This is a genomic window from Rhodospirillales bacterium, assembly GCA_016710335.1.
Lineage (GTDB): Bacteria > Pseudomonadota > Alphaproteobacteria > Rhodospirillales > Defluviicoccaceae > JADJXQ01.
The window spans coordinates 113,813-227,418 of the sequence record JADJXQ010000005.1 but is presented as its reverse complement, the minus strand read 5'-3'; the positions used below and the strand labels follow the sequence as shown (position 1 = coordinate 227,418).

98 protein-coding genes, 1 tRNA gene and 7 pseudogenes (2 of these 106 running past the window's edge) are annotated in these 113,606 nt (G+C 66.7%); 56 read left to right on the top strand and 50 right to left on the bottom strand.

From position 1 onward, the window contains the following. Positions 1 to 424 carry the start of a 3-hydroxyacyl-CoA dehydrogenase family protein gene (locus IPM60_10790; protein MBK8908364.1) on the bottom strand. It extends 473 nt beyond the left edge of the window, so 424 of the gene's 897 nt are visible here — the first part of the coding sequence; it begins with the start codon at positions 422 to 424; its stop codon lies beyond the left edge, outside the window. A 380-nt stretch (positions 425 to 804) separates the two neighbouring features. Between IPM60_10790 and phaR the strand changes: the two genes are divergently transcribed. Both phaR and IPM60_10780 read left to right on the top strand, forming a co-directional pair. Then, a complete protein-coding gene (gene phaR, locus IPM60_10785; protein ID MBK8908363.1) occupies positions 805 to 1,437 on the top strand; it encodes a polyhydroxyalkanoate synthesis repressor PhaR in 633 nt (210 codons plus the stop codon). Between the two features lie 213 nt (positions 1,438 to 1,650). Continuing rightward, positions 1,651 to 2,049: a helix-turn-helix transcriptional regulator gene (locus tag IPM60_10780; GenBank protein MBK8908362.1), complete on the top strand. Its 399-nt coding sequence runs from the start codon at positions 1,651 to 1,653 to the stop codon at positions 2,047 to 2,049. Between the two features lie 100 nt (positions 2,050 to 2,149). Here the strand turns inward: IPM60_10780 and IPM60_10775 are convergent, their stop codons facing one another. Both IPM60_10775 and rsmI read right to left on the bottom strand, forming a co-directional pair. Next, the gene (locus IPM60_10775) at positions 2,150 to 2,584 is read right to left on the bottom strand and encodes a YraN family protein (GenBank protein ID MBK8908361.1); all 435 of its coding nucleotides are present in this window, start codon (positions 2,582 to 2,584) and stop codon (positions 2,150 to 2,152) included. Further along, positions 2,584 to 3,589, bottom strand: a pseudogene (rsmI, locus tag IPM60_10770) (16S rRNA (cytidine(1402)-2'-O)-methyltransferase). The gene IPM60_10775 and the pseudogene rsmI overlap by 1 nt, the downstream one beginning before the upstream one ends. On the opposite strand from rsmI, the gene IPM60_10765 reads away from it, so the two are divergent. Then, positions 3,544 to 4,932, top strand: a complete 1,389-nt coding sequence (locus tag IPM60_10765) for a penicillin-binding protein activator (protein MBK8908360.1) — start codon at positions 3,544 to 3,546, stop codon at positions 4,930 to 4,932. The pseudogene rsmI and the gene IPM60_10765 sit on opposite strands and share 46 nt — an antisense overlap. Here IPM60_10765 and IPM60_10760 read toward each other — a convergent pair. The 3 genes from IPM60_10760 to IPM60_10750 form a co-directional block, all read right to left on the bottom strand. Beyond that, positions 4,911 to 6,197 carry a coproporphyrinogen III oxidase gene (locus IPM60_10760; protein ID MBK8908359.1) on the bottom strand — a complete coding sequence of 429 codons (1,287 nt, stop codon included), beginning with the start codon at positions 6,195 to 6,197 and terminating at the stop codon, positions 4,911 to 4,913. The two genes, IPM60_10765 and IPM60_10760, sit on opposite strands and share 22 nt — an antisense overlap. Beyond that, on the bottom strand, positions 6,181 to 6,819 hold the full coding sequence (gene rdgB, locus IPM60_10755) for an RdgB/HAM1 family non-canonical purine NTP pyrophosphatase (protein ID MBK8908358.1): 639 nt from the start codon (positions 6,817 to 6,819) through the stop codon (positions 6,181 to 6,183). Before rdgB ends, IPM60_10760 begins: the two co-directional genes overlap by 17 nt. Before the next feature lie 32 nt (positions 6,820 to 6,851). Next, positions 6,852 to 6,925, bottom strand: a tRNA-Gly gene (locus IPM60_10750). 202 nt (positions 6,926 to 7,127) lie between these two features. On the opposite strand from IPM60_10750, the gene IPM60_10745 reads away from it, so the two are divergent. The 3 genes from IPM60_10745 (at position 7,128) to IPM60_10735 (ending at position 9,674) form a co-directional block, all read left to right on the top strand. Further along, positions 7,128 to 8,069 carry a radical SAM protein gene (locus IPM60_10745; GenBank protein ID MBK8908357.1) on the top strand — a complete coding sequence of 314 codons (942 nt, stop codon included), beginning with the start codon at positions 7,128 to 7,130 and terminating at the stop codon, positions 8,067 to 8,069. A gap of 128 nt (positions 8,070 to 8,197) precedes the next feature. Continuing rightward, the gene (locus tag IPM60_10740; protein ID MBK8908356.1) at positions 8,198 to 8,818 is read left to right on the top strand and encodes a DUF2934 domain-containing protein; all 621 of its coding nucleotides are present in this window, start codon (positions 8,198 to 8,200) and stop codon (positions 8,816 to 8,818) included. A gap of 4 nt (positions 8,819 to 8,822) precedes the next feature. Then, positions 8,823 to 9,674: a MaoC family dehydratase N-terminal domain-containing protein gene (locus IPM60_10735; protein MBK8908355.1), complete on the top strand. Its 852-nt coding sequence runs from the start codon at positions 8,823 to 8,825 to the stop codon at positions 9,672 to 9,674. 16 nt (positions 9,675 to 9,690) lie between these two features. On the opposite strand, the gene IPM60_10730 is transcribed toward IPM60_10735, so the two are convergent. Next, entirely contained in the window at positions 9,691 to 10,572 is an 882-nt protein-coding gene (locus IPM60_10730) for a CoA ester lyase (GenBank protein MBK8908354.1), read from the bottom strand. A gap of 210 nt (positions 10,573 to 10,782) precedes the next feature. Between IPM60_10730 and IPM60_10725 the strand changes: the two genes are divergently transcribed. The 7 genes and pseudogenes from IPM60_10725 to IPM60_10695 all read left to right on the top strand — a co-directional run bounded on the left by IPM60_10725 (position 10,783) and on the right by IPM60_10695 (position 16,533). Further along, positions 10,783 to 11,157 (top strand): hypothetical protein, encoded by a 375-nt coding sequence (locus IPM60_10725; GenBank protein ID MBK8908353.1) that lies wholly within the window; start codon positions 10,783 to 10,785, stop codon positions 11,155 to 11,157. A 110-nt stretch (positions 11,158 to 11,267) separates the two neighbouring features. Further along, complete coding sequence (locus IPM60_10720) at positions 11,268 to 11,528, top strand: GlsB/YeaQ/YmgE family stress response membrane protein (GenBank protein ID MBK8908352.1); 261 nt, start codon at positions 11,268 to 11,270, stop codon at positions 11,526 to 11,528. A gap of 167 nt (positions 11,529 to 11,695) precedes the next feature. Then, a pseudogene (locus IPM60_10715) lies at positions 11,696 to 13,967 on the top strand (UvrD-helicase domain-containing protein). A gap of 8 nt (positions 13,968 to 13,975) precedes the next feature. Continuing rightward, entirely contained in the window at positions 13,976 to 14,614 is a 639-nt protein-coding gene (locus IPM60_10710; protein MBK8908351.1) for a 2-hydroxychromene-2-carboxylate isomerase, read from the top strand. A 2-nt stretch (positions 14,615 to 14,616) separates the two neighbouring features. Next, complete coding sequence (locus tag IPM60_10705) at positions 14,617 to 15,129, top strand: 50S ribosomal protein L11 methyltransferase (protein MBK8908350.1); 513 nt, start codon at positions 14,617 to 14,619, stop codon at positions 15,127 to 15,129. 1 nt (position 15,130) lies between these two features. Continuing rightward, positions 15,131 to 15,376 carry a 50S ribosomal protein L11 methyltransferase gene (locus IPM60_10700; GenBank protein MBK8908349.1) on the top strand — a complete coding sequence of 82 codons (246 nt, stop codon included), beginning with the start codon at positions 15,131 to 15,133 and terminating at the stop codon, positions 15,374 to 15,376. Continuing rightward, on the top strand, positions 15,373 to 16,533 hold the full coding sequence (locus IPM60_10695) for a glycosyltransferase family 4 protein (GenBank protein ID MBK8908348.1): 1,161 nt from the start codon (positions 15,373 to 15,375) through the stop codon (positions 16,531 to 16,533). The genes IPM60_10700 and IPM60_10695 overlap by 4 nt, the downstream gene beginning before the upstream one ends. Before the next feature lie 20 nt (positions 16,534 to 16,553). On the opposite strand, the gene IPM60_10690 is transcribed toward IPM60_10695, so the two are convergent. Both IPM60_10690 and IPM60_10685 read right to left on the bottom strand, forming a co-directional pair. Then, a complete protein-coding gene (locus IPM60_10690; GenBank protein ID MBK8908347.1) occupies positions 16,554 to 16,907 on the bottom strand; it encodes a global cell cycle regulator GcrA-like protein in 354 nt (117 codons plus the stop codon). A 335-nt stretch (positions 16,908 to 17,242) separates the two neighbouring features. Then, positions 17,243 to 17,743 carry a CreA family protein gene (locus tag IPM60_10685; GenBank protein MBK8908346.1) on the bottom strand — a complete coding sequence of 167 codons (501 nt, stop codon included), beginning with the start codon at positions 17,741 to 17,743 and terminating at the stop codon, positions 17,243 to 17,245. Positions 17,744 to 18,071: 328 nt separating this feature from the next. Here IPM60_10685 and galE point away from each other — a divergent pair, with 328 nt between their 5' ends. After that, complete coding sequence (gene galE / locus IPM60_10680; protein MBK8908345.1) at positions 18,072 to 19,082, top strand: UDP-glucose 4-epimerase GalE; 1,011 nt, start codon at positions 18,072 to 18,074, stop codon at positions 19,080 to 19,082. Between the two features lie 15 nt (positions 19,083 to 19,097). On the opposite strand, the gene der is transcribed toward galE, so the two are convergent. Genes der through IPM60_10660 form a run of 4 tightly spaced genes read right to left on the bottom strand, consistent with a single transcriptional unit; the run spans position 19,098 to position 23,122 of the window. After that, complete coding sequence (gene der / locus IPM60_10675; GenBank protein MBK8908344.1) at positions 19,098 to 20,444, bottom strand: ribosome biogenesis GTPase Der; 1,347 nt, start codon at positions 20,442 to 20,444, stop codon at positions 19,098 to 19,100. 28 nt (positions 20,445 to 20,472) lie between these two features. Continuing rightward, the gene (locus tag IPM60_10670) at positions 20,473 to 21,819 is read right to left on the bottom strand and encodes a PQQ-binding-like beta-propeller repeat protein (protein ID MBK8908343.1); all 1,347 of its coding nucleotides are present in this window, start codon (positions 21,817 to 21,819) and stop codon (positions 20,473 to 20,475) included. Next, positions 21,819 to 22,487, bottom strand: a complete 669-nt coding sequence (locus tag IPM60_10665) for a tetratricopeptide repeat protein (protein MBK8908342.1) — start codon at positions 22,485 to 22,487, stop codon at positions 21,819 to 21,821. The genes IPM60_10670 and IPM60_10665 overlap by 1 nt, the downstream gene beginning before the upstream one ends. A gap of 32 nt (positions 22,488 to 22,519) precedes the next feature. Then, on the bottom strand, positions 22,520 to 23,122 hold the full coding sequence (locus tag IPM60_10660; GenBank protein MBK8908341.1) for a thioredoxin family protein: 603 nt from the start codon (positions 23,120 to 23,122) through the stop codon (positions 22,520 to 22,522). Positions 23,123 to 23,310: 188 nt separating this feature from the next. Between IPM60_10660 and IPM60_10655 the strand changes: the two genes are divergently transcribed. The 6 genes from IPM60_10655 (at position 23,311) to IPM60_10630 (ending at position 30,422) form a co-directional block, all read left to right on the top strand. Then, positions 23,311 to 23,859 carry a DUF4136 domain-containing protein gene (locus IPM60_10655; GenBank protein MBK8908340.1) on the top strand — a complete coding sequence of 183 codons (549 nt, stop codon included), beginning with the start codon at positions 23,311 to 23,313 and terminating at the stop codon, positions 23,857 to 23,859. 9 nt (positions 23,860 to 23,868) lie between these two features. Beyond that, positions 23,869 to 25,269, top strand: coding sequence for an efflux RND transporter periplasmic adaptor subunit (locus tag IPM60_10650; GenBank protein ID MBK8908339.1), 1,401 nt, complete (start codon positions 23,869 to 23,871; stop codon positions 25,267 to 25,269). Beyond that, the gene (locus tag IPM60_10645) at positions 25,266 to 28,379 is read left to right on the top strand and encodes an efflux RND transporter permease subunit (GenBank protein ID MBK8908338.1); all 3,114 of its coding nucleotides are present in this window, start codon (positions 25,266 to 25,268) and stop codon (positions 28,377 to 28,379) included. Before IPM60_10650 ends, IPM60_10645 begins: the two co-directional genes overlap by 4 nt. 427 nt (positions 28,380 to 28,806) lie before the next feature. Beyond that, complete coding sequence (locus IPM60_10640; GenBank protein ID MBK8908337.1) at positions 28,807 to 29,274, top strand: hypothetical protein; 468 nt, start codon at positions 28,807 to 28,809, stop codon at positions 29,272 to 29,274. A gap of 21 nt (positions 29,275 to 29,295) precedes the next feature. Then, the gene (locus tag IPM60_10635; GenBank protein ID MBK8908336.1) at positions 29,296 to 29,673 is read left to right on the top strand and encodes a hypothetical protein; all 378 of its coding nucleotides are present in this window, start codon (positions 29,296 to 29,298) and stop codon (positions 29,671 to 29,673) included. A gap of 134 nt (positions 29,674 to 29,807) precedes the next feature. Beyond that, positions 29,808 to 30,422, top strand: a complete 615-nt coding sequence (locus IPM60_10630) for a metal-dependent hydrolase (protein ID MBK8908335.1) — start codon at positions 29,808 to 29,810, stop codon at positions 30,420 to 30,422. On the opposite strand, the gene IPM60_10625 is transcribed toward IPM60_10630, so the two are convergent. From IPM60_10625 to IPM60_10615, 3 genes are all read right to left on the bottom strand, one after another. Further along, complete coding sequence (locus IPM60_10625; protein MBK8908334.1) at positions 30,385 to 31,422, bottom strand: TAXI family TRAP transporter solute-binding subunit; 1,038 nt, start codon at positions 31,420 to 31,422, stop codon at positions 30,385 to 30,387. The genes IPM60_10630 and IPM60_10625 overlap by 38 nt on opposite strands. Positions 31,423 to 31,510: 88 nt before the next feature. Then, positions 31,511 to 32,707: an iron-containing alcohol dehydrogenase gene (locus IPM60_10620; GenBank protein ID MBK8908333.1), complete on the bottom strand. Its 1,197-nt coding sequence runs from the start codon at positions 32,705 to 32,707 to the stop codon at positions 31,511 to 31,513. A 6-nt stretch (positions 32,708 to 32,713) separates the two neighbouring features. Beyond that, positions 32,714 to 33,010, bottom strand: a complete 297-nt coding sequence (locus IPM60_10615) for an antibiotic biosynthesis monooxygenase (GenBank protein ID MBK8908332.1) — start codon at positions 33,008 to 33,010, stop codon at positions 32,714 to 32,716. A 93-nt stretch (positions 33,011 to 33,103) separates the two neighbouring features. Here IPM60_10615 and queA point away from each other — a divergent pair. Continuing rightward, positions 33,104 to 34,140 (top strand): annotated as a pseudogene (gene queA / locus IPM60_10610) (tRNA preQ1(34) S-adenosylmethionine ribosyltransferase-isomerase QueA). Continuing rightward, positions 34,137 to 35,285, top strand: coding sequence for a tRNA guanosine(34) transglycosylase Tgt (tgt, locus tag IPM60_10605; protein ID MBK8908331.1), 1,149 nt, complete (start codon positions 34,137 to 34,139; stop codon positions 35,283 to 35,285). The pseudogene queA and the gene tgt overlap by 4 nt, the downstream one beginning before the upstream one ends. Here tgt and IPM60_10600 read toward each other — a convergent pair. The 4 genes and pseudogenes from IPM60_10600 to IPM60_10585 form a co-directional block, all read right to left on the bottom strand. Then, positions 35,275 to 37,029, bottom strand: a complete 1,755-nt coding sequence (locus IPM60_10600; protein MBK8908330.1) for a DUF4863 family protein — start codon at positions 37,027 to 37,029, stop codon at positions 35,275 to 35,277. The genes tgt and IPM60_10600 overlap by 11 nt on opposite strands. Before the next feature lie 61 nt (positions 37,030 to 37,090). After that, positions 37,091 to 38,518, bottom strand: a complete 1,428-nt coding sequence (boxB, locus tag IPM60_10595) for a benzoyl-CoA 2,3-epoxidase subunit BoxB (GenBank protein ID MBK8908329.1) — start codon at positions 38,516 to 38,518, stop codon at positions 37,091 to 37,093. 1 nt (position 38,519) lies between these two features. After that, positions 38,520 to 40,170 (bottom strand): annotated as a pseudogene (locus tag IPM60_10590) (benzoyl-CoA-dihydrodiol lyase). Between the two features lie 159 nt (positions 40,171 to 40,329). After that, positions 40,330 to 41,190: a helix-turn-helix transcriptional regulator gene (locus IPM60_10585; GenBank protein ID MBK8908328.1), complete on the bottom strand. Its 861-nt coding sequence runs from the start codon at positions 41,188 to 41,190 to the stop codon at positions 40,330 to 40,332. Between the two features lie 144 nt (positions 41,191 to 41,334). Between IPM60_10585 and IPM60_10580 the strand changes: the two genes are divergently transcribed. The 3 genes and pseudogenes from IPM60_10580 (at position 41,335) to IPM60_10570 (ending at position 44,753) form a co-directional block, all read left to right on the top strand. Next, entirely contained in the window at positions 41,335 to 41,802 is a 468-nt protein-coding gene (locus IPM60_10580) for a flavodoxin domain-containing protein (protein MBK8908327.1), read from the top strand. Between the two features lie 89 nt (positions 41,803 to 41,891). Then, positions 41,892 to 43,440, top strand: a pseudogene (locus IPM60_10575) (benzoate-CoA ligase family protein). Between the two features lie 95 nt (positions 43,441 to 43,535). Further along, the gene (locus IPM60_10570; GenBank protein ID MBK8908326.1) at positions 43,536 to 44,753 is read left to right on the top strand and encodes an MFS transporter; all 1,218 of its coding nucleotides are present in this window, start codon (positions 43,536 to 43,538) and stop codon (positions 44,751 to 44,753) included. A gap of 29 nt (positions 44,754 to 44,782) precedes the next feature. On the opposite strand, the gene IPM60_10565 is transcribed toward IPM60_10570, so the two are convergent. Beyond that, on the bottom strand, positions 44,783 to 44,974 hold the full coding sequence (locus IPM60_10565; GenBank protein ID MBK8908325.1) for a hypothetical protein: 192 nt from the start codon (positions 44,972 to 44,974) through the stop codon (positions 44,783 to 44,785). Between the two features lie 176 nt (positions 44,975 to 45,150). Between IPM60_10565 and IPM60_10560 the strand changes: the two genes are divergently transcribed. The 4 genes from IPM60_10560 (at position 45,151) to IPM60_10545 (ending at position 50,340) form a co-directional block, all read left to right on the top strand. Further along, entirely contained in the window at positions 45,151 to 46,212 is a 1,062-nt protein-coding gene (locus IPM60_10560; GenBank protein MBK8908324.1) for a TAXI family TRAP transporter solute-binding subunit, read from the top strand. 87 nt (positions 46,213 to 46,299) lie between these two features. After that, entirely contained in the window at positions 46,300 to 47,502 is a 1,203-nt protein-coding gene (locus IPM60_10555) for a 3-oxoadipyl-CoA thiolase (protein MBK8908323.1), read from the top strand. A 14-nt stretch (positions 47,503 to 47,516) separates the two neighbouring features. Next, a complete protein-coding gene (locus IPM60_10550) occupies positions 47,517 to 49,184 on the top strand; it encodes a peptide ABC transporter substrate-binding protein (protein MBK8908322.1) in 1,668 nt (555 codons plus the stop codon). 4 nt (positions 49,185 to 49,188) lie between these two features. Further along, positions 49,189 to 50,340 carry an acyl-CoA dehydrogenase family protein gene (locus IPM60_10545; GenBank protein MBK8908321.1) on the top strand — a complete coding sequence of 384 codons (1,152 nt, stop codon included), beginning with the start codon at positions 49,189 to 49,191 and terminating at the stop codon, positions 50,338 to 50,340. A 6-nt stretch (positions 50,341 to 50,346) separates the two neighbouring features. On the opposite strand, the gene IPM60_10540 is transcribed toward IPM60_10545, so the two are convergent. The 4 genes from IPM60_10540 to IPM60_10525 all read right to left on the bottom strand — a co-directional run bounded on the left by IPM60_10540 (position 50,347) and on the right by IPM60_10525 (position 56,015). Continuing rightward, complete coding sequence (locus IPM60_10540; protein MBK8908320.1) at positions 50,347 to 52,443, bottom strand: enoyl-CoA hydratase/isomerase family protein; 2,097 nt, start codon at positions 52,441 to 52,443, stop codon at positions 50,347 to 50,349. Between the two features lie 7 nt (positions 52,444 to 52,450). Further along, positions 52,451 to 53,626: a VWA domain-containing protein gene (locus tag IPM60_10535; protein MBK8908319.1), complete on the bottom strand. Its 1,176-nt coding sequence runs from the start codon at positions 53,624 to 53,626 to the stop codon at positions 52,451 to 52,453. Positions 53,627 to 53,641: 15 nt separating this feature from the next. Then, on the bottom strand, positions 53,642 to 54,493 hold the full coding sequence (locus IPM60_10530; protein ID MBK8908318.1) for a MoxR family ATPase: 852 nt from the start codon (positions 54,491 to 54,493) through the stop codon (positions 53,642 to 53,644). 73 nt (positions 54,494 to 54,566) lie between these two features. Then, complete coding sequence (locus IPM60_10525; GenBank protein ID MBK8908317.1) at positions 54,567 to 56,015, bottom strand: TrkH family potassium uptake protein; 1,449 nt, start codon at positions 56,013 to 56,015, stop codon at positions 54,567 to 54,569. Positions 56,016 to 56,163: 148 nt separating this feature from the next. Here IPM60_10525 and IPM60_10520 point away from each other — a divergent pair, with 148 nt between their 5' ends. Together IPM60_10520 and lon are read left to right on the top strand one after the other, a co-directional pair. Continuing rightward, a complete protein-coding gene (locus tag IPM60_10520; GenBank protein MBK8908316.1) occupies positions 56,164 to 56,571 on the top strand; it encodes an Hsp20/alpha crystallin family protein in 408 nt (135 codons plus the stop codon). Positions 56,572 to 56,704: 133 nt separating this feature from the next. Beyond that, on the top strand, positions 56,705 to 59,140 hold the full coding sequence (gene lon / locus IPM60_10515) for an endopeptidase La (protein ID MBK8908315.1): 2,436 nt from the start codon (positions 56,705 to 56,707) through the stop codon (positions 59,138 to 59,140). 40 nt (positions 59,141 to 59,180) lie between these two features. On the opposite strand, the gene IPM60_10510 is transcribed toward lon, so the two are convergent. After that, a complete protein-coding gene (locus tag IPM60_10510; protein ID MBK8908314.1) occupies positions 59,181 to 60,215 on the bottom strand; it encodes a hypothetical protein in 1,035 nt (344 codons plus the stop codon). Between the two features lie 526 nt (positions 60,216 to 60,741). Here IPM60_10510 and IPM60_10505 point away from each other — a divergent pair. Then, a complete protein-coding gene (locus IPM60_10505; protein ID MBK8908313.1) occupies positions 60,742 to 61,071 on the top strand; it encodes a multidrug efflux SMR transporter in 330 nt (109 codons plus the stop codon). Continuing rightward, complete coding sequence (locus IPM60_10500; protein MBK8908312.1) at positions 61,064 to 61,735, top strand: HAD-IIIA family hydrolase; 672 nt, start codon at positions 61,064 to 61,066, stop codon at positions 61,733 to 61,735. Before IPM60_10505 ends, IPM60_10500 begins: the two co-directional genes overlap by 8 nt. A gap of 69 nt (positions 61,736 to 61,804) precedes the next feature. On the opposite strand, the gene IPM60_10495 is transcribed toward IPM60_10500, so the two are convergent. Beyond that, positions 61,805 to 62,260: a MarR family transcriptional regulator gene (locus IPM60_10495; GenBank protein ID MBK8908311.1), complete on the bottom strand. Its 456-nt coding sequence runs from the start codon at positions 62,258 to 62,260 to the stop codon at positions 61,805 to 61,807. 303 nt (positions 62,261 to 62,563) lie between these two features. On the opposite strand from IPM60_10495, the gene IPM60_10490 reads away from it, so the two are divergent. Together IPM60_10490 and IPM60_10485 are read left to right on the top strand one after the other, a co-directional pair. Continuing rightward, a complete protein-coding gene (locus IPM60_10490) occupies positions 62,564 to 63,499 on the top strand; it encodes an RNA polymerase factor sigma-32 (protein MBK8908310.1) in 936 nt (311 codons plus the stop codon). Between the two features lie 163 nt (positions 63,500 to 63,662). After that, on the top strand, positions 63,663 to 65,189 hold the full coding sequence (locus IPM60_10485; GenBank protein MBK8908309.1) for a S41 family peptidase: 1,527 nt from the start codon (positions 63,663 to 63,665) through the stop codon (positions 65,187 to 65,189). Between the two features lie 301 nt (positions 65,190 to 65,490). Here IPM60_10485 and IPM60_10480 read toward each other — a convergent pair whose 3' ends face one another. Then, positions 65,491 to 65,685 carry a hypothetical protein gene (locus tag IPM60_10480; protein ID MBK8908308.1) on the bottom strand — a complete coding sequence of 65 codons (195 nt, stop codon included), beginning with the start codon at positions 65,683 to 65,685 and terminating at the stop codon, positions 65,491 to 65,493. Positions 65,686 to 65,792: 107 nt separating this feature from the next. On the opposite strand from IPM60_10480, the gene IPM60_10475 reads away from it, so the two are divergent. Further along, the gene (locus IPM60_10475; GenBank protein ID MBK8908307.1) at positions 65,793 to 66,461 is read left to right on the top strand and encodes a transglutaminase-like cysteine peptidase; all 669 of its coding nucleotides are present in this window, start codon (positions 65,793 to 65,795) and stop codon (positions 66,459 to 66,461) included. Between the two features lie 288 nt (positions 66,462 to 66,749). Then, complete coding sequence (locus tag IPM60_10470) at positions 66,750 to 67,412, top strand: transglutaminase-like cysteine peptidase (GenBank protein MBK8908306.1); 663 nt, start codon at positions 66,750 to 66,752, stop codon at positions 67,410 to 67,412. A 50-nt stretch (positions 67,413 to 67,462) separates the two neighbouring features. Here the strand turns inward: IPM60_10470 and IPM60_10465 are convergent, their stop codons facing one another. The 4 genes from IPM60_10465 to putA form a co-directional block, all read right to left on the bottom strand. Beyond that, positions 67,463 to 67,888 (bottom strand): universal stress protein, encoded by a 426-nt coding sequence (locus tag IPM60_10465; GenBank protein ID MBK8908305.1) that lies wholly within the window; start codon positions 67,886 to 67,888, stop codon positions 67,463 to 67,465. A 65-nt stretch (positions 67,889 to 67,953) separates the two neighbouring features. Next, positions 67,954 to 68,946, bottom strand: a complete 993-nt coding sequence (locus IPM60_10460; GenBank protein MBK8908304.1) for a DctP family TRAP transporter solute-binding subunit — start codon at positions 68,944 to 68,946, stop codon at positions 67,954 to 67,956. Positions 68,947 to 69,186: 240 nt separating this feature from the next. Next, the gene (locus IPM60_10455; GenBank protein MBK8908303.1) at positions 69,187 to 71,889 is read right to left on the bottom strand and encodes a bifunctional acetate--CoA ligase family protein/GNAT family N-acetyltransferase; all 2,703 of its coding nucleotides are present in this window, start codon (positions 71,887 to 71,889) and stop codon (positions 69,187 to 69,189) included. A gap of 924 nt (positions 71,890 to 72,813) precedes the next feature. Further along, entirely contained in the window at positions 72,814 to 75,990 is a 3,177-nt protein-coding gene (gene putA, locus IPM60_10450) for a bifunctional proline dehydrogenase/L-glutamate gamma-semialdehyde dehydrogenase PutA (GenBank protein ID MBK8908302.1), read from the bottom strand. A gap of 164 nt (positions 75,991 to 76,154) precedes the next feature. Here putA and IPM60_10445 point away from each other — a divergent pair, with 164 nt between their 5' ends. After that, positions 76,155 to 76,718, top strand: a complete 564-nt coding sequence (locus IPM60_10445; protein MBK8908301.1) for a UbiX family flavin prenyltransferase — start codon at positions 76,155 to 76,157, stop codon at positions 76,716 to 76,718. Between the two features lie 260 nt (positions 76,719 to 76,978). Then, positions 76,979 to 77,248 (top strand): hypothetical protein, encoded by a 270-nt coding sequence (locus IPM60_10440; protein MBK8908300.1) that lies wholly within the window; start codon positions 76,979 to 76,981, stop codon positions 77,246 to 77,248. 36 nt (positions 77,249 to 77,284) lie between these two features. Here IPM60_10440 and IPM60_10435 read toward each other — a convergent pair whose 3' ends face one another. The 8 genes and pseudogenes from IPM60_10435 to IPM60_10400 all read right to left on the bottom strand — a co-directional run bounded on the left by IPM60_10435 (position 77,285) and on the right by IPM60_10400 (position 85,810). Next, on the bottom strand, positions 77,285 to 80,092 hold the full coding sequence (locus IPM60_10435; GenBank protein ID MBK8908299.1) for an ATP-dependent DNA helicase: 2,808 nt from the start codon (positions 80,090 to 80,092) through the stop codon (positions 77,285 to 77,287). Positions 80,093 to 80,252: 160 nt separating this feature from the next. After that, positions 80,253 to 80,579, bottom strand: coding sequence for a Grx4 family monothiol glutaredoxin (gene grxD / locus IPM60_10430; GenBank protein MBK8908298.1), 327 nt, complete (start codon positions 80,577 to 80,579; stop codon positions 80,253 to 80,255). A 76-nt stretch (positions 80,580 to 80,655) separates the two neighbouring features. Beyond that, on the bottom strand, positions 80,656 to 80,892 hold the full coding sequence (locus tag IPM60_10425; GenBank protein ID MBK8908297.1) for a BolA family transcriptional regulator: 237 nt from the start codon (positions 80,890 to 80,892) through the stop codon (positions 80,656 to 80,658). A 4-nt stretch (positions 80,893 to 80,896) separates the two neighbouring features. Continuing rightward, positions 80,897 to 83,138 (bottom strand): annotated as a pseudogene (gene purL, locus IPM60_10420) (phosphoribosylformylglycinamidine synthase subunit PurL). Beyond that, the gene (gene purQ / locus IPM60_10415; GenBank protein MBK8908296.1) at positions 83,135 to 83,824 is read right to left on the bottom strand and encodes a phosphoribosylformylglycinamidine synthase subunit PurQ; all 690 of its coding nucleotides are present in this window, start codon (positions 83,822 to 83,824) and stop codon (positions 83,135 to 83,137) included. The pseudogene purL and the gene purQ overlap by 4 nt, the downstream one beginning before the upstream one ends. A 67-nt stretch (positions 83,825 to 83,891) precedes the next feature. Then, entirely contained in the window at positions 83,892 to 84,134 is a 243-nt protein-coding gene (gene purS / locus IPM60_10410) for a phosphoribosylformylglycinamidine synthase subunit PurS (GenBank protein ID MBK8908295.1), read from the bottom strand. 31 nt (positions 84,135 to 84,165) lie between these two features. Beyond that, entirely contained in the window at positions 84,166 to 84,930 is a 765-nt protein-coding gene (locus tag IPM60_10405) for a phosphoribosylaminoimidazolesuccinocarboxamide synthase (protein ID MBK8908294.1), read from the bottom strand. Between the two features lie 103 nt (positions 84,931 to 85,033). Continuing rightward, positions 85,034 to 85,810 carry an NRDE family protein gene (locus IPM60_10400; protein ID MBK8908293.1) on the bottom strand — a complete coding sequence of 259 codons (777 nt, stop codon included), beginning with the start codon at positions 85,808 to 85,810 and terminating at the stop codon, positions 85,034 to 85,036. A gap of 197 nt (positions 85,811 to 86,007) precedes the next feature. Here IPM60_10400 and IPM60_10395 point away from each other — a divergent pair, with 197 nt between their 5' ends. The 3 genes and pseudogenes from IPM60_10395 to IPM60_10385 all read left to right on the top strand — a co-directional run bounded on the left by IPM60_10395 (position 86,008) and on the right by IPM60_10385 (position 89,408). Continuing rightward, complete coding sequence (locus IPM60_10395) at positions 86,008 to 86,634, top strand: DUF2760 domain-containing protein (protein ID MBK8908292.1); 627 nt, start codon at positions 86,008 to 86,010, stop codon at positions 86,632 to 86,634. Between the two features lie 52 nt (positions 86,635 to 86,686). Beyond that, positions 86,687 to 88,540: an Hsp70 family protein gene (locus IPM60_10390; protein MBK8908291.1), complete on the top strand. Its 1,854-nt coding sequence runs from the start codon at positions 86,687 to 86,689 to the stop codon at positions 88,538 to 88,540. 31 nt (positions 88,541 to 88,571) lie between these two features. Beyond that, a pseudogene (locus tag IPM60_10385) lies at positions 88,572 to 89,408 on the top strand (Hsp70 family protein). Here the strand turns inward: IPM60_10385 and IPM60_10380 are convergent. Further along, a complete protein-coding gene (locus tag IPM60_10380) occupies positions 89,316 to 90,155 on the bottom strand; it encodes a hypothetical protein (GenBank protein MBK8908290.1) in 840 nt (279 codons plus the stop codon). The pseudogene IPM60_10385 and the gene IPM60_10380 overlap by 93 nt on opposite strands. A gap of 421 nt (positions 90,156 to 90,576) precedes the next feature. Here IPM60_10380 and IPM60_10375 point away from each other — a divergent pair, with 421 nt between their 5' ends. Beyond that, complete coding sequence (locus IPM60_10375) at positions 90,577 to 91,374, top strand: hypothetical protein (GenBank protein MBK8908289.1); 798 nt, start codon at positions 90,577 to 90,579, stop codon at positions 91,372 to 91,374. Between the two features lie 82 nt (positions 91,375 to 91,456). On the opposite strand, the gene amrS is transcribed toward IPM60_10375, so the two are convergent. After that, a complete protein-coding gene (gene amrS / locus IPM60_10370) occupies positions 91,457 to 92,557 on the bottom strand; it encodes an AmmeMemoRadiSam system radical SAM enzyme (protein MBK8908288.1) in 1,101 nt (366 codons plus the stop codon). Positions 92,558 to 92,604: 47 nt separating this feature from the next. On the opposite strand from amrS, the gene amrB reads away from it, so the two are divergent. The 6 genes from amrB (at position 92,605) to IPM60_10340 (ending at position 100,635) form a co-directional block, all read left to right on the top strand. After that, positions 92,605 to 94,020: an AmmeMemoRadiSam system protein B gene (gene amrB / locus IPM60_10365; protein MBK8908287.1), complete on the top strand. Its 1,416-nt coding sequence runs from the start codon at positions 92,605 to 92,607 to the stop codon at positions 94,018 to 94,020. A gap of 13 nt (positions 94,021 to 94,033) precedes the next feature. After that, complete coding sequence (locus IPM60_10360; GenBank protein ID MBK8908286.1) at positions 94,034 to 96,373, top strand: xanthine dehydrogenase family protein molybdopterin-binding subunit; 2,340 nt, start codon at positions 94,034 to 94,036, stop codon at positions 96,371 to 96,373. Positions 96,374 to 96,390: 17 nt separating this feature from the next. Next, complete coding sequence (gene cysQ, locus IPM60_10355) at positions 96,391 to 97,170, top strand: 3'(2'),5'-bisphosphate nucleotidase CysQ (protein ID MBK8908285.1); 780 nt, start codon at positions 96,391 to 96,393, stop codon at positions 97,168 to 97,170. Between the two features lie 31 nt (positions 97,171 to 97,201). Then, positions 97,202 to 98,254, top strand: a complete 1,053-nt coding sequence (locus IPM60_10350) for a threonylcarbamoyl-AMP synthase (GenBank protein MBK8908284.1) — start codon at positions 97,202 to 97,204, stop codon at positions 98,252 to 98,254. A gap of 92 nt (positions 98,255 to 98,346) precedes the next feature. After that, complete coding sequence (locus IPM60_10345; protein MBK8908283.1) at positions 98,347 to 99,786, top strand: FAD-binding oxidoreductase; 1,440 nt, start codon at positions 98,347 to 98,349, stop codon at positions 99,784 to 99,786. A 189-nt stretch (positions 99,787 to 99,975) separates the two neighbouring features. Beyond that, a complete protein-coding gene (locus IPM60_10340) occupies positions 99,976 to 100,635 on the top strand; it encodes a histidine phosphatase family protein (GenBank protein MBK8908282.1) in 660 nt (219 codons plus the stop codon). Between the two features lie 9 nt (positions 100,636 to 100,644). Here IPM60_10340 and IPM60_10335 read toward each other — a convergent pair whose 3' ends face one another. After that, positions 100,645 to 101,223: a Uma2 family endonuclease gene (locus IPM60_10335; GenBank protein MBK8908281.1), complete on the bottom strand. Its 579-nt coding sequence runs from the start codon at positions 101,221 to 101,223 to the stop codon at positions 100,645 to 100,647. Between the two features lie 298 nt (positions 101,224 to 101,521). Between IPM60_10335 and IPM60_10330 the strand changes: the two genes are divergently transcribed. Continuing rightward, positions 101,522 to 102,205 (top strand): lipid-binding SYLF domain-containing protein, encoded by a 684-nt coding sequence (locus tag IPM60_10330; protein ID MBK8908280.1) that lies wholly within the window; start codon positions 101,522 to 101,524, stop codon positions 102,203 to 102,205. Positions 102,206 to 102,325: 120 nt separating this feature from the next. On the opposite strand, the gene IPM60_10325 is transcribed toward IPM60_10330, so the two are convergent. Together IPM60_10325 and pdxH are read right to left on the bottom strand one after the other, a co-directional pair. Next, positions 102,326 to 103,240 carry a cation diffusion facilitator family transporter gene (locus IPM60_10325; protein MBK8908279.1) on the bottom strand — a complete coding sequence of 305 codons (915 nt, stop codon included), beginning with the start codon at positions 103,238 to 103,240 and terminating at the stop codon, positions 102,326 to 102,328. Next, a complete protein-coding gene (pdxH, locus tag IPM60_10320; GenBank protein MBK8908278.1) occupies positions 103,237 to 103,827 on the bottom strand; it encodes a pyridoxamine 5'-phosphate oxidase in 591 nt (196 codons plus the stop codon). The genes IPM60_10325 and pdxH overlap by 4 nt, the downstream gene beginning before the upstream one ends. 168 nt (positions 103,828 to 103,995) lie before the next feature. On the opposite strand from pdxH, the gene IPM60_10315 reads away from it, so the two are divergent. Both IPM60_10315 and IPM60_10310 read left to right on the top strand, forming a co-directional pair. Beyond that, positions 103,996 to 104,913, top strand: coding sequence for a J domain-containing protein (locus tag IPM60_10315; GenBank protein ID MBK8908277.1), 918 nt, complete (start codon positions 103,996 to 103,998; stop codon positions 104,911 to 104,913). Positions 104,914 to 104,928: 15 nt separating this feature from the next. Then, the gene (locus IPM60_10310; GenBank protein ID MBK8908276.1) at positions 104,929 to 105,252 is read left to right on the top strand and encodes a hypothetical protein; all 324 of its coding nucleotides are present in this window, start codon (positions 104,929 to 104,931) and stop codon (positions 105,250 to 105,252) included. Here the strand turns inward: IPM60_10310 and IPM60_10305 are convergent. Beyond that, positions 105,232 to 106,542: a YihY family inner membrane protein gene (locus tag IPM60_10305; protein MBK8908275.1), complete on the bottom strand. Its 1,311-nt coding sequence runs from the start codon at positions 106,540 to 106,542 to the stop codon at positions 105,232 to 105,234. The two genes, IPM60_10310 and IPM60_10305, sit on opposite strands and share 21 nt — an antisense overlap. A gap of 204 nt (positions 106,543 to 106,746) precedes the next feature. Between IPM60_10305 and fabI the strand changes: the two genes are divergently transcribed. The 3 genes from fabI (at position 106,747) to IPM60_10290 (ending at position 109,614) form a co-directional block, all read left to right on the top strand. Further along, positions 106,747 to 107,583, top strand: coding sequence for an enoyl-ACP reductase FabI (fabI, locus tag IPM60_10300; protein MBK8908274.1), 837 nt, complete (start codon positions 106,747 to 106,749; stop codon positions 107,581 to 107,583). A 6-nt stretch (positions 107,584 to 107,589) separates the two neighbouring features. Then, complete coding sequence (aroC, locus tag IPM60_10295) at positions 107,590 to 108,663, top strand: chorismate synthase (protein ID MBK8908273.1); 1,074 nt, start codon at positions 107,590 to 107,592, stop codon at positions 108,661 to 108,663. Between the two features lie 105 nt (positions 108,664 to 108,768). Next, the gene (locus tag IPM60_10290; protein MBK8908272.1) at positions 108,769 to 109,614 is read left to right on the top strand and encodes a transglycosylase SLT domain-containing protein; all 846 of its coding nucleotides are present in this window, start codon (positions 108,769 to 108,771) and stop codon (positions 109,612 to 109,614) included. 17 nt (positions 109,615 to 109,631) lie between these two features. On the opposite strand, the gene IPM60_10285 is transcribed toward IPM60_10290, so the two are convergent. Next, on the bottom strand, positions 109,632 to 109,799 hold the full coding sequence (locus IPM60_10285) for an EAL domain-containing protein (protein ID MBK8908271.1): 168 nt from the start codon (positions 109,797 to 109,799) through the stop codon (positions 109,632 to 109,634). Between the two features lie 305 nt (positions 109,800 to 110,104). Here IPM60_10285 and IPM60_10280 point away from each other — a divergent pair, with 305 nt between their 5' ends. Further along, positions 110,105 to 110,524, top strand: a complete 420-nt coding sequence (locus IPM60_10280; GenBank protein MBK8908270.1) for a hemerythrin family protein — start codon at positions 110,105 to 110,107, stop codon at positions 110,522 to 110,524. Positions 110,525 to 110,582: 58 nt separating this feature from the next. Here the strand turns inward: IPM60_10280 and IPM60_10275 are convergent, their stop codons facing one another. The 3 genes in view from IPM60_10275 to pdhA are tightly spaced (at most 20 nt apart) and all read right to left on the bottom strand, a layout consistent with a single transcriptional unit that may run on beyond the window. Next, the gene (locus IPM60_10275) at positions 110,583 to 111,935 is read right to left on the bottom strand and encodes a pyruvate dehydrogenase complex dihydrolipoamide acetyltransferase (protein MBK8908269.1); all 1,353 of its coding nucleotides are present in this window, start codon (positions 111,933 to 111,935) and stop codon (positions 110,583 to 110,585) included. Positions 111,936 to 111,948: 13 nt separating this feature from the next. Continuing rightward, positions 111,949 to 113,325: a pyruvate dehydrogenase complex E1 component subunit beta gene (locus IPM60_10270; GenBank protein MBK8908268.1), complete on the bottom strand. Its 1,377-nt coding sequence runs from the start codon at positions 113,323 to 113,325 to the stop codon at positions 111,949 to 111,951. A 20-nt stretch (positions 113,326 to 113,345) separates the two neighbouring features. Continuing rightward, a protein-coding gene (pdhA, locus tag IPM60_10265) for a pyruvate dehydrogenase (acetyl-transferring) E1 component subunit alpha (GenBank protein ID MBK8908267.1) crosses the window boundary here: on the bottom strand, positions 113,346 to 113,606 show its 3' end. 768 nt of this gene lie beyond the right edge of the window; 261 of the gene's 1,029 nt are visible here — the last part of the coding sequence; the start codon falls outside the window, past its right edge — the gene reads right to left on this strand; the stop codon is at positions 113,346 to 113,348.

Sequence of the window (113,606 nt, the reverse complement as noted above, 5' to 3'; positions counted from 1 at the left end):
AGAAGTGGAGCCCGGCAATGCGATCGCGCTTGCGGCACACCGCCATCATCGCAGTGACGGACAATGTCGAGGTGTTGGTGGTCAACAAAGTGTCGGCTCGGCACCGCGCATCGAGACGCTTGAACAGGGCTTTCTTGATGTCGATGTCTTCAATGATGGATTCGATCACGAGGTCGCAATCGGCGACCGCTCCCTCGTTGTCGGTGACGGTGATGCGCCCCATGATCGCATCTTTCTGCTCGGCATCCATCTTGCCGCGATCGACGACGCGCGAGAACGCTTTGTCGAGTTGCGCCCGCGGCTTGTCGACCGAGCCGGGCGTCGCCTTGACGGCCACCACCTGCCGCCCGGCCTGGGCGCAGACTTGCGCGACGCCGAGACCCATGGTCCCTGTCCCGATGATACCGATCTTGTTGATTTCCATGACGAACACTTTCCTCCCGAGATCAATTCCGTCTGAGCGCCCGGTGCGGCCGCTCGAAGCGCTTTGATGGCAGCAGCCGCGCACGATCCGTTGAACGACCACGTTTACCCGCTTTCCTGCAAAAGATAAAGGGTCTCTTCGCAGTTGCGAAGTGCGTGGTCGCCGTCGGAATCCTGCGAATGCTGCCCTCCTAGCGCCTCGGGGATGACGAAGCTGTACAAGATCCTGCAAATGCGCCGCTATCGCATCGCTTTCGCAACCCGCAGCGAGACGAGGGGAAAGCTCGCGATCCGCATACGCACGTTGCATCGCAACATCCGCTTGGGATAAGGTATGGTTGGATACTCGTTTTTGATGCAGCGTGTGAAAGCGCAAGCGCTATGGATCAGAAGGCAGCAGGCGCCAACAGCCGGCACAAGCCGATCACTATCAAGAAGTACGCCAACCGCCGGCTCTACAACACGGCGACCAGCAGCTACGTCACGCTCGACAACTTGGCCACCATGGTCAAGGCAGGGGCGAACTTCGTCGTGTATGACGCCAAGAGCGGCGAGGACATCACCCGGGCGGTGTTGACGCACATCATCGTCGAGGAAGAGGCCAAGGGGCAGAAGCTGCTGCCGGTCAGCTTCCTCAGGCACCTCATCAGTTTTTACGGAGACAGCCTGCAGGTGCTGGTTCCCCGTTACCTCGAGTACACGATGCACGTATTTGCTCGTAATCAGGAGCAAATGCGCGATTACGTGCGGGGCACGGTCCACGGCATCATGCCGTTCGGGCCACTCGAGGAAATGAGCAAGCAGAACATCGCGATCCTGGAAAGCGCCATAAAGATGTTCAACCCGTTCTTCGTGGCAGAGGACGAGGCTGCCGGACCCGAGCAGCGTGCCGCGCCGCTGGAGGCGGAGGCAGCCCCCGGCGGGGCGGGCGATCAGATCGAGGATCTTCGCGCCCGCCTCAACCGCATGCAGCAGCAGTTGGACGAACTCACCGATCGCCGCCAGGGCGAGTAGGCGGTTCTCCAGCCTCCCGCGGCTCCGGGTGCGAGGATCGGCTCCGGCTCCAGGATCGGCAAAATCGCCAGTTGATATACTGTTGGAAGTTCCCACGTTTCTCATCAGCGGGGAGGGCGCCGAGAAATCGGCCTGTGGACACTCGCAGCGTGTACCCCTAAAGTACGCGGGTGCAAAAAGAGGCGGAAAATAGCGTCGAGGAGCTATGAGGCAATGTCCCCGTTTGACAATGACAACCCGCTGAGCAGCAGGGCCACGCTGCGGGCGACCGACGTCGACCGCTTCGTCGGCGGGCGGATCCGCGAGCGTCGGGTCATGTTGGGGTTGAGCCAGCAGCAGATGGCGGACATGATCGGCGTCACCTATCAGCAGGCCCACAAGTATGAGCGCGGCATCAACCGCATTTCTGCCGGACGCCTTTATGAAATCGCGCAAGTGTTAAGGGTTCCCGTCAGTTACTTCTTCGACGGCGTCGAAGGGCCGAGCGGTGAAGAGGAATTGTCGGTCCGCCAACGGATGTGCCTGGAACTGTCGCGCAACTTCACCCAGATACCCAGTGAGCGGCACCGGGAGGCCTTGAGCCAGTTGGCCCGGGCCCTGACCACGAAGTAGCTGGTGCACAGACCCATTCGAATCATTCAGTCGAATGGGTCATAGTTTGCATGAGAATCAATAGGATACGCCTTTCGGCTTATGTCTGCTGCGGCCGCGGTCAGTCGTCGGTTCGCCAGGCCGCGGTCACATGGCGCGGCCGCCATCCGAACCAGGTGCGCGGGCACCATCCCGCCCTGCACCACTCGCCGTTCTTCCCGAACACGATCAGATCGAACCGAATGGCGCGGTCGGCCAGGTGCGGATGCAGCTTCAGGAACGATTCTGCGGCCCGCGCGATGCGCCGGCGCTGCCGGAGCGACAACACCTCGTCGGCCGCACTCGTTCCGCTCGCATCCGCTCGCGCCTTGACCTCGATGAACGCCAGCGTCGTGCCGCGCAGCGCGACGATGTCGATCTCCCCGACCGGCACCCGAAAGTCGCGGGCCAGGATCCTGTAGCCCGCGAGCCTCAGCCACAGCGCGCCGATGGCCTCGGCGGCGCGGCCCAAGCGCCGCGCCCGCTGCCGCTTCTGCGTGCCGCTGCGCCCCGACATCAGCGCTTCTCGTGCTTCAGGGCGCGGGCGCGGGCATAGAGATCCTTGCGCGAACGGCCTGTCTTGCGGGCGACGACGGCGGCGGCTTGACCGACCGGGTGCTCCTGCAGCGCTGCCGAAAGGGATCGATCCACCGCGTCGTCGTCCCACGGGCGCGCTTCGGCTCGCGCCACGACGATGGTCACCTCGCCCCGAGGCGCGCCGGCGTCCCGATAATATGCAGCAAGCTCATCAAGAACGCCGCGCCGCGCCTCCTCGAACAGCTTGGTGAGTTCGCGCATCACCACCGCATCGCGGGACCCCAGCACCGCCGCCATGTCGGCGAGCGACGCCGCCAGCCGGCGCGGCGATTCCATGAACACCAGCGTCGCCGGGATTGCCGCTAGATCCTCCAGCATGCGACGGCGGCCGGCGCTGCGCGGCGGCGGAAAGCCGGCGAACAGGAAGCGATCCGTCGGCAAGCCGGACACCGCCAAAGCCGCCGTCACCGCCGAAGGGCCCGGCACCGGAATGACCGCGATACCGGCGTCGGCGCACGCGCGCACCAAAGGATATCCGGGGTCCGAGATCAGCGGCGTCCCGGCATCCGACACCAGCGCGATCCGAGCGCCCTTCTCCAGGCGCTCGAGCAGGGCGGGCCCGACGGTGCGGGCGTTGTGATCGTGATAGGGGATGAGGGAGTTGCGGATACCGTGAATGGCGAGCAGCTTGGCCGTCACGCGAGAGTCTTCGCAGGCGATCGCGTCCACCGCAGCGAGGACGCGGAGGGCGCGCAAAGGTCACGTCGGCGGCGTTGCCGATGGGCGTGGCGACGACGTACAGCCCCGGCGCCAGATCGGCAGCCAGGTCGGCGAATTGCTGCACTCGCTCTGCCGTGGCCGGTTTACTAGCAACCTGCTCCTCGCTACCTTGTTGCGCTGCCTCCGCTTCACCGTTGCTGAAAGGCCTGGATACGCCCGATGCTAGCCCGGTTTTCCCGCTGCCGGCCGCTCGTCGTCGCCGCATGGATGATGTCCGCCGCTGTGCTGACCATGGTCACCGCGTGCCAGTCTCCCCCGCCTCCGACGGGAACACAACCGTCCGGTGTCACGGCGGCGCCCGCCGCACCGGCGCCGGAGCGGGAGATCTTAGTTTATGACGGCGACGCGCGCGGTGTGCCACCGGCCGACATCCTCAGCGGCGACGGCGATGTCGCCCTGCTCGTTCCGCCGGCAGAACCCGGGGCGGCGCCGCAGCTGCCGCCGTCGGACCTGGGCGCGGTGAGGGCGGCGCTGTTGTTGCCGCTCTCCGGTCGCCATGCCCAGTTAGGCGAGTCGATGCTGAACGCGGCCCAAATGGCGGTTTTCAACTTGGCCCCGCCAGGCTTCGAGCTGCACCCGTACGATACGCGCGGCGTACCGGAGGGTGCCGCGGCGGCGGCGCGCGCCGCGATCGAAGATGGCGCAGCGCTCATCATCGGCCCGCTGTTGTCGAGTTCCACCGCGGCGGTAGCGGAGGTCGTGCAACTCAGCGACACGCCGGTCATCTCGTTTTCGAACGATCGCACCGTCGCCGGCGGCAATGTCTATATCCTCGGATTGACTCCAGGGGAGCAGGTCCAGCGCGTGGTGGCGTACGCGGCATCGCAGGGTTACCGAAGGATTGCCGTCGTTGCTCCGGATAACGGCTACGGAGAGGTCGTGGTGACTGCAGCCCGAGACAGCGCCTACAACCTCGGGATCGACGTGACCCACATCGAACTGCACGACCCTGGGGCCCAGGACTTCACCGAACTGGTCCAGCGGCTCGCCCAGGTTCAGAAGGGCAGCAACATCAGCGCCGCAGAGGCGCCGCAGGCCGCCACGCCCGGCGCCGATGGAACGCGCCGCTGGTCCCGCGGCGGCGGGTTCGACGCGTTGCTGGTCGCGAACGGTGGGCAGCAGTTGCAGACAATCGCGGCGTTGCTGCCGTACTACGGGATCGAGCCCAGCGAGGTGAAGGTGCTCGGTACCGGCGTCTGGGACGAACCCAACACCGGGCGGGAACCAGCGCTGGTCGGTGGCTGGTTCGCGGTGCCGCCGTCGGAGAATCGCGATCGCTTTCTTGAGCAGTACCGCATCACTTATGGCGAGACGCCGCCGCGGCTGGCCACCCTCGCCTACGACGCCACGGCGCTCGCCGCGGTCCTCGCCCGCAATCGCGGCAGCGCGGCGTTCGCGCCGCAAGTGCTGATGGCCCCCAACGGCTTTGCCGGAAGCGAAGGGATTTTCCGCTTCACCCCCGGCGGCGTCGCCGAGCGCGGGCTCGCGGTGATGGAGGTTCAACCAAGCGGCAGCCAGGTCGTCAGCTACGCCCCGACCGGTTTTTGATCGGGCACGGCTCTGTCAGAAGGCATCGAGGGCGACCGCCTGCCGCCCTCCCCCTCCTGCTTCCGCTGGTCCTTCCCATTCATAGCACCGGCGAGCAGCGCGCCCGAGATCGTATCGAGCAGCAGCCGGCCGCCGCGCGTCACGCGCAGACCGACATCGTCAAGCGCCACCAGTCCGGCGCTTTTCAAACGCCGCAGCGCTACCGGCTCAACCGCCTCCTCGATCTCCCGGCCGGTGAGAGCCCTGAAATCTCGACGATCGATGCCCGACGTCAACCTGAGCCCAAGCAGCAGCAATTCCTCGACACGAGCGTCGGCGCTCAACGGCGCGCGCCTCGTGCCGCCGTGACCGGCTGTCTCCACTGCCGCCAACCAGCGGTCGGCACGGCGATGCTGGCGGGTGGCGAAAGTCCGTCCCTGGCGGCGGAGGCGCCCGTGGGCGCCGGGTCCGACGCCGATGTAGTCGCCGCCCCGCCAGACGAAGACATTGTGACGGCAGGCGGCGCCGGAGCGGGCATGGTTCGAAATCTCGTAGGCATCCAGACCTGCCGCCGACAGCACCTCGTCGGTCAGGTCATAGAGGTCGGCGGCAGGGTCCTCGTCGGCGCCGCGCACCCCCTGCCGATGGAACGGCGTGCCGGGCTCGATCGTGAGTTGGTAGGGTGATACGTGCTCGCCGGCGACGGCAAGCGCCGCCTCGAGTTCGCGTCGCCAATGGGCGAGGGACTGACCCGGCCACGCGTAGATGAGGTCCAGAGACACGCGCGGGACGCTCCGCTGCGCTGTTTCGACCGCCCGCCGTGCCTCGTCAGCGTCGTGCGACCGGCCGAGGAATGCAAGGATGCGATTGTCGAAGGACTGGACGCCGATCGACATGCGGTTGACGCCGGCGTCACGCAGCGCTCCGAAGCGGTCCCGTTCCACGGAATTCGGATTGGCCTCCAGCGTGACTTCCAGATCGTCCGTCACCCGCCAATGCCGGTGCACTGCCGCGACGACGTCGGCAACGGTCTGCGGGTCCATCAGCGAGGGGGTCCCGCCCCCGAAAAACACGCTGACCGCGGTCCGGTCACGCGTCTCTTCGGCCCAACACGCCAGTTCCGCCAGCAACGCGCGCCGCCAGCGATGTTGATCCACAACGTCAGCGGCGGTGCTGTTGAAGTCGCAGTAGGGGCACTTGGACCGGCAGAACGGCCAATGGACGTAGATGGCGATGCGGTTCAGCAACGCATCGCTCGCCTCTCGTCCGTCAACAGCCGGCGTCATCGTCGGCCGGTGCGAAGCATGCGGCAACGAGTTTGCGGAAGGCGTCGGCGCGGTGGGAGATGCGATGCTTGTGGTCCGGATCCATCTCGCCGAAAGTGATGTGGGCGCCGGAGGGCACGAACATCGGGTCATACCCGAAGCCTTCGTCGCCGCGCGGCGGCCACACCAAGTGGCCGTGCACCGTACCCTCGAACGTGTCGCAACGCCCATCGGGCCAGCCGAGGGCGAGGGCGCAGGCAAAGTGGGCGCGCCGGTCGGGGGTGTCGGCGAGCGCCGCCTGCACGCGCTCCATGGCGACACGGAAGTTCTTGCCCGGACCCGCCCAGCGGGCGGAGCGGACGCCCGGCGCTCCGTCCAGGGCGGGGACCACCAGGCCCGAATCGTCGGCAAGCGCCGGCAGGCCCGAGCCCGCGGCAGCCGCGCCCGCCTTCAATTCCGCATTGGCAACGAACGTCTCGCCGGTCTCCTCCGGTTCCGGCAATCCCAACTCAGCCGCGGAGACGACGTCGGCGCCGTACGGCGCCAACAAGGCGCCGATCTCGCGCACCTTGCCGGCGTTGTGGCTGGCGATGACCAAGCGCGTGCCGGTGAAGCGCCGCGGCTTGATGCCGTGCTTCCTCATGTGTGTTCCGGCAGGGCCTGCTCAGGGGTATGTGGAGCGGGTGAAGGGAATCGAACCCTCGCACATGGCTTGGGAAGCCAATGCTCTACCACTGAGCTACACCCGCAAATCCTAAGCACGTTCGACCTCGAAATCTGTATAGACGAGCGCGGCGCTGCCGGCAAGGGAGCGGCCGCCGGGTACGCGAGGCGGTGCTGGCGCTCGCAGACTCGTGAGCAAATTTTTCTTGGCTGCGTCGGACGGTCGTCGCATACCAGCCGCACGTGCTTCAGTAACGATCGAGGATCTCGATGCCCGAAACCGGCCTGATGGTCACCAAAACCCTTGATCGGCAGAAGTTTCGCGACCCCGAAGTCACTGCCAAGGGCGAGCCGCGGGCAGTCGTCGCGCTTACCCGCTTCCGGACATTGTGGATCAATACCGGGAGCCTCTGCAATTTGACCTGCGCCGGCTGCTACATCGAATCGAGCCCTACAAACGACCGGCTGGCGTACATCAGCGCGGCCGAGGTTGGCGCCTATCTGGACGAGATCCGGCGGGAGCGCATGCCGGTTGAGGAAATCGGCTTCACCGGCGGCGAGCCTTTCATGAACCGCGAGTTGCCGACGATGATCGAAGACTCGCTCGCGCGCGGCTTCCGCGTCCTGGTGCTGACCAATGCGATGAAGCCGATGCACCATCGCAGGGCCGAGCTTCTGGCGCTTAAGGCGCGCTTACGTGATGCGCTGGCATTCAGGGTGTCGCTGGATCACTACGAGGCGGACTTGCACGAACGCCTGCGCGGGCCGCGCACCTGGCAGCCGGCCCTGGACGGGCTGCGTTGGTTGGCCGCCAACGGCTTCAGCCTCGACGTCGCCGGCCGCACGGTCTGGGACGAGCCGGAAGACGCCCTGCGAGACGGCTATCGCCGCCTGTTTGCACGGGAAGGGTTGCCGATCGACGCTGACGACCCGGCATCGCTGATCCTGTTTCCGGAAATGGACGCGGTCACCGACGCGCCGGAGATCAGCGTGCACTGTTGGCAGATCCTCGGGGTGGCGCCGGACAGCATGATGTGCGCCTCGTCGCGCATGGTCATCAAACGTAAGAGTTCCGACACGCCCGTCGTCGTCCCCTGCACCTTGCTGCCGTACGACCCCGAGTTCGAGCTGGGCGAGACGCTGGCCGAAGGCAGACGCTCGGTCAGACTTAATCATCCGTTTTGCGCCCAGTTTTGCGTGCTTGGCGGCGCATCCTGCTCATCGCGCTGATCGACTGCCGGCGCCCCGCGCCTTCCGTCCCTTGACTCCGGCGCGCGTCTGTGTTTTTCGCGGACTCAATGTGGGCTGGCAGCGTTATCCTCTGTTGCGCCAACGACCGGCCGAGGGACACCTGGACCATGAATGAAAGGACGCAGGAGCAGGTTCGCCGGCTCGCGTATCACATCTGGGCGTCGGCGGACCAGCACTACGGACGGTCCATCGACTTCTGGGTGATGGCCGAACAGATGGTGGGAGAGATGGCTGCCGTGACGAAGCGGATGAGAACTATCGCGATGGCGCAATCGGAACAGGACAAAATTCAGCAGCGTCACGTGGTGACCCCGGCGGATCTCGTCGCGGCCCACGCCGATCAGGTGCGCCAACTGGCCCATATCATGTGGGAGAATGCGGAGAAGCGGGCCGGGTACACCATGGATTTCTGGCTGGCCGCCGAGCGGCACGCGCGCGCCATCGCCGAGGCCGCGATGCGGACGGCCGGCGCCAACGTGGGCGCGGAGCGGATTGTGGCGCAGGCGTTCCAGGCCTTCTCCCCCGACCACTATCACGACCGCATTCGGCGGACGGCGTACTACATGTGGGAAGCGGCCGGCGGGCACTACGGCCGGTCGCTGGACTTCTGGCTTGCTGCCGAGCGCCAGGTCCTGCAATCGATGGCCACTCTCAGGACCCTGAACCGCCCGAACGAGATGGGCGGTGCGCAGGGCGGCGATCAAGACGATAACAACCGATCATCGTGACGGCATGACCGGCGCCGCGACGCCCTACGCCGATTGGATCGGCGCCACCGAGACAACCGAGGACGATCTCTCACCTGCCGCGGCGCTGCGCGTCGCGGCAACTCTGGACGATCCGGGCGGCAACTTCGCTGCGGGTGCACCGCTGCCGCCGGTGTGGCAGTGGTTCTATTTCCTGCCGCGCGCGCCGCAGTCCCGGATCGGCGCGGACGGTCATCCGGAAAAGGGCGGTTTCATGCCGCCCATCGATCTGCCGCGGCGCATGTTCGCCGGCGCGCGGATGCGCTTTCACAGATCGCTCAGCATCGGCCGGCCGGCGACCCGTGAAGGCACGATCCGCAGCATCGCCGACAAGTCGGGCCGCAGCGGCCGGCTGATGTTCGTCACGGTGGGCTACACGTTCCGCCAGGATGGCCAGGTGTGCATCGAGGAGGAGCAGGACATCGTCTACCGCGAGCCGGGGGCGCCGGTGCCGGCGCCGCAACCCGCAGAGCTTCCGGCGTTGGACCAAGGCGCCCGGTCGCGCATGGTGCAGCCTGATCCGGCGCTGCTGTTCCGGTTCTCGGCGATCACCTTCAACGCCCACCGCATCCACTATGACCGGCCCTACGCCACCGATGTCGAGGGCTATCCGGGGCTGGTAGTGCACGGTCCGCTGACGGCCATCCTGTTGATGGAACTGGTCCGTGGCCACACGGATGGCGCCGTCGCCGGCTTCGAGTTCCGTGGCCGTGCGCCGCTGTTCGACCTGGCGCCGTTCCGCGTTGCGGCCACGCCGAACGACGCCGGACGCATCATGCTGGAAGCGCACGGACCGGACGGCCGCCCCGCGATGACGGCGACGGCCGAGACGGCATAGAGCCTCGCCAGAGCCGCTACTGGGCCTTCTCCATTGCTTCGATCGCTTCGGCCATGGCGACGAGGCGCTTGGCGCCGGCGACGTGGAGGTTCTCGACCAGCTTGCCGTCGACCACGACGACCCCTTCGCCGCGGGCCGTCGCATGTTCGAAAGCGTCGATGATCTTGCGCGACCACACCACGTCCTTCGGTTGCGGGGAGAATGCCTCGTTGCAGGCGGTGACGGTCTTGGGATGGATCAAGGTCTTGCCGTCGAAGCCCAGTTCCACCCCCTGGCGGCAGGAATACGCGAAGCCCTCGTCGTCGTTGAGGTCCAGGTAGACGCCGTCGACGATTGCGAGCCCATAGGCGCGTGCCGCCAACAGGCAGCGCCCGAGGGAGACGATCATCGGCAGCCGTTCGCGGGTGTGGACGCAATTTAGCTCCTTGGCGAGATCGGAGGTGCCCATCACCAGGCATTCCATGCGGTGGGACGCAGTGGCAATGGCTTCCGCCTGGATGATGCTGCGGGGCGTCTCCATCATCGCCCAGATCGCCATGTCGTCCGGTGCGCCATTGGCGACCATGATGGCCTCCAACTGGCGGACGGCGTCGGCGCTCTCCACCTTCGGAAGCAGGATGGCGTCGGCGCCGGTGCGCGCGGCGGCGGCGATGTCCTCGTAGCCCCACGGCGTCGCCAAGGTGTTGACGCGAATGATCAACTCGCGCATGCCATAGCCGCCGTCCTTCACCGCCTGGCAAACCTGCAGACGTGCGGTGTCCTTGGCGTCGGGCGCGACCGCGTCTTCCAGGTCGAGAATAAGAGCGTCAGCGGCGATGCCCTTGGCCTTTTCCAAGGCTCGGGCATTGGAGCCGGGCATGTAGAGGACGCTGCGGCGCGGGCGGGCGGACTTGGACATGGATGTTCTCCCCTTGATCCTTACAGGGCTGCAAAGCCTGTCATATTGCACCTGCGAAAAGGTACCCTCGGACCGCACCCGGACGCAAGGAGGCCTTTAGCGTTTCCATAACCATGTCGGGCGTAGGTTCAGGTGGCGGCTGCACCATGGCCGCCACTTCCTTCCATCACGTGAGGCTCGAACATGTTGAAAGCATCTGCCCTGTTCGCCATGGCCGTCGTTACGGCGGCCTGCACCGGCGGCTATGCGGATTCCGATTATCGCCCGGTCGTCGACGTCCACGGCTCGCGCGGCAAGGATCCCGCCCGTTACGAGATCGACCTGGCGCAGTGCCAGGACCTGGGCGCACAGCGAAATCAGGTGGCGGACGGGGCCGGGGGCGCGGCGGTCGGCGCAGCCCTCGGCGCCGCCGGCGGAGCGATCATCGGCGCCTTCACTGGCAATGCCGGGACCGGCGCCGCTCTCGGCGCATCGACAGGAGCGCTGACCGGCGGCGCCAGCAGCGCCCATTCGTCCAACCGCAATCGTCAGGACATCGTCATAAAGTGCATGCGCAACCGCGGCTGGAGCGTCGTCGGCCGCTAGTGGCGGTAGAGGCTGGAACTATTTCGAGCACTCGGGGTTCTGTAAGCTGAAGCATCATGTGTTCAACGCGCTCGCAGAGACGAGAGGCGCTTACCAGGACGAGGGGTGTCATGGGAATTTTGAGCTGGATCGTATTCGGCCTCATCGCAGGGGTCATCGCCAAGTTGATCATGCCGGGCAAGGACCCGGGTGGTTTCATCGTGTCCATTCTTCTCGGCATCGCTGGCGCCGTCGTCGGCGGCTTCATCGCCAGCGCCCTGGGCTGGGGCGGGGTCGATGGGTTCAACATCGGAAGCTTCGTGATCGCCGTCCTCGGCGCCATCCTGCTGCTGATTGCCTACCGTCTCATTGCCAAACGCCGGCACACGTAACCGAACCGTTTCGCCTTGAATATCCGCCCCGGAGGCGCCGCGCCTCCGGGGAATCGTCGCCCCTTCGAAGGGGGCGGTGCGGCGATGGGCGCTCTCCAGCCGTTTGAAAAATCGCCGGTTCCAAATACAGCGTCAGCGCGCCGTGGCGACGGTGGTATAAGGGCGGCATGGCCGATCCCTTCGAACTGTCCGATGGGCCGCCGGCGCGGTCAACCCCGCCGCCGCTCCTGCCGCTGGATCATCTGCAAGCCCTCAACCCGGGCCAGAGGGAGGCCGTCGAGGCCGTCGACGGACCGGTGCTGGTGCTGGCCGGAGCCGGGACCGGCAAGACCCGGGTGCTGACAACTCGCCTCGCCCACATCCTGTCGCTTGGCAAGGCGAAGCCTTGGCAGATGCTGGCCGTGACCTTCACCAACAAGGCGGCGAGAGAAATGCGGGAGCGGGTGGCCGAGTTGCTGCAGCGGCCGGTCGAAGGCTGGTGGGTCGGCACGTTCCACGCCATTGCCGCCCGCATGCTGCGCGCCCACGCCGAGACGGTCGGTCTCAAGCCCAACTTCACCATCCTCGACGCCGACGACCAGCTCCGCCTGGTCAAGCAGTTGCTGGAGGCGCACCGCATCGACGCGAAGCAGTCGCCGCCGCGGGTGGTGCTGGGCATCATCCAGCGCTGGAAGGACCGCGGCTTGACGCCGGACCGGGTGTCGCCGGCAGAAGGCGCGGAGGCGGTGGACGGCAAGGCGCTCGCTCTCTACCACGCCTACCAGCAGCGCCTGCGGGCGGTCAACGCCGCCGACTTCGGCGACCTGTTGCTCCACTGCCTGACCGCGTTCCGAGCAGATCCGGCGATCATCGGCCGCTATCAGGGCCAGTTCCGGTATCTCCTGGTGGACGAATACCAGGACACCAACGTCGCCCAGTACTTGTGGTTGAGAGCTCTCGCCCAGGCTCACCACAACATCTGCTGCGTCGGCGATGACGATCAGTCGATCTATTCGTGGCGCGGCGCCGAAGTCGGCAACATCCTGCGTTTTGAGCAGGACTTCCCGGGCGCGCGGGTGATCCGACTCGAGCACAACTACCGCTCGACGCCGCACATCCTCGGCGCCGCCTCCGGCCTGATCGCCAACAACGCCAGCCGGCTTGGCAAGACGCTCCGCACCCATCTCGATGAAGGCGAGCAGGTGGTGGTGCGCGGCACCTGGGACGGCGAGGACGAAGCGCGCTTCGTGTCGGATGAAATCGAGTCTTTGCAGCGTCGGGGTCATTCCCTGAAGGACATGGCGTTGCTGGTGCGCGCCGGCTTCCAGACCCGCGAGTTCGAGGAGCGTCTCGTCAAGATCGGCATTCCCTACCGGGTGATCGGCGGGCTCCGCTTCTACGAACGCCAGGAGATCCGCGACGCCATCGCCTATCTCCGCGTGGTGGTGCAGCCGGATGATGACCTGGCGTTCGAGCGCATCGTCAACGTGCCGAAGCGAGGCCTGGGGGCGGCGACGTTGCTAGAGCCTCCACCGGCTGGCCCGCGCCGAGGGACTGCCGCTGATCGTCGCGGCGGCGCGTCTGGTCGAAACCGACGAACTGAAACCGGCGGCGCGCACCGCCCTTCGGAAGTTCCTGGCGGCCGCCGCCGATTGGCGCTCGCTGCTCTCCACGACGCCCCATGCGGAACTGACGGCACAGATCCTGGATGAGTCCGGCTACACCGGCATGTGGCAACGGGATCGCAGTCCGGAGGCGCCGGGCCGCCTCGAGAACCTAAAGGAGTTGGTCGCCGCGATCGGTGAGTTCGACACCCTGGTCGGCTTCCTTGAGCACATCAGCCTGGTGATGGACAACGACCAGGCGGCGACGGACGAAAAAGTCTCGTTGATGACCCTGCACGCCGCCAAGGGGCTGGAGTTCGACATCGTGTTCCTGCCCGGCTGGGAGGAGGGCCTGTTTCCCCATCAGCGTGCGCTCGACGAGGGCGGGACGGCCGGACTGGAAGAAGAGCGCCGCCTGGCGTACGTCGGCTTGACACGTGCGCGCCGCCGGGCGGTCATTTCCTATGCCGCCAACCGCAACGTCTACGGCTATTGGCAGCACGCCAGTCCGTCTCGTTTCATCGGCGAACTGCCGGACGAGCACGTCGAAGCCGTGGCCGCAGATGGCATGGGCGCGCCATCGCGGCGGCGGGACGGGTTCGATGCCTTGGACGCGCCTCGCTGGGACGATGTGTCACCGGGCCGGGCGCGGCTGCAGCGCGCGATGGCGCCTGCGGCGGCGTTCACGACTGCTGCGCGGCCGGCGCCGCGACACCCGTTCTCCGTAGGCCAGCGGGTGTTCCATCAGAAGTTCGGCTACGGCCACGTCGCCGCCATCGACGGCGACAAGCTCGACATCGCGTTCGACAAGGCCGGCGCCAAGAGAATCATCCACAGCTTCGTCGAAGCGGCGTGAGGCGCTCCATGCGCACCGCCGACTGGTATTTCGACTTCGTCTCGCCCTACGCCTACCTGCAGACGTTCCGCTTCGGGGATTTGCCGACGGATCTCGACATCCGCTTGCGACCGGTGCTGTTCGCCGGCCTGCTCAAGCATTGGGGTAACATCGGTCCCGCCGAGCTCGCGCCGAAGCGGATCCATACCTACCGGCACGTCCAGTGGTTGGCGGAGCGGATGAAGGCGCCGTTTCGGCTGCCATCAGTCCATCCGTTCAACCCGCTGCGGGCGCTGCGGCTCGCAGTAGCCTTGGACAGTGATCGCGCCTCAGCCTTCGCCATTTTCCGGGCCATCTGGGAGCAAGGGGAGCTACCGGACGACGATGGCGGCTGGCGCCGACTGTGTCGGCGGGTGTCCGTCGACCCCGACGACCCGCGGATCGACGCGGAGGAGGTGCGGACAACCCTGCGCGCCAACGGCGACGCGGCGATCGCCGCCGGCGTGTTCGGCGTGCCCACGTTCTTCTACGACGACGCGGTGTTCTGGGGCCTGGATAGCACCGACTTCTTCCTTGATGTTGTTGCCGATCCTTCCATGTTGCAGCGCCCCGAGATGGCGCGGGCGGCGTCCCTGCCGATCGGCGTCGAGCGGCGCGCTGCTCGCTGACCGTGGATCCGGCGCCTCCCCTCTGGCGTATCGCGCTGCAGGTGCCGGAGCCGGCGCTCGATGCGGTCACGGCCGCCCTCGACCGCTACTGCAGGTCGGTCTCCTGGTTCGGGGCCGATGGCGGCGGGTGGTCCGTGGAGGCGCTTGCGGACCGGGAGCCGGACCGCCCAAGCCTCGATGTGGCGGTGGCGGTCGCTGCGGCGAGCGCGGGCATGGAGCCGCCGCATGTCCATATCGCCCGGCTGCCGGCGACCGACTGGCTCGCCGCCAACCGCCAGGACTTCCCGCCGATCCGGATCGGCCGTTTCTTTGTGTACGGCTCGCACATCGCCGAACCGGCGCCGGCAGGAAGCATCGGGCTCCGGGTCGACGCGGCCACGGCCTTCGGCTCCGGCCACCACGGGACCACCGCCGGCTGCCTGATGGCGATCGACGACCTCGGCCGGCGGCAGGGCCCGTCGAGGGTCAATCGGGCCCTTGGCGGCGGCGGCGGTTCGTTGCAGCGCTCCCTATGACGTGATCGCCGCCAACATCCTGGCGCGGCCGCTCTGCTTGCTGGCTGGCGGCGTCATCCGCCATCTGGCGCCGGGCGGCCACCTGATCCTGTCGGGCTTTGTTCCCGCCGACGGTCAGCGGGTGCTGTCCGCCTATCGCAGCCGCGGGTTGATCCTGGTGCGGCGGATCACGCGCGCGGACTGGCAGACCCTGGTGCTTCGGAAGCCGTTGCGGACGGACGCGTTGCAGAGGACGGCGTCGTCGTGAGCTCGCTTGAGGGCGCGAAGATCCTCTACCTGGTGTCGGAGGACTGGTACTTCTGCTCACACCGCCTGCCCATCGCCCGGGCGGCTCGGGAATCCGGGATGGATTTGGTTGTCCTGACCCGCCTCAACGACCACGCCGATGCGATCGCCGCGGAGGGGTTCCGGGCGATCCCGCTCCGGCTCCGCCGCGGCAGCCGCAATCCGTTCGGGGCGCTTTCAACCATCCGCGACATCGCCCGCACCTGTCGCCGCGAGCGGCCGGATGTGGTTCACCACGTCAACCTGAAAATGTGCCTGTTGGGGTCGATCGCCGCGCTGTGGGCCCGTCCGCGCCACGTGGTCAACGCCTTGACCGGCCTGGGCTCCCTGTTCACCAGCGACCGCCCGGACGCCCGGCTGCTGCGGAACCTCGTGCTCGCGGCGCTGCGGGTGCTCGACCGCCTCACCGGCGCCGCGCTCATCGTTCAGAACCGGGACGACGAAGCCATGGCGCTGCGGCGGCATTTGGCGCCGGCGGAGCGGATCGCGCTGATTCCGGGCTCTGGCGTCGACATCCGGCGCTTCGAGCCGCGACCGCCGCCACCTCCGGACGGGGTGCCGATCGTCACCTATGTCGGGCGCATGCTGGCCGACAAGGGGCTTCGGGAGCTGGCCGACGCGGCGCGCCTTCTGAAACGTCGCGGACGCGAGGTGCGCATCATCCTCGTCGGCCCGACCGACCCGGAGAACCCGCAGTCCCTGTCGCCGCAGGAGCTGCAGGGGTGGGTCGCCGAAGGGGTGCTGGAATGGCATGGCTACCGCAGCGATGTTGCGGCGGTGTGGGCGGAAAGCACCATCGCCGTGCTGCCGTCGTACCGGGAGGGCATGCCGAAAAGCCTGCTCGAAGCGGCGGCGTCCGCGGTGCCGGCCGTTGCCACCGACGTGCCCGGCTGTCGCGACCTTGTGGTCGATGGCGAAACCGGCATTCTGGTGGCGCCGCGGGACGCGCCGGCACTCGCCGATGCGATCGACCGTCTGCTTGCCGCGCCCGAGTTGGCGGCCGCGATGGGTCGGGCTGCGCGGTCACGGGCCGAGACGCACTATGCCGATTCGGCCATCGCTGCGGCGACGCTGGGGCTTTACGCCCGCATGCTCGGCACTTGGAGCGAGTCGGCTTGAGCAGCCTCGCGCCGGCGGCGTCACGCGACGGAGCTGCGGTCGCGGGGGCGGACGTAGGCGAGGGAGCAGTGTCGCGAGCAGTAGGGTTTGCCTTCGACCACGTCGTCTCCGCAGAAGTGGAAACTTTCCTCTCCGGGGTCGCCGATCGGCCAGCAACACATGTTGGCGCGAAGCGCATCGAGGCGCAGGACGTTGAGCGGTTCGGTCTTCGGCTTCGGGGAAGGGCGGCGTTGTTGCAGTCCCAGGCGATGCACTTTGCCGATCACGGCATTCTTGGTGATTCCAAGGCGGCGGCCGATTTCGGCGGTGGACAGGTCTTCGTCCCAGAGCGCCATCAGGGCCGCGGTGCGTTCGGGAGTCCAGTCGTTGGTCATCATCCGTCGATCCTCCCCTTTGCCTCCGACGAGGCCGCCGCATCCGCCTATGGAAGATGCGCTTAGCCCCAAATGTTGTGACATTCACCATATCCAGGGCTATCAACCATGCCAAGCACGATATGTAGACGAATCGACAATATCTGGGGATAAACCGCGGAAGCGGCCACGCGGCTGTCGCGAAGGCCGTGAGCGCGAGCGGCCGGGCCGCTGCCGGGTCAGGGGTAAATGCTAGTGCAGCGGTCCACTCGAAGAATGCACCGCTGCACGTATCCTCTTGATTCTCGTGCGCACTCTGACCAGTTCGACTGAAATCAATCGAATGGGTCTGTGCACTAGGAATCGGGATCCCACGGCTGGATGACGACGACCGAGATAGAATTCTTCGGGCTGCCTTCGACCACGCGATCCGACCAGATCAGATAGAGCACGGTGTTGCGATTCGAGTCGAACATGCGGGTCACTTGGATCGTCTTGAAGATCGCCGAGGTGCGGGCCTTGAACACCTTGACGCCCCCGTCTTCGGTCTCTTCTTCGAGTTGATCGCGCAGATTGTCGCTGAGAACGATCGGCCCGCGCTGCCGACAGGCGATCGAACCGTACGAGGGGTCCTCGGCAAGGCCCACCGCGCCGGACATCCCCCCTGTCCGTGGGCGGCTGACCCAGCACGAGACGTTGGGGATGTCGGGATCGTCGAAGGCCTCGACGACGATCTTGTGGTTCGGGCCCAGAAACTTCCAGACGGTGCTGACGGAACCGATTTCCTCCGCCGGGGATGCACCCGCCGTGAGAGACAGTCCAAGCGCAGCGAGAAGCAGACAGCGCAGCGTCGTCATGCTAGTGTACTCCATTGTCGTGCGGCCAGTTTTGTGATCACTGTATCGGCAATGCCTGTGCGATCGGCTGGGGCTTGCTCATGCCGGTCACGCTACAGTTCTCATGCGAATGCAGCCTTGCGGTTGTGGAAAAAATCTCTGGTTGCCGTATCCCGTGTAAATCTGTAGATACTACGAAAGAAGCGCTGTTTTCCGCGTTCGGTGTTCCCGTGGTGAGGCTAGCGAGCAATCATGCACCATCCGAACGCGGTCGGCGAGACATCCACCCAGGGCCGGCGCACCTGCAAGCGATCAAGGTGCCGGCCGGCATGACGTCGACGGAGGGCCCATGACCAGCAAGCCTACCATTCTCGTGACCGGCGGCGCCGGTTATATCGGCAGCCACGCTGTCCTGGCGTTCAGCGATGCCGGCTACCCGGTGGTGGTCGTCGATGATCTTTCCACCGGGCGTCGCAACCTCGTTCCGTCGTTCATCCCGTTCAGGAAGGGCGACGTGGGCGACATGGATCTGATGGCAAGCGTGATCGCCGAGCACCGCGTCGGCGCCGTGGTCCATTTTGCCGGCAGCATCGTGGTGCCGGAGTCGGTCAGCGACCCGCTCAAATACTACCGCAACAATACCGCCAACAGCCGCAACCTCATCGCCGTGTGCGTCGACACCGGGGTCTCCCACTTCGTGTTCTCATCGACCGCCGCCGTCTACGGGGTGCCGGACAAGGTGCCGGTCAACGAAGAGGCGCCGACCGAGCCGATCAATCCGTACGGGTCGTCCAAGCTGATGACCGAATGGATGCTCCGCGACGTCGCCGCCGCACATCCCTTCGCCTTCGCCGCGCTCCGCTACTTCAACGTAGCAGGGGCGGATCCGATGGGCCGCACCGGACAATCGACCCCGCTGGCGACGCATCTGATCAAGGTGGCGTGCGAGGCCGCGACCGGCGCCCGCCGGCACATCGACGTGTTCGGCGAGGACTATGACACGCCGGACGGGACCTGCATCCGCGACTACATCCACGTAAGCGATCTTGCTGAAGCGCACGTGCTGGCTCTGGACCACCTCATCAACGCCGGCGAGAGCTTCATCGCCAATTGTGGCTACGGGCACGGCTATTCGGTGCGGGAGGTGTTGACTGAGGTACAGAAGGAAAGCGGCACCAGGCTGGACATTCGCGGCGCTCCGCGCCGACCTGGGGATCCGGAAAAGCTGGTCGCTGATCCGAGCCGCATCAAGAAAACGCTGTGCTGGCGGCCCCGCTACGACGACCTCGGTTTCATCGTCCGCACCGCCTACGCGTGGGAGCAGAAAACCGGGGCGCGCCAACTGCTGGAAACGGCCTGATCGTCAGGGCCGGGTTCAGGGCGCATATGGGTTCTTGCCTTTACGGGGGAACACGCGGACCGGAACGCCGGTAAGGCCGAACTGGTCGCGCAAGCCGCCGGCCAGATAGCGAAGATAGTCCTCGGGCAGGTCCTCGGGACGGCTGGCGAACAGGATGAAGGTCGGCGGCCGCGCCTTGATCTGGGTGGCATAGCGGATCTTGATGCGGCGCCCGGCTGCGAGCGGCGGCGGATGGCGCTCCGTCATCTCCTGGAGCCAGCGGTTCAGGGGCCCGGTGCCGATGCGCAGGTTCCACTTGCGGTACGCGTCCAACACTTCCGGCAGCAGTCGGTTCACGCCACGACCGGTGAGCGCCGAGAGCGTGACGAAGCGGATGCCGCGCACTTGCGGCAGCGATGTTTCCAGGCGGTCGCGCAAGCTTCCCAAGACGCCGGCGTGATGCTCGACCAGATCCCACTTGTTCACGGCGAGCACCGGCGCCCGGCCCTCCTCGGCGATCATCCGGGCGATGGTCAGATCCTGCTTTTCCAGGCCTTGCGTCGCGTCGAGGACCAGGACCACAACATGGGCAAAGCGGACCGCCCGCAGCGCGTCGGCGATCGATGCATCCTCCAACGCCTCCCGCACCCGTGCCTTGCGCCGCAGACCGGCGGTGTCGATGAGTCGGACCTGCTGCCCTTGATACGCCCATGACACCGCGATGGCGTCCCGCGTGGTGCCAGCCTCGGGGCTGGTGACCAGTCGCTCCTCTCCGAGCAGGCGATTGACCAGGGTCGACTTGCCAACGTTGGGGCGCCCGACCACTGCGAGCTGCAGCGGCGCCGCCTCATCCTCAGCGTCGGCGTCTTCCGCGACTTGAGGTTCGCCAGGCGCCGAGTCGTACGGCGCCAAAGCGTCGTAAAGCTCGCCCATGCCTTCGCCATGTTCGGCGGAGAGTCCCACCGGTTCGCCGAGACCGAGCGCGAAGGCGTCCATAAGTCCGCCGGCGCCGCCGCGGCCTTCGCACTTGTTGGCGACGAGGATGACCGGCGTCCCTCGGCGGCGGAGAAGATTGGCGAAATGGCTGTCGAGCGGGGTCAGCCCGATGCGGGCATCGATCAACAGCAACGCCACGTCCGCCTCGTCCAGAGCGCGCTCCGTCTGGGTCTGCATCGCGGTTTCCAGCTCGCTCGACGGCACGTCGTCGAGGCCGGCCGTGTCGATTACCGTAAAGCGCAGCCCGCCGAGGCGCGCCTCTCCCATTCTGCGGTCACGGGTGACGCCGGGCGTGTCGCTGACGATCGCCATGCGTCTGCCGACCAGCCGGTTGAACAGCGTCGATTTCCCAACGTTGGGGCGACCGACGATCGCCACGGTCAGCATCTCGCGTCTCCCAGGTGCGGCGGCGGGGTCAGCGGAAGGCGTGGAGATCCGCGTCGTCGCTCAGGACGTAAAGGCTGCCGCCGGCAACCACCGGCGCCACCGAGATTGGCGCGGAGGCGTCCACCCTGCCCAGATAGTCTCCCGTATAAGGGCTGATGGTCAGGATCTCCTCGTTGGAGCCGACCACGACCAGTCTATCCCCAGCCAGCACCGGTCCCGCCCAGAAGATGGGATCCTCCAGGTCCTCCTCGTCCTCGAAGGCCGGCAGGGGGGCGATCCAATGCACGCCCCCCGAGTCCCGGTTGAGGCAGACGAGTTCGTTGCTCTTGCTGATCAGATAGATGTAATCGCCCGCCACCCACGGGCGTTCTGTGCCGCCGATGTCCTGATCCCAGATGCGCCGCCCGGTGCGAAGGTCGACGGCCGCAACAAGGCCGCCGAAGCTGACCGCGAACACCCGGCCGCGGTCGATGACCGGTGCACCACGGATCTGCGCCAGGTTGGCAATCTCGTCGGTGCGCCGCGTCGATGCGAACGAGTCGGACCACAGCACCTGTCCGGTCTCGGCGATCAGTGCGACGAGTTCGCCGGAGGAAAACGGCGCGACGACCACACCGCCGTCGATCGCCGGCGCAGCCCCTCCGACAAGCGCCGCTAGTTCGGCAATGGCGCGGTAGTTCCAAAGCGCCACGCCGCTGGCGGCATCGAAGGCGTACAACGTGTTGGTGACGGCGATGGCGAACACGCGTCCACCGGCGGCGGTCGGCGGGGCGTGCAACGGCGCCTCGACGCGACTGCGCCAGAGCTCCGCGCCGGTCGCCGCGTCGAGCGCCAGCACGTCCGCGAAACCGGTGGTCACGAACACGCGGCCGTCCGCGAAGGCGAGGCCGCCGGGGATCAGGTCCTCCTCGTCATCGGGCGCCAGTTCCGTCTCCCACAGCCGCTCGCCCGATTGCGCGTCGAAGGCGGAGACGGTGTGCTCGGCATCCATGGCGTAAAGTCGCCCGGCAGCGACAATGGGCGGCGCCAGCCGTGGCTGCGAGGTGTCGGCAGCAGCGCCGACGTCGACCTTCCAGGCGCGCTGCAAGTCATCCTCGACCCACAGGTGATGCATGGCATGGTTTGCGTAGCCACCGGATTGCGGCCAGTCGGCGTTGGTCACCGGCCGCGGCAGCTGGATCGGCACTCCCTGAAGCGTCGGGTCGGGCTGCACCCGCCGTTCATGCACCATGACGGTGATCCGCTCGCCCGGGAGGGCCTGATCGTCGCGTTCCCCGAACCAGGTGCCGCAGTTCGCAAGCCACAGGGCGCTGAGAACTACGAAGCCGGTCAGCGCAACGCGGCGCTTCGAACCCGGATGTGCGTTTCTGGCCATCACGACACCACTGCCAGCATGTCGCCGGCCCGCGCACGAATACCTGCGGGTGTCAGCGGATCATCGGCGAGTCCCTGAAACATCTCCCGCGCCCGTGTCGGATCGCCAGACTGCAGTGCGAGGTGGGCGATCAGTTCCCGCGCCGTGAATCGCCAGGGGTTATCGGCGGCATCGATAGGCTCGAGGCGTTCGATCAGCGCCGCAGCGTTATCAGGCGCGGCGCCCGCCGCCATCTCGTTCATGGTCGCCAGGATCACCGCCAGATCCCGATAGAGCGGCTGATCGTCGATCCCATCCGCCATGCTCTGATACTCGGTTGCGGCCGCGCCCGGGTCTTCGATCTCACCAGCCAGCGCTGCGGCTCGGAACCGGGCGAGGAGTTGCAGGCCCTCCGGCGCGTCTTCTGTCAAGGCGTCGAGCTGTTCCAGCGCCTCGGCCGGGCTGCCATCGGCAAGCCGCAGCGCCTGTGTGAAGCGTTCCGTAGCCTCGGCGCGGACGCCTTCACGGTAGAACTGCCAAGCTTCTCCCACGGCCACGCCGATCACCAGCGCGACGCAGGCGGCGATGATCCAGCTCCCGTACGTCTTCCACAGGCGGGCAAGCTTCTCTTCGCGAAGATCCTCTTCGATCTCGCGGATCAATCCATCATCGAGGGGAGGGTCGGCCAAAGGTGATCCTTTGCAATAGCTGTAAAATGCACCTACAAGCCGACTTTGTGGATGAGGCGGCGGGCGGCGGCCTTGACGCTGCCGTCCCGCCACTTGATCGAGCATCCCATGCTGGCGATCTGCTGCTCCGGACCCTTCCCGGTTTCCGCTACTCCACACATCGCCTCGAACAACTCGCGCCGCGCGTCCGGTCCAGCCGGATCGCGGCGGGACGAGTCAAGCCGGCCCCGGTACTGCAATTCCAGATCGGCGTTGAATCCGAAGAAGTCGGGCGTGCAGACGGCGCCGTACGCCCGCGCCACCTGTTGATCGCGGTCGATGACATAGGGAAAGGTGAAGCCGTGGGTGTCGGCAAACTGTTTCATCTTGTCTGGTGCATCCTCGGGGTATTGCTCCCAGTCGTTGGACATGATCGCAATGGCGCCGATGCCTTTCGGCTGCAACTCCGCCACATCGCGGACGATGCGGTCGATCACGGCCCGCACGTAAGGGCAGTGATTGCAGATGAACATGACCAGCGTGCCCTTCGTGCCGCGAACGTCGGCGAGCGCACAGGTGCGCCCGTCTGCATCGCAGAGGCTGAAATCGACGGCTTTCCAGCCGAAGTCGCAGATCGGTGTTTCGGTCAGCGCCATTCCAGTTCCTCGCTCCGTCGTGCCCTCCACTTAGCCGACTTCGCGGTCCTCTATCAAGGGCATCGCCTCCGGGGCGCCCGCGCCGACGCTATGGATCTACCCGCGTTGGGTTTAAGCTGGCAGATGCGATGACAGAGCCGCGACGATTGCGAATGAGGGCCACGGCCTTCAGGTCCATGCGCCTGACCATGCTTTATGTTCTCCTGGCGCTGGGTGTTCTCCTGGCGCTGGCCGGCTGCTCCACCATCGAGACGAGCACCGACTTCGATGCATCGACGGACTTCTCCCAGTACCACACGTATCGGTGGCTGGACGACGAACCCCTCCTAAGGTCCGATGCCGGCGCCGATGCGCGCCTCTCACCGCTGGTTGCCCAGCGACTTCGCGACACAGTCGAGGCGACGTTGGCGAGCAAGGGCTTCCGCAAGGCCGAGCCGGCGGACATGGCGGTCTCCCTGTCCCTCGACGTTCGCCTGCGGCGGGTCATGCATACCTGGTATCCGTCGTACGGCCCCTACTACGACTGGCGATACCGCTGGCATTATGCACCCATGACCACCTTCGAAACTTTCACCGAGAAAGTGCTTGCGGTCGATATTTTCGACGCCGCCACCGGCCGCGCCATTTGGCGCGGCACCGCGACCACGTTCGTCGACTGGCAGGACGAGACGGAAGTGCCGGTCGACGCGTTGATCGGCGGCGCCCTCGGGCCCTTTCCGCCGCGGCCGGCCAAGTAGATCTCGATCATGCCGGACAAGCGGTCCCGCTGGCGTCGCCTTCTGCTCCTGCCGCCGATCGTCGTGGGTGTGGCGTTCCTGGCGATCCAGCTTCGCGGCCGTGAGGTGCCGGAGCAGGGTGCAGCGCGGGAGATTGCCCGGCCGGTGCGGGTGATCGAGGCAAGGCCGACCGACTTTGTGCCGCGCGCCGTCGGCTACGGCTTCGCCGAACCCGGATCCGTGTGGAATGGGGTGGCGCAGGTCAGCGGCACGATCAGCGAGCGTCACCCCGACCTGGAAGCGGGCAGGCTGTTCGACGCCGGCACCGTCATCTTCCGCATCGATCCGTCGGACTACAAGCTCCGCGCCGCGCAAATCCAGGCGTCCATCCAAAGCGTCAAGGCGGAGCTTGCCGAACTCGATATCAACGAGCAGAACACCCGGGTGTCGCTGGACATCGAGCGGCGCATGGATGAGCTTGCGAAGGACGACCTGGCGCGGAAACGTTCCCTCCTGCAGCGCGGCAACGTCAGCGAGAGTGTCGTCGACGAGGCGGAGCAGGCCGTGCTCCTCGCGCGCCAAAAGGTTCAGGAGCTGGAGAACCAGCTCAACGTTTTGCCCGCACGGCGTCAGGTGCTCGAGGCGACGGTGGCGCTCAATGAGGCCCGCCTGGGCGAAGCTCGCCTCAACCTGCAACGCACTGCCCTCGCCGTCCCGTTCGACGCGCGCATCGCAGAAGTGCGCGCGGAGCAGAACCAGTACGTCAGCGTCGGCGAGGTGCTCGCCGTGGCCGACAGCATCGACGTGGCCGAGGTCGCGGCGCAGGTGCCGATCGAGCAGATGGCGGCCCTGGTCCGCGGTGACGTCGATCTCCGGCAGCTCAGCGCCAGCGAGATCGGCCAGGTTCCGAAGCAGTTCGGTCTGGACGCGCGCGTGCACCTTCGCACCGGTAGCGTCACCGCAAGCTGGAATGCGCGTGTCGACCGCATCAGCCCGTCGCTGGATCCGGAAACCCGCACCGTCGGTGTCGTGGTCGCCGTGGACGAGCCTTACCGTCAAGCCGTCCCAGGCGAGAAACCGCCTTTGATCAAGAACATGTATGTCCAGGTCGATTTGACCGGTCCGCCCCGGCCGGACCGCATCGTCATCCCGCGCGTCGCGCTGCACGGCTCCCCCGACGCGCCACTAGTCTACATCGCCGACGGCGAGGATCGCTTGATCGTGCGGCCGGTGATCGTCGGGCCGGTGCAGGGCGATGAAGTGGTGATCCGATCCGGCATCGCGCCCGGTGAGCGGGTGGTGGTGTCCGATCTCATTCCTGCCATCAATGGCATGTTGCTGGCGCCCACCCGCAGTGACGATGACGATGTCGAAGATGGTCCGCCGGAAGGAAGCGGCTCGGCTTGGCGGCCGCAGGAAGCCCGGCCATGATCCGGTACTTCGCCGGGCATCCGACGGCGGCAAACCTCCTGATGCTGCTGTTCATGGCGCTCGGCCTCGCGGCGCTCCCCCAACTGCGCCGCGAGACCTTCCCCGACTTCAGCCCCGACCGGATCAGCGTCTCGATCGTCTATCCCGGCGCCAGCGCAGAGATGATCGAAGAGGCGATCTGCCAGCGCATCGAGGACGCCGTCGACGCTCTTACCGAAGTGGAGGAGATCCGCTGCGAGGCGCGGGAGAACGTCGGGACGGCGACCATCGAGATGGTGGCTGGCGGCGACGTCAATCGTTTCATGACCGACGTCAAGACCGAGATCGACGCCATCGACGACTTCCCGGACTTGATCGAGGCGCCGGTCATTCGCCAACTGGCGCGCACCGACATCGTTATCTCGATCGCCGTGGCCGGACCGATGGCGGAACCGGATCTCAAGGTCTACGCCGAGCAGGTCCGCGATCGGCTGATCCGGCTCAATGCGGTGAGCCAGGTGGAGGTGCTCGGCTTTTCGCAACGCCAGATCCGCATCAGCCTCGATGCGGTGGCGCTCCGCCGCTACGGCCTCAGCGTCAGTGACGTCGCCACCATCGTCGAGCGCCAGAGCGTCGACCTGCCGTCCGGCACCGTGGAGACCCGCGAGCGCGACGTCCTGGTGCGCTTCGCCGACGAACGTCGCGATCCGCGCGGCTTCGCGGACCTGGTGATCCTCGGCGGGGCGACCGGCGCCGAACTGCGGCTGGGAGAGATCGCCGAGATCGTCGACCGTTTCGAGACGGAGGAAGAACGGGTCTTCCTGAACGGGCAGCGCGCCGCGCTCCTGCAGGTCAACAAGACCAAGGATCAGGACACCCTCACCGTGGTCGAGGCGGTGCGCGACTTCGTGATCTCCGAACGCCGCACGTCGCCGCCCGGCGTGACCCTGGCGCTGACCCGCGACGTCGCCTCGATCGTCGAGGACCGGCTGACCATGCTCCTGGAAAACGGCGCGATGGGGCTTGGGCTGGTGTTTCTGGTGCTGTGGCTGTTCTTTTCGTTCCGCTTCGCCTTCTGGGTGGCGATGGGACTGCCGGCGTCGTTCCTGGGAACGGTGTTCGTACTGGTGGCTATCGACTACTCCATCAACATGCTGACGATGGTGGCGCTGTTGATCGCGATCGGCCTGATCATGGACGATTCCATCGTTATCGCCGAGAACATCGCCCATCATATGGGCCGCGGCAAGACGGCGGCGGCGGCGGCGGTGGACGGCACCCACGAAGTCGCTGCGGGCGTCTTCTCGTCGTTCATTACCTCCGTGTGCGTGTTCGGGCCGTTGGCTTTTCTGGAAGGGGACCTCGGCCAGGTTCTGCGCGTGGTGCCGGTCGTGCTGATCGTGACTCTCGCGGTCAGCCTGATCGAGGCGTTCGCGGTGTTGCCGCATCACATCGGGCACAGCGTCGGCAGCACTCGGGAAAACGCATTCCGAAGGCGCTTCGATGCCGGTTTCGACTGGGCGCGAGAGCGGATCCTGGGACGACTCGTGGATGTTGCCGTGGCGTGGCGCTACCTGACGCTCGGGCTGGTTATCATGGCGTTCCTCGTCTCCGTCAGCCTCGTCGTCGGCGGCACCGTCAAGTTTCGGGCGTTCCCGGAACTGGACGGGGACGTCATCGAGGCCCGCATTCTCCTGCCGCAGGGAACGCCGCTGGATCGCACCGAAGGCGTGGTCGAACACATCGTCGCGGCGCTCGAGCGCACCGATGCCGCGTTCGCGCCGGACCAACCCGGTGGGCAGTCGCTGATCCGCAACGTGCTGGTCCAGTACAACCGAAACGCGGACGCGTTCGAGACCGGCCCGCATGTAGCCTCGGTCAGCGTCGACTTGTTGCATGCGGAACAGCGGAACGCCCGCCTCGCCGACGTTCTCAGCCGCTGGCGACGGGAGTCCGGCACGATTCCCGACGTTCTCGCCCTCACGTTCACGGAGCCGCAGATCGGCCCCGCCGGCATTCCAATTGAGGTCCGGCTGGAAGGACGGGACCTGGGGCAGATCAAGGCCGCGGCCGAGGATTTGGCCGCCTGGCTCGGCCGCTATCCGGGCGTTGCCGATCTGCAGGACGATCTGCGCCCCGGTAAGCCGGAGCTCCGGCTCCGCTTGCGCGACGGCGCGATGGCGCTCGGGATCGACGCCGCAACGCTGGCCCAACAGCTGCGCGCCGCGTTCCACGGGATGACGGCGAAGGAAATCCAGGTTGGTCCCGAGAACTTCGAGATCGACGTGCGGCTCAGTGCGGACGGCCAGAACAGTCTCGCCGAAGTGGATGACTTCGCGGTGACCCTGCCGAACGGCGAGCAAGCGCCGCTATCAGCGGTGGCGATTGTCGAAGCCGGGCGCGGCGTTGCCCGCATCGCCCGCATCGAGGGCGTCCGCACCGTCACGTTGCGCGGCGACGTCGATCCGGAGATCATCAACACCAACGAAGTCATGGCGGATACGAGGGCGCGCTTTCTGCCGACGCTTGCAGAGCGCTTTCCTGATGTCCGTGTCTCTCTCGAAGGCCAAGCCAAAACTCAACGCGAAACGGGCGCTTCCATGCGCCGCGCGTTTCTCATCGGGCTGTTCGGCATCTTCGTGCTGCTGAGTTTTCAGTTCCGCAGCTACGTGGAGCCGGTCATCGTCATGCTGGCCATCCCTTCGGCGGCTATAGGCGTGGTGTTGGGGCACCTGTTCATCGGGCTCGATTTGTCCATGCCGAGCGCGCTCGGCGCCGCCTCGCTCGCCGGCATCGTCGTCAACGATTCGATCCTCCTCGTCCTGTTCGTCAAACGCAATGTCGGCGAGGGCCTGACCGCCGAGACGGCGGCGACGGCAGCCAGCCGCCAGCGGTTTCGCGCGGTGCTCCTGACGTCTCTGACGACCGTCGTCGGGATACTGCCGCTCCTGTTCGAGCGCAGCCTCCAGGCCCAGGTTCTGGTGCCGTTGGTGGCGTCTCTGGCATTCGGGTTGATGGCCTCGACTGTCATCGTTCTGGTTCTCGTGCCCGCCGTCTACGCGGTGCTGGATGACGCGGGACTGGCCAGCCTGTCGCGATCCGACGCGGCTCGCGCTCCGACGTTGAAGTGAGGGGCCATCACCTGCCATCGCATCATACTCGGAAACAAATCGTGATGAGCGAATCGTGTGTTGTTGAGCGATATTGTCAAAAATGTGTTTACAGATCGAAGTCCAGGTATTGTATAGGAACGTGAAGTAGATCACAGCATCGTGGGGCTTTTGCGGATAGCGTCGCCAAGGGCCCTGGATGCGGTACTATCCCCGGCAAGGGGTGACGAACGGCTCCGGGCAATCACAGCACATGCTGGAGGCGGGGCGGACAATGTTGAAATCATCTTCAGTTCGCGCTGTGGAACAGCATGCAGCATGGTGCATTACCAGTGGTGCCTGCGCATTCACAACGGCGAGAGAGTTCCTATCCAGTTCATTCGTCTCCTGCCCGGCCCAGCGGAATATGCCGACGGAAGATTAGCCTCGAAAGCAGGGAACATAAGTCATGGATGCTACTGACAGCCTGAGGGGCTTTGTCCAATCCTTGTCGAGGGGCGACGCCTGGGCCCTTGCGAGCGTGGTTGGCGCTTTGGCAGCGTCGGCGACTGCGTGGGTGGGGACCCGCCTCCTGTTTTTCATGGCGCGCACCGCACGGCTGCGAGCTTTGCGGCGAACTCGGGTGCGGGTCCACGCGCGGATCAACAAATTGCGCGCCGAATGTGCGATGCTGAGGCGCGAACTCGGCGGGATGATGCCGGTCGCTTCCTCGCCGTCACTGCGCGGCGACGCGTCCCGGTCCTTTGGCAGCAGCAACAGTTCCGGCGACGCGTCGCGCTGCTATTTCTGTGACGAGACCATGCCGGCGACCGCGTTGGTTTGCCGGCATTGCGAGAAACCGAACGTTCGCAGGCTGAATGATTACGTCCAGATGCAGCACGGCGCTTCGAACACCGCCGGCAAGAAGCAGGCGTGAGCATGAGCCGGAGGACCGAACATGTTTGCTTTTGACGACTACCGCGAGGAATTGAAGTGTCTGAAGTCCGATGTCAGCCGGCTCAAAGGGATGGTCGCCGATCTCGAGGCGGAACGCGTCAGCATCCGGCGGGCGCTACGTCAGCGCAAGAAGGCGGCCAAGGCGGCAGGGTCGCCGCTGACGGGGCTCCATGCGGCGACGGCGGAAACCCGACCCTGCCGACATTGTGGCGCGGTCATCCGCCGCGCGGCGAAAATATGCAAGGTCTGCAAGCGCGCGCAACCCGGTAACTTCCTTGAGATGGCCGCGGTCGAGGGGGAGATCACCCGGCTCCGCGTCGAATTGCAGGGCGGCGTCCTGCAGCCGCAATTCCAAGAGCCCGTACCCCCGGCCGCCTGACGGCGCCGCGCGGCGCGTATCCGCGCTCCCTGGCCCGAAAGTTCCTGCCTTAACGCCCTGGTCATACGATAGCGCCATAAAGGCCGTGGCGACTCCGCCGGAGTCGCCGTCACCGGCACTGAAGGGGCGTTATCGTGGCAACCTCGATCGGCCATGCCCTGTTGGGGCTGACAGTGGCGAGCGGCGCCTGCGGGGGCAGGGTCTGCAATCGTTGGCTATGGTACGCTTTCGCCGTGTTCGCCGCCAACGCCCCGGATCTGGACCACCTTCCCGGGCTGCTCATGAACGAGCCGGCGAGGTATCATCGCTTGGCCACCCATTCCCTGCTCGGGCTCTTCGTCTTCGCCGGCATCGTTTTCATCGCGGCGCGATGGGTCACGAAACAGCCCTTGCGCGCGACGGTCGTCGGCGCCATTGCGTATGGCAGTCACCTGGCGCTCGACATGCCGTGGATTCCCTGGCTCTGGCCACTGTCGCTGGACTTCGTGCCGATCGCCTGGGCGCCGATCGCCGCCGATATTCACGCCTCGCCCGGCGCCGACGCCCTGACGCTCCTCGGCGAGTTGTTCTCCGTCCGCAACCTCATGGAAATTCCCAAGGAGTTGGCCGCATACACGCCGCTGTTGCTGGCAACCTGGTGGCTGTTCAGGCGACGGCCGCGGCCGTTGTCTTCGCCCGGGCCAGTCGGCGGCCCCATCAGGTGGCCGATCGTCAATCGGGTGTTGACGATGCGGCGGTGGGCAAACTGAAGCCGACCTCCCGGTAAAAGCGGGCGGCGCCGGGGTGAAGCGGAATGGCGATGCCGGCGAGAGCCCTGTGCAGTTGCATTTGCCTGCCGTTGGGAGGACCCGTTTCGAGCAGTTTCCGCGTGGAGGGGTGCCATAACGCCATCGTGATCCCGTAGACCAAGTCGGCGTTCGCCTCCGCCGCCACGATCAGCTGCGCACCGACCTTGACCGTCACCACTGCGCCGACCCCCGGGTAGCTCTCGGCCGGTATCACTTCGGTGCCGAGGGAGGGATGCGCCTTGCGGATCGAACTGGCGGTGTGACCCATGACCGAAAGCAGCTTGATCGGGACGCGTTCCGCGAGGTGCTGGACGGCGCTGATCGGTACCCCGCCGACGACGAAGAAGGCGTCCAGCTTGCCGGCCTCGAGGAGATCGGCGGACGGCCCAACTTCTTCATAAGAAGCACGCAAGGCGGCCTCTTCGACGCCGGAGGCCGCCAGCACCAAGCGGGCGGTGGTCAAGCTGCCGGAGCCCTCCGCCCCGAGCGACACGCGCAATCCCTTGAGGTCGGCGACCGTCATCAGCCCGGAGTCGCGACGAACGACGACATGCAGCGTTTCCGGGAACAGGTTGCCGACCGCGTTCAGGTTGGGCATCGCCTCGCCGGCGAACATCCCCTTGCCGACGTAAGCGTTGTACGCGACATCGGCTTGGATCAGCGCCAGATCGAGCTTTCCGGAGGCCACCGCGGCGGCGTTGCTCACCGAACCTTTCGTCGCGACCGCGGTTGCGATCAGGCCGGGAACCCCGCAGCTTCCGCCCATCCCGCAATCCAGCGACCCGGGCGGGTTGCTGATCGCGTTCGCGATCATGCCGCCGATCGGGAAGTAGCTGCCACCCGTGTCTCCGGTACCGATCCTGAGGAAGGTGATCTCTTGCGCGAGGGCCAGCGACACCGTCAGCGCGGCGGCCAGCATCGCGCCGAACTTGATCCCTCTCCCCAGGCGGCGCGCCTGCATCAAGACCAACCCCTTTCAGCGGGCGTTCGCGGCCGAGTTCGCAGGCGGAGACCGCCTTGCGCTGAACTGCCCATGAGCTCGGCCATGCTTACAGTCGGCGCGCGAGGATTTCGCGGATTTCATCATCCGTGAGCACCACCGGGTTGGTCTTCATCGAGCTGCCGCGACTGCCGGCAACGACCCTCGCGAAATCGCCTTCGGTCATGCCGAAGCCGCCGAGCCGGGGCAGGCAGAGGCGCTCCGTCCACTCTCGCAAGGTGTCGACGAGAGCCTGCAATTTCCCGTCGAGCCCGCTCCTCGCTGCGCCCGACATCAGCGCGCCGGCGCGGGCGTACTTGATCAAGGCTGGATTGTTGGTGTCGCGCTCTCTCAGCGCGGCGATGTTGATGGCGCTTGCCTCCGCCACAAGAGTGCCGCAACAGGCCCCGTGCGGGATCGGGAAATAGGCGCCGAGCGGCGATGCGAGTCCGTGGACCGCTCCCAGCCCGGTCTGCGCAAGGCAAATTCCAGAGACGAGAGACGCATAGGCGGTGCGCGACCGGCCCGCCATCGCCGCGAACAGGTCGTCTCCTTCCCAGGCGGCGAAGAAGCCCTCGCAGAACGCTTCCAGCCCGGACCAGGCGAGGGCATCCGTCATCACATTGGCGTTGCTGGAAACATACGCCTCCAGCAACTGGGTAAAGGCATCCATGCCGTTGGCGGCGATGACCGGTCTCGAGCAGGTGGCGAGCAACTCCGGATCGACGATGGCGACACGCGCGACCAGCGCTTCGTCCCGGAACGATTTCTTGAACCCGTCGGACCCCTGGCGGCTGAGTACCGCGTTCTTGGTCGCTTCACTGCCGGTGCCGGCGGTGGTCGGCACGGCGATGAACGGCACCGCCGGGCCGGTGTAGGGCCGCTCGATCCCCAGCCCTTCGAGATGGTCGACAACCGACCGGCCGTGCGGAAGCATCCCGGCGATCGCCTTGGCGGCGTCAAGGGCGCTGCCGCCGCCGATCCCGACCACAACGTCGATGCCGCTTTCACTGAATTCCGCCACGGCCTGGTCGACGATGTCCGGCGTCGGCTCACCTTCGACCGCGATATCGAACCAGGCAACGCCCTCGTCCGCCAGTCCCTCCAGCAGCAGCGGCCAGCGCGGCGACGCCCGGAACGAGCGGGCGCCCGTTACGACCAGCGCCCGATCACCGAATGCCCGCACCTCCTTCGGCGCGGTTGCGATGGTCCCGGCCCCGAACACGATGCGCGGCAGGCGTGCGATGGAGAATGGCGCGATCGGCAGCACCGCTCAATCCCTCGGGAAAAGGCACTTGTATGGAATGCCCTGGCGCGGCTCGGCCATCATGCCATCGACGGCGTCACGCCAGGTCAGGTAGTGTGCGGTTTCCTTGTGAGCGGCTGCGTCCTCGGGGGACACATACGCCTCGTAAAGAATGAAGGCGGTCGGGTCGCCGGTGTCCTGGAGGATGTCGAACCGACGGTTGCCAGGCTCCCGCACCGAGCCCTCGTGATTGGCGCGAGTGGCAGAGATGAAGTCTTCCACCCGCTCCGGCTTGATGGACACCTTGACCATGGTGACATGCATGGACTTTCCTCCCGCGCTGGTGTGGCTTGGAAGTTTGACGATGGCCAACGAGCGGCGTCAAGTGCCTGAAGGGGTTCGCATGGGCGGCCACCCGTGAAAGTAGCCGATTTCGACTTTCCGCTTCCCGCCGCGGCCATCGCCCAGCGCCCCATCGTGCCGCGCGACGCGGCGCGGATGCTGGAGGTCGGCGGCCGCTTCACCGATGGCACGGTGCGCGATCTGCCGGCGCTGCTCGGCCCCGGCGACGTCATGGTGTTCAACGACACGCGCGTCATCCCGGCGCGCCTGATGGGCCGGCGCGGCGAGATCGTCATCGAGATCACCCTGCTCAAGCCGCTGGACGGGCGGCGGTGGCGGGCGCTGGCGAAGAAAGCGCGGCGCCTGCGGCCCGGGCAGCGGGTCGATTTCGCGCCGGGACTGGCGGCCTTCGTCGAGGCGAAAGGGGACGGCGGCGAGGTGACCCTGGCGTTCGAGCCGACCGCACAGCCGCTGATCGAGGCGCTCGAAGCCCATGGGGCGGCGCCATTGCCGCCCTACATCAAGCGCGCGGGACTACCGGATGAGCGTGACCGCCGCGATTATCAGACCGTATACGCGGCCCGGCCCGGCGCCATTGCCGCGCCGACTGCCGGCCTGCATTTCACGGAGCGGCTACTGGCGGCGCTCGATGCGAGGGGCATCCGGCGGGTGATGCTCACGCTGCACGTCGGCGCCGGCACCTTCCGGCCGATGACGACCGAAAAGCTGGAAGACCACGTGATGCACCCGGAGTGGGGCGAAATCGGCGCGGATGCGGCGGAAGCGATCAATCTTGCCAAGGAGCGAGGACGCGGGTCGTGGCGGTGGGCACCACGACATTGCGTCTGCTTGAAACGGCCGCCGACGAGAACGGGCGCGCCCAGCCGTTCGCCGGAGATACGAACGTCTTCATCAAGCCCGGACGGCCGATACGGAGCGCCGATCTGCTGCTCACCAACTTTCATCTGCCGCGTTCCACCCTGTTCATGCTGGTGTGCGCCTTCGCTGGAACCGAGACCATGAAGCGGGCCTATGCCCATGCTTTGGCCGGCGGTTACCGCTTCTACTCCTACGGCGACTGCTGTTTGCTCCACCGGACGCCGCAACCATGAGCCGGTTCGCTTTCGAGGTACTGGCGAGCGAAGGCGCCGCCCGGTGCGGCCGACTTGCGACGGCGCATGGAAGCGTCGACACCCCGGCGTTCATGCCGGTCGGTACCGCCGCCACCGTCAAGGCGATGACGCCGGACATGGTGATCGCGGCCGGCGCGCAAATCATCCTCGCCAACACCTACCACCTCATGCTGCGGCCCGGGGCCGAGCGCATCGAGCGCCTCGGCGGGCTGCATCGGTTCATGAACTGGGCCGGGCCGATCCTCACCGACTCGGGCGGCTTCCAGGTGATGTCGCTAGCGGGTCTGCGCCAGATTACCGAAGAGGGGGTGCTGTTTCGCTCCCACATCGATGGCAGTCGCCACCATTTGACGCCGCGTACCGCAGTGCAGATCCAGCACCAGCTCGACGCCACGATCACCATGGTGCTCGACGAGTGCACGCCGTTCCCCTGCGACGAAGCCGTTTCGGCGGAGGCGATGCGCCGCTCCATGCGCTGGGCCGAGCGCTGCAAGGGCGCTTATATCAAGCGGCCCGGCTACGGCCTGTTCGGCATCGTCCAGGGCAGCGTCTACACCGACCAGCGCGCCGAGTCGGCAGCGGCGCTGACCGCCATCGGCTTCGACGGCTACGCCATCGGCGGGCTGGCGGTCGGCGAGGGGCAGGCGACCACGTTCCGCATCACCGACGCGACCGTGCCGCAACTCCCCGCGGACAAGCCCCGCTACCTGATGGGCGTCGGCAAGCCGGACGACGTGGTGGGGGCAGTTATGCGCGGGGTGGACATGTTCGATTGCGTGCTGCCGACCCGCTCCGGCCGCACCGGCCAAGCCTTCACCCGCCGCGGTCCGATCAGCATCGAGAATGCCCGCCATGCCGACGATCCACGTCCCCTCGACGAAGACTGTCGCTGCCCGGCCTGCCGCTCCTACAGCCGCGCCTACCTGTGCCATCTGCATCGCAGCAAGGAGATCCTGGGCGCGATCCTGCTCACCGCCCACAACCTCACCTACTATCAGGACCTGATGGCGGGCCTCCGCGAAGCGATCGCCGCGGGTTGTCTTGAAGCTTTCGCCGCCGCGTTCGCAGAGCGCTACACGGGCGGCGACGTGGCGTCGCTCGCCGCACCGGAGGTCAGCGGGTAAACTCGATCTTGCCGTCGGGCAGCAGATAGAGCACCAGGGCCTCGCCTTCGGTCACTGTCGGATGGTGGGCGCTGTCGGGCTCGTTCACCATCCAGCCGCGGCCGCAGCCGTCGAACTTCGCCGTCGCCGTGACCGGCATGATCATGCAGATCTCCCCGGTCGGGTGGCGATGATGAGGGCCGACGACATCCTGCAGGTGGACCACATCGACGCTGAGGCCATGGGTTTCCGGCCCCGCTTCGATGACTCTCCCGAACCGGCGGCCGGGTCCGCCCTGGGTGCACATCCACCCGGCGGCGATGGCCTCATGACACCCGTTCTCGATCGCCTTAAAGGCCGGCCCATCGGCCGGCACCTCCCGGTTCAGCGTGTCCACCAGGGACGCATCCAGCGCTCGGCCGGAGACCGCATCGGTGATCGGCTTCATCAGGGTTTTGAACTGCTCCAAGTTCATGCGGGTTCCCTCCCGTGCTGATTTCGACTGCGGCGATCCAACCTCTGCCACCGCAACCAGATCATTCATGGATGTGAACTTGCGCCTGGGCCGGCCGGAGCCGGCGCGGGCCGTCTCGGCCGCCTCTATGCGTTGCCACCCGCCGAAATCGACAACGGCGGTGCCCTGCAGCCATGTCGTCACGCCGGCGCGACCGGGTCTCCCGGCTGGCGTCACCTCGGCAAGGATGCGGTCGGCGAGGGCGTGGCTTTCAGGCCGGTTGGTGGCGATCGTCCCCGAGGCGCCTCTGCCGGCCCAGCCGACCACGTAAAGACCGTCGTCGACGCGCCCGGCGTCATTGCTGAACGCCCCATGTTCCGGGAAGAGGGTATCGCAGGCGACGGCTTCATACCCGACACAGGTTACCACCAGCTCAGCCGGCACCTCCAGCACGCCCTGCTCGCGGCGAAAGCGGACGCCGCGGAGCCTTCCGGCTTCGTCGCCAAGAAAAGCTTCCGGCACCAACCGGAAACCGAACGCGATGGTAATCGGGCGCGGTTGCGCCGGCCGCGCCGCAAATTCCCGGAGCACCGCGGTAGAGGGGTTGTCGGCGGCCTCCGTTCCCATGACCTGAGCTTCGCTCACCACGACTGCGGCCTGTTGCAGGTCGCCGAGCTCTGCGAGCTCCACCGGCGTAAACCGCACGTCGGCGGCACCACGCCGGCCGGCGATCAGGATCTGGTGGAGCGGCGCGGCGGCGATGGCGGCCTCGACCTCCGGGTCGATGTCGGACCGGTCCATCTCGCTGCCGCAGCGGGCGAGGACGCGCGCGACGTCGACGGCAACGTTGCCGTTGCCGATGATGACCACCTGCCGCACCCGATCCAGCGCCGGGGCAAGGTCGGCGTAGTCCGGATGCCCGTTGTACCACCCGACGAACGCCGACGAGCCGAACACGCCGGCCAGATCCTCGCCCGCGATCCTGAGCCGGCGATCCCGCGGGGCGCCGACGGCAAGCACGACGGCATCGTACGCGCTGCGGAGCTGGTCCAGGCTGAGGTCTCGCCCGACGTGCACATTGCCGAAGAAGCGGCAGCCATCCTGGGCGATGGCGCGGCCGAGCACGCGGGCGATCGCCTTGGTACTTTGATGATCGGGAGCGACACCGCCGCGCACGAGGCCGAACGGCGTCGGCAGTCGGTCGAAGACGTCGACCTCGATGGCGCCTTTGCGCTGGCGCAGCAGCCGCTCGGCCACGTAGCAGCCGGAGGGACCGCTGCCGATTATGGCTACCTTCAGAGCAGCGGACATCGCCGCATCACCCGCGCGGACCCGGAGGCCAGGAAATATCGGAAGCTGCGACAGGTTGGAACTAGTGCAGCTTCACATATTCATACTCGACCGGCATGCTGTTGATGCCGCGGTCGGGAGGCGCGATCCATGCCGCCATCTTGCCGGGTTCCGTCACCTGTTGCATCAGGCTCTTGACGTACGTGCGGTCGGCAACGGAGGGCAGCCAGCCGCCGATGTGCCGCCCGAATGCCTCCGCGTCGATGCGCTGGCCGTCAGGATTCGTCGGAACGCCGGCCCACGGCCCGATGGCGCGCCGGAAACGAGAGCTCGGAAGCCGGATCTCGAAATCGACCCCCGATTTCTTGATCATGCGGTTCCAGCGACTGACGCCGATCCCGCAGTCCTTCACGTAACTCTGCCGGACGATCTCGTTCATGGCGTTGCGGGTCGGCACCGTTTCGTCTTCGATGCCGCCGGCGGCGGCCGGCACCTGTAGCGTGATGCTGGTGTCCGTGCACACGTGGTCCTCATACGAGCCCTCGTCGGGGCGCCCCTTGAGGCCAGTCGCGAAGTAGGTCGCGGCGTTGGACGAGCGCTCCGCCCCGAACAGATCGAGGCTGGAGGAGAACCAGAAATTCACGTAGCGCTGGACCAGCGGCAGATCGACCACCCCGTGCTGACGCAACAGCACCGGATCTTCCGTATTCAGCTCCTTCATCACCTCCAGCGTGCGGCGAATGACGCGGCTAATCCCGGTATCGCCGACGAACATGTGATGCGCTTCCTCGGTCAGCATGAAGCGGGTGGTCCGCGCCAGCGGATCGAACGCAGATTCGGCGAGGCTCTTGAGCTGGTACTTGCCGTCGCGGTCGGTGAAATAGGTAAACATGAAGAACGACAGCCAGTCTTCCACCGGCTCATTGAACGTCGTGAGAATGCGCGGATGGTTGACGTCGCCGGAGCGCCGATGCAGCAACTCCTCCGCTTCCTCGCGGCCGTTGCGGCCGAAGTAGGCGTGCAGAAGATAAACCATCGCCCACAGGTGACGGGCCTCCTCGACGTTGACCTGGAACAGGTTGCGGAGGTCGTACAACGACGGGCAGGTCTGCCCCAGCATGCGCTGCTGCTCGACGGACGCCGGCTCCGTATCCCCCTGGGTGACGATGAGATTGCGAAGCGCCGCGCGATGTTCGCCCGGCACTTCCTGCCACACGGCCTCGCCCATGTGGTCGCCGAACCCGATGGTGCGGTCGGGCTCCTGGTCGGCAAGGAAGATCCCCCATCGGTAATCCGGCATCTTGGTTTGGCCGTACGTCGCCCAACCCTTGGCGTCCACCGAGGTCGCCGTCCGCAGGTAAACGTCGGCGGCCTGAAATCCTTCGGGTCCAAGCTCCTTCCACCAGTTCAGGAAGTGCGGCTGCCAGTGCTCGAGCGCGCGCTGCAGGACGCGGTTGTCGCCGAGCCCGACGTTGTTGGGGATCCGCTCCTGAAAGTTGATCTCAGACATGTCAAACCCTTCTCCAATCGAATTGCGCCTTCGATCCCGTGCCGAACAGCTTCAGCGCGCCCGTCTCGCCAACGGCGTTGGGCCGGACGAAGATCCAGTTTTGCCAAGCCGACAGCCGGCCGAAAATCTTGGTCAGCATGGTCTCCCGCCCGCCGAAGCGGAGGTTGGCTTCCATCCCCGTCAGCGCATCCGGCGACAGGCTGGTGCGGCCCTCGATGGCGAGGCGAATTTCGTCATCCCAGTCCAGCTCGTCCGGGATGAACGTGACCAAGCCTGCTTCCATGGCCGCCTGCGGGCCGAGGGCGGCGCCGATGCTGTCGTTCAATCGGGCAATCCGCTGGTCGTCCCGGTTGAACCGGGTCGCCAGCCGGGTCAGGCCGTTGACCATCTCGAGGCCGCCGAAGTTCAACTCGCTCAACTGAATGGCGGGCGGTTCTTCGGCGGCATCGAGCATGAAGCTGCGATCGGCGGCGAGAGCCAGTTCCAACAAGCTGCCGGCAAAGCACGACCCGGGCTCGATGAGCGCGAACAGGCTCCGCGAGGTCACGTCGAGGCGGGCGAAAGTGCGCCGCATCATGCCGACCACCTCGCGCACGAACCAGTGCTTGTGGTTCGCCATCAGAGCCGCGTCCGCCTTCATTACCCGATCGACATCTCCCCGCGTCTTGAGGACGATCAGGCCAAGGGCGTTGTGATTGGTGCGCAACATCAGGATGGCGTCGTCAAGCTGGCGCGCCATCGCCAGCGGCCACCACTCCATGCCTGCCGCCAGAATGTCGCCCGGTTGGTCGGCAACGTCATGATCCGGCCCCCGGACGGTCAACGTCGCCGTGCGGCGTTCATCGTCGAGGATGGCATCGACCCAGCGGTAGCGATAACCGGACTCGTTCGTCTCCCGCTCGATCGTGGTCATCGGGACGCCGACGGCATCGGCAGGCCGGTCGCTCGCCGCCGCAAGCTCCTCGGCGCGCTTGCGGACGGCCTCGGAGAAGGTTTGCCGCGGGACGATGTGGTCTACCAGGCCCCAGTCGAGGGCCTTGCGGCCGCGCACCCCTTCCTCGCTGGTGCAGAACACGTCGGCGAGGTCCCGGCGCACGGCGCGCTTGTCGATCACCCGGGTGGAGACCCCCGGTGCCCGGCAGCACACCCAGCAGCGGCACCTCCGGCAGGCTGACTGCGCTCGATCGGTCGTCGATCAGAAAAATCTCGTCGCAGGCCAGCGCCAGTTCGTACCCGCCGCCGGCCGTGGTGCCGTTACAGGCGGCGATGAACTTGATGCCCGAGTGCCGGCTCGAATCCTCCATGCCGTTGCGGGTTTCGTTGGTGAACTTGCAGAAGTTCACCTTCCATCCGTGCGAGGACAGCCCCAGCATGTAGATGTTGGCGCCAGCGCTGAACATGCGCTCGAGGCCGCTCGTGATGATCACGGACCGCACCGCAGGGTGCTCGAACCGGATGCGCTGCAGCGCATCGTTAAGTTCGATGTCCACCCCGAGGTCGTAGGAGTTGAGCTTGAGCTGGTAGCCCGGCTGCAAGCCCCCGTCTTCGTCGACAGCCAGTGTCAGAGTGGCGATCGGACCTTCGACAGCCAGCGACCAGTGCCGGTAGCGCTCCGGATCACGGTCAAAGGTGATTATGTTGGGCACCGTCATGAGCTCTGCTGCGTCCCTCACCACCAGCGCGGCCGAGAGGCTTGGCATCCCTCGTGCCGGCGATTGATCGCCATTGTTCTTGGGCGTTGACCTGCATTATAATGCATCCAGGCTGCAATTCAAGCCCGCGGCCACATCGCCACCATCACACCTGCACGATCAGCCGGCCTGTTCACCGACAAGGGACACGGCCACTCCCTGCAAGTCCGCGAGGCTCTGCTCGATGCTCTGGCCGGACGTATCGACCGCCGCGTCCGCCATTGCCTGGTAAGGTTCACGGGCCCGCACGATGGCTTTGAGGTCTTCCATGGCTTCGTCATTCCTCGCCATCGGCCGCAGGTCCCCCTGCTCGATGACCCTGCTCATGTGCTCTTCCGGCGATGCGGACAGCCAGATGGTGTGCGTCTTTTCGAGCAGAAGCGAGTACGTCGCCGCTTCCGAGACGATGCCGCCGCCAGTGGCGATGACGATGCCGTCATGGGTGTCGACGAGGCGTTTGAGGGCGCGGCGCTCGTACCGCCGGAAGGCCGCCTGCCCGTTGAGCGCGAGGATTTCCCCGATACTGCCGCCATAGTCCTGTTCGACGACCCGGTCGAGTTCGATGAACGGGAACCCGAGGCGCGAAGCGAGCAAGCGCCCCAGCGTAGACTTGCCGGCGCCGCGGAGCCCCACCAACGAGATCCGGCGGCGCTTGTCAGGCCCGTCGGCGCCAGCGACGAACAGTTCCAGTTTGGCGCGGAGCCTCGGCAGCCTGGATTGCGGCACGGTCTCCAACAGCCGCTGAATGCGAACCAGCTCCGCCCCTCCGTTGCCGACGCCGGCGACCAGTTCCCCCAACGGATAGTCGAGGGCAGCCGCGATCTGGCACAGCACGGCTATCGACGGATTGCCGGCGCCCGCCTCGAGCTGCGCCAGGTAGCGCTCGGAGACGCCGGAGGCGCGCGCCAGAATCCGCCGCGCCATGCCGCGCTTGGCGCGCGTCTCGCGAACCCGTTGTCCGAGCGCCGCCAGATAGGCCATGGTGTCCGGTCTTGCTTCCGCTCGCAAACCAGGGCTCCGCCGCTGTCTTTACTCGATTTTTTCTTTTCAGCACATCGATGCTGCATTATATTGCATGCAACGACGCGGTGAAAGCGACGCCGTACAGGGACCGAAGCGATCACGATGAGTGAGCGTATCAAGATCCTCGTCGGGACCATGACGGGAACTGCCGAACTGGTCGCCGACGAGATGGCGGAAGTCCTGCAGGGCCGCGGCGTCGAGGTCGAAATCCTGCTCATGGACGACGTAACGCCGGATGCTCTGCATCGCTCCGCCGGGTATATCGTTTGTACATCCACTTACGGCCAGGGCGATGTGCCCGATAATGGACAGGCTCTCTATCGGTCCCTGTGCGACGACCGGCCGGATCTCGCGGGCCTGCGCTATGGCGTCTTCGCGCTCGGCGACAAGACATACGCCCAGACGTTCTGCGCAGGCGGACGCAAGTTCGACGACATTCTGCGGACCCTCGGAGCGGAGCGCGTCGGGGAGCGACGGGAGCACGATGGGTCATCGGGGTCGCTGCCGGAGGACGAAGCCGCCGATTGGGCCGAGGAGTGGCACGCACTGTTTGCGAAGGCGGACGCCTGAGGTAGCCTCAATGGCCTGAAGCGCCGAGACGCGGAGCATCAATTGGGACGAACCCGGTGACGACAAATCCGGGCGTCGGGGAGGACGCGATGACTGCCATTCAGCACCAACTGGTCGAGCGCTACAATGCGGCCGAGGATCTCATCGGCCGCAACCTCAGAGCGGGTCGTGGCGATCGGCCGGCGTTCATCGACGTGAACGGCCGGCACACCTATGCGGACGTCGACCGGCTGAGCAACCAGGTCGCCAACCTGCTCACCCAGAGCGGGCTTCGCATGGAAGAGCGTGTGCTGATGTGCATGCTCGACACCGTCATGTTTCCCGCTGGCCGGCATCGTTCCCGTCCCGGTCAACACGCGGCTCACCGCAGCCGAGTACGATTTCATGCTGGAGGACAGCCGGGCGCGTGCGCTGATCGTCTCGGAGCCGCTGCTGGCCCAGTTCCTTCCGCACATCAACAACCACGCGTTCCTCGACACGGTCATCGTGTCCGGCGCGGACGGTCACGGTTATCAGCGGCTGGACGACGCCATCGGCGGTCAACCGGATCGGTTCGACATTGCGCCCACGTGCTATGACGACATGTGCTTCTGGCTTTACACCTCCGGCACCACCGGCCGGCCCAAAGGCGCCGTCCATCTTCAGTCCGACATGATCGGGACGGCCGATCTCTATGCCATCCCGACCCTCGGGTTGAGCGAGACCGACGTGGTGTTCTCCGGTGCGAAGCTGTTCTTCGCGTACGGCCTCGGCAACGGGCTGACGTTTCCGATGTCGGTCGGCGCCACGGCGGTGCTCCATGACGGGCCGCCGGAGCCGGCCGCGGTCTGCCGCATCATTCGCGAACACCGGCCGACGATCTTCTATGGCGTGCCGACGCTGTTCGCCATGTTGCTGGCGGGCGGCGATCTCCCGGGGCCGGGCGAACACGCCATGCGTCTCGCCACTTCGGCGGGAGAAGCCCTGCCGGCGGAGATCTTTCGACGCTTCAAGGAGCGCACCGGCGTCGACATCCTGGACGGGCTCGGCAGCACCGAGATGCTGCACATTTTCCTGAGCAACCGGCAGGACGACATCAAGCCGGGGACCTCCGGCAAGGCGGTTCCGGGCTATCGGCTGCGATTGGTCGATGACGAGGGCAACCCGATCGAGGATGCCGACCAGATGGGCATGCTGGAGGTGTCGGGCCCGACCAGCGCGATCATGTACTGGAACCAGCGGGCCCGCAGCCTCGACACCTTTCGCGGCCCGTGGACACGGACCGGCGACAAGTACACCCGCGATGCCGACGGCTACTACACCTACGCGGGCCGCACCGACGACATGATGAAGGTCGGCGGGATCTACGTGTCGCCGTTCGAGGTAGAGGCGGCCTTGCTTCAGCACGACGCAGTTCTAGAGGTCGCCGTCATCGGCTGGCCGGACGACGATAACCTCATCAAGCCGAAGGCGTTCGTGGTCGTCCAGGATCGCCTGATTCCGGACGACAACCTCGCCGAGGACATCAAGAGATCCGCCAAGGCGCGGCTTGCGCCGTTCAAGTACCCGCGCTGGATAGAGTTCATCGACGAGTTGCCGAAGACGGCGACCGGCAAGATCCAGCGCTTCAAGCTGCGGGCGCGGTGGTCGGACGGGTGACGGAGCGCCCGACAGCCTGATACCAGGCGCACATCATCCCCATATCAACGACGCGGCGCCGGCTTGCGGTGCACCTGGATGCGGATAGGTGACGTATGGTGACACCGAGCAAGCGAAATGCGGCGTTGGCGCTGGTGTGCGGCGCCCTGATTCTGTCGCTCGCCATGGGCATCCGCCAAACCTTCGGCCTGTTCCTTACGCCGATGAGCCTCGATCTCGGCCTCGGGCGCGAGGCGTTCGCTCTCGCGCTCGCGGTGCAAAACCTGCTTTGGGGCGTCCTGCAGCCAATCTCCGGGATCGCCGCCGACAAGTACGGCGCCGTCCGCGTGCTATGGTTCGGAACCGTCGCCTATGCCATCGGCCTGTTGATCATGTCGGGGACCACGGGCGCAGCGGGTTTGCATCTGGGCGCCGGCGTGCTGATCGGCCTCGCCATGAGTTGCACCAGCTTCGCGGTCGTCCTGGGCGCCATCGGCCGCTCGGTCCCGGCAGAAAAACGAAGCATGGCGCTGGGCGTCGCCAGCGCCGGCGGTTCGTTCGGCCAGTTCGTCATGGCGCCGGTCGGCCAGAGCCTGATCTCGAGCCAGGGTTGGGCGGGCGCACTGGTGACCATGGCGGTCCTGTCCCTGGCGATGGCGCCGTTGGCCATGGTCTTCGCCACCCGCCGCTCAGGCCCTCAATCATCTCCTGGCGCGCCGGACGCCTTCAAGCAGTCTCTCGGCGAGGCCATGGGTGAGGCCGGGCGCCATGGCGGCTACTGGTTGCTGACGATCGCGTTTTTCGTGTGCGGTTTCCAGGTCGTGTTCATTGCCGTTCATCTGCCCGCCTACCTTAACGACCTGGGCCTGGCTCCCTCCCTCGGCGCAACCGCACTCGCGCTCATCGGGTTCTTCAACATCATAGGAACCTGGATGTGCGGAGCTTTAGGCGGGCGGTACTCGAAGAAATACCTCCTGTCGACGCTCTACATCCTGCGGGCACTCGTGATCGCGGTGTTCCTGATGGCGCCGAAGACCGAGGCGGCGGTGCTTGTGTTCGCGTCCGCCATGGGATTGCTGTGGCTCGGAACGGTTCCGCTGACGAGCGGGCTGGTCGCGCAGATCTTCGGCGTGCGCTACATGTCGACGCTGTTCGGCATCGTGTTTTTCGGCCATCAGGTCGGCAGCTTTCTCGGCGTGTGGGCCGGCGGCGCCGTGTTCGACGCCACCGGAAGCTACGATGCGATCTGGATCGCCTCCATCGCCCTCGGCGTCATCGCCGCAATCCTGCATCTTCCCATCGCAGAACGCCCGCTACGGCCTGCAGAGGCTTGAGATGACGTGGCGCGGCGCCGGCGTGCGCCTCAGCGCTCCCCTCGCCGCCAGACGCGGCCATGGTGCTCAGTACAGAACGACGAGCCGATCTTGACCGGCTTGCCGCAGATCAGGAACCGTCCAAACTGCACCCTGCGCACAATCCATCGGCAGTTGGTCATCGAAGCTTCGCCGAGCATGGTTTCCGGCTCATGGGTCCGTACGCAAGCGTCCTTCGTCATGGGGTGTGTTCTCTTACTGATTTGTCTGCCTTGCCATTTTTTGAGCGTCGGCAAGGATCCCGCTCTCTGGAAATAGCTTGAAAAGATCGAATTGCAATGAGGTTCAGCCTTGGCCGCCGTTGCATCGGTTCCGACGCTGTGTCACCTTCTTGAGAAATTATTGCGGATAAACGCGAGTGCGCAGCGACGGTCTTTCCCGGGGCTTGGTGACTTGGCGGCTGATCCTCGCCGCCGCGATCCTTTTCGTGGCCGGGGCCTCCAACCTTTTCGTGGCCGTGTCCTCCACGGGGGCGCAGGAGATCAAGTTTCTCCGCATCGGCACCGGGAGCACAGGGGGGACGTACTTTCCGGTCGGCGGGCTGATCGCCAACGCGATCAGCAATCCGCCCGGATCCATGGATTGTGACCTCGGCGGCAGTTGCGGCGTCCCGGGCCTGATCGCGGCCGCCGTCGCGACCCAGGGTTCGGTCGAAAACGTCCGTGCGGTCGCTTCGGGGGAACTGGAAATGGCGTTGACCCAGGCGGATGTGGCTTATAACGCGCACCACGGCAAAGGCGTTTTCAGCGATGGGGCGCCGCTCGACAATTTGCGGGCCGTCGCCAACCTGTACCCCGAAGCGATCCACCTCGTCGCCCGCGCCGGCCTCGGGATCCAGTCGGTCCGTGACCTCAAAGGCAAACGCGTGTCGGTGGGCGAAAAATCGTCCGGCACACGCGTCGGCGCGCAAGCGGTGCTGAAGGCGTACGGGCTGACCGAAAAGAACGTCCAGCCGTTCTACGCCAGGCTTGGCACCGCTGGCGACATGCTCATCGAAGGCGAACTCGACGCCTATTTCATGGTCGGCGGCTACCCGCTCAGCGCCATCGCCCATACGGCGGACGAGGTCGACATCGTGCTGGTGCCGATCTCCAGCGAGGCGGCCGACAAGATCGTCAATGCCCAGCCCTTCTTCGTGCGCACGACTATTCCGGCCTCCACCTACAAGGGCGCATCGGATACCGAGACATTGAGCGTCGGCGCCCAACTGGTTGTGTCCGAGGCGGCCGATGCCGATCTGGTGTATGGCATCCTCCGCGCCATGTATCACCCGAACACGCAAAAGCTGTTCGAGCGCGGCCACCCGAACGCCCAGCACATCGGCCTCGAAACGGCGCTCGACGGAATCGTCATTCCGCTTCATCCCGGGGCCGCGCGCTTCTACGAGGAGGTCGGCGTAGCTGTCGACAAGGCGTTCTAGCCAAGACTTCGACATCAGCGCCGGCCACTTCGGTTATCCTTGAAACCGCAGTGCGCGGTCAGGAGGCCGTAAACGGAGGATCGGGCGATGCTCGATGCGTACATCTACGATGGGGTGCGGACGCCGTTCGGTGGTCATGCCGGAATGCTGGCGGCGGTTCGCCCGGACGACCTCATGGCAGCCTGCATCGAAGCCCTGATGGGCCGCAGCCCGCTGGATCCTGGCCACATCGAGGACGTCATTGTCGGGTGCGCCTGTCAGGCCGGCGAGGACGCACGCAACGTCGCCCGCCATGCCGGTCTCCTCGCCGGCCTGGCGGTGGAAACCGCGGGCCAGACCGTGAACAGGCTGTGCGGCAGCGGCCTGGCGGCGCTGCTCGATGCCGCCCGCGCCGTTACCTGCGAAGAGAGCGACATGATGGTCGCGGGCGGCGTCGAGAGCATGTCGCGGGCGCCGTTCGTGCTCGCCAAGGCCGACCGGCCGTTCAGCCGCAAGGCGGAGATCTACGACAGCACCATCGGCGCCCGCTTTCCCAATCCGCGCGTGCTCGCGCGCGTCGGCGGCGACACCATGCCGGAGACCGCCGACAACGTCGCCCACGACCTGGAGCTTCGCCGCGAGGACGCCGATCGCTTCGCGGAAGCGTCGCAGCACAAGTATCAGGCGGCGAAGGCGCAAGGGTTCTATGGCGACGAACTGATCCCGGTCCCCGTTCCCGGCAGGGGCAAAGCGCCGGCGGTGCAGGTGCGCGAGGACGAACACCCGCGCCCCGACACGACGGGTGCGCGGCTGGCAGCCCTCAGGCCCCTGTTCGAGGGCGGCGTGGTGACCGCCGGCAACGCGTCGGGGATCAACGACGGCGCCGTCGCCCTCCTGGTCGGCAGCCGCGCCGCCGGCGAACGGGCCGGCATCCAGCCGCGAGCGCGCATCCTCGCCGGGGCGGTCGCCGGGGTGCCGCCGCGCATAATGGGGCTGGGCCCGGTGCCGGCGTCGCGAAAGGCCTTGCAGCGCGCCGGCCTGACGCTCGACGACATGGACGTCATCGAGATCAACGAGGCGTTCGCGGTGCAAGTACTGGGCTGCGCCAAGCAGATGCAGCTTGCTGGAGACGACAGCCGCCTCAACCCCAACGGCGGGGCTATCGCGATCGGGCATCCGTTGGGCGCCTCCGGCGCCAGGCTGGCGCTGACGGCGATGCGTCAACTGGAGCGCTGCGGGGGACGCTACGCGCTCGTCACGCTCTGCATCGGCGTCGGCCAGGGCGTGGCCGCGGTGCTCGAGCGGGTCTGAGTGCGAGCGTGGGCGTGGGTGTGCGGTGCCGGCTCGTCGGCCTGCTCGTCGCGGCGCTGGTCGCGGTGTTGCCGACAACAGCGCATGCGACGAAGGATGAACTCGTCATCGGCATCACCCAGTTCCCGTCGACCCTTCACCCCAACATCGATTCCATGATGGCCAAGAGCTATGTGCTCGGCATGAGCCAGCGGCCGATCACCGCGTACGACGCCGACTGGACCCTGGTGTGCGTGCTTTGCACCGAGCTTCCGACCATCGACAACGGCCTGGCGGTTCCGGAGACGACGCCCGACGGCAAGCCGGGCATCGCCGTCACCTACAAGCTGCTGCCCGAGGCGGCATGGGGCGACGGCACGCCCCTGACCACCGCCGACGTTCTGTACTCATGGACGGTCGGCAAACACGAGAAGAGCGGCGTGATCCCCAAGGAGTTCTATCGCCGCCTTTATGCCATCGACGTGCACGACGACAAGTCCTTCACCCTCCACTTCGACAAGCTGACCTTCGACTACAACGCCATCAGCGACTTCCACCTGTTGCCGGCCCACATCGATGCACCGGCGTTCGCGCAGCCGGAGAGCTACCGGTTCAGGACCGCTTACGAAACCGACACCATCAATCCGGGCCTGTGGCTGGGCCCCTACCGGATCGCCGAGGTGGTTTCCGGCTCCCACGTCCTCCTCGCCGCAAATCCGCACTGGTGGGGCGAGCCGCCGGCGTTCGAACGCATCGTTGTCCGCGTCATCGAGAACACGGCGGCGCTTGAGGCCAATCTGCTGTCCGGGGCGATCGACATGATCGCCGGCGAACTCGGCCTCACCCTCGACCAGGCGGTGGCTCTCGAAAAGCGCCACCACGAACGGTTTCGCTTCCTCTACAAGCCGGGGCTCGTCTACGAGCACGTCGACCTGAATCTTGACAGCCCGGTGCTGGCCGATCGCCGCGTGCGCCGGGCGCTGCTCCACGCCATCGACCGCGACGCGATCAGCGCGCAGCTGTTCGCCGGCCGCCAGCCGGTCGCCCACACCAGCGTCAACCCGCTGGACTGGGTCCACGCCGACGACGTCCCGCAGTATCCTTACGCGCCGGAGACGGCGGCGCGGCTGCTCGATGACGCGGGTTGGGGAACGATGCAAGGCGGCATCCGCCACAACGCCGCCGGCGCGCCGCTCGCGCTGGAGATCATGACAACCGCCGGTAATCGTTCGCGGGAGTTGGTGCAGCAGGTGCTGCAGAGCCAGTGGCGCACCATCGGGATCGACGTGCGCATCCGCAACGAGCCGGCGCGGGTGTTCTTCGGCCAGACCGTCAGCCAACGGCGCTTTTCGGCGATGGCCATGTTCGCCTGGATCAGCGCCCCGGAGAGCGTGCCGCGCACCACGCTGCATTCGGAGCAGATCCCCACCGCAGCCAACGCCTGGGCCGGCCAGAATTACACCGGCTTCCGCAACGCCGAGATGGATGCGCTGATCGACGCCATCGAGGTCGAACTCGACCGCGATGCCCGCAAGGCGCTGTGGCGCCGCATGCAGCATCTCTACGCCGAAGAACTGCCGGCGCTGCCCCTCTACTTCCGCGCCGAACCTTATATCCTGCCCGTGTGGCTCGCCGGCGTTACCCCCACGGGCCACCAGTACCCGACCACCCTCCGGGTCGAACAGTGGCGACGGGCGCAATAACGCCATGGCCCTCGATCCCGTTACGCTGCGCCAGCTCATCGACACCGTGACGCGCTTCGTCCGCGAGCGCCTGGTGCCGCTAGAGCGCGCCGTTGCGGACGCCGACGAGATCCCGGCGGCGGTCATTGCAGAGATGCGGGCGCTCGGCCTGTTCGGGCTCTCCATTCCCGAGACGTATGGCGGCCTCGGCCTCACCATGAGCGAGGAGGTGCAGGTGGCGTTCGCCCTCGGCTGGGCGTCGCCGGCTTTCCGCTCCGTCATCGGCACCAACAACGGCATCGGCTCCCAGGGCATCGTCATCGACGGCACGGACGACCAGAAGCGGACTTGGCTGCCCCGCCTCGCTTCGGGCGAGATCATCAGCGCCTTCGCCCTTACCGAGGCCGACGCCGGCTCGGACGCCGGAGCGATCCGCACCAGCGCCCGGCGCGAAGGCGACCGTTACGTCATCAACGGCGCCAAGCGCTACATCACCAACGCGCCGGAGGCCGGGCTGTTCACCGTCTTCGCCCGCACCGACCCCGATAGCCGCGACGCCCGCGGAGTTTCGGCGTTTCTGGTCGAGGCAGAAGCGCCGGGGCTCTGGGTCGGCCGGCGCGACCGCAAGATGGGGCAGCAGGGCGCGCACACGGCCGATGTCGTGTTCGAGAAGTGCGCCGTGCCCGCCGCCAATCTGATCGGCGGCCGGGAGGGACAGGGGTTCCGCACGGCGATGAAGGTGCTTGACCGCGCCCGCACCCACATCGCCGCCGTCTGCGTCGGCGCCGCCGAGCGGCTGATCCACGACGCACTCCGCTACGCTCTGGAACGCCGCCAGTTCGGCCAGGCGATCGCCGGTTTCCAGCTCATCCAGGCGATGCTCGCGGACAGCCGCGCCGAGGCCTACGCCGGCCGCTGCATGGTCGAGGAGACGGCGCGGCGGCGCGACGCCGGAGCCAACGTCGGCACCGACGCCGCGTGCTGCAAGTTGTTCTGCTCCGAGATGGTCGGCCGGGTCGCCGACCGGGCGGTGCAGATCCACGGCGGCGCGGGGTACATGCGGGACTCCGACGTGGAGCGCTTCTATCGCGACGTGCGGCTGTTCCGCATCTTCGAAGGCACCAGCCAGATCCAGCAACTGGTCATCGCCCGCGACATGATCCGCGACGCCGGCTGACCGGGATCACGGGTCCCGGAAAGAGCCGCCGGTGCGGGCGAGGCGGGCGAGCAGTGGCGCCGGTTGCCAGTGGGCGCCGCCGAGGCGCCTGTGGTAGTCGGCGACGGCGTCGTGAATGGACTTGAGGCCGACCTGCTCGGCCCAGAACATCGGCCCGCCGCGAAACGCCGGAAAGCCATAGCCGTGGATCCAGATCACGTCGATGTCCAGCGACCGGGCGGCGATGCCCTCCTCAAGGATGCGCGCCCCTTCGTTGACCATGACGTAAAGGCAACGCTCCAGGATCTCCTGGTCCGGCACCGGACGCGGTTCCGTGCCTCGCTCCCGCCGGTACTGCGCGAGGAGAGCGTCGACCTCGGGATCTGGAAGCGGCGTGCGGCTGCCGGGCTCGTAGCGGTAGATCCCGGCGCCGGTCTTCTGGCCGAAGCGGCCCTGCTCGGCCAGCCGGTCGAGCCACGACAACGGCGGCGCATCCGGATCACCGGACTTGCGCCGTTCCTCGCGGATGCGCCAACCGACATCGACGCCCGCGAGATCGGTCATGGCGAACGGGCCCATGGGAAAGCCGAAATCGGTCAAGACCCGGTCGACCTGCTCGGGGCTCGCGCCCTCCTCCACCAGAGCCGAAGACTCGCGGGTGCGCTGGTGGAGCATGCGATTGCCGACGAAGCCGTAGCAGACGCCGACCAACACCCCGACCTTGCCGAGGCGCCGGGCCAGAGCCATCACGGTCGCAACAACGTCGTCGGCCGTCCTGTCGGCGCGCACGTTCTCCAGGAGGCGCATGACGTTGGCAGGACTGAAGAAGTGCATGCCGACCACGTCCCCGGGCCGGCCGGCCGCGGCGGCGATGGCGTTGATGTCGAGGGTCGAGGTGTTGGTGGCGAGGATGGCGCCCGGCTTGCAGACCGCGTCGAGCCTGGCGAACACCTGCGTTTTCAGGTCCATGCTCTCGTACACCGCCTCGACCACCAGGTCGGCGTCGGCGACATCGTCATACTCGAGCGTCGGCGCGATCAGGTCGATGCGGCGCTTCACCTCGTCCGCGGAGAGCCTTCCGCGCCGAGCCGAGCTCTCGTAATTGCGGCGGATGATCGCGAGGCCGCGGTCGAGGGCGTCGCGGTCGGCGTCGAGCAGGCGCACCGGGATGCCGACGTTGGCGAAGCACATGGCGATGCCGCCGCCCATGGTTCCGGCGCCGACCACCGCTGCCCGGTCGATCGGGCGGGTCGGCGTATCCGGCGGTAGCCCCGGCACCTTCGCGACCTCCCGCTCGGCAAAGAAGGCATGCACCAGACCGGCGCGCTGCGGCGAGTCCAGGCACTGCAGAAACAGCGCCCGCTCGCGCTCGAGCCCCTCTTCCAATGGCACGGTCATCGCGGCCTCGACCGCGTCGACGATCAGGTGCGGCGACAGGAGATGGCGGGCGCGCTTGGCGAGCTCCTTGCGGCGGTCGGCGAACATGGTCGGATCAATGGCGGCGGTCCCGCCGCATCTCTCGCAGAGCCAACGGAACAGCCGGGTCTCATCCTGAAACCGCTCGGCCAAGCGGATGCCGGCTTCGAGCGCCGAGTCGCCTTCGTCGACGTCGTCGACCAAGCCCCACGCATGCGCCTCGGCCGCAGTGACCGGATCGCCGGAGAGGATCATGTCGAGGGCGCGCTCGGCGCCGATCAGGCGCGGCAGCCGCTGCGTCCCGCCGGCGCCCGGCATCAGACCGAGCTTGACCTCCGGCAGGCCCAGCTTCGCGGCCTTAAGCGCCACGCGAAAATGGCAGCCGAGGGCCAGTTCCAGCCCGCCGCCCAACGCCGTACCGTGGATGGCGGCGACGACAGGCTTGGCGCTGGCTTCGAACCGGTTGATGACGTCCGGCAGAAGCGGCGGTTGCGGCGGCTTGCCGAACTCACGGATATCTGCGCCGGCTGGGAAGGTGCGACCTGCGCCGACGAGCACCAGGAAGTTCGTGGACGCATCGGCCGAGCCATGATCGAGCGTCTCCAGAAGACCCGCCCGCACCGCGGCGCCGAGGGCGTTGACCGGGGGATTGCCGATGACGATGACGCCGATGCGGCCGTGTCTCTCGTAGTCGACGAGCGCGCCCATCGGCCGCCTACCGGCTCAGTTCGCGCATGGCGCGGTCGAGGCCGTCGAGAGTCAGCGGAAACATGCGGCCGGCCATGAGTTGACGGATCACCTGCGCCGACTGGGTCATGTCCCACCAGCCCTCATTGGTCGGGTTGAGCCATACCGCGCGCGGATAGACGTGAAGCAGCCGCTGCATCCAGGTGATCCCGGCCTCTTCGTTCCAGTGCTCCACCGATCCGCCGGGCATCATGATCTCGTAAGGGCTCATCGACGCGTCGCCGACGAAGATGACCTTGTAGTCGTGCGGATAGGTGTGGAGGAGGTCCCAGGTGGCGATGCCCTCCGCGTGGCGGCGGCGGTTGTCGCGCCACACCCGCTCGTAGAGGCAATTGTGGAAATAGAAGTACTCCAAGTGCTTGAACTCGGAACGCGCCGCCGAGAACATCTCTTCGCAGACTTGCACGAACGGGTCCATGGAGCCGCCGACATCGAAGAACAGCAGCACCTTGACGGCGTTGTGGCGCTCCGGGCGGAGGCGCAAGTCCAGGTAGCCCTGGCGAGCCGTGGCATGAATGGTGTCGGGCAAGTCAAGCTCGGTCGCCGCCCCTTCGCGGGCGAAGCGGCGGAGCCGGCGGAGCGCCACCTTGATGTTGCGGGTCCCCAGTTCCACCGATGAATCCAGGTTCCTGAACTCCCGGCGGTCCCACACCTTGACGGCGCGGTTGTTGCGGTTCCGGTCCTGGCCGATGCGCACGCCCTCCGGATTGTAGCCGTAGGCGCCGAAGGGCGAGGTGCCGGCGGTGCCGATCCACTTGGAGCCGCCCTGGTGGCGGCCCTTCTGCTCGGCGAGGCGCTGCTTCAGGGTCTCCATCAGCTTGTCCCAGCCGCCGAGCGCCTCGATCTCGGCCATCTCCTCGTCGGTGAGGGTGCGTTCGATGAGCTTGCGCAGCCACTCCTCGGGGATGCCGTGGGTCTCGCCGTCGGCCGGCGGCTCCAGGGCCTTGAACACCTTGGCGAACACCCGGTCGAACTTGTCGAGATTGGTCTCGTCCTTCACCAGGCATGCGCGCGACAGGTAATAGAACTCATCGACGCTGTAGTCCGCCAGCCCCGCATCCATCGCCTCGATCAGGGTCAGGTACTCGCGCAGGCTGACCGGCAGCTTGGCGTTCTTCAGTTCGAGGAAAAAATCAATGAACATGGGGTAGCGCTCGCCTCAATGCCCCTCCCGCCGCGCGAGGAAGGCGAGGCGTTCGAACAGGTGGACGTCCTGCTCGTTCTTGAGAAGCGCGCCGTAGAGGGGCGGGATCACCTGCTTCGCGTCCTTGCTGCGGAGCGCTTCCGGCGGAATGTCCTCGACCAGGAGCAGCTTGATCCAGTCGAGCAGCTCCGATGTGGACGGCTTTTTCTTCAGGCCCGGTACGTCGCGGATCTGAAAGAAGGTGTTGAGCGCCTCGCGGACCAGGCGCTTCTGGATGCCGGGATAGTGGACCTCGACGATCTCCAGCATGGTGTCGTGGTCGGGGAAGCGGATGTAGTGAAAGAAACAGCGGCGCAGGAACGCGTCCGGCAGCTCCTTCTCGTTGTTGGACGTGATGACGACGATCGGGCGGTGGCGGGCGGCGATGGTCTGCCTGGTCTCGTAGACGTGGAACTCCATGCGGTCGAGTTCGAGCAGGAGGTCGTTGGGGAACTCAATGTCGGCCTTGTCGATCTCGTCGATCAGCAGCACCGGCCGCTCGTCCGCATCGAACGCCTCCCAGAGCTTGCCGCGGACAATGTAGTTGGCGATGTCGTGCACGCGCGCGTCGCCGAGTTGGGAATCCCGCAGCCGCGCCACCGCGTCGTACTCATAAAGGCCCTGCTGCGCCTTGGTGGTGGACTTGATGTGCCATTGCAGCAGCGGAACGCCGAGGGCGCGGGCGATCTCGTGGGCAAGGATGGTCTTGCCGGTGCCCGGCTCACCCTTGATCAGCAGCGGCCGTTCGAGGGCGACGGCGGCGTTGACCGCCACGTTCAGGTCCTCGGTGGCGACGTAAGTGTCGGTGCCTTGGAAGCGTACGGTCATGATCCGGTCCTTCGCGAGCCGCGATCCTGGCAGGGTAAGGACGCCCCACCCCGACTTCAAGGCCGCAGCCGTGTTACGCCCGCCAAAAGTCGGGGCTGAACAGGATGAGCACCGTCAGAAGCTCAAGCCGCCCGAGCAGCATGCCGGCCGCGAGGAGCAGTTTTGCCGGGTCGGGGAGGCTTGCGAAGTTGCCGGCAGGGCCGATCACATCTCCCAATCCCGGCCCGACGTTGGCGATGGCGGTCGCGGCGCCCGAGACGCTGGTGACCAGATCCAGGCCGCAGAGCGACAGCAACAGCGCGAGCACCGCAAAACTGGTACCGAACAGGAAAAAGAAGCCCATCACCGAAAGACCCACCGCTTCCGAGATGACGCGCCCTTCGTAGGTGGGTTGGAACATGCCGTGGGGATGCAGGGTGCGCCGGATGAGCGCGACGGTGAGAGCGCTCAACACCTGGAAACGAAAGATCTTCAGGCCGCCGCTGGTCGACCCGGTGCAGCTTCCGACGAACGTCAGGAAATGGAGCAGCACCACCGGGAATGTGCCCCACTGGCTGTAGTCGGCGGAGGCGAAGCCGGTGGTGGTGACGATCGAGACGACATTGAACAGCGACGAGCGGATCGCGGTCGCCAGGGCAACATCGTTAATCAGGAACTGCCAGCCGGCGATGACGCCGGCTGCGATGGCAACCAGGCCGAGGAACCAGCGCACCTGGCTGTTCCGCCACAGCACCGAGGGGTTGTCGTGCAGGCTCTGCAGATACAAGGTGAAGGTCACGCCGCCCGCCAGCATGAACACGATGATGACGGCTTCGACGAGAGCGCTGTTGAAATACCCGACCGAGGCGTCGGCCGTTGAATATCCGCCGGTCGAAACGGTCGTCATGGCATGCGCCGTGGCCTCGAACGGGGTCATGCCGGCAAGCCACAGCAATCCTGCGCAGAGGCCGGTTAGCGTCACATAGACGGCGAGGATCTCGCCGGTCATCTGCGACAGCTTCGGCACCACCTTCTCCGAACGGTCGGAAGATTCGGTCCGGAACAGCTGCATGCCGCCGACGCGGAGGTAGGGCAGCACGGCGACCGCCGTGACCACTATCCCGATGCCGCCGGCCCATTGCAGCATGGCGCGCCACAACAGGATGCCCACCGGCGTCGTGTCGAGGCCGGAGAGCACGGTCGAACCGGTCGTCGTCAGCCCGGACATGGATTCGAAGAAGGCGTCGGTGAAGGACATGGGGAGGTTGGAGAACGCGAATGGCAGAGCACCGAAGGTGGCGATCGTGACCCAGCTGAGAGAGGTGAGCACGAACGTCTGCCGCAGCGTGAGCCTCGTGTTGCGCTTCGGCCGGTAAGCGAACACCAGGCCGACGCCAATGAACACGGTCACTGCGGCGGCCACCGCGAAAACCTGCCAGTCGAAGTCGTGGGTGGCGTAGTCGACGACCGCAGGCGCCAACATGCCGAGGCCGAAGACCGTCAGAAACAGTCCGACGACGGCGAGGATCGGGCGCAGGTCCATGGCAGCGGACTCTCTCCAGCGGAAGGCGGCGGGGCGGCGGAAGGTCTTGATCAATCGCGGCCGCGGCGCGTCCACTAGCTATTGCGTCCAACCGGTCAGCGTCCACATCTATCGCAAACACACATTCCTAAAAAAAGGCCGGGCCGTCATGCCGCCGAGGAAGACCGAAGACTGGATGTGGGCGGAAGCCTGCGAGATGTTAGGGCGTGCCGAGCGGCTGCAGCGGCAGTTTTTCCAATTGGGTGTCGGCGGCGCCGCAGGTCCCACGTGGGAGCCGCCGGTGGACGTGGTGGAGGCACACGACGAGATCGCCATCCTTGTGGCGTTGCCGGGGGTGGAGCCCGGGCGCGTGCAGGTGGTGATCGACGGCGCGTGGCTGATCGTCACCGGGGTGCGACCGGTGCCGGCGGCTTATCGGACCAGCGCCATCCATCGCCTCGAGATCCCCCATGGCCGGTTCGAGCGGCGCATCGAATTGATGTGGGGTCGGCTGGAGCTGAGACGACGGGAGTTGATCAACGGCTGCCTCCTTCTCACGTTGGGGAAGCTGGCCTAGTGCACAGACGCATAGGTAGTTTCAGTCTGATGGGCCATGGTGTGCACGAGACTCAAGAGGTTACGTGCGGCAATCGTGCCTTGTTTGAATGCACTGCCGCACCAGGCAAAGGACCGATGATCGAATGATGGCGATGGGCGACAGAGACGCAACCGAAGCCTTGCGCGCCGAGATCGGCGTGGACGCCGAGGCGGCCGGCGCGTTGCCCGAGAGGGCCCGCGAGTCGCAGCCGGACCAGACGCTGCCGGACGACGTCATGATCATTCTGCCGGTGCGCAACATGGTGCTGTTCCCGACCATGGTGGTGCCGCTCGCTGTGGGGCGGGATGGATCGGTGACGGCCGCACAGGAGGCGGCGAAGCGGGAGCGGCCGCTCGGCATCGTATTGCAGCGCGATGCCGCGATCGACGCGCCCGGACCCGACGATATGTACAAGGTCGGCACCTTGGCCAACGTCGTGCGCTACGTGACCGCGCCCGACGGCTCGCACCATATCGTTTGCCAAGGAATCGAGCGTTTCCGTATCATCGATTTTGTTTCCGGCTATCCGTTCATGGCTGCGCGGGTGGACCGCATTGCGGCCGCCGACGCGCCGGAGTCCGCCGAAACGGAAGCCAAGGCGCAGCTGCTTCGCGAGCGCGCCACTGCCGCCTTCCACCTTCTGCCTCAGATCCCGCAGGAGATCGTCGCCGCGATCCAGAGCATCACCTCCGGCTCCGTCCTTGCCGATGCCGTCGCCGCCCTGATGGATCTGAAGATTCAGGAGAAGCAAGAGGTGCTGGAGATCGAGGACGTGGATGCGCGCCTCGATCGGGTGCTGACCCTCCTCAACCATCGCATCGCCGTTTTGCGCATCTCGCGGGAGATCGGCGAGCAGACCAAAGAGTCCATGGACGAGCGCCAGCGCGAGTTCATCCTCCGCGAGCAGATGCGCCAGATCCGGAAGGAACTCGGCGAGGAGGACGACAAGGCGCGGGAGATCGCCGAGCTGACCGACGCCATCTCCAAGGCGGACATGCCGGAGGAGGCGGAGAAGCAGGCGCTGAAAGAGCTGAAGCGGCTTGAGCGGATGCCGGAGGCGGCGGCCGAGTACTCCATGGTCCGCACCTACCTCGACACGCTGATCGAGCTGCCGTGGGCGGTGGCCGACGCGGCGGCCATCGACATCGCCCGGGCGCGCGAGATCCTGGACGCGGACCACTACGGTCTCGAGAAGGTCAAGCGGCGCATTCTGGAGTTCTTGGCGGTGCGCAAGCTGGCGCCGGAGGGCAAGAGCCCGATCCTCTGCTTCGTCGGCCCGCCCGGCGTGGGCAAGACCTCGCTCGGCCAGAGCATCGCCCGCGCCATGGACCGCCAGTTCGTGCGGGCCAGTCTCGGCGGGGTGCATGACGAGGCGGAGATCCGCGGCCACCGCCGCACCTACATCGGCGCGCTTCCCGGCACCATCATTCAGTCGATCCGCAAAGCGGGCTCGCGGGACTGTGTCTTCATGCTGGACGAGATGGACAAGCTCGGCACCAGCGGCTTCCATGGCGACCCCTCCTCGGCGCTCCTGGAAGTGCTGGATCCGGAGCAGAACAGCACCTTCCGCGACAACTACCTCGGCGTGCCCTTCGATCTCAGCCGCGTCTTCTTCATCGGCACCGCAAATGTGCTCGACGGCATCCCGGGGCCGCTCCGCGACCGCATGGAGGTGATCGATCTGGCCGGCTACACCGAAGACGAGAAGCTGGAGATCGCGACGCGCTACCTGGTGCGCCGCCAGCTCGAGGCCAACGGCCTCTCGGACGAGCAGTGCGAGATCACCGAGGCGGCGCTACGCGCCATCATCCGCGGCTACACCCGCGAAGCCGGCTGCCGCAACCTGGAGCGACAGATCGGCGCTGTATTCCGTCGTGTCGCGATGCAGGTGGCGGAGGGCGCGGCGGAGCATGTCCGCATCGACGCCAGCGATCTGCACGCCATTCTCGGCGCGCTCAAGTTCGAGAACGAGGTGGCGATGCGCACCAGCGTCGCCGGCGTCGCGACCGGTCTCGCATGGACGCCCAGCGGCGGCGACATCCTGTTCGTCGAAGCGGCGCGGGTGCCGGGCAGCGGCAAGCTGATCCTGACCGGGCAGTTGGGCGACGTGATGAAGGAGAGCGCTCAGGCCGCTCTCAGCCTGGTCAAGGCGCGGGCCGAGCGGCTCGGCCTGAAGGACGTGGCGTTCGACAAGCTCGACATCCACATCCATGTTCCCGCCGGCGCCATCCCGAAGGATGGGCCCAGCGCCGGCGTCGCCATGTTCACGGCGCTGGTGTCGTTGTTGTCGGACCTGCCGGTGCGCGAGGATCTGGCGATGACCGGCGAGATCAGCCTCCGCGGCCTGGTTCTGCCGATCGGCGGCGTCAAGGAGAAGGTGGTGGCCGCCGCCCGCGCCGGCATCCGCACCGTGATGCTGCCGGCGCGCAACCGCAAGGATCTGGAGGACGTGCCGGCCAGCGCCCGAGACCAGGTGCGGTTCGTGTGGCTGGAGACCGTCGACGATGCGACGCGAGCAGCGCTGCATGGCGAGGTCGCGACGGCGTAGGCGAGGCAGCACACGGCGTGAGTCGCGATTTGAAGAGCCGTCAGATGTGTGCCGCACTCCTCATCATCATGGACCGGTCCTGCGGTTCCGTGGCGGCGCGCGCGTGGACGAGCAGCACCACGATCCCGGCTGACTGCGCGAGCAGGTGCAACACCGCCGGGTGGTTCGGCGTCACTGCGGACGCGACGGCGATGACGCCGAGAACAACGCACGCCGACAGGATCCGAGTGCCGCCGCCGGCGCCGACGAGCCACACGGCGCCGATGCCGGCCGAGATCGCGCTGACGCTGAGCGCGAGGGGCATGCTCCTCCAATGCGCGCCGAGATCTCCGAAGGTAACCACCGCGGCCGACGCCAGGCAACACAACCCGGCAAGCATCCAAGCGGTCCAGCGCACGCGTCCGTCGCCGGTGAACAGCGGCCGCAGAACGATCAACGCTGCGGCCAGAAAGGCGACCGCCGCGAGCCACGGCGCCGGGCGTCCACGGAAGTCGTTGAGTTCGGCGGAGACCAGCGCGAAGGCCGGCGCCATGATCAGCGCCGCGGTCGCCAGCGGCGTCTTGTATTGCAGCAGGGCGTCGAACGCCGGGCGTGGTCCTGCCGCCGGAGTCTTCGCCAATCCGGCAGTGTGGCCCATGGTCGCGTGCAGCAGGATGAGTATCCCCAGCAACTCCGTGGCTTCCTCGAAACCCGTTCGCATGGCCTGAACGGCCTTGCCGCCCCAGGTCAGCGTGAGCTCCAGAAACTCTTGCCCGGCGACGGATCCCAGGATCAGAAAGGCGATGACGATGCGGACCACATGGCCGCGATGGCGCGCGTCCGACCACAGCAGCAACAGGGCGTACCCAGCCATCACCATCAACACAAAACCGAACGGCGCGATGGTCACCGCCGGATTGACGCCGATCGCCTTGCCGATGAAGCTGACACGCTCATGCACCGACGCGACCTCGTCCATGGACAGGATGAACAGCACGAGCGCCAGCACCAACCATCCGCGCGCCACTCGAGCGTCCTGATGCCGGTGCGCAGCGTATCCGTCCAACGCGTGGATCCCGGCGAGCGCCAGCAACATACCGGACCACCACGCCCCTAAGTTGTTTTCGTGAGCAAGATTAAACCTGTCAAGCAGGAACCCGATGGCACCGCCGGGCTGGTATAATATGGTTGCCATAGTAGCGGCGACGAGGCCCAAAGACACCGCCACAGCGCCCCAAAACCAAATCCCCCGAAGCCGCCCGATCCCGTTCCCGTCCATCGCTACCCGCCCTTTGGTCGTTTCCGTGGTTCATTGCGCCGCGATATTTGCTCCGTGACATGCGTCGCGGTGATTGCCCGCACATCTGATAAGCGACCATTTCCCGGATGCTCGGCATCGCGGACAATTGGCATATGACAATTATTTTACATTTGTGTGACAAGCGGTGAAAGCAAGAATCGGACGCGGATCGCTGCTCTCCGCAGCACGGTGCCGGAAAATGGGCACAGGTGCGCGGAAAACTCATTTAGACGTGACCGTCGTGTGGGTTTGACGGATGTAACGCGAGGCGGAGCCGTTGGCGCATCCGGCGATCGCGCTCGGTGACAGAGGAGGACAGGCGATGGCGTGGGCGTATCTGGCGCTGGCGATCGGGTTCGAGATTTGCGGAACCGTGGCCTTGAAGCTGTCGAACGGCTTTGCCCAAGTGCTGCCGTCGCTGGTGATCCTTCCGGCCTACGCCGTCAGCTTCGTGTTCCTGACCTTTGCCGTGAAGTCCATCCCCATCAGCGTCGCCTACGCCGTCTGGTCCGGCGTCGGTATCGCCGTCATTTCGTTGATCGGCATGGCCTGGTTCCGGGAGCCGGTGTCGCCTGCGAAGCTGGCGTTCATTGCCGTGATCGTCATCGGCATCATCGGATTGCACATCGCCGACCGGTACGCCCATGTCTGACCCCGGCTCCGGCGGCGCCAATGAGGACGGCGTCTGGTCACAGGTGTTCGTGCCGCTAACGGCGGGGGAACGACGCCCGGCTTTGTTTCTCGACCGGGACGGGGTGATCGTCGAGGACGTCGGGCACCTGCATCGGGAAGCGGATATCCGGTTGATCGCCGGAGCGGCCGAGACAATCGTCCGCGCCAACCAGCAACGGGTTCCCGCAGTCATCGTCACCAACCAATCCGGCCTCGGCCGCGGCCTGTTCGGCTGGGACGACTTCGTCGCCGTACAGGACGAAATCATGCGACGCCTCGGCGCCATGGGCGCCCGGGTGGATGCGGTGTTCGTCTGTCCGTTTCATCCGGCGGCACGGCCGCCCTACGGGCACCCCGACCATCCGGCGCGGAAGCCCAACCCCGGAATGCTGCTGACAGCGGCGCGGCGCCTTGGGCTCGATCTGCGGGCATCGTGGATCGTCGGCGACCGGGCGCGGGACCTGCAGGCCGGACGCGCCGCAGGGCTGGCGGGAGGCTTGCTGATCGGCGCCGGCCGTGGCGATGACGCGGAGGAGCAGACGGCAGCATTGGCGCTGGCCGCCGACGAGCGCTTCCACGTCGCGCTCGGCGCCGGCGTCATGGACGCGTGCGCGCTCCCGCTTTTGACCGGTGCGCCCCGCTGACCTCCTGAGGCGTCCGCTGCGCGAACGAGCGGCTCACCCTTCGACAGCTCAGGGTGAGATGCTTGGGCTTTAGCGCAGACCGAAGCGGATGTGGTCGGCCCAGGTGCGTTCCACCCCGCGCAACGTCCGGCAGACGGAGAGGATGTCGTCGCTTCCCAGGTTTTCGCCTTCCAGGCCTTCGGCGATCCGCTCTTCCAGTTCACGGATGTTCTGGACCAGGTCCTTGGCCTTGTCGGTCAGCGCGATGGTGACGGAGCGCCGGTCGTGATCGGAGCGGCGCTGGGTGATGTACCCCATCTCCGCCAATTTCTTGACGTTGTAGGAGACGTTCGAGCCCTGATAGTAACCCCGCTCGACGAGGTCGCGGATGGCGATCTCCTCGTCGCCGATGTTGGCGAGGAGCAGGCTCTGAACGCCGTTGATATCGCGTTTGCCCAGGCGATTGAGCTCCGAGCGGAGAACATCGAGGAAGCGCCGGTGCAGACGCTCGATGGATCGTGTCAACTCCAGGTATTCCTGCTTCACCGTATCACCGCCTTCAAGATTTCAAGGTCAAGATGAGGTCGTGCGTGGCCGCGGAGCCCGCGGAGCCATGCACGTCCGCTTCGGCCTGAAGATGCCGCAACTACTGTTAAAAAAAGGTTGAACTGCCGTCCGCGCGGCGCTCATCCTGGGCTTATAGGCTTATTTTCCTATATGTGCGATTTTAGGCTTGCTGTCCGCCGCCTAAGCTCCTATTATGTTCATATTCCCGGTGGACGGTCGGCCCGGTCAAGCGCTGGCCCCGTCGCCGACGACGATCTTTATGAACCACATTGGAGTCATGGCATGAACAGCTCAGCGCGCTCCTCGAATTTTGCAATCGCCGCCCGTCGCACCACCAGCCCGGCACGACGGGCGAAGGCGGCGGAGGAAGCGCTGCGCAGCGACGGTGTTCCTCATCTGAATGCCCAGACCGAAGCCCATCTCATCGCGCGCTGGCATGCTCAGAAGGACGAAAAGGCGCTCGACCAGCTGGTCAGGAGCTTTCAGGGGCTGGTTCATCGCGTCGCGCGCCAATACCTGCGCTCGGGCCTGCCGCTCGCGGATCTGGTGTCGGAGGGCAATGTCGGATTGATCCAGGCGATCAACCGTTTCGATCCCTCGCGCGGCTTTCGCCTCTCGACCTACGCCACGTGGTGGATCCGCGCCGGAATTACCGAGTTCGTGATCAACGCATCCTCCATGGTGCGCGGCGTGACCACCGAAAGCCACAAAAGGCTGTTCTTCAATCTGCAGCGGCTCAAGAGAAAGCACGGCGCCCACGAGGGGTGCGAGCTCACGCCGTCGGGCATCACGGCGATTGCGGATGAGCTTGGCGTGAGCGAGGCCGATGTGATCCGCATCGACCAGTGGTTCGGCCGCAAGGAACTGTCGCTCGATACGCCGCTGCGGACCGGCGATGGCCCCGGGCCGTCGTGGCAGAACATTCTCGCCGATCCGGCGCTGGATCAGGAAGCCTCGATGATCCGCTCCGACGAGCTGGACAAGCGCAAGTCGCTGGTCCGCGAAGCACTCGCTTGCCTGAACGAGCGAGAGCGCCACATCGTCGTGCAACGTCACCTCATAGAGGAACCGCAGAAACTGGCGGAGGTCGGTGGAGCGCTCGGGATCTCCCGCGAGCGGGTTCGGCAAATCGAGATGCGCGCCCTCAACAAGCTTCGCAAGCGCGTGATGCGCTCCATCCGCGACCTGCAAGCGGACGTCGACGTGCAGGCGGCATGATGGCGCGCGGACCATCCGGCATCGGAGCGGCGTCCGGCACGGCATCTACGGAATCGTGTTTTCGCCTATTTCGCGGTACTATAGACAAGGGCGCGGATGGGCGCCCGATTTCGCTGGTGCACCGGTCGATGCAGGGACGGACCTTGATACGGATGGCATGCTCATGAACGTGAGGGACCGCTCCGCTTCCGAAACCGCCGCGGCGCTGCTCGCCGCGCTGTTGGTAGTGATGGTGTCGTGGCCGCTCCTTAACGGCTGCGTCGAGACCGCCGATGAGGCCGACATCACGGTGATCGGCGAGCGTTATCCGCTATCCGAGGACGGCGTGCAGGCGCTGGCGCGGTTCGACCAAGCCTATGCAGGGTTCGGCGTGGAGCCCGGCAACAGCCGGCAGCTCAAGCACTTCCGCGACGCCTACCGCCGCATCCGGGCGTCCTACGTTGCTCCGGTGACCGACGCGCAGTTGATCGACGCCGCGATCGAAGGCATGCGCTCCGCCGAGAGGAAGGGGGAGCAGCCGTTGACGGCCGTGGTGCTGGTCGACACCGCCCTCGACGCGATGACCGCCTCCCTCGATCCGCACTCCATCTACCTCGATCCTCAAGAGCTCAGGGAGGCGGAGTTGGCGACCACCGGCGAGTTCGGCGGGTTGGGGATTCAAGTCACCCGTGAGGCGGACGCCATCAGGATCATCTCGCCCATTGAAGACACCCCGGCGGAACGCGCCGGCCTCAAGCCCGGCGATCTCATCACACACGTCGACGGCAAGCCGGTCGCCGACATGAAGCTGGTGGAGGCGGTGAGGGCGATGCGCGGCGAACCGGGCACCCGCATCCGGCTGGCGGTCCGGCGCGAGGGCGGGACGGCATTCGATGTGGTGATCACCCGCGCCGTCATCGCCGTGCGTCCGGTGCGCTGGAGGATCGAGGACGACGTTATCTACGTCCGGGTGGCCAACTTCAACGAGAAGACCAGCGACGCTCTTGCCGACGCATTCGACGACATTCGCCGCCAGCAAGCCACGGCGCCGCGCGGGGTTGTGCTGGACCTCCGCAACAACCCGGGCGGGTTGTTCGACCAGTCGCTGCACGTGGCCGACGCCTTTCTCGACGACGGCGTCATCGTCACCATGCGGGGCCGCGAGAACCGGCGGATACGAGAGTTCCACGCCAGCGCCGGCGACCTGGCGAATGGCCTGCCGATGGTGGTGCTCATCAACGGCGGGTCGGCGTCGGCGTCGGAGATCGTCGCCAGCGCCTTGCAGGATCACGGGCGGGCGGTGATCATGGGCACGCAGTCGTTCGGCAAGGGCAGCGTGCAGACGGTCATGCGGCTGCCGGTGGAAGGCGCGCTGAAGCTGACGACGGCGCTTTATTATGCGCCGTCCGGTCAGGCCATCCAGGCGCGCGGCGTACTGCCCGACATCGAACTCAAGGGCGGGTCGATTCCGCCGTCGACGTCACGGGAATTCGATCTTCCGCATGCACTGCCCGCGGTCGGGGAAGTCGGCTATCGGGCGACGACCAGGATCGACGTCACGACGTGCCCGCCAGACCGCACGGCCAAGCCCGATGACCAGGATCCTGAGCTGGAGTGCGCCGTGGCGTTGCTGAGGGCCGAGTCTCCCGAGCGCTTCGTCCGTACTCTCGCGCTGCGCCCCACGGGAGGTAAGCCGTTCAGCCGGATCTGATAGCGGAATCCGGCGCCATCTCCCGCAATCTGACGGGGTTTGTCGCGTCTTCTTCCCTATCGCCCGATGACGGTGGCTAGGGCTTGCTGAGGCATGCCCGTTCGGCTCCAGCCTAGCCCGCTTCCGAGCCTTAGTGTCGCGACCGTCAGGTCGTGATCGAGCGGACGACCGTGAGGTCGTGATCAGCCTGACGACCTTTAGGTCGCGATCAGCCTGACGACCGTGAGGTCGTGATCAGCCTGACGACCTTTAGGTCGCGATCAGCCTGACGACCTTTAGGTCGCGATCAGCCTGACGACCTTTAGGTCGCGATCAGCCTGACGACCTTTAGGTCGTGGTCTAGCGACGGAGCATTGATTCCGCCCGGCCCCAATTCACCCAGCCGCGCCAATCCGGACACTGCCGCCAACACGATGGCGATGCCGAGCGCCACTGTGATCGCAGCGATGGTGCGATCCACGTGCGCCGTGAAGGCGCCACCACGATTCATTTCCAAGCCGGCCATTTTCTACCTAAAGCTGTATATATTGACAGACATCGATCGACGGTAGTATTGCTACCACAAGACGAGTTGATGAGATGTTACTACCCGGATAAAGAGCAATGTCCCTCCTTTCGCAGATCGTGTCCTCTTCCCGCCGCCTCCTCCGCACCGTCATCGTCGCCGCCGCCGTCCTCGCTCCGCTGGCATTGCCGTCGATCGGCGCCGCGGACACGGCGCAGCCGAGCTTTTTCAACAGCCGAGAAGTCCGCTCCACCGACATCTCGCGGTTCAAGAAGTGGAATGGCGCACTTCAGCGCTACGAAGCCGAGAACGGACATGACGACACCGACCGGATCGGTCAGTGGCATGCCTTCCTCGAGAGCATCCGCTCCGTCGGCAAGTCGCAGCAGCTGTCCGAGATCAATGACTACATGAACCGCCGGCGCTATATCACCGACGACAACAACTGGGGGATCAACGATTACTGGGCGACACCAGCAGAATTTCTCGGCAGATCGGCGGGCGACTGCGAAGACTACGCGATCGCCAAGTTCATTTCGCTGAAGACTCTCGGTTGGAGCGACGACGAACTCAGGATCGTTGCGGTCAAGGATCTGCGGAAAGGCATCGGCCACGCCATTGTCGTCGCTTTCCTCGAGGGCCAAGCGCTGGTGCTCGACAACCAGTCCGACGCGATCCTGCGGGCCGACGACGTCTCACATTATCAGCCGGTCTATTCCATCAACACCAAGTCCTGGTGGCTGCACCGCAAAGGCCGCGGCCTTTGACCGAACGCTGAAAAGCGATCGAGCCTTCGACGCCTCGTGACGCCGACTCTGCGAACGACAAGCTCACCCTAACCCGCAGACAGGCCAAGGGTGAGGTGCTGGTGGTGGGAGTGCGCAGGTGCATATACCCCATACGGGGTAGCTAGCCACATTTGCGCCACAATTACGCGGCATAGTCCGTTGGTGACGCCGGGCTGAACCTCGCGGTCATCTCCGCCAGAACCGCAGAACGGCTCGCGTCACAGTCGTTTCGCCCTTCCACGCCTTAGCTGACGACGGTGATTTGCCATGCGGATGCCGATCCTCCGCCAGTTCCTCCCGCGCGCACTCTGCGCTGTCATGCTCCTGTCTGTTCCCCTGTTGAGCATCCGCCCCGACGCCGCGACCGCGGCCCCCATGCGGCCCAGCTTTTTGCACTCCCGGGAAATTCGCTCCGACGATACCTCCCGCTTCGTCGCGTGGCATGCGGCCTTGTCCCGCCACGTTGCAGAGAGCGCCGCGTCACAACCGCGCCGCTATCAGGAGTGGCTCGCATTTCTGGAAAGAATCGCCGACCACGACCCGCGGCGCCAACTTATCGCCGTCAATCGCTTCGTCAACGCCATCCGCTATGAAAGCGATCGCCGCAACTGGGGGGTCCAGGATCACTGGGCGTCGCCCGCGGAATTTCTCGGACGGGCCGCGGGCGACTGCGAGGACTTCGTAATCGCCAAGTATCTGTCCTTGCATGCCCTCGGCTGGCCGGACGACGCGTTGCGCTTCGTCGCCGTCAACGACCGCAAGAACGGCGACGACCACGCCATCCTGGTCGCCTTCTACGACGCAAAGGTGCTGGTGCTCGACAGCAGCTTCGAAAACGTCATGGAGGCCGACCAAGTCCCGCACTATCGGCCCATCTATTCCCTCAACCGCTCGCACTGGTGGCTGCACCGCAAAGCACCGCGCCCCTGATTCCCGGTGGGATGCGGAGCCAATTTCAGCGGTTGCGCGCTGACCGTCATCTACCGGATGACCAGGACGGAGCGCTGGGCGTGGCGGACGACGCGAGCGGCGTTCGGGCCGATGAGGTAGTCGGCCATCTCCGGTCGATGAGAAGCCATGGCGATGAGGTCGGCATCGATCGTCCCGGCCGTCTGCAGCACCGCCTGGTAGACCGGCCCGCGCGCAAAGTGCTTGCTGAGGACAATGTCGCCAGGGATGTGCGTGGCGGCAAATTCATCGAGACCCGCAGCCGCGGCGTGGGCGAGCAGGTCCTCGGTATCTTCCGGAAGGTGGAGGCGATAGGCGCCGACCGGCAGGTCGGGGATGATGGTCAACAGATGCAACTCAGCACCGAAGGCCTGGCAGAGCCCGACAACCACGGGCGCCGCCGTCCGCCATGACGACTCCTCGGAAATATCAACCGGAAATAGAATTCGCTTGTACATGAACCCTGTCTCACATTGCTGAAGGGGGGCGCATCAACGACATCTCCGCCGCCCCGGGCGATCCCCTATTGCTCGCTGCCGGCGGCGATTGCAGCCTCGATGACTTCCGGGCCGATCTCGGTCTCGAAATTCTCCCACACCGGCAACCAGGCGTCCTTCCAAGCCTGCAGCTTCTTGGCGTCCGGCCTCATTATCGCAACCCCGCCTTCAGCGACGACGCGGTCCCGTCGCTCCTCGGCGCGTTCGGCCGCCAGCCGGTTGACCTCGGCCCGCACCTGCAGCAGCACCTCCTCCAGTCCGGTGCGAATATCTTCGGGCAGGCCTTGCCAGAAATCACTGCTGGTGACCACCATGTAGCCGAGGTAGCTGTGGTTGAGCTCCGTGTAGTTGCTGTGCAGCTTGTGGATGCCTTCGGCGTAGATATTCGACCAGGAGTTCTCCTGCGCGTTGACGACGCCCTGCCGAACCGCATCGGCGACCCGACCGAAGGCCATTGGAATGCCGACCGCGTTGATCCTCGAGTACTGCTCCTGGAATACGTCCGACGGTTCGATGCGGAACACAAGCGCTTCAGCGTCGGCCGGCGTGCTGAGCGGGACGTTTGCCGAAAGGACGCGAAAACCGCCGTCCCAGTAGGCGATGCCCTGCAGGCCCATGGGCAGCATCGTCTGCAGCAATTGCGTGCCGACGACACCCTCCTGAAAGCGGTGCAGATGGTCGACATCGCGGAACAGGAACGGCAAATCGAACACCTGTAGCGGCTTTGCCCACCGGTTGAACTTGGCAAGAGACGGCGCCGCCATCTCCACGTCGCCCAACAGTAGCGCGTCCAGGACCTGGTCGTCGTCGAACCTTTGACTGGCGGGGTAGACCTCTACGGTCACCCGCCCCGGGAATTTCTTCTCCGCCAAATCCTTGAACATCCGCGCGCCGACGCCCTTCGGCGTGTCCTCCGCGACCACATGCGAGAAGCGGATGAGGATCGGTTCCGCCGCGTTGGCCGACGTTGCCGACATCATTACCATCGTCAGGATTGCGAGGATCTGCCGCAAGCGCATAGTCAACTCCCTCTCCCGGATGCGGTGCCGTCTGCGCTCATCTTTCGACAAGCTCAGGGTGGGGTACCGGTTTCAATAACACAAGCACCTCATGCTGACATGGCCTAATCGGACCTTCTTGAAAGGGTTCATCGCAAGACTGGTTGCTCCTGACACTTCCGATGCATCACATGGGATGAGAGAGATCCCGCCTCCTGGTGCGGCATCCGTCATGGCGGGCGCGCTATTCAGGCCAAGATCTCACGTAACGTCGTTGGCCGCGTCGTCCAGCTTGAGTCGGACGTCGATGACGCTGGGATCGTCGGGGTGGCGGTGGCTCGAGAAGTTGAAGCGGTCGCACACCCGCAGCATCGGCTTGTTCTGGCGCAGAACGTCGCCGAAGATCTCCTTTATGCCACGTGAGCGGGCATAGTCGATGATGCGCTGCATCAACAGCGGACCGAGCCCCCGCCCCACCATGTCGCTTCGCACCATGATCGCGTATTCGGCCTTCTCGCCATCGGGATCGGCGGTGATGTGGACGACGCCATAGACGGCGACTTGGCCCGGCGTCCCGGGTTCGGCCAGCACCAGCGCCATCTCGCGGTCGTAGTCGATCTGGGTCATGCGCGCCGCGGTGGCGTGCGACAAAACCCGTTTCGACGCGAAGAACCGCATCCGGATATCCTCCGGCGACATGCGCGCGAACAGCTCGTGAAACGCCGGTTCGTCTTCCGGCCGCACTGGCCGCAGCAACAGGGTGCGACCGTCGGCAACGGAAATGACCTCTTCGAGGGTCTTGGGATAGGGACGGATGGCCAGCCGCGCCGCTGCCGGCCCGTCTGCGCGCCGCACCCGCACCCGCGCATCCAAACCGACGACGCCGGACGCGTCGGCGAGGAGCGGGTTGACGTCGAGCTCGGCGATTTCCCCGAAGTCGATGATCAGCTGCGAGACCTTAATCAAGGTGAGCGCGATTTCCTGCAGATCCGCGCCCGGACGTCCGCGAAACCCCTTGAGCATGTCATAGACGCGGGTCGCGGCGATGAGGTCGCGAGCGAGACGCATGTTGAGGGGCGGCAGCGCGAGAGCGGTGTCGCCGATGATCTCCGTCGCCGTTCCGCCATGCCCGAACAAAATCACCGGGCCGAACTGCCGGTCTTCGATCATGCCGATGATCAACTCATAAGCGCCCGACCGCGACACCATCGGCTGAACCGTAAAGCCGGCGATGCGGGCGCTCGTGGACTTGTCGCCGATTCTCCGCAGCATGTCCTCCGCAGCATCACGAACCGCCTGGGATGACCGCAGATCGAGGGCGACGCCGCCCCAATCGGATTTGTGGGTGATGTCGGTGGACAGGATTTTCAGCACGACCGGGCCGCCGAACTCGGCGGCAGCCTCGGCGGCGGCACGGGGATCTGCGGCGATCCTGGTCTCGACCACGGGAATGGCGTAAGCCGCCAACACCGCCTTGGCCTCGAGTTCGGTGAGCCAGCCGCGATCCTCGGCGAGCGCCGCGTCGATGATGGCGCGCACCGCGCCGCTGTCGGTCTCGAACTCCTCCGGCACCGACGCCGGCGTCTCCATCAGCGTCTCCTGGTTGCGCTGATACTTGACCATATCCATGAAGGCGCGCACCGCCCGCTCCGGCGTGTAGTAGCTGGGGATACGGTTTTCGGCGAAGCGGCGCCGCGCTTCGTGCGCCGCGTTCTCGCCGAGCCAGCTGGTCAGCACGCACGCTCTGCTGTCGGCGACGGTGTCGATGACCGCCTGCGCCGCCTCGGTCGATGAGGCGATCGCGAGCGGGCAGTTGAGCACCAGCACGGCGTCCGCGCCGGGATCCTTGAGCACGATCTCAAGCGCCTTGGCGTAGCGGCTCGGGGGCGCGTCCCCGATGATGTCGACGGGATTGGTGCGCGACCAGGTCGGCGGCAACACGTTGCCAAGCGCGGCAATTGTGTCCGCGGACAACTCGGCGAGGCGTCCGCCGTGGTCGGCCAAAGCATCGGTGGCCATCACCGCCACGCCGCCGCCGTTGCTGAGGATGCCGAGGCGATCGCCTTTGGCCCGGCCGCCCATGGCAAGGGTTTCGATGGCCCCGAACAGGCCTCCGATATCGTCGACCCTGAGCATGCCGGCGCGGCGGAACGCGGCGTCGTAGACCGCGTCGAGGCCCGCCAGCGCGCCGGTATGCGACGACGCGGCGCGGGCGCCGGCGTCGCTGCGGCCGGCCTTGATGACGATCACCGGCTTGATGCGCGCCGCGGCGCGGGCCGCCGACATGAACTTGCGGGCGTAGGTGACCGACTCGATGTAAAGGAGTATTCCCCGCGTTTCGGGCTCGCTGGCCAAGTGGTCCAGCATGTCGCCGAAATCGACGTCGGCCATGTCGCCGAGCGAGACGAAGTGGGAAAAGCCGATGTTGCGCGATGCCGCCCAGTCCAGCACCGTTGTGACCATGGCGCCGGACTGAGCGACGAACGCCAGATGACCGGCCGCGGGGCCGGTATGGGCGAAGCTGGCGTTGAGGCCGACGCCGGGGACGATGAGCCCGAGGCAGTTCGGCCCAAGGATGCGCAGAGTGTGGGGCCGCGCCGCGTCCAACATGGCTTGGCGCAGTTCCCGACCCTTGTCGTCGCCACCCTCTCCGAACCCGGCAGTGATGACAATGGCCGCCCGCGCGCCACGCTCCGCAAACTCGGCGATCAGCCCCGGCACCGTCGGCGGCGGCGTGGCTATGACCACCAGATCCGGTTTTTCCGGCAGGTCGGCCGCATCAGCGTAGGTGAGCACGCCCTCGATGGCCCGATGATTCGGGTTGACCGGCATGATCGGGCCGTCGAAGCCGAAGTTGAAAAGGTTGCGGGCGAGAACGGCGCCGATCGACCGCGGCTCCTTGCTGGCGCCGATTAGGGCGACGGATGTTGGTTTCAGCAGATAGTCCAGATTGCGAACGCTCATCGGTCGACGTCCCCTCCATGCCCATGCTGCAGCGCACAATCTAGCGCATCCCATGAACGAGGGGGAGAGCGGAGGCAATCTTGAAAGGGAAAGGTGCCGGGGCGCGGGGGCGCCCCGGCTCTGTAGTTAGTGCAGCGGTGCGATCGGAGAATTCATGGTCGCTGCACGCAATCGTCTGTCTGCAGCGCTCAACTCACCCATCCGAATGAAACGTGCGAATGGGTCAGTGCACCTGTGGTTCGATGCTGACGGATCGATCTCGACCGTCGGCTGAATTGAACCAACAGATCATAGACTTAGTGAAACACACCCACTAGAAGCTCCAGCGGTCTCCGTGGGACACGAGGGGGCGGTCCACTTCCTCAGGCCACTCACGGGAGTCGTGAAGGCGGTTAACAGGAACCATCGACACCTTCCCCGGGTCGCGGCGCATGAAAGAATCCGGCACGACTGGGTAAAATACCGTATCGACAGCATCGGTAGCGGTGGGATACATAGAGTTAGCCAATTTCGACACTCCTTTGACAGTGCAGCTTGTCGTTCTTGGGCAGTTTGTCGTTGGTGGAAACGGACGGTCGAGGTGCGTGGGGCGCCTCGACCGTTCCCTGCCAAATGCGCGCATCGCCCATTGAAGTCAATCTAGTTTTCGGGTGACGCTCCCGCTCCCGCCGCTGCCGCATCGTGGTCGTACGTGCGGCTTCTAGCATAACCTTCTGATCCTGACGGATAAATTCCACGTGCTCTCGGCGTTGCCCGAAAGCTACAGTCGCACTTGGGAAGGCAATTCCGATGGGGTTGTGGCATAGAAAGCACACCAATAACGGACTGAAGCAAGTCGGTGCGACAACTAAGGCGGGAATATGGCGGTTGCCGAGGCCCATGAAGCGCGCCGGCCGACGGGTGCGGGTCTTTCCGCCTCGCTCGTCACCCGTCGTCGTCGCCCAGCGACAGCAGGACGGCGTTGCCGCCGGTGGCGGCGGTGTTGACGGTCAAGGTCCGCTCGCAGGCGAAGCGGTGCAGATAACGGGGACCGCCGGCCTTGGGACCCGTACCCGACAACCCCTCGCCGCCGAACGGCTGCACGCCCACCACCGCGCCGATCATCTTGCAGTTGACGTAGGTGTTGCCGACCCTGAGGTGCCGGTGCACGGTGTCCGCGAAGTCGTCCACCCGTGTGTGGATGCCGAGCGTCAGGCCGTAGCCCGTGCCGTTGATCGCGTCCAGGACCTGGTCCAAGTGGCTGGCGGCGTACGGTATGACGTGCAGGATCGGTCCGAACACTTCTCGCTCCAGGCGATCGATGCGGTCGATTTCATAGGCCCTGGGCGCGAAGAAGCTCCCGTGCCCACAGTCGTCGGTGAGCGGCGTCAGGTTGATCAGGCGTCCTTCCCGACCCATCCGTTGCGCATGGCCGGCGAGGGCTTGCAGGGCGTCGTCGTCGATCACCGGCCCGACATCGGTGGCGAGCCGGCCGGGATCACCGACACGCAGCTCCGCCATCGCCCCCGCCAGCATCGCCATGATCCTGGGTGCGATGTCGCGCTGCACGAACAACACGCGCAACGCCGAACAGCGCTGGCCGGCCGAACGGAATGCCGAGGTGACGGCATCCGTCACCACTTGCTCCGGCAGCGCCGTCGAGTCCACCAGCATCGCGTTCTGGCCGCCGGTCTCGGCGATTAACGGGACGATCGGCCCGTCGCGGCGGGCGAGGCTGCGGTTGATGGCGTGCGCCGTCTCGACCGAACCGGTGAAGGCGACGCCGTTGATCCGACCGTCCTCAACCAGCGCCGCGCCAATGGCGCCGTCGCCGGGGACCAGGTGAAGAACCTCGGCGGGGATGCCGGCCTCGTGCAAGAAAGCGACGGCGCGGGCGGCGATCAGCGGTGTCTGTTCGGCCGGTTTGGCGACCACCGCGTTGCCGGCCGCCAGCGCCGCGGACACTTGGCCGCAGAAGATCGCCAGCGGGAAGTTCCACGGGCTGATGCAGGCAAACACGCCGCGGCCGTGGAGAGCGAGGTGATTGCTTTCGCCCGTCGGTCCCGGCAGGACCAGCGGCTCCGCGAAGTCGGCGCGGGCGCGGGCGGCGTAGTAGCGGAGGAAGTCGACCGCCTCGCGCACCTCGGCCAACGCGTCGGGAAGCGTCTTCCCGGCTTCACGCACCGCCAGCATCATCAGTTCCGACATGGCGTCTTCCAGAAGCGTCGCCGCCCGCTCCAGGCACGCGGCGCGCTCTGCCGCCGGCGTGCCGTTCCATCCCGGCGCCGCCGCGGCAGCGATCTCGATCGCCCTCTCGACCGAGCCCGGGACGGCCTCGACCACCTCGCCGACGACGCGCCGTCGGTCGGCCGGATCCGTGACCGGCCGCGCCGGCCGGCCGCCGCTGTCGGTTCCGCCAACAACCGGCGTCGCCCGCCACGGTCCTTCCACGGCGTCGAGAGAGCGCGACAGCGAGCGCAGGTCAGCGGGATCCGCCAGGTCCACGCCACGGGCGACGAGGCGTTCCGGCAGAAACAGATCGCGGGGCTTCGGGATGCGGGGATGGGTCTTGACCCGGAGACGGTCCGCCTCGACCGCCGGATCGGCGACGATGGCTTCGATCGGCAGGCGTTCGTCGGCAAGGCGGTTGACGAATGATGAGTTGGCGCCGTTCTCCAACAAGCGGCGCACCAGATAGGCGAGCAGGTCCTCATGACTGCCGACCGGGGCGTAGATGCGGCAGCGCACACCCCCGTCATTCCCGGTCACCTTCCCGGTCTGGCCGCGCTGGCGGACGATCTGGTCGAACAGGTCCTCGCCCATGCCGTGCAGGCGCTGGCACTCGAAATCGCCGCGGTCGCCGGCGAGTTCCAGAACGGTGGCCAGCGTGTGGGCGTTGTGTGTCGCGAACTGCGGGTAGAACGCGTCCGGGGCGGCGAGAATGCGGCGTGCGCAGACGATGTAGGAGACGTCGGTGTTGACCTTGCGGGTGAACACTGGGTAGCCGTCGAGCCCCTGTTCCTGGGCGGCCTTGATCTCTGTGTCCCAATAGGCGCCCTTGACGAGGCGGACCGACATACGCCGCCGCTGCGCGCGGGCGAGGTCGGCAAGCCAGGAGATCAGGGGCGCCGTCCGCTTCTGATAGGCCTGGATGGCGAGCCCAAAGCCTTCCCAGCCGCTGAGAGCCGGATCGGTGAACACCGCTTCGAAGACGTCGAGGGTGACATCGAGACGGTCCGCTTCCTCGGTGTCGACGCAGAGGCCGATGCCGGCCTCCCTGGCGCGGCGCGCAAGATCCCGCACCCGCGGCGCCAGTTCTGCCATCAGCCGCTCGCGCTGGGCGTACTCGAAGCGGGGATGGAGCGCCGACAGCTTGATGGAGATGCCGGGACCGTCGATGGGCCCGCGGCCGGCGCTGGCGCGGCCGACCGCAGCGATGGCGTCCCGATAGGACCCGTAATAGCGCTCCGCGTCGGCCGCGGTCAGCGCCGCCTCGCCGAGCATGTCGTAGGAGTGCAGATAGCCGCGGGCCTCATCGCCACGGGCGCGCTCCAGCGCCTCGCTGATGGTGCGGCCCATCACGAACTGGCGCCCCATGATGCGCATCGCCCGGATCATCGCCTGGCGGATCACCGGCTCGCCGCTCCGCGCCACCATGCGCCGGAGGAAAGACCAGGCGTCGCGCACCTGGGACTCCTCGAGACGCACGACGCGCCCGGTCAGCATCAGCGCCCACGTCGAGGCGTTGACGAACAGCGACTGGCTGTGCCCGAGGTGCTTTTGCCAGTGCGCGTCGCCGATCTTGTCGGCGATCAGACGGTCGGCCGTCTCGGCATCGGGGACACGCAGCAGCGCCTCCGCCAGGCACATCAGCAGCACCCCTTCCTCGCTGGAGAGGTCGTACTCGCGCATGAACGCGTCGAGCCCGCCGCGACTGGCCGCCTCGGATCGCATGCGCTCGACAAAAGCGGCGGCACGCACCGTGATGCGCTCCCGCATGGGGCCGCCCAAATCGGCCTCGGCGAGCAGCGCCTGCACCGTCAGGGTCTCGTCGGCGCGCGTCGCGACCTGGACGATGGCGCGGAGCGGATGCGGCTGTGGGATGTCGCCGATCAGGGTCATGTTTGCTGGCCTTTGCGTCGCTGAGATGGTCACCTCTCGTGCAAGCATACAACCTTAGCGGACACGCCGCCGCAAGAAGCGCCGTTGGCACTGCGCCGGCGCGCGCTTGCCAGTGTCTTGCGGAACCTCCATGTTGCGGGGGTCACCCACAGCGGAGGCCTGATATGACGTTGCCACTGGTCGTGGCGATCACCGGAGCCACGGGCGTCGTCTATGGGCTCGAGCTGTTGAAGGCGCTGCAGCGGCTCGGCATTCCGCGCCACCTCATCGTCAGCGAGATGGGCATCCAGACGCTGGCGATCGAAAGCCACCTCAGCTTCGGCGACGTCAAGGCGCTGGCCGATGTCACATACAGCGTCAAGGATTTGTCGGCGGCGGTGGCGAGCGGCTCGTTCCGCTCGCTCGGCATGATCATCGCACCGTGTTCGATCAAGACGTTGTCCGGGATCGCCACCAGCAATAACCACAATCTCATCATTCGCGCCGCCGACGTCATGCTCAAGGAGCGCCGGCCGCTGGTGCTGATGGTCCGGGAAACGCCGTTGCACCTCGGCCACCTCCGGCTGATGATCGCAGCTTGCGAAATGGGCGCCATCATCATGCCGCCGCTGCCGGCCTATTATCAGAAACCCGAGACTATCGATGACCTTGTCCGCCACTCAGTCGGCCGAGCCATGGACCAGATCGGCATAGAACATGACCTTATCGAGCGCTGGGACGGCAGCTGAGCCGTCGCTGCCGCGACAACAGGAGACAGGGAAAACAGATGAACAAGAAGAAAAACGATGGCGCGGATTATGCGCGACCCGGGAGTTGCGAGCGGTGTCTGTTCGCGGCGCCGCCGCCCGCTTCACGCCATGTTACGGATCATTACGGATTTACCGCCAAGGCGGCGGGGCGTAACATCGCCCCATAAGCACGGCATGACGATCGCGAACCGGAAAAGCTCCGTTGCCTTCGTGCAGACTTCGAACGGGAGGGCGGAATTATGCTTGCCGAGCTGTATTCGGAACTCGTCAGTTTGCACCTCAGGGTACAGAAGTTGGCCGCCAACGGATGTGGACGAGAGGCCGACAACGTGTTCGATCAAATTCTCAGGGTGGAGGATCAGATCTGCGCGACGCCGGCGGCGACCCTCGATGATGCGTTGATCAAGCTCCGCCTGTTCAAGGTGGAAACCAGCGAAGCCATCACGGAGCGCCAGCGCCAAATGCTCGACGAGGTCATCACCGTGCTGCGCCGCGCCACGGAACACTAGCAGCAGCCGGTTCCGTTCAGCGCCGCAAGCGGCGGCTTACGCCTCGCCTGTCCGCACTCCGCCGAAAAAGCACCGGATCAACCCGATGGTGTCGGCGAGTCCCGCGCGTTGGACCGGGACGCCCTCGGGGAAGGCGCCGCAGAGGCGGGACGGCAGGGCGCGATCCAGCATGACGAACACGCCGCGGTCGTCGGCGCGGCGGATCAGGCGACCGTAGGCCTGCTTGAGCTTGAGGCGCGTCAGCATCTCGTCGTAGGCGCGGCCGCCGAAGACCTCGCGGCGGGCGCGGTGCAGGATGTCCGGCCGTGGCCACGGCACCCTGTCGAACACGATCAGGCGGAGCGCCTGCCCCGGCACGTCGATGCCGTCGCGCACCGCATCCGTTCCGAGGAGGCAGGTGTCCGGCTCGGCGCGGAAGATGTCGATCAGAGTGCCGGTATCGAGCGCGTCGACGTGCTGCGCCAACAGCTTGAGTCCGGCTTGGTCGAGAGGCTGGGCGATCTGCCGCCAAGTCGCGCGCAGGCGGCCGATGGCAGTGAACACACCCAACGCGCCGCCGCCGGCGGCAAGGAACAGCTCCCTATACGCCGCGGCCACCTGCGCCTCGTCATCACGGTTGACGTCCGTAACCACCACGATGCGAGTGCTGGTGGCGTAGTCGAACGGGGACGGCACCTCCGAGCGCGCTGCCGGGCGGCCGAGGTGACGGGCGCCGGTGCGCGCCTCGGCGGCGGCCCAGTCCGTCGCGGCGTCGCCGGCGCCCCCGTTGAAGGCGGCATTATCTCGTAAAGTGGCTGACGTGATCAGCATGCCGTGCGCCACCTCGCTCATGGTGGCGATGAATGGGCGCATGGGATCGCGCCAGTGGCGGTGCAGGCCGGCATCCATCAGAGTGCCGAAGGCGCGGTCGATGCCGAGCCAGTCCACGAACTCGGGCGGGGTCTCGCCGTCGACGGCGCGGAGCATCGAGCGCCATGCGGCGACTTGTCCCAGCGCCCGCCGCTCGATGGAGCGCATCGCCGCCTCGACGCGCTGGCGCGCGGCCGTATCCAGTGTTTCGGCCTTGGCATCGAGCAGCGTCGCGAGGCTCCGCACCAGCACGGTCAGCGGCTCCGCGAGACGCGCCAGTTGGCCCTCGAGTCGCCCCGCCGCCTCGACCAGTCCACCGACCGGCGGCCTCAGGTCGCACTCCAGCGCGTAGCCGGGATCCGTTCCGCGAGACTCGGCGGAGCGCGCGAGCACCTGATGGCGAACCAGCGACAGCAGGGATTCCGTCGCGCCGATCGGCGCGCCTTCGGCCAGCCGCCGCCGCCAGCCGGGGCCGGGCAAGGTGCGCGCCGCCTGTCTTGCATCCTCGACGGCCGACGCCGCCGCATCGTCATCGGCAAGTTGCGCGCTGAGCAGGTCGGCGAGACGCTCGCGGAGGCCGCGGCTCCGCGACCACCTCCGCTCCTCCGCGCCGATCAGCCATCGGCGCAGATCTGCCGTATCCCGCCCGGTAAGGTGAGCGGAAAACGCAGAGTCGGCGGCTTCAAACAGGTGGTGGCCTTCGTCGAACACATAACGGGTGGCGAGGCTGGCGTCCTCCGGGCCGCCGAGCGCCGCCTGGACCATGACCAGGGCGTGGTTGGCGACGACGATCTCGGCGCGGCGGGCGCGACGAATGGCGCGTTCCACGAAGCACTTCCTGTAGTGCCGGCAGGCCCCATAGATGCATTCGCCGCGGGTGTCCGTCAGGTCGACGGTCAGGGTCGGGCCAAGCAGGTCGGCAAGCCAGCCGGGGAAGTCTCCGCCGATCATGTCGCCGTCGCGCGTCGCGCTCGCCCACCGCGCCACCAGACCGAGGGCGACGGCGGCGCCGCTACCGCGCGTCGGCAACGACGCCACCGCCTCGTCCATGTTGAGGAGGCAGAACATGTTCTCCCGGCCTTTGCGCACCACCACGCGGCGGCTCTTCCGGCCGAGGTCCGTATACAGCCGATCCAGTTCCTGGTCGATCTGGCGCTGCAGGTTGCGGGTGTAGGTGCTGATCCAGACCGCGCCGCGGTTCTTGCGGGTCCAGACGCTGGCCGGGGCGATATACCCCAGCGTCTTGCCGACGCCCGTCCCGGCTTCCGCCAGCACCACGTGCGGCTCCCCGGCCCGGTCGCGGGGCGCGAAGGCTGCGACGACCTCGGACGCGTATTGCATCTGTTGCGGACGGTGCTCGGCGTCGGCGCCAAGCACTTGCACGAGGCGCGCCCGCGCCTCCACCGGCTCCACCGGCCAGGCTTCCGGCTGCGCCCGCGGCGCCGTTTCCTCCCAGTCCTTGAGGCGGGTCCAGACGCGGAGCCCGGCGGTCGGCTCGTCCGCCGACTGCGGCTCGCGGGCGCCGACGGCGCCCATCACCGGCGCACCCCATGGCCAGCCGCCCCGCGCCATGACCCAGGCGAGGTTGCCGGCGTGGTCGCCGGGCGACGCGCGAAGTTCGGCGAGCAGCGCGCGGGCGACGGCAAACAGCGCTTCCGCCTCGCCCTCCAGCGTCTCCGGAGGCGTCAGCAACAGCGCCTTTGCAAGTCCGCGCAGCGACGGGATGCAGAACCGCCCCGGACGCACGAAAGCATACAGCTCAAGGACATCGAGGGCAGGGAACGGCGTGGTGTTCAGGCGCCGGGCGACCGCCTTGGCATGGCACACGAACGGCCGGCTGCCGCGGCCGATGCGCGCCACCGCCTCCCGCGCGTCGATGGTGGCCACTTCGCCGGTTGGCTCCAGCCACACCGCCGCGGTCAATCCCACCGCGAGCGCGGGCGCTTCCGGCAGCCGGACGGGCGGTGCGGCGGCGGGTCGGGGGGATGTTGTCATCCGGCCAGTATACCCGGCCGCGGCGCCGGGGTCAGCGGTCAGGCTCCGTCGGGTCTGTCCAGCGACCTTCCGTCGCAACATGCGCGACCGGCCACATCAGCGGCCTTCATCGGCGCCCCGGTCAGCCCGTTGAGGAAGTGACTTTAGACGCTCGCTGCAATCATTGCGCGCGGACCGGTTCGAGCAGTTGCTGCAGTTCGCCGGTATCGTACATCTCGCGGACAATGTCGCAGCCGCCGATGAATTCGCCGTTGACGTAAAGCTGCGGGATGGTCGGCCAGTTGCTGAACTGCTTGATTCCCTCGCGCAGCGACGGGTCGGTTAGCACGTCGATGCCCTTGAACTTGACCTCTAACTGGCTGAGAGCCTGCACCACCGCCGCCGAGAACCCGCACTGTGGGAACATCGGCGTGCCCTTCATGAACAGCACCACGGGATTGCTCGAAACTTCCTGTCGAATGCGCTCGAACACCGGGTTTTCAACCATGATCTATGCCTCGCTTTCATCTGTCGTTCATCGTGCGCCTGTGCATCAAGTGCGGCGCATCTCGCAAGTCTTTACGTCAAGGCGCCGGCACGCCGGTCTGGAGCGCGAGCGCGTGCAATTCGCCGCCCATGCGGCCCTGCAGGGCGCGGTAGACCATCTGGTGCTGCTGCACCCGCGACTTGCCCGCAAACGCCGCCGAAACCACCAGCGCCGCATAGTGGTCGCCGTCGCCGCGCAGGTCCTCGATGGTGACTTCCGCATCCGGGATCGCCTCCCGGATCAGCCGCTCGATCTGTGATGCCTCCATGGCCATGACACTAACCGGTCCCGCCCGTTGTGGATCTCGCCCCGACGCCCGCCGCGTAGTTCGGAAGCCATCTCTCGTGCGCGACGCGAAGGCTCTGGAGGGATATGGCGTGGCCGCCCGCAAGGGTCAACATCTCGCCGCCGGTCGTGCCGATAAGCCGCACCGCCACCCCGGCCGCGCCCGCTTGAACCGCCACCGCATTGACCGCATCTTCGGCCACGGCGATCACGTAGCGCCCCTGGCCCTCGCCGAACAGCCACCCGTGCCACGGCTCCTGGACGTCATCCATTTCCATGGCGGCGCCAATCCCGCCGGAGAGCGCCATCTCGGCCACCGCCACCAGCAAGCCGCCGTCGGATAGGTCGTGGCACGCGCCGACCCGCCCGCCTATCAGACCACGGACGAAATCGCCGGTGCGCCGCTCCTGCTCCAGGTCGACCGGCGGAGGCGCCCCTTCTTCCCGCTCCTCGATCTCACGGAGATAGAGGGATTGGCCCAGCCATCCCGCGCCCGCGGCGTCACCGACGAGCAGCAGCTTGGCGCCGCCGGTCTTGATGGCGAGCGACGCAGTGCGATCGAGATCGCGGATCAGGCCCACGCCGCCGATTGCCGGCGTCGGCGGGATGCCGACGCCGTTGGTCTCGTTGTAGAGCGAGACGTTGCCGGAGACGACGGGGAAGTCGAGCGCCCGGCAGGCCTCGCGCATGCCCTCGATGCAGCCGACGAACTGGCCCATGATCTCCGGCCGCTCGGGATTGCCGAAGTTCATGTTGTCGGTGATCGCGAGCGGCAGCGCGCCGACCGCGGTCAGGTTCCGCCAGCACTCCGCCACGGCCTGCTTGCCTCCCTCCACCGGATCGGCGTAGCAGTATCGCGGCGTGCAGTCGGTGGCGAGCGCGAGGCCCTTGGCAGCGCCGTGGACGCGGATGACGGCGGCGTCGCCTCCCGGGCGCTGGACCGTGTCGCCCATCACCATGTGGTCGTACTGTTCCCAGATCCAGCGCTTGCTGGCGAGGTCGGGGCAGGCGAGCAGGCGCTTCAGCGCAGCGATCGGATCGTCGCGACGCGGCAGCGTCGACGGGTCGAACGGCTGCGGTGACGGCGTCTCTGCCCACGGGCGCTCATATACCGGCGCAGACTTGGCGAGCGGGTCGATGGGCAGGTCGGCGACGACGGCGGCATGCCGGCGGACCACCATACGGCCGGAGTCGGTGGTGCGGCCGACAATGGCGAAATCCAGGTCCCACTTGCGGAAGATCGCTTCGGCCTCCGGTTCGCGCCCCGGCTTGAGGATCATCAGCATCCGCTCCTGGCTCTCGGACAGCATCATCTCGTACGCGGTCATGCCGGTCTCGCGCATCGGCACGAGGTCCAGATCCAGCTCGATCCCGACGCCGCCCTTGCCCGCCATCTCGAACGACGACGACGTGAGGCCGGCGGCGCCCATGTCCTGGATGGCGATGATGCAGTCGGTCGCCATCAGCTCGAGGCAGGCCTCGATCAGCAGCTTCTCGGTGAACGGATCGCCGACCTGCACGGTCGGGCGCTTCTCCTCGCCTGTCGGCGCTGAACTCGGCCGAGGCCATGGTCGCGCCGTGGATGCCGTCGCGGCCGGTCTTGGCGCCGACGTAGACCACCGGGTTGCCGACCACCGCGGCGGCAGAGTAAAAGATGCGGTCGGTATCCGCGATCCCGACCGCCATGGCGTTGACCAGGATGTTGCCGTTGTAGGCGGGGTGGAAGGTGCATTCGCCGCCGACCGTCGGCACGCCGACGCAGTTGCCGTAGCCGCCGATGCCGGCGACGACGCCGGCGACCAGGTGCCGGGTCTTGGGGTGGTCGGGATCGCCGAAGCGCAGCGCGTTGAGGTTGGCGATCGGCCGCGCGCCCATGGTGAAGACGTCGCGCAGGATGCCGCCGACCCCGGTCGCCGCGCCCTGGTAGGGCTCGATGAAGGAGGGGTGGTTGTGGCTCTCCATCTTGAAGATCACCGCCTGGCCGTCGCCGATGTCGACCACGCCGGCGTTCTCGCCCGGGCCACACATCACCCACGGCGCGGTGGTCGGCAGCGTCTTCAGCCATCGCCGTGACGACTTGTAGGAGCAGTGCTCGCTCCACATCACCGAGAACACGCCGAGTTCGGTCAAGTTGGGGGCTCGGCCGAGGATGTCGAGGATGCGCCGGTACTCATCCGCTGACAGCCCGTGTTGGGCGACCACATCGGCGGTGACGGGCGGGGAGGCGTCGTTCATGCGAGTGCCGTCACCACGCTCTCGAACAAGGCGCGGCCGTCGGTGCCGCCGAGCCGCGGCTCCCACGCCCGTTCCGGATGCGGCATCATGCCGAGCACGTTGCCCTGCTTGTTTATAATGCCGGCAATGGCGGCCACCGACCCATTGGGATTGGCGTCATCGTCAAGCATACCGTCTGGTCGGCAGTAGCGGAACACCACCCGTCCCTCCCCTTCCAGTTCGTGAACGGTAGCGTCGTCCGCGAAGAAGTTGCCTTCGTTGTGGGCGATGGGCACGCGCAGAACGTCACCCGCGGCGTAGCGCCTCGTGAACAAAGTTAGGTTGTTGTCGACGCGCAAGTGCACCTCGCGGCAGACGAACCTGATGCCGGCGTTGTGCATCAGCACCCCCGGCAGTAGCCCCGCCTCGCACAGCACCTGGAAGCCGTTGCAGATGCCGAGCACCGGCGTTCCCGCCCGCGCCTGCTCCGCCACGCCGCGCATGATCGGTGAGCGCGCCGCCATGGCGCCGGCGCGCAAGTAGTCGCCGAAAGAGAACCCGCCAGGAACGACGATGAGGTCGAGCCGCGGCACCACCGTGTCCTTGTGCCACAGCATCAACGGCGGCGACCCGCTGATCCGCTCCAGGGCCACGGCGGCGTCCCGGTCGCAGTTGGAGCCGGGAAAGACGATGACTGCAGCCTTCATCGGGAGAACACGCCTGGTGGATTTTCGAAGTGTTGGACGCGTTGGCGCAGGGTCGAGCGGCCGCCCGTCAGTCCCCCAGCCGGAATGTATAGTTCTCGATCACCGTGTTGGCGAGCAACTGCCGGCACATGGCGTCGACCTTGGCGTGCGCTCTTTCGGGATCCGACTCCGCCAGGTCCAGCTCGATGTATTTGCCCTGGCGGACCCGCTCGACGCCGCCGAAGCCGATCGCCGCCAAAGCATGCTCAACGGCTTTGCCCTGCGGGTCGAGTACGCCCGACTTCAGCGTAACGTGGATCTTAGCCTTCACCGCCTGCCTGTCCTGGTCATTGGAGTTCATGCTATTGCATGATCTCGGGGCCCTTGAGGTCCGCGGGGCCGCTTTCGGGCAGGATGCCGAGGCGCTTGGCCACTTCCTGATAGGCGGCCGGCGCCTTCTCGACCTCCGCGATGGTCTGGTCGCGCACCAAGCGGTCCGAGTTGCGCATGTCCCATAGCCGGCACGAGTCCGGGCTGATTTCGTCGGCGAGGACGATGCGTACCTGCTCGTCCTCCCACAGCCGCCCGAACTCCAGCGAGAGATCCACCAGCCGCATGCCGATGCCGAGGAACAGGCCGCTGAGGAAGTCGTTGACCCGCAACGACAGCGACATGATCTCGTCAAGATCCTGCGGCACCGCCCAACCAAAGGCGGTGACATGCTCCTCGGAGACCAGCGGGTCGCCCAACTCCTCCGACTTGTGGTGATACTCGACGATCGAGCGCGGCAGCGCCGTGCCTTCCGCGAGGCCGAAGCGGGTGGCGAACTCGCCCGCAGCTATGTTGCGGACCACCACCTTGATCGGCACCATCTCCACTTCCCGCACCAGTTGTTCGCGCATGTTGAGGCGGCGGACGAAGTGGGTGGGAACGCCGATTTCGCCGAGCCGGCTCATCAGGTACTCGGAGATGCGATTATTGATGACGCCCTTGCCGGTGATGACGTTGCGCTTGGGAGAGGAAGACGACGACGACTCGTCCTTGAAATATTGAACCAATGTACCCGGTTCCGGTCCTTCGAACAGGATCTTTGCCCTGCCTTCGAAGATCTGCCTGCGACGGGCCATGATTTTGTGCCTACAACAAAATAATTGCTGGCGGACGCCCATCTGCCCCCGCGCGAGGCTGATATAGCAACTCCCGACGTCCAGCACAACGGCGACGCTTGAGTCAAGGAGCGATCGGCGTGAACGGAACGCGATCGGGCGGTCCCGCTGCGAACAACCAGCACGTCGTGCGCTCGGCGCCGGCGGCGCCGGGGAGCGCGATCAGGGTGGAGCAGACGGTGCCGAAGCCGGTCAAGGTGGCGACGGTCATGGCGCCTCCCGGTCCGGCGTCCGCCTCGCCGGCGCGCTCGCCCAGCAACTGCCGCCAGCTTTTCCAGTCGCCGGAAGCGGGATCCGGGACCGGCGCCGCTTCGAACTGCGGCAGGTAGCAGCGGATGCGCGGCGACCGGAGATCGTTGAGGTCATAGGCGGTGATCATCGACAGTCCGGCCGGCAGGCGGTCTACGGTCATCGTGCCGGCGTCGTCGGAGCCGGAGCCGGAGCGATCGTGATCGACCCTCAGCCAGTAGCCGTCGTCGCGGTCGACGACGATCATGTTGAAGGGGCGATAGTCCGCAGGGTGCAGGCGCCCGAGCGCCGCGACGGCGCTGCGGGCGTCGGCGTAATCGAGCGCCATCAGCGGCAGTTCGCCGCGCGAGCGAAAGCCCGGCGCCGGGCCGAGCGTGTTGATGCGGTTGAGCACCGCTGCGACCACGCCGTGGTCGTTGAGGCCGAGCCAGGTGCCGCCGGCGAGGTCGTCGCGGCCGGCAACCACAGCCGGATGCTCCGGCCAGTGCCGCCCCGGCGGGTGCCACGCCCGATCGGCCATCTCGTCCCGGTTGGCGGCGATCAGGACCGGCCAAGCATGGCCGGGCCGGCGGAGAATTACGATGGTGCACATGACCCAGGGATAAAGCACCCGAGGCGCCAAAGCCATACCAACCGGGTGTTGGCGTTGCGTCCTTGCCGAGGCGTTCTGCGTGGCTTATCTCCGTCTCGGGCTCGCGATTGCGACTTGCCAAATCATCGAAAGTATGGCCATTGCCGGCCGAAAGCGGCTGCGTGGACGCCGAAGTTCAAACAACACCTCCGGTCATCATGAGAACTGCCGCCATCCTAGCCGCCGTCGTAGTGCTCGCACTGGTCGCGCTCACTCTGGTCCCCGACGCCGGCCCCTACCGGTTCCACCTGACGGTTGCCGCGCTCGTCGTCGGCGCCGGCGTCGTCGTCTTGTTGCTCGCAGACCGGGGCGGCCGGGCGAGATCTCCCGCGGTCAAGGCCGAGGCGGTCAAGCCGGCCCCGCAGGCGGCCGCATCCCACCAGGCGGCGCCCCATCAGGCGGCGGCGGAGGTGGTGAGCTTCCTCGCCATCCTGCAGGACAAGGGTCGCTTCGTAGATTTCCTGATGGACGACATTTCCGCCTACAACGACGCCCAGGTTGGCGCCGCCGCACGCATTGTCCACGATGGCTGCAAACGGGTGGTGCAGGAGCACTTCACGATCACTCCGGTCCGCGACGAGGCGGAAGGCACCAAGGTCACCGTGCCGGCCGGCTACGGCGCCGACGAGTACCGCCTGGTCGGCAGGATCTCGGGCGAGGCGCCGTTCACCGGCGTTCTCGTGCATCGCGGCTGGCGCACCGGGCCGGTCAAGCTGCCGCGGGTGCTGAAGACCGGCGGCGACCGGCTTCCCACCATCGCCCCTGCCGAAGTCGAGCTGAAGTAGGCATCCCAGCCATCAACAGCCACGGCATCAACCGCAAATCCCATATGGCTTCATGACGGATACCCAGTTCAGCCTTGGCATCGACCTCGGCACCAGCAACAACGCGATCGCCGTCACCGACCTCGCCGGCGACCGTACCGAGATCGTCGGCGTCACCCAGATCCTCGGGCCCAACCAAGTCGGCGAGCAGCCGACAATGCCGTCGGCGCTCTACATCCCGCACCCGGACGAGTTCCCGGCCGACTCCTTTCCGCTCCCGTGGGTTGACCGGACGACCGCAACCACGGACGAGGCCATCATCGGCCAGTTCGCCCGTGATCACGGCGCCCTGGTTCCGGACCGACTGGTGACGTCCGCCAAGTCGTGGCTCTCCAATCCGCACATCGATCCGCGCCAGCGGTCACTGCCGTGGCGGTCCGAAATCGCGGAGCAAAAACTCTCAGCATTCGAGTGCTCGCGCCGCTACCTCGCGCACCTGCGGGACGGCTTCCTGCATGCCGAGCGTCTGCAGGGCCGCGACTGGGACATCGCGCACGGCCACATCGTGCTCACCGTGCCGGCGTCGTTCGACGAGGTGGCGCGCAACCTCACCGCCGAGGCCGCGGAGGCCGCCGGGCTCGGCCGGGTCACCCTGCTCGAGGAGCCGCAGGCGGCGTTCTATGCGTGGATGGCGGAGGCCGGCAAGGACTGGCGCAGCCGGGTCGCTCCCGGGGACGTGGTGCTGGTCTGCGACCTCGGCGGCGGCACCGCCGACTTCAGCCTGATCGCCGTCAACGAGCGCGAAGGCGACCTGGAGCTGGAGCGCATCAGCGTCGGCGAGCATCTCCTGCTCGGCGGCGACAACATGGATCTTGCCCTCGCCTTCGCCCTGCAGGCCAAGCTGGAAGATGATGGCAAGACCATCGACGACTGGCAGTTCCTGGCGCTCGTCCATGCCGCGTCCCGCGCCAAGGTCGCGTTGTTCGGCGATCCGACCCTGAAATCCGCGCCTATCGCCGTCCCGTCCCGCGGCTCCGGCCTGTTCGCCGGCACCGTCTCGACGATGCTGGAGCGGGCGACCCTGGACCAGGTGGTACTGGAGGGGTTCTTCCCGATGACGCCGGTCACCGAGCTTCCGAAGGAGGCGCGGAGCGCGGGGCTGCAGGAGTTCGGCCTACCTTACGCCGCCGATCCGGTCATCAGCAAGCATCTCGCCCGTTTCCTCACCCGCAGCCTCGCCAACGTCAAGGCGAGCGACGCGCTGGCGGCGCTCGTCGGCGACCGCGCCAAGGCCGCGTCCTTCCTCGCGCCATCGGCGGTGCTGTTCAACGGCGGCGTGTTCAGCGCGAAGCCGATCCGCGAGCGGGTGCTGGCGCTGCTGCGCGCCTGGGCAGAGGGGGAGCCGGTTCGCGAGTTGGCGGGCTTCCAGCCGGATCTCGCCGTCGCGAAAGGCGCCGCAATCTACGGACGCACCCGCGTCACCGGCCGTGGCATGCGCATCCGCGCCGGCGCCGCGCGCTCGTACTACATCGGCCTCGAGTCGTCGATGCCGGCGGTGCCGGGCCTCAAGCCCAAGGTCAAGGCGCTGTGCGTGGTGCCCCAGGGCATGGAGGAGGGCTCCGAGCTGGTAATCGAAGGCCAGACTTTCGGCCTCGTCACCGGTCAGCCCGCCGACTTCCGTTTCTTTTCCTCCGAAGTGCGCAGCGGCGACGCGCCGGGACAGATCCTCGCAGACGCCGAACGGCACCTGGATGAGACGCACCTGCTCGAGGTGACGCTGCCGGCGGTCGACGACCTGCCGGAAGGGCAGGCAATCCCTGTTCAGATCAATTCGGTGATCACCGAGCTCGGCACCCTGGAATTGTGGATGAAGCACGTCAATTCGGACCGCCGCTGGAAGGTCGAGTTCCAGGTGCGGACGGAGTAGGTTGCCGGTCTTGCTGTGATACCCTGGCGTCATGGCCCGTTTCAGCATCGGCATCGACCTCGGCACCACGAACAGCGCGATGGCCTTCGTGCCGCTGGCTGGCAACGCGCCTTCTGAAGTCTTCCCTGTCCCGCAATGGCGTTCGGTAACGGAACTGGCCGCTGCCCCGACCTTGCCGTCGTTCCTCTATCTCCCCGAGGAGGCGGTGGCGGCGCAGCTCCCGGGCCGTGACGAGGCCGGTGCTTCGGGGCGCGCCACGTGGGTCGTCGGCAGCTTGGCCCGCAGACGCGCCGGCGACACCCCCGGCCGCGTCGCCCACTCCGCCAAGTCGTGGCTCTGCCACCACACCGTCGACCGGTCCACGCCGTTCCTGCCGTGGGCATCCGACGACGTGGCGCCCGACCGGAAGATTTCTCCGGTCCGCGCCTCGGCCCTCATCCTCAATTACCTGCGCGGCGCTTGGGACAATCGCTTCGAAGCCTCCGGCGACGACTTCTGCTTCAATGCCCAGGAGATCACCGTCACCGTTCCCGCTTCGTTCGACGCCGCCGCCCAGCGCCTGACGCTCGAAGCCGCCCGCGACGCCGGCTTTCCTGAGACGGTGCGCCTCCTCGAAGAGCCGCAGGCCGCCTTCTACCGCTGGCTGGAGCAGAACGACGCGACGGACGGCCTCCGCCGCCACGTCCCTAATCCGGACGCGCCGACCCACCATGTCCTGGTCGTCGATGTCGGCGGCGGCACCTCGGATTTCAGCCTGTTCGCACTCACCCAGCGTTCAGGCGGCGCCATCCCCGCCATCCGCCGGATCGCCGTCAGCGACCATATCCTGCTCGGCGGCGACAACATCGACCTGGCGCTTGCCCACCTCCTGGAGCCACGGCTCGCCGGCGGCGGCGCCAGCCTCTCCCGCGGCCAGTGGGACCACCTCGTGGCCCGGTGCCGCGACCTCAAGGAGCACGTCCTCGCCACCGACGGCACGCCTCAGGACCGTTTTCCACTCTCCATCCCGGCGCGCGGCTCCGGTCTGATTGCCGGCTCGCTCTCCGCACACGTGACGCGGGACGAGATCGACGCGGTCCTGCTCGACGGCTTCTTTCCAGCCTGCGACTCTGATGAGAGGCCGATCCGCACCCGCGCGGCGCTCAAGGAACTGGGCCTGCCGTACGCCTCCGACAGCGCCGTGACAAAGCATCTGGCGGACTTCCTGAGGGACCGCCCGCGGGTCGACGCCGTCTTGTTCAACGGCGGCACGCTCTATCCGGCCGCTCTGCGCGACCGCCTTCAGGCCGAAATCGGCAAGTGGCAGGGCGGCCCGCCGCCGGTGGTGCTTGCCAACCCGCAGCCGGACCTGGCCGTCGCCTGCGGCGCCGCCTGGTTCGGCAAGCTCCTGCACTTGAAGCAGGAGCGCATCGAGGCCGGCGCCGCCCGCGCCATCTTTATCGCCGCACACGCCGCCGGTCCCGCCGCGGACGGAGGCGCCAAGGCTCCGCCGTCGCTGATCTGTATCGTGCCGCGCGGCGCCTCGTCCGATCAGACGTTCGAGATCGCCGACCATCCGCTGGAGATCCGCACCGACCACCCGGTGCGCTTCCAGACCTACGCGTCGACCCGCCACGGCAAGGTCCCGGCCGGCGCCATCGTCGATTGGGCGGAGCGTGATTTCCAGCCGCTACCGCCCTTGGAAACCGTCGCCCGGCTGGACGATCCGGCAGAGCGGCGCACGGTACCGGTGACGCTGACGGCGCGGCTCAACGAACTCGGCCTCCTCAAGGTTGCTTGCGTCAGCGCGGATGCCGAGATCCGGCAGGTCTGGCCTCTGGAATTCAACCTTCGCCCACACGAGCACGGCAGGGCGGACGCGGTGCCGGAGTCGCTGCCGCAAGCCAACGCGTCGGCGGAGGCGGTGGCCGCCGCCAACGCTCGCATCGAGACACTATTCAACCAGCCGCTGCGGCGCTACCGACAAGCTCAGTGCCGCGCGCCTGCTCAAAAGCCTCGAAGTTATCCTCGGCCTTCCCAAGGGCGAGTGGAACGGGGTGCTGGTCCGCTCCCTGTGGCCCGCCATCCAGCGCTCCATGCCCTGCCGCCGCCAGTCGGTCGAACACGAGGAAACCTGGTTCATCCTCGCCGGCTACCTGCTCCGCCCCGGCTTCGGCGTCGCCCTCGATGCGGCGCGCATCGAGGAGTTGTGGCGGGTGCGCGACGCCGGCCGGTACTTCCCCGGCAAGCGCATCAAGCTCCAGGAGCACATCCTCTGGCGCCGCGTCGCCGGCGGGCTCGCACGCGACCGCCAGGAGCAGGTGTTGGCCGGCGACCTCGATGTCATCCGCCACAACAACAACCTTCCGGCGGAGCTAATCCTGCTCGCCGGCGCCCTGGAGCGCCTCGGTCCAGAGTTGAAGGCCGAGTTGATCCGGCGCTTCATCGCCATCGCCGAGCCGATCGCCCGCGAGAGCAAACACTGCACCCCGATCCTCGCTGCGTTGGGCATGCTGCTCAACCGCACCCCCGTCTACGCCGGCCCGGAGACGGTGGTCTCCCCCGATCTGGTCGAGGACTGCTACGACGCCTTCAAGGACCTCGACTGGTCCGCGCGCGAATTAGCGGAGCTGCAGACACTGTTCCTCCGCGCCGCTCGGGTCGTCGACAACCGAACTCTCGACGCCCCCAAGGCGCTCCGCCACCGCATTGCTAACAAACTCGAACGCGCCGGCGTCGCCCCCGCCAAGACCGCCGCCTTGAAGCAGTTCACCCCGCTGGGACGCACCGAAGGCACCAGCCTGTTCGGCGACTCGCTGCCTCCCGGCCTGCTGCTGCGGACGGACGCGCCGTAGATGGCCGTGCCGCGGCACGAGTAACCGCGCACGCGCTTTCGCAAAATGGCGCGCCACCCTACCTGCCACACCGATCTGCCACTTAAGCCCGAAGCCGCTGCCCGACCCGCAGCGGGCGGCGCTGGCGGCCCCAGGCGCCGGGGCGGGGTTCGAAGACACCGGCAATGGCGGCGCCGCAGCGACCGCAGCGGCCGTCGGCGGCGACATTCCAGGCGATGAGTTCGTACCAATCGCGGCCGATGACCGGGGCGCTGCACTGGGGGCAGCGGGTCGCGTCCCCGTCCAGGTCATGAACGTTGCCGGTGTAGACGTAGCGGGCGCCGGCATCCATCGCGATGCGGCGGGCCCGCGTCAGCGTCGCCGGCGGCGTCGGCGGCACGTCCGTCATCTTCCAGTCGGGGTGGAACGCCGAGAAGTGCAGCGGCACGTCCGGACCGAGATTTTCGACCACCCACCGCGACAGGCTTTCCAGCTCATCGTCCGAGTCGTTGTCGCCGGGGATCAGGAGGGTCGTGATCTCGAACCACACGTTGGTCTCGTGTTTCAGGTAGAGGAGGGTGTCGAGCACCGGCTGCAGATGGCCGCTGCAGAGGCGCTGGTAGAAGTCCTCGCTGAAGCCCTTGAGGTCGACGTTGGCGGCATCCATGTGCCGGAAGAACTCGACGCGCGGCGCGTCGCAGATGTAGCCGGCGGTGACCGCCACCGTCTTGAGGCCACGCGCGCGGCAAGCTTTCGCCACGTCGACGGCGTACTCGAGAAAGATCACCGGATCGTTGTAGGTGAATGCCACCGAACGGCAGCCGCTCTCGACCGCGGCGTCGGCTATCGCCTCCGGCGTCGCCTTCGCGGTCAAGGTGTCGAACTCCCGCGACTTGGAGATATCCCAGTTCTGGCAGAACCGGCACGTGAGGTTGCAGCCGGCGGTGCCGAAGCTCAGGATGGGCGTTCCCGGCAGGAAATGGTTGAGCGGCTTCTTCTCGATGGGGTCGATGCAGAAGCCGCTGGAGCGGCCATAGGTGGTCAGCACCACGCCATCATCCTGACGGGCGCGGACGAAGCAGAGGCCGCGCTGGCCCTCGTGCAGCTTGCAGTAGCGCGGGCAGACGTCGCATTGGATGCGCCCGTCGGCAAGTGCGTGCCAATAGCGGCCAGGGTGGGCGTCGGTGAATCGCGTCTCGTTCATCGCCGGTTCCTGCGCTAGAATCAGTCTATCACAATGGAGCCCCGAAGATGACTCATGTCAGGCATGCTGCCGTCGCGGGTATGTTCTATCCGAACCATCCACGCGAACTGGATTCCGTCGTCCGTCACTACCTCAGCGAGGCTCAAGCGGAGGTCGCGCCCGACGAGGTGTCCCCCAAGGCCATCATCGCGCCCCACGCCGGCTACGTCTACTCCGGCGCGGTGGCGGCGTCGGCCTATGTGCGCCTGAAGCCGCTGGCCGGCAAGGTGGAGTGCGTGGTTCTGCTCGGGCCCTGTCACCGGGTGGCGGTGCGTGGGCTGGCAGTGAGCGGGGCCGACGCGTTCGAGACGCCGCTCGGCGCCGTACCTGTGCATACGGAAGCGCTGGAGCAGATCCGTACCCTGCCGCAAGTCCAGGTGTTCGAAGCCACCCATCGAGACGAGCACTCCCTGGAGGTGCACCTGCCGTTCCTGCAGGCGGTGCTGGGCGACTTCCGGGTCGTGCCGCTGGTTGTCGGTCAAGCGACGGCGATCGAGGTCGCGGAGGTGCTGGAAGCGCTGTGGGGCGGACCGGAGACGCTGATCGTCATCTCAAGCGACCTCAGCCACTATCTCGACTATGACGCCGCCCGCAAAAGCGACTCCGCCACCTGCCGCGCCATCGAGGCGCTGGATGGGTCGGCCATAGATTACGACCAAGCCTGTGGGCGCATCCCCATCGCCGGCCTCTTGACGGTGGCGCGCCGCCGCGGCTTGCACGTCACCACCCTCGACCTCCGCAATTCCGGCGACACCGCCGGCGACAAACGCCGGGTCGTGGGCTACGGCGCATGGATGTTCACCGAACCGGCGGCGGCAGCAGGCGACATGGGCGCGCTGCTGGAGCGGCACGGCGAGACGCTGCTGCATGTGGCGGCAGCGTCGATCGAACACGGTCTCGCCCATGGCCGGCCGCTCACCGTCCATGGCGGCGACTATGCGGCGGCATTGAACACGCCCGGAGCCTGTTTCGTCACCCTGAAGCGGAACGGCGACCTGCGCGGTTGTGTGGGCACGCCGGAAGCGTACCGTCCTCTGATCGAGGACGTCTCTGCCAACGCCTTCGCAGCCGCCTTCCGCGACAGCCGCTTTCAGAAGCTGAAACCGGACGAGCGGGCCGATCTCGTGCTTTCGGTCTCGGTGCTGAGCCCGCCGGAGGCGATGACGATCGGCGGCGAGGCCGACCTCCTCGCGCAGCTCCGGCCCGGCATCGACGGCCTGATCATCCAGAGCGGCGACCACCGAGCGCTGTTCCTGCCGCAGGTGTGGGAGACCCTGCCGCAGCCGCGGCAGTTCCTCGCCCACCTGAAACAGAAGGCGGGGCTTGCCATCGATCACTGGTCCGGCGATGTTCAGGCGTGGCGGTTTACCGCCCGCTCCATCTCGTCCGATGCGCTCCCAGACCCGGCGGCGCTGTGGTCTTAGCAAAGGGTTCATGATGGGAAAGTTCGGGCTCGGCCAGCCAGTACCGCGCACGGAAGATCCGCGCCTGCTCACCGGGCGAGGGCGCTACGTGGCCGACGTGTCGCTGCCGGGACAAGCGGTGGCCTTGCTGCTGCGCTCGCCCCATGCCCACGCCGACATCAACGGCATCGACACCCGCGACGCTGCCGCGGCGCCCGGTGTGCTCGCGGTGTACACTGGCGCCGATATCGCCGCAGATGGCCTCGGCGACATCCCGTGCATGGTTTCCGTCAAGGACGCCGCCGGCCGAGCGCTGCCGCGCCCAGGTCGCCGGCTCCTGGCCCGCGACCGCGTGCGCTTCGTCGGCGAGCCGATCGCCATGGTCGTCGCCGACAGCCTCGCCGCGGCCCGCGATGCGGTTGAGCAGATCGCGGTCGACTATCATCCCCTGCCTGCGTTGGTGACGATGAACGATGCGCTGGCGGCGGATGCTCCTGTGCTCTGGCCGGAAGCCCGGAGCAACGTCGCCCATTTCTGGCAAGCCGGTGACCCGGACGCCGTCGACGCGGCGATGGAGCGGGCGGCGCACGTGGTGCGGGCCGAGATCGTCAACCAGCGCGTCGTCCCCTGCGCGATGGAGCCGCGCGGCGACGTTGGTGTCTACGACGAAGCCGCCGGGCGCTACACCCTCTACACCGGCAATCAGGGCGCCCATCTCATCAAGCAGATGCTGGCCGAGCACACCCTGAAGGCGCAGGCGGACGCCATCCGGGTGGTGGTCCAGGACGTGGGCGGCGGCTTCGGCTCCAAGATCTTCCATTACCCGGAAAATGCGCTGGTGCTGTGGGCGGCGCGCAAGCTGAAGCGGCCGGTCAAGTGGGTCGGCGAGCGCGGTGAGGCGTTCATCGGCGACACCCATGGCCGCGACCAGCGGAACCGCGCCGAACTGGCGCTTGACGCCGACGGCCGCATCACCGCGCTGCGCGTCGCCACCACTGCCAATTTGGGCGCCTATCTCAACTGCTTCGCGCCGGTGATTCCGTCGCAGATGACCGGGCGCATGCTGTCCGGCGTCTACGCCATACCGGCCATTCACGCCACCTGCCGGTGCGTCTACACCAACACCCTGCCAATTGACGCCTATCGCGGCGCCGGGCGGCCGGAGGCGACGTACCTGATCGAGCGGCTGATGGACATGGCGGCGCGCCAGTTGGCCATCGCCCCGGACGAAATTCGCCGCCGCAATTTCATCCGTCCCGAGCAGATGCCGTTCACGACCGCCTCCGGCGCCACCTATGATTCGGGCGATTTCCGCCGCAACATGGAGGACGCCATGGCGGCCGCCGACTGGGCCGGCATGGCGGCGCGGCGGAACGAGGCAGGGGCGCGCGGGCGGCTTCGCGGCATCGGCATGTCAACCTACATCGAGATCTGCGGCTTCGACGCCGAGCGCGCCAGCATTCGCTTCGCGAACGACGGTGCGGTGGACGTGCTGATCGGCACCCAGTCCACCGGACAGGGCCACGAGACCGCCTATGCGCAGATCGTCGCGGACTGGCTGGGCATCCCCATCGAGGCGGTCCGAGTGGTGCAGGGCGACACAGACCGCATCGCCACCGGCGAGGGCACCGGTGGCTCACGTTCGCTGCCGGTCGGCGGCCCCGCCATCCGCAACGCTGTCGACGCCGTGATCGCGCGCGGCCGGACGCTGGCGTCTCATCTGCTGCAAGCGGAGGCGGCGAGCGTCCGGTTTGCGGATGGGCGTTTCGTGGTTGAAGGGTCCGAGCGCGGCATCGGCATCATCGAACTGGCGGCGGCGGCGCGGCATGCCGAGAACCTGCCGCCGGGCGAAGCGGAAGCTGGACTCGATGCCGACGGCGATTTCGCCATCGAGGCGTCGACCTTCCCCAACGGCTGCCACATCTGCGAGGTGGAGGTGGACCCGGAAACCGGGGCGGTCGAGGTTGTCGCATACCATGTCACCGACGACTTCGGCACCATCGTCAATCCGAAGCTGCTGGCCGGGCAGGTGCACGGCGGTGTCGTCCAGGGCATCGGCCAGGCGCTGTTCGAGCAGGCCCTCTACGAGCCGGACAGCGGTCAGCTCCTTTCCGGCTCGTTCGCCGACTACCCGTTGCCCCGCGCCGGGGACGTGCCGCCGTTCGGCTTGGCCTTCAACGTCGTGCCCTGCACCACCAATCCGCTCGGCATCAAAGGCGCCGGCGAGGCGGGAACCATCGGCGCCTGTCCCGCGGTGATCAACGCCATCCTTGATGCGTTGGCCCCATTGGGGGTCAAGCACCTTGACATGCCCGCGACGCCGGAGAAGATCTGGCGCGCCATCCGCGCCGCCGCTTCTCCTCCAACCCTTTGAACTGGAGCAACACCTAAATGTGGACCATCACAGAACGGCTGGTCGATCAGGTGCGATCGATCGCCGAGAGCGCTGGCGAAGAGATCCTCCGCGTCTACCGTACCGACTTCGACGTCGAGAGGAAGGGTGACGCTTCGCCGGTGACCGAAGCGGACCGCCGCGCCGAGCAGATGATCATCGAGGCGCTCCGCACCGAGATCGGATCCGACCTGCCCATCGTCGCCGAGGAGGAAGTGGAGGCCGGTCGGGTGCCCGAAGTGGGTGACGGGCCGTTCTGGCTGGTGGACCCGCTCGACGGCACCAAGCAGTTCATCAACCGTCAGGGCGAGTTTACCGTCAACATCGCCCTGATCGAGAACCGCCGGCCGCAGTTGGGCGTGGTGCACGCGCCGGCGGTCGACACGACGTACTGGGGCAGCCGCCACGGCGCCTTTCGCCGCAACGACGGCGGAGAGGCGCAAGCCATCCACTGCCGGACGTTCCCGGAGCGGGGCATCATCGCCGTCGCCAGCCGCTCTCATCGCACCCCCGAGACGGACGATTTCCTGAACAAATTCGACGTGGCGGAGGCCATCAGTTCGGGCAGCTCCATCAAGTTCTGCATGGTCGCCGACGGCCGCGCCGACCTCTATCCGCGCCTGGGGCGGACAATGGAGTGGGACACTGCCGCCGGCCACGCGGTGGTGCGCTTCGCCGGCGGCAGTGTTTCGAACCTCGACGGCAGCGAGTTCCTCTACGCAAAGCCGGGCTTCGAGAACCCGCACTTCGTGGTGCGCGGCGCGCCGCCCGCGTCATGACCGGCACGGCTGGCATGACCGGCACGGTTGAGTGACCGGCGGCTCGCACAACGTCCGAGCGGCGACCGCCGAGACCATCGCCGAGGCGGCAGCGCGCCTTGCCGCGGGCGAGTTGGTGGCGTTTCCGACCGAGACCGTCTATGGCCTCGGCGCCGATGCCACCAACGATCTCGCCGTGGCGGCGGTGTTCAAGGCCAAGCAGCGGCCGCGCTTCAATCCCCTGATCGTCCACGTCGTCGACTTCAAGGCGGCAGAGCGCATCGCCAAGTTCGATGCAAAGGCGGAAGCCGTAGCGGCGTGGCACTGGCCCGGTCCGCTGACCCTGGTGCTGCCGCGGCGGGCGGACGCCGGCCTCTCCTATCTGGTCAGCGCCGGCCTGAACACGGTGGCGGTGCGGGTGCCGAGCCACGCCATCGCGCAGGCGTTACTGGCAAAGTGCGGTCGACCGGTGGCGGCGCCGAGTGCCAATCCCTCCGGGCGGGTCAGCCCGACCACGGCGGCCCACGTGGCGGACACGCTCGGAACCGCGGCAGCCATGATTCTCGATGGCGGACCCTGCCCGGTCGGCGTCGAGTCGACGGTGCTCGACCTTACCGGTCCCAAGCCCGTCCTGTTGCGCCCGGGTGGTCTGGCGGTGGAGTCGTTGGAGCGGCGCATCGGTCCGATCGCGCCGGCCGGCGGCGGCGATCGCCCCCGCGCGCCCGGCATGCTCGCCCGCCACTACGCGCCGGCGGTGCCGGTTCGTCCCAATGCCTTTGCCGTCCACCCCGGCGAGGCGCTGCTCGGGTTCGGTCCGGAGGCGGTGAACGCGACCCTCAATCTCAGTCCGCGCGGCGATCTCCAGGAGGCTGCCGCCAACCTGTTCGCCATGCTGCGGCAACTGGATCGTCCCGAAGCCTACACCGCCATCGCCGTGATGCCGATCCCCTGCGCCGGCCTCGGCCGCGCCATCAATGACCGCCTCCGCCGTGCCGCCGCGCCTCGCCCGCCGGCCGGTGAGGGAACGGGCGACGTTTGGGATGCCGAGCGCGGTCCGGCTGCCCCCTGCGTGCTGCCGGGGACGGGCGACAGGGACGACGGGTAACAGCGGATCGCCCTCGCCCGCCGGTCGCACCTCATGAGCGATGACCATGCGCCGTCGTTGCGGCGCCGCCGCGAGACGCTTAAGTAGAAATCATGAAAAACCTTGCCGAAACTGCCGTCGAGGCGATTCACCAGGAGGCGCTGCAGGCGATCCGCCATGTGGTCGGGCCCAAGGGCTGGATAGACGCGGCGGACGATGTGGAGCCTTATCTGGTCGAGGAGCGCGGCCTGTTCCGCGGACGCTGCGACGCCGTTGTCCGCCCCGCCGATACGGCGGAAGCGGCAGAGGTGGTGCGCCTCTGCTCGGACGCCGGCATTTCGATCGTCCCCCAGGGCGGCAACACCGGTCTCTGCGGCGGCGGCGTGCCGGACGGCGGCATCGTTCTGTCGACCACGCGCCTGAAACGCATCCGCCGCATCGATCGCGACAACCGCACCATGGTCGTAGATGCCGGGGTGGTCCTCGCCGACGTGCAGGCGGCGGCGGACGAGGCCGGCCTCCTGTTCCCGCTCAGCCTTGGCGCCGAGGGGAGCTGCTGCGTTGGCGGCAACCTCGCCACCAACGCCGGCGGGACCAATGTGGTTCGCTACGGCAATGCCCGCGACTTGGTGCTGGGGCTGGAAGTGGTGTTGCCGGACGGACGCGTCTGGAACGGGCTCCGGGAGCTGCGGAAGGACAACACCGGCTACGACCTGAAGGCGCTGTTCCTCGGCGCCGAGGGCACCCTCGGCATCATCACCGCTGCGGTCCTCAAGCTGTTTCCCAAGCCGCGCTCGAGCGCCACGGCGCTTGCCGCGGTACCCACGGTGAATGCCGCGGTCGATCTCCTCAGCCGGGTACAGGACGCCATCGGCGACAGCCTGAGCGCCTTCGAATTCATGGGCCGCCGCGGTATAGACTTCGCCATCCGGCATGTGGACGGCATCATCGATCCGTTGGCGGAGCCGCATCCGTTCTATGTTTTGATCGCGCTCGCCACGCCGCGGGCGGACGCGGCGCTCGCAACGGCGCTGGAAGACGTGCTGGCGGCAGCGTATGAAAGCGACCTGGTGAGCGACGCCGTCGTCGCCGCCAGCGAGACGCAGGCGCGGGAGCTGTGGCGCATTCGCGAAGCCATACCCGAGGGCCAGAAGCCGGAAGGCGGCAGCATCAAGAACGACGTGTCCGTCCCCGTCTCGAAGGTAGCGACGTTTCTCGATCAGGCGACGGAGGCGGTGGAGGCGGCGCTGCCCGGCATCCGGGTCGTGCCGTTCGGCCACCTCGGCGACGGCAACGTCCACTTCAACCTCACGCAGCCGGAAGGCATGGATGCGGCCGCGTTCCTCGCCGAATGGGACCGCTTCGACCGCATCGTCTCCGACATCGCCATCGGCCTCGGCGGCAGCTTTTCCGCCGAGCACGGCATCGGCCGCCTCAAGTGCGTCGACATGCAGCGCTATAAGTCGGAGGTCGAACTCGACCTGATGCGGACCCTCAAGCGCGCCATCGACCCCAAGGGCATCCTGAACCCCGGCAAGGTGATCACCACGTAGCGCAGCGGTTCATTTAGAGAATGCGCCATTGCTGCACGTAACTCTTGATTCTCGTGAACACTACCACCCATTCGACTGAACCATCGAACGGGTCTGTGCGCCGGACGGGCGGCGCCGGTTCCCCACTGCCGGCATAGCGAGCATGTTCTTGACAGTGGAAGCCGCGGTCAAAAAGGAGAGACGCCCGGCATGACCGCGCCAATGCGGCCGACCGAGTGGTGGTGGGTGCGGCACGCGCCCGTCATTGGGCCCGCGGGCTGCATCCACGGTCAACATGATGTCGCCTGCGATCTCTCGGACCGGGACTGTCTCGCCGCCCTTGCCCGGGCGCTGCCGGACGACGCGGTGTGGCTGGTGACGTCGCTTCGCCGCACCCGCGACACTGCCGCGGCGATCGCCGCCATGGGGAAACATGTGCCGGAGCCGATCGTCGAGCCGGACTTCGTCGAGCAGAGCTTCGGCCGCTGGCAAGGGTTGAACTGGGAGGAGATGCAAGAACGGGATCCGGCCGCCTATGACGCGTTCTGGCAAGACCCGACCCGCAATCCGCCGCCGGGCGGGGAGAGCTTCGCGGCGCAGATGACGCGGGTCGCCGGCGCCATCAACCGCCGCACCACCGAGTTCGCAGGCCGCCGCGTCGTCAGCATCAGCCACGGCGGCACCATTCGGGCGGCAGTGGCGGCGGCGCTGGCGCTCGCGCCGGAAGCGGCGATGGCGGTGGTGATCGACACCCTCTCGGTCACCCGCTTCTCGTTCGTGGAGGACGGCCTGTTGCGTGGCCGCGGGGGCGTCTGGCTGGTCCAGGGCGTCAACGCACCATGCCGGTGGGATTTGGGCGGCGGAAAATGAGGGGGTGCTTCAACTTTGCCCGAACAGGCCGCTGAGGTCGATGGTGATCCCGGGTAGAGCCGCCACAGTGAGGGCTGCCGGTTCCCGAAGCTCACGCCTGTCGGTGTAGGTGTGGCCCTCGGGGCGGCGGTGCACCGTCAGCGCGCGCGTCTCCAGATCGACGATCCACACCTCCACAATGCCGGCTCGGGCATAGAGCGGCAGCTTGACGTCCCGGTCGTAGCGGAGACTGGTGTCCGACACTTCGATCACCAGGTACGCGTCATCCGGCTGCGGATGCCTCTCGCGGAAAAAATCGTCACGTCGGGCGACGAGCGTCAGATCCGGATGCACCTCCGTGCGCTCGTCTATTAGCACCGGATTCTGAACACGGACCCGCGCATGATTGGTGACCGCCGCAAACAGTCGTTCGGCGAGAAAATCAACGACGCCGGCATGGGCGCTGCCGATCGGGCTCATGTCGATGATTTCTCCCTCCACCAATTCGACGCGCTCCTCGGGGGCGAACACCCCTGCGCCCTCCATCCGGTGGAAGTCGCTCACACTCAGCTTGTGACGCTGATACGAAGCTTCGGCAGTCGCGGACATCGCAGCGCTCTCCCATGCGTACCATTCGTGCCTAACCAGCAATTTGTAGTCATCTGCCGCAGGGACAACAACGGCAGGGGTTGTCGTCGTGGTTCATCCTCCATTCCGTCGATCGAAACGCCTGATTCGCCCGTGCCACTTCTTGAAGACGCGCCCGTCGCAGAAAAAGCCGTTGCAGCGCAGAATGTTCACACCGGTTGCTGACGCGATCATCGGGCGCCGCGTACCATCCTCCGGGCTACTGTCTGCCAAGATTCGTCTGCAGCGATTAATCTGCAGGGACAAGGAGAGGCTCTCCATGCGCACCCCGCTCGCGATCGTCACGACTACCGTCTTCATGCTCCTCATAGGCGCTTGCGTTTCAAGCTTGCCACCGCGTGCGGACGCCGAGGTCCTGGTGGAAAGGTCGCGTCTGAGCCTGGAGGCCTTCAAGAAGGGACCTGAAGAACCCGATCAGAAGTTCCGCAACGAACTCGCTCATGCTCAGGGCTTGATGATTTTCCCGTCGGCCTTCAAGGGCGCCTTCGTGCTCGGCGCCGAGGGTGGCGACGGCATTCTGATCGTGAAGGACGAGAACGGCCAGTGGGGTTACCCGGCGTTCTACACGATGGGCGCCGGCAGCTTCGGCTTCCAGATCGGCGCCGTCGCGTCCGAAATCATCTTGGTGCTGCGCAGCGATCGGGCGGTTCAGGCGGTGGTCTACAACCAGGGCAAGCTGGGGGCTGACATGGGGGTGACGGTTGGCACCATTGGCGGCGGCCTGGAAGGCTCGACGACCACCAATGTCGGCCCCGACATCGTCGGCTTCTCACACGGCACCGGCGTCTACGCCGGCTTGTCCCTCGAAGGCGCCGCCCTGGTCCGTCGCACGGACCTGAACGAGGCGTACTACGGGCCGGGCGCCAACCCAGCCGCCATCGTCTTCCAGCAAAAATACATGAACGCCCACGCAGAGAACCTGCGCACTGCCCTCGTCATGTGATCGGCCACCGCTAATTCAGCGGCGTATTCGAGGAACACTGCATTGCTGCACGTAACCTGCTGATTCTCGTGCGCACGATGACCCGTCCATTCGACAGGATCATTCGGGCCGGTCCGTGCACTAGTTGAACACCGCGCGAGGTTCGGGGACGCCGTGCGGGTCCTCGTGGATCAGCACTTCGGCGGTGGGGTAGGCCGCTTCGATCTCAGCCATGACGGCCTCGGCGATCGAGTGTGCCTCAAGGAGGGTGAGGCTTCCTTCCATCTCCAGGTGAAGCTGGATGAAGGCGTGGCTGCCGGCGGCTCGAGTACGGAGGTCGTGCATGCCGATCACCCCGGGATGCGCCTGGGCGATGGCGCGGATGCGGTCGCGGTCTTCCTGCGGCAACTCCCGGTCCATAAGCTGGTTGAGACTGCCGTTGAGGATCTCCCACACGCCGCGCAGAACGATCAAGCCGACCGCGATGGCGAACAGCGGGTCGGCAAGGGTCCAGCCGAACTGGCTTGACAGCACGAGGGCGAGGACGACCGCGCCGTTGGTGAGCACATCGGTCGCGTAGTGCAGCGAATCGGCGCTTATGGCCACAGAACGGGTGCGGCGCACCACATGGCGTTGGTAGAGCACCAGCGCGACGGTGAGCACGATGGACAGCGCCATCACCGCGAGCCCGACCTCGCTGCGTTCGATCGGGCGCGGGTGGAACAGGCGGCTGCCGGCCTCGAACAACAGGAACAGCACCGAGCCGCTGATGAAGGCCGCCTGAGCGAGCCCCGCGAGCGGCTCCGCCTTGCCGTGCCCGAACCGGTGTTCGCGGTCGGCTGGCTGGATCGCCTGCCGCACCGCGACCAGATTGACGACCGAGGCCGCCAGATCGAGCATCGAGTCGATGAGAGTCGACAGGATGCTCATCGAGCCGGTCATGAACCACGCGACGGCCTTGGCGACAATCAACACGCCGGCGACGGCGACGGCGGCCACCGCCGCCCGGCGCTTGAGACGGTTGCCGTGTTCACTGGTGGCCGACACATCGCTCATGGATACAGCTCCCTGATCTCCCACCGGCCCTCCGTCCGCCGATAAACGAACCGCATGTGCAGGCGGAACGTGCCTTCCTCCCAAAACTCGATGACCTGCGGGATCAACCGGAACCCGGACCAGAACGGCGGCCGCGGCACCGTGCCCACCGGATGACGGGCGGTCACGCGGGCGAGGCGCGCTTCCAATTCGAACCGCCCCTGCAGCGGCTGCGACTGCTTGGAGGCCCAGGCACCCAGCTGGCTGATGCGCGGCCGGGTCGCGAAGTAGGCGTCGGCCTCGGCATCGGACACCGGCACCACGGTACCCTCGATGCGCACCTGACGCTTGCGGCTCTTCCAGTGAAAGCACAGCGCCGCGCGGGGATTGGCGGCGAGTTCCTGCGCCTTGCGGCTGCCGAGATTGGTGTAGAACACAAAGCCGCGGTCATCGACGCCCTTCAACAGGACCATACGCGCCGATGGCGCCCCGTCGACGCCCACCGTGGCCAGCGTCATGGCGTTCGCGTCGCTCGGCTCCGAGCTTTCGGCTTCAGCCAGCCACGCCTCGAACCGCGCGAAGGGGTCTTCGTCGGAGTGCCGCGTCATCCTGTCCCTGCTCCTCCAAGGGTGGCGTTGCGTCCCGCCCACATCCTCCATATACAAGCATGGTGCGACTTCGGATGCGATGTCGGATGGCGACCTGGGCATGCGATGTGGCCGGCAGCCCGTGGCGACACCCGTGATACCGCGACAGCGGGGCCGCGCGGCGGACGAATGACAACTGGCGAAGCACACGTGCGCGATCCTTATCAGGTTCTGGGAATCAAGAGGGGCGCAGACGCGAAGGAGGTCAAGAAGGCCTACCGCAAGCTTGCCCGCGATTTGCATCCCGATCTGCATCCGGGGGACAGCAAGGCGGAAGACCGCTTCAAAGAGGTCGCGGCGGCCTACGACTTGCTGTCGGATGCCGAGAAAAAGGGGCGGTACGACCGCGGCGAGATCGACCCCAGCGGTGCGCCGAAGGCGGAACGGACCTTCTACCGCAACTATGCCGAAGGCGACTCCGGCGCCCGCTACCATGATCCGCGCGAGTTCTTCCGCGACTTCGAGGGCACGGACATTTTCAGCGACTTGTTCGGCCGCGGCGCCCGCACGGCCGCGGCGCGCGGCGCCGACACCAGGGCGACGCTCGACGTGGACTTCGTCGACGCCGTTGTCGGCGCGAGCCGCGAAATCATCCTCTCGAACGGAAAGCGGCTGAAAGTGACCATTCCGCCGGGATCGGCGGATGGCCAGGTGCTGCGCCTCAAGGGCCAAGGCATGGCGGGAACCGGCGGCGGCGAGACCGGCGACATCCTGATCGAGCTCAAGGTCCACCCCCATCCGCAGTTCGAGCGCAAGGGCGACGACATCCACGCTGAACTTCCGGTCACCCTCGCCGAGGCGGTGCTCGGCGCCCGCGTGGAGGTGCCGACCATCGACGGTCGGGTCACCCTCACCATCCCCAAAGGCTCCAATACCGGTAGCCGATTGCGGTTGCGCGGCAAGGGCGTGCCGCGCGCCGGCGGCGGCGGCCGTGGCAATCACTACGTGACACTGAAGGTGGTGCTACCCGATCAGCCGGATGCGGAGCTCACCAAGCTGGTGGAGGAGTGGAGCACGCGCCACCCGTACAACGTTCGCGGCTCATAGGGTGAGGCACCGGGAATGGCGACATTCGAGGACATCATCCAGATCTATCACATCGACCGGGTCCAGCTGACGACGTGGATCCGGCGGCGGTGGGTGCGTCCGCAGGAAACGCCGGCTGGCTTGACGTTCGACGACGTGGACCGGGCGCGCCTCGATCTCATACGGGAACTGCACCGGGATTTCGCGGTGGATGACGACGCTCTCGATCTGGTGCTGACGCTGCTCGACCAATTATATGCGGCTCGCCAGATTTTGCGGACGGTCGAGGAGGCGGTCGAGAAGCTGCCCGCGCCGATGCGCGCCGAATTCCGCCAACACCTAGCGCGGAGTGCGGATTAGCACGGGGCTCGGCATGGTCCCCGCCGCTGAACTCCGATCCTCCTCCAGCAGCAACGAGCGGAGACTAACCCCGAGCGCCTCCCGCCGCCGCTCCCCGTCCCGGCGCAGCAACTTCTCCAGACGTAGCAGCCAGCCATCCTCGTCCGGTCCGCCCGCGTCCAGCGTCTCGGGCGGCACATCGAGATCGAGCGCCGCCAGGAGGTGGTAGAGGGTGGTCGATTCTGGGTTGCGGGCGGGCAGCCACCGACCGTGCTTGGTGATATCGACGAAGCGCTCTTCGCGCAGCGTCTCCAGCATGGCGTCGACCGTGGCGTCGGTCACCGAGGCGACCGACTGCAGCAACGCGCGCCGCTTGAGCCCGCCGCCGGTCTCCGTACAGCGATAAAGTTGCGCAAGGAGCGTCAAAGCCAGCTTAAGGCGCTCTGCCGGGGTGAGCGCGTTCGGGCCAAACCTCCGTCTCCGCCCCCATTCCGGCAGCGCCGACGTGATGATCGCGCCGAGCAGGATCACAGCCCAAGACAGATACATGTAGAACAGAAAGATGGGGAGAATCGCCAGCGCCCCGTACAGGGTCTGGTAGGTAGGGAAGTTGGCGATATACAGGGTGAATCCGACACGCAGCAAGACGAAGGCGAAGCCGGCGACGACAGCGCCGAGCAACGCATGCCGGAATTTGACCGGCCGGCTCGGCAGGATCATGTAGAACATGGTGAATGCCGCGATCGCCAGCGCCGCCGGAACGATGGCGCCGGCGAACGCCAACCCGCCCTGGATCTGTTCGCCGCCGAGCGATCGGGTATAGGCGTGGAACACGGTGGCGAGAGAGAAACTTGCCCCCAACAGCAGCGGGCCCAGCGTCAGGATCGCCCAGAACACCAGCAAGCGGGTGGCGATCGGACGCGGTTTCGACACCCGGAAGATGTCGTTCATCGCCGCTTCGACGGTCGAGAACAGCAGCAACGCGACCACCGCCAGACCGATCACGCCGATGGCGGTCACGCCACGCGCGGCGCCCAGAAACTGATCGAGGTACTCTTGCGCCGCATCGACGGCCTCGGGCAGAAAATTGGAGAAGATGAACGCCCTTATCTGGACCTGTATGTTGTCGAACACCGGGAATGCGGCCAGCACCGCGAAGCCGATCGCCATCAACGGCACCAGCGCCAGCAAGGACGTATAGCTCAGCGACGCAGCCACCATGAGGCCGCGGTCCTTATCGAAGCGGTGCCACACCAGCACCGCGAACGTCTTCAGGTTCTCCCAACCGATCTTGGCCGTTGCGAGTCCCATCACCGCACCCGCCTCCCGCAATTGACGCGAACGCTGTCATCATATAAGGCCATGAGACGCTGGGGAAACGCCAGAGCGGAATTTGATCATCGTCGTCTCGGCGGTTCGACGTTGGCGGGTTTCCTCGACCTCCAAGCGGCCCATGTCGCCGCCGATCTGCGACGGCGTCGATGTGGACTCCCGATGCAATAGAGGAGAATTCCGATGACCAGGACTGCACCGCTCATGGCCGGCAAGAAGGGGCTGATCATGGGTGTGGCGAACGAGCGGTCGATGGCGTGGGGTATCGCGCGGTCGCTGCACGCACATGGCGCAGAGCTGGCGTTCACCTACCAGGGCGAAGCGCTCGAGAAACGGGTGCGGCCGCTGGCCCAGTCCCTCGACTCCGACCTGTTGGTGTCGTGCGATGTGGGCGACGAAGCGCAACTGGCCACGACCTTCGACGTGATCGCGGACGGCATGGGGTCGATTGACTTTGTCGTCCACGCCATTGCCTTTTCGGACAAGGAGCAACTCAAGGGGCGCTACGTCGACACCACCGCGGACAACTTCAGCGAGTCGTTGCTGATCTCCTGCTACTCTTTCACCGCGGTCTGCCGACACGCGGAACGGCTGATGCCGAACGGCGGCAGCCTGTTGACCCTTACGTACCTGGGCGCCGAGCGGGTGATGCCGCACTACAACGTCATGGGAGTCGCCAAGGCGGCGCTGGAAGCCAGCGTCCGCTATCTGGCCGAGGATCTCGGCCGTCAACGGATCCGGGTCAATGCCATCTCCGCGGGGCCGATGAAGACGCTGGCCGCTTCGGGTATCGGCGACTTCCGGTATATCTTGCGCTGGAACCAGTACAATTCCCCGCTCCGCCGCAATGTCACCCTGGACGAGGTGGGCGGCGCCGCGCTCTATCTGCTGAGCGATCTCGCGTCCGGGGTCAGCGGCGAAGTCCACCACGTCGACTGCGGCTATCACGCCATCGGCATGCTGGCGCCGGACGCGGCGCCGCAGGTCCGCGCGATGCTGGAAGGCTTCAAGTCCGAGTAGCGGGTCGTGTCCGGCAACACCTTCGGCCATCTCTTTCGCGTCACCTCGTTCGGCGAGAGCCACGGCGCCGCCATCGGCTGCATCGTCGACGGCGCACCGCCCCGCATTCCCCTGAGCGAGGCGGACATCCAGGTGTGGCTCGACCGGCGGCGGCCGGGGCAGAGCCGTCACACCAGCCAGCGGCGCGAGCCGGACCGGGTCCGGATCTTGTCCGGCGTGTTCGAGGGCGTCACCACCGGCGCACCGATCGGTTGCGTCATCGACAATGTCGATGCGCGCTCCAAGGACTATTCGGACATCAAGGACCTGTTTCGCCCCGGCCACGCCGATTTTACCTATCACCAGAAATACGGGGTGCGAGACTACCGCGGCGGCGGTCGCTCCAGCGCCCGCGAAACCGCCATGCGCGTCGCCGCCGGCGCGATCGCCCGCAAGGTGCTGGGCGAGCGTGTGGGGATCCGCGGCGCCCTGGTGCAGATCGGACCCCACGCAATCAACCGCAGCGACTGGGACTGGCAGGAGGTGGAACGCAATCCATTCTGGAGCCCCGACGCCGGCGCCGCCATGGTGTGGGAACAGCATCTTGATGCGGTGCGCAAATCCGGCGGATCGACTGGCGCCATCGTCGAAGTCGTGGCGTCGGGCGTGCCCGTCGGTCTAGGCGCCCCCACCTTCGACCGCCTCGACGCCGACATCGCCAAGGCGATGATCAGCATTCCCGCCGCCAAGGGCGTGGAGTTCGGCAGCGGCTTCGCCGCCGTCGCGATGACCGGGCCGGAGCACAATGACGCGATGCGGATGCAGGACGGCCAGCCGGTGTTCCTCACCAACCACGCCGGCGGCGTGCTCGGCGGCATCTCATCGGGCGGGGACATCGTCGTCCGCGTCGCCATCAAGCCGACCAGTTCGGTCGCCACCCCGCAACAAACCGTCACCGTCGGCGGCGAGGAGACGGAGGTTGTTACCCGCGGCCGCCACGACCCGTGCGTCGGCATCCGCGCCGTGCCGGTGGCGGAAGCGATGCTGGCGCTGGTCCTCGCCGACCACTGGCTCCGCCACCGGGCCCAGTGCGAAGAATGATGCGGAGAAGGACCACGCCCTCCGGTTCCGTTAGCGCTGGCCTCGAACGTGCATGGCAATTCCCAAGGAAGGGGAACCGCCATGCTTCAACGCCAAGTCGTTTCCATGTCGATGCTGATGCTTTTGATGGCGCTCGCCTTCATGCAGGCGATGCACGCCGCGCATGGGGCGCTGCCGCGAGCCGGCGATCCCGGCCGCACGCTCTGCGCGCGGGAGATCCGCCACCAGGAGCGCACCCACAACATTCCGCAGCACCTGCTCGCCGCGATCGCTTTGGCGGAGTCGGGACGCTGGGATGCCTCCCGCAAGGAAAGTTTTGCCTGGCCATGGACGGTGATGGCCGAGGGCAAGGGGCGCTTTTTGCCGAGCAAGGCGGAGGCCGTCGCTACCGTCCGCCGCCTCCAGGCTGAGGGGGTGCGCAACATCGACGTCGGCTGTATGCAGATCAATCTCCGCTATCATCCGGACGCGTTCGCAAGCCTGGACCAAGCGTTCGATCCTGCCGCCAACGCCGCCTACGCGGCAACCTTCCTTGCAGCGTTGTTCAGGGAAACCGGGTCTTGGGAGCGGGCGGTAGCGCGCTACCACTCGGCGACGCCCGAACACGCCATCCCCTATCGTGAGCGGGTGATGACGCTGTGGGCGCGGGTTCGAAACGATCCGCCGGCGTTTGACCCGCCGGCGCCGCCAGCAACGACAGTGGCGACATCGCCCCCGGATTTGGCGGCGCCCATCGATCATGAGCGAATGGCCCGCATCAGCGCCGCCAGGACCGCCGCGGCGCCGCGGCAGCGGTCGATCCTGACCGCCGGCGGCGCGAGCGGTTCCGTAGTTCGCCGCGACGCCGACCACGCCGCGCTGTTTGCCGAGAACCGCCGCCGGCAGCTTCAAGAGTGGCGGAGCCTGGTGAAACGCCTCAAGAGCGCCACCACCATGGCCGCGGCGCCCTGACCGGCGCAGCCGGGTGTTCAGGCCGCCGCCGGTATGAGGGGAAAGTCCGCCGGTGGGACCGGCCTGCCGAGCAGGAAGCCTTGAGCCAGGTCGCAGCCTTCGGCCTTGAGAAACGCGAGCTGCGTCTGGGATTCGACAGACTCGGCCGCGACGGCTACGCCGCAATCGCGGGCGAGACTGATGATGGAGCGGACCGGACCGCGGGTAGCGCCGGCGTGCGCACATGCAACAAGGCCAGGAGCTGACTCTTGGTTGCGGCCTCGCGAAACCCGTTATCCCCGGTCGTGCGCTCGCCCATAGTAGCCATCAATATCCCCCAACCCGGGCGGTAGCTGGGGCCGACATTGCGGTGCAGGCGACGGGCTCGGCGCGCCGCTGAGAATGGCGGAGAAGGGATTGCAATTTGGCGTCCGGCGCGCTACCGTTGTATATCGCGCTGCAAAATGCGCCATGGAGCGGCGCTGGGACGGACGCTGGACGGGAGAACGGGATGCCGTTACTTCACTGGCGGCAGAACATGAGCCTCGGCCACGAGGCGCTGGACGCCGATCATAAGCATCTCATCAATCTGATGAACCGCCTGCACTACATGATGCTTGCCGGCGACGAGGCCGCAGCGATCCATGGCACGCTCGACGACCTGCTGCACTACGTGCAGTACCATTTCGAGCGCGAGGAAGGGCTGATGCGGCGAAGCGGCTATCCGAACCGCGAAGCTCACCGGTCCCTCCATCATGAGTTGGAGGAACGCCTCCGCATGTTCAAAAGCGCCTATGAATGGAGCCCCGAGACTTTCGACCGGCCGGATTTCTACGACTTCGTCACCGACTGGCTCCTGGTCCACTTCATGTGCGAAGACATGCGCATCAAGCCTTACGTCGCGGCCCTTAAAGAAGCGGAATCGGTCTAGGCGCGCAGCGCTGAGGTCGACGGCGTCATGTCGCCCTCGGCCGTCCCCCGCGGCCGCCCTACAGCAGCATGGTCAGCGGCTGTTCCAGGAGTTTCTTGAGAGCGGCGAGAAACTCTGCGCCCACGGCGCCGTCGACGGCGCGATGATCGGCGGAGAGAGTGCAGGTCATTATAGTAGCAATGGTAAGCGCCCCGTCCTTGACCACCGGCCGCGGCTCGGCGACGCCGACCGCGAGCAGGCAGGTCTGCGGCGGATTGATGATTGCCGCGAACTCCCGGATGCCGTACATGCCGAGGTTGGAGATGGTGAAGCCGCCGCCCTGGTACTCCTCCGGAGCCAGCTTGCCGTCGCGCGCCTTCACCGCCAAAGCTCGCACCTCCGATGAGATTCCCGCCAGGCCCTTGCGGTCGGCATCGCGGACGATCGGGGTGATCAGCCCGTTGGGGGTGGCGACGGCGACCGAAATATCGACGGCCTCGTAGAGCCGGAGCGCGTTGTCGCCCCATGCCGAATTGCATGCGGGATGACGGCGAAGCGCCGTCGCCGCCGCTCTGATGATGAAATCGTTGAGCGAAAGCTTGTACGCGCCCTCGCCGGTGGACGACGAGCTGTTGAGTTGGTCGCGCAATTCGATCAGCGCGTCGACGTTGCAGTCTATGGTCAGGTAGTAGTGCGGGATGTCCCGCTTTGACGCCGTCAAGCGTTCGGCGATGACCTTGCGCATGGTCGTGTGCGGCACGTCTCGGTAGGGGCGGCCGGTCTCGGGCAGCTGAGGCGCCGGCTTCGCGGGTGCCGCCTTCCCAGGTGTCGCAGGCGCACCCAGAGCTTCGCCGGCGGCTTGGCGCGCGGCTCCAGGCTCGGGCGCCGCTTCGGCGGCGGGCTTGGCGGTGCCGGCGGTGATCGCCGCCTCCACATCGCGCTTGATCACCCGACCGTTGGGTCCCGACCCACCGATGCGCGCCAGATCCAAACCCGCCTCAGCGACCATTCGCCGCGCCAATGGGCTCGCAAAAATGCGTGATCCCCGACCCGCCTGCGGAGTCGGCGCCTCTGCAGGGACTGCTTTCGCAGCCGGCATTGCCTCAGGTTCCGCTGTTTCCGGCTCCTGGGCCGTGGGTCCTGGCTCCTGACGCGGAGCCGGCGCGGCGTCCAGCGCCGCTGGGTCCTCGCCCTCTTCCAGGATCAGCGCGATCGGCGTGTTGACGGCGACGCCGTCGGTCTCTGCCGGCACCAGGATGCGCCCCAGCACCCCTTCATCGACGGCCTCGACCTCCATGGTGGCCTTGTCGGTCTCGATCTCGGCGACCACGTCGCCGGCGGCCACATCGTCCCCCTCCGACTTGAGCCAGCGGGCGAGCCGGCCCTCGGTCATCGTCGGCGACAGCGCCGGCATCAGGATGGGGATGGGCATGGCTTTGGCTCGTCTAACGGTAGCAGACGGCGCGGGCGGCGGCGGCGATGCCGTCGGGCCGCGGCAGAGCGAGGCGCTCGAGGTTGGCGGCGTAAGGCATCGGCACGTCGGCGCCCGTCACCCGCGTCACCGGTGCGTCCAGATGGTCGAACGCGTGCTCCATCATCAGGGCCGCGATCTCGGAGCCGATCCCGGCCGCCGGCCAACCCTCCTCGACGGTGACGATGCGGTTGGTCTTGCGGACCGATGCGGCGATGGTATCCACGTCGATCGGGCGCAGCGAGCGCAGGTTGATGACCTCGGCGTCGATGCCGTCGGCGGCCAACAGCTCCGCCGCTTCGAGCGCCATGCCGACCATGCGCGAGAACGCGGTGATGGTTACGTCTCTGCCGGGGCGCTCCACATGGGCGCGGCCGATGGGCAGCACGAAGTCCGGATCGGTCGGCGCCTCGAAGCTCTGGCCGTACATGATCTCGTTTTCAAGCACCAGCACCGGGTTGGGATCGCGGATGGCGGCCTTGAGCAAACCCTTGGCGTCCGCCGCCGACCACGGCGACACTACCTTGAGGCCGGGACAGTGGGCGTACCACGACGCATAGCATTGAGAGTGCTGGGCGGCGACGCGGGCGGCGGCGCCGTTGGGACCGCGGAACACGATCGGCGAGCCCATCTGGCCGCCGGACATGTAGAGGGTCTTGGCGGCCGAGTTGAGGATCTGGTCGATGGCCTGCATGGCAAAGTTGAAGGTCATGAACTCGACGATCGGCCGCATCCCGGCGAACGCCGCGCCGACCCCGAGCCCGGCGAAGCCCTGCTCGGTGATCGGCGTGTCGATCACCCGCTTCGGCCCGAATTCGTCGAGCAGGCCCTGGCTGACCTTGTAGGCGCCCTGGTACTGGGCGACCTCCTCACCCATCAGGAACACCTCCGGATTGCGCCGCATCTCCTCGGCCATGGCGTCGCGCAGCGCCTCGCGCACGCTCATCATCGCCGTCGGCCCCGAGTACTCGGCGGCGGGCGGCGGCGTCGACGCCTGGATCGGCTCGGCCGGCACCGGCGTCGTAGCCTTGGCGGCGCCAGGCTCCATCGACACCGGCTGCGGACCTTCCTTGCTGAGCGGAAGGGCATCGAGCGCGGACGTATCCTCGCCTTCTTCCAGGATCATCGCGATCGGGCTGTTGACGGCCACACCTTCGGTGCCCTCCGGCACCAGAATCCGGCCGAGAATGCCCTCGTCGACGGCCTCCACCTCCATCGTCGCCTTGTCGGTCTCGATTTCGGCCAGCACGTCGCCGGATGCCACCGCATCGCCCTCCTGCTTCACCCAGCGGGCGAGGGTGCCTTCGGTCATAGTCGGCGACAGCGCCGGCATCAGCACTTGGATCGGCATGGGGGATCTCCGGAAGGCGTTCAGGCTTCGAGGAGGATGTCGGTATAGAGTTCGGACGGATCGGGCTCCGGCGACTCCTGCGAGAACTCGGCAGCCTCGTTGACCACCTCCTTGACGTCGCGATCGATGGCCTTCAGCGCCGCCTCGTCGATGGCGCCGCTGTCAAGCAGGTGAACGCGGAGCGCCTCGATGGGGTCGCTCTCGGTGCGGACCTTCTTGACCTCGTCCTTGGTGCGGTACTTGGCCGGATCCGACATGGAGTGCCCGCGATAGCGATAAGT

What these genes read in the sequence shown, in the direction of transcription:
- IPM60_10280 (MBK8908270.1), top strand. Translation starts at nt 110,105, where the DNA reads ATGCCGTTACTTCACTGGCGGCAGAACATGAGCCTCGGCCACGAGGCG.
- IPM60_10440 (MBK8908300.1), top strand. Translation starts at nt 76,979, where the DNA reads ATGCTTGCCGAGCTGTATTCGGAACTCGTCAGTTTGCACCTCAGGGTA.
- IPM60_10780 (MBK8908362.1), top strand. Translation starts at nt 1,651, where the DNA reads ATGTCCCCGTTTGACAATGACAACCCGCTGAGCAGCAGGGCCACGCTG.
- purQ (MBK8908296.1), bottom strand. Translation starts at nt 83,824, where the DNA reads ATGAAGGCTGCAGTCATCGTCTTTCCCGGCTCCAACTGCGACCGGGAC.
- IPM60_10290 (MBK8908272.1), top strand. Translation starts at nt 108,769, where the DNA reads ATGTCGATGCTGATGCTTTTGATGGCGCTCGCCTTCATGCAGGCGATG.
- IPM60_10525 (MBK8908317.1), bottom strand. Translation starts at nt 56,015, where the DNA reads ATGGACCTGCGCCCGATCCTCGCCGTCGTCGGACTGTTTCTGACGGTC.
- IPM60_10690 (MBK8908347.1), bottom strand. Translation starts at nt 16,907, where the DNA reads ATGACCAACGACTGGACTCCCGAACGCACCGCGGCCCTGATGGCGCTC.
- IPM60_10635 (MBK8908336.1), top strand. Translation starts at nt 29,296, where the DNA reads ATGTTTGCTTTTGACGACTACCGCGAGGAATTGAAGTGTCTGAAGTCC.
- IPM60_10720 (MBK8908352.1), top strand. Translation starts at nt 11,268, where the DNA reads ATGGGAATTTTGAGCTGGATCGTATTCGGCCTCATCGCAGGGGTCATC.
- fabI (MBK8908274.1), top strand. Translation starts at nt 106,747, where the DNA reads ATGACCAGGACTGCACCGCTCATGGCCGGCAAGAAGGGGCTGATCATG.
- IPM60_10685 (MBK8908346.1), bottom strand. Translation starts at nt 17,743, where the DNA reads ATGACGACGCTGCGCTGTCTGCTTCTCGCTGCGCTTGGACTGTCTCTC.
- IPM60_10275 (MBK8908269.1), bottom strand. Translation starts at nt 111,935, where the DNA reads ATGCCCATCCCCATCCTGATGCCGGCGCTGTCGCCGACGATGACCGAG.
- IPM60_10645 (MBK8908338.1), top strand. Translation starts at nt 25,266, where the DNA reads ATGATCCGGTACTTCGCCGGGCATCCGACGGCGGCAAACCTCCTGATG.
- IPM60_10270 (MBK8908268.1), bottom strand. Translation starts at nt 113,325, where the DNA reads ATGCCGATCCAAGTGCTGATGCCGGCGCTGTCGCCGACTATGACCGAA.
- IPM60_10775 (MBK8908361.1), bottom strand. Translation starts at nt 2,584, where the DNA reads ATGTCGGGGCGCAGCGGCACGCAGAAGCGGCAGCGGGCGCGGCGCTTG.
- IPM60_10500 (MBK8908312.1), top strand. Translation starts at nt 61,064, where the DNA reads ATGTCTGACCCCGGCTCCGGCGGCGCCAATGAGGACGGCGTCTGGTCA.
- IPM60_10745 (MBK8908357.1), top strand. Translation starts at nt 7,128, where the DNA reads ATGGTCACCAAAACCCTTGATCGGCAGAAGTTTCGCGACCCCGAAGTC.
- IPM60_10740 (MBK8908356.1), top strand. Translation starts at nt 8,198, where the DNA reads ATGAATGAAAGGACGCAGGAGCAGGTTCGCCGGCTCGCGTATCACATC.
- IPM60_10505 (MBK8908313.1), top strand. Translation starts at nt 60,742, where the DNA reads ATGGCGTGGGCGTATCTGGCGCTGGCGATCGGGTTCGAGATTTGCGGA.
- IPM60_10670 (MBK8908343.1), bottom strand. Translation starts at nt 21,819, where the DNA reads ATGGCCAGAAACGCACATCCGGGTTCGAAGCGCCGCGTTGCGCTGACC.
- IPM60_10490 (MBK8908310.1), top strand. Translation starts at nt 62,564, where the DNA reads ATGAACAGCTCAGCGCGCTCCTCGAATTTTGCAATCGCCGCCCGTCGC.
- lon (MBK8908315.1), top strand. Translation starts at nt 56,705, where the DNA reads ATGGGCGACAGAGACGCAACCGAAGCCTTGCGCGCCGAGATCGGCGTG.
- IPM60_10345 (MBK8908283.1), top strand. Translation starts at nt 98,347, where the DNA reads ATGAAAAACCTTGCCGAAACTGCCGTCGAGGCGATTCACCAGGAGGCG.
- IPM60_10650 (MBK8908339.1), top strand. Translation starts at nt 23,869, where the DNA reads ATGCCGGACAAGCGGTCCCGCTGGCGTCGCCTTCTGCTCCTGCCGCCG.
- phaR (MBK8908363.1), top strand. Translation starts at nt 805, where the DNA reads ATGGATCAGAAGGCAGCAGGCGCCAACAGCCGGCACAAGCCGATCACT.
- putA (MBK8908302.1), bottom strand. Translation starts at nt 75,990, where the DNA reads ATGACCCTGATCGGCGACATCCCACAGCCGCATCCGCTCCGCGCCATC.
- IPM60_10600 (MBK8908330.1), bottom strand. Translation starts at nt 37,029, where the DNA reads ATGTCCGCTGCTCTGAAGGTAGCCATAATCGGCAGCGGTCCCTCCGGC.
- boxB (MBK8908329.1), bottom strand. Translation starts at nt 38,518, where the DNA reads ATGTCTGAGATCAACTTTCAGGAGCGGATCCCCAACAACGTCGGGCTC.
- galE (MBK8908345.1), top strand. Translation starts at nt 18,072, where the DNA reads ATGACCAGCAAGCCTACCATTCTCGTGACCGGCGGCGCCGGTTATATC.
- IPM60_10470 (MBK8908306.1), top strand. Translation starts at nt 66,750, where the DNA reads ATGCGGATGCCGATCCTCCGCCAGTTCCTCCCGCGCGCACTCTGCGCT.
- IPM60_10455 (MBK8908303.1), bottom strand. Translation starts at nt 71,889, where the DNA reads ATGAGCGTTCGCAATCTGGACTATCTGCTGAAACCAACATCCGTCGCC.
- der (MBK8908344.1), bottom strand. Translation starts at nt 20,444, where the DNA reads ATGCTGACCGTGGCGATCGTCGGTCGCCCCAACGTTGGGAAATCGACG.
- IPM60_10760 (MBK8908359.1), bottom strand. Translation starts at nt 6,197, where the DNA reads ATGACGCCGGCTGTTGACGGACGAGAGGCGAGCGATGCGTTGCTGAAC.
- amrS (MBK8908288.1), bottom strand. Translation starts at nt 92,557, where the DNA reads ATGAACGAGACGCGATTCACCGACGCCCACCCTGGCCGCTATTGGCAC.
- pdxH (MBK8908278.1), bottom strand. Translation starts at nt 103,827, where the DNA reads ATGACGCGGCACTCCGACGAAGACCCCTTCGCGCGGTTCGAGGCGTGG.
- rdgB (MBK8908358.1), bottom strand. Translation starts at nt 6,819, where the DNA reads ATGAGGAAGCACGGCATCAAGCCGCGGCGCTTCACCGGCACGCGCTTG.
- IPM60_10335 (MBK8908281.1), bottom strand. Translation starts at nt 101,223, where the DNA reads ATGTCCGCGACTGCCGAAGCTTCGTATCAGCGTCACAAGCTGAGTGTG.
- IPM60_10465 (MBK8908305.1), bottom strand. Translation starts at nt 67,888, where the DNA reads ATGTACAAGCGAATTCTATTTCCGGTTGATATTTCCGAGGAGTCGTCA.
- IPM60_10520 (MBK8908316.1), top strand. Translation starts at nt 56,164, where the DNA reads ATGCCGCCGAGGAAGACCGAAGACTGGATGTGGGCGGAAGCCTGCGAG.
- IPM60_10710 (MBK8908351.1), top strand. Translation starts at nt 13,976, where the DNA reads ATGCGCACCGCCGACTGGTATTTCGACTTCGTCTCGCCCTACGCCTAC.
- IPM60_10485 (MBK8908309.1), top strand. Translation starts at nt 63,663, where the DNA reads ATGAACGTGAGGGACCGCTCCGCTTCCGAAACCGCCGCGGCGCTGCTC.
- IPM60_10305 (MBK8908275.1), bottom strand. Translation starts at nt 106,542, where the DNA reads ATGGGACTCGCAACGGCCAAGATCGGTTGGGAGAACCTGAAGACGTTC.
- IPM60_10580 (MBK8908327.1), top strand. Translation starts at nt 41,335, where the DNA reads ATGAGTGAGCGTATCAAGATCCTCGTCGGGACCATGACGGGAACTGCC.
- amrB (MBK8908287.1), top strand. Translation starts at nt 92,605, where the DNA reads ATGACTCATGTCAGGCATGCTGCCGTCGCGGGTATGTTCTATCCGAAC.
- IPM60_10325 (MBK8908279.1), bottom strand. Translation starts at nt 103,240, where the DNA reads ATGAGCGATGTGTCGGCCACCAGTGAACACGGCAACCGTCTCAAGCGC.
- IPM60_10660 (MBK8908341.1), bottom strand. Translation starts at nt 23,122, where the DNA reads ATGGCGCTGACCGAAACACCGATCTGCGACTTCGGCTGGAAAGCCGTC.
- IPM60_10340 (MBK8908282.1), top strand. Translation starts at nt 99,976, where the DNA reads ATGACCGCGCCAATGCGGCCGACCGAGTGGTGGTGGGTGCGGCACGCG.
- IPM60_10390 (MBK8908291.1), top strand. Translation starts at nt 86,687, where the DNA reads ATGACGGATACCCAGTTCAGCCTTGGCATCGACCTCGGCACCAGCAAC.
- IPM60_10310 (MBK8908276.1), top strand. Translation starts at nt 104,929, where the DNA reads ATGGCGACATTCGAGGACATCATCCAGATCTATCACATCGACCGGGTC.
- cysQ (MBK8908285.1), top strand. Translation starts at nt 96,391, where the DNA reads ATGTGGACCATCACAGAACGGCTGGTCGATCAGGTGCGATCGATCGCC.
- IPM60_10615 (MBK8908332.1), bottom strand. Translation starts at nt 33,010, where the DNA reads ATGCATGTCACCATGGTCAAGGTGTCCATCAAGCCGGAGCGGGTGGAA.
- IPM60_10315 (MBK8908277.1), top strand. Translation starts at nt 103,996, where the DNA reads ATGACAACTGGCGAAGCACACGTGCGCGATCCTTATCAGGTTCTGGGA.
- IPM60_10530 (MBK8908318.1), bottom strand. Translation starts at nt 54,493, where the DNA reads ATGACCGTACGCTTCCAAGGCACCGACACTTACGTCGCCACCGAGGAC.
- IPM60_10565 (MBK8908325.1), bottom strand. Translation starts at nt 44,974, where the DNA reads ATGACGAAGGACGCTTGCGTACGGACCCATGAGCCGGAAACCATGCTC.
- IPM60_10765 (MBK8908360.1), top strand. Translation starts at nt 3,544, where the DNA reads ATGCTAGCCCGGTTTTCCCGCTGCCGGCCGCTCGTCGTCGCCGCATGG.
- IPM60_10425 (MBK8908297.1), bottom strand. Translation starts at nt 80,892, where the DNA reads ATGGCCATGGAGGCATCACAGATCGAGCGGCTGATCCGGGAGGCGATC.
- IPM60_10555 (MBK8908323.1), top strand. Translation starts at nt 46,300, where the DNA reads ATGCTCGATGCGTACATCTACGATGGGGTGCGGACGCCGTTCGGTGGT.
- IPM60_10545 (MBK8908321.1), top strand. Translation starts at nt 49,189, where the DNA reads ATGGCCCTCGATCCCGTTACGCTGCGCCAGCTCATCGACACCGTGACG.
- IPM60_10570 (MBK8908326.1), top strand. Translation starts at nt 43,536, where the DNA reads ATGGTGACACCGAGCAAGCGAAATGCGGCGTTGGCGCTGGTGTGCGGC.
- IPM60_10625 (MBK8908334.1), bottom strand. Translation starts at nt 31,422, where the DNA reads ATGCAGGCGCGCCGCCTGGGGAGAGGGATCAAGTTCGGCGCGATGCTG.
- IPM60_10725 (MBK8908353.1), top strand. Translation starts at nt 10,783, where the DNA reads ATGGCCGTCGTTACGGCGGCCTGCACCGGCGGCTATGCGGATTCCGAT.
- IPM60_10655 (MBK8908340.1), top strand. Translation starts at nt 23,311, where the DNA reads ATGCTTTATGTTCTCCTGGCGCTGGGTGTTCTCCTGGCGCTGGCCGGC.
- IPM60_10360 (MBK8908286.1), top strand. Translation starts at nt 94,034, where the DNA reads ATGGGAAAGTTCGGGCTCGGCCAGCCAGTACCGCGCACGGAAGATCCG.
- IPM60_10585 (MBK8908328.1), bottom strand. Translation starts at nt 41,190, where the DNA reads ATGGCCTATCTGGCGGCGCTCGGACAACGGGTTCGCGAGACGCGCGCC.
- IPM60_10460 (MBK8908304.1), bottom strand. Translation starts at nt 68,946, where the DNA reads ATGCGCTTGCGGCAGATCCTCGCAATCCTGACGATGGTAATGATGTCG.
- IPM60_10475 (MBK8908307.1), top strand. Translation starts at nt 65,793, where the DNA reads ATGTCCCTCCTTTCGCAGATCGTGTCCTCTTCCCGCCGCCTCCTCCGC.
- IPM60_10395 (MBK8908292.1), top strand. Translation starts at nt 86,008, where the DNA reads ATGAGAACTGCCGCCATCCTAGCCGCCGTCGTAGTGCTCGCACTGGTC.
- IPM60_10400 (MBK8908293.1), bottom strand. Translation starts at nt 85,810, where the DNA reads ATGTGCACCATCGTAATTCTCCGCCGGCCCGGCCATGCTTGGCCGGTC.
- IPM60_10445 (MBK8908301.1), top strand. Translation starts at nt 76,155, where the DNA reads ATGACGTTGCCACTGGTCGTGGCGATCACCGGAGCCACGGGCGTCGTC.
- IPM60_10405 (MBK8908294.1), bottom strand. Translation starts at nt 84,930, where the DNA reads ATGGCCCGTCGCAGGCAGATCTTCGAAGGCAGGGCAAAGATCCTGTTC.
- IPM60_10730 (MBK8908354.1), bottom strand. Translation starts at nt 10,572, where the DNA reads ATGTCCAAGTCCGCCCGCCCGCGCCGCAGCGTCCTCTACATGCCCGGC.
- IPM60_10735 (MBK8908355.1), top strand. Translation starts at nt 8,823, where the DNA reads ATGACCGGCGCCGCGACGCCCTACGCCGATTGGATCGGCGCCACCGAG.
- IPM60_10535 (MBK8908319.1), bottom strand. Translation starts at nt 53,626, where the DNA reads ATGTTCATTGATTTTTTCCTCGAACTGAAGAACGCCAAGCTGCCGGTC.
- IPM60_10435 (MBK8908299.1), bottom strand. Translation starts at nt 80,092, where the DNA reads ATGACAACATCCCCCCGACCCGCCGCCGCACCGCCCGTCCGGCTGCCG.
- IPM60_10640 (MBK8908337.1), top strand. Translation starts at nt 28,807, where the DNA reads ATGGATGCTACTGACAGCCTGAGGGGCTTTGTCCAATCCTTGTCGAGG.
- grxD (MBK8908298.1), bottom strand. Translation starts at nt 80,579, where the DNA reads ATGGTTGAAAACCCGGTGTTCGAGCGCATTCGACAGGAAGTTTCGAGC.
- IPM60_10330 (MBK8908280.1), top strand. Translation starts at nt 101,522, where the DNA reads ATGCGCACCCCGCTCGCGATCGTCACGACTACCGTCTTCATGCTCCTC.
- tgt (MBK8908331.1), top strand. Translation starts at nt 34,137, where the DNA reads ATGAGCCGGTTCGCTTTCGAGGTACTGGCGAGCGAAGGCGCCGCCCGG.
- IPM60_10510 (MBK8908314.1), bottom strand. Translation starts at nt 60,215, where the DNA reads ATGTTGCTGGCGCTCGCCGGGATCCACGCGTTGGACGGATACGCTGCG.
- IPM60_10540 (MBK8908320.1), bottom strand. Translation starts at nt 52,443, where the DNA reads ATGGGCGCGCTCGTCGACTACGAGAGACACGGCCGCATCGGCGTCATC.